Raw genomic sequence first — 95,688 nt, 5'->3', positions numbered from 1 at the left:
GCCATGCTCTGCCCCCGGGACCACGACGACAACCACGCCGGGAAATTCACGATCGTGGACATCAACGGGCTACCCCACGTACTGGAACCGGAATACCTGGACCCGACCCGAACCCCGCGACGCAACAAATACTGGTTCAGCAACGACGAACCGGACCTGACCGACCCACCCCCACCACTACCACCGGCCACCCCACCACCAAACGACACCGGGTAAGCCGCAACCGTCCCGGAGAACACGAAACCCCACCGTTCACACCGCGCACAGGCGGCGGGAACGATGGGGTACGGGCGCCGTTTGCTCAGGCGTCGCGGACCTCGGCGTGGCCATCCTCGCGCAGGGCGGCGCGCAACTTCTCGGCGTTGGCATCCATCCGGGCCGGATCGGGGTTCTCCTCGGCACGGGCTAGGTCGAAATCCGACAACGAGTTGGTCGGCCAGACATGCACGTGCAGGTGCGGCACCTCGAAACCGGCAACCATCAGTCCTGCGCGCGCCGAGCCGAACGCCCGCTTCTGGGCCCGCCCGATCTTGCCGGCCACCTGCATCAGGTGGGCTACCAACTCATCCGGCGCATCGGTGAACTCGTCGATCTCCTCGCGCGGCACCACCAGCGTGTGCCCGTTGGTGATCGGCCCGATCGTCAGGAAGGCGACGCACAGGTCGTCGGCCCAGACGAAACGGCCGGGGATCTGGCCGTCGATGATTTTGGTGAATAGCGTGCTCATGGATGCCTTTCGGTGTTCGTGCTTTGCCCCCGCCACAGCGGGCGATGACTAGCTGCGGTGGATTTCGTCGCTGGTGGCCACCGGGTTTTGCGGGTAGGAGCAGTACTGCGACCAGGAGCCCGGGTACAGTGCCGCCTCGATGCCGGCTTCATGCAGGGCCAGCACCTGGTGGGCCGCGGTGATCCCCGAACCGCAATAGGCGGCCGGTGGGGTTCCGCCGGGTTCCACCCCGAGCCTGGCGAAGCCCTCGCGTAGCGTCTGGGCCGGCTTGAAGCGGGCGGAGTCATCCAGGTTGTCGGTGGTGGGCCGGTTCAACGCACCGGGTATATGTCCGGCGACCGGGTCGACCGGTTCTTCCACACCAAGGTAGCGTGCGGTGGCGCGCGAGTCGATGAGCACCCCGTCGAAGTCTTCCAGTTCCGCCATTTCCAGCACCGGCAGCGCTCCCCAGGACAGGGTCACCGTCCCCGGTTCCGGGACCGGGCTCTGCGTGGAGAGGATGCATTTGGCTTCCCGCCAGGCCTGCAGTCCTCCGTCAAGGACCAGCACCCTGGGGAACCCGGCGTGGCGCAGCAGCCACCAGGCCCGCGCGGCCGCCATCGAGCCGGCATCGTCGTACACCACCACCGTGCTCTGGTCGTTGATCCCCCAGCGCCGGGCGGCGGCCTGGAAGTCCTCGGGCAGCGGCAACGGGTGGCGCCCGGTGTGTTCGCCGGGGGTGCCGGACAGGTCCGTTTCCAGGTCGACGAATCGGGCCGCGGGAATGTGTCCGGCCTGGTACTTCTCCCGGTTGTCCGTGGCGCCCAGGGACCAACGCACATCGAGCAGTACCAGGTTCGGGTCCTGGAGTTTCGCGGCCAGGTCGCTGGCGCGGATCAGGGAGGTCATACGTGCTACTCCTTGGCAGTCAGGTCGTTGATGTCATGGCTTCGGCCCTGTTCCAGCCGCCGGTACCGGCGCCCGCTCAGGCCGGCCACTCGTTGCAGTTGCCCGTCGAACAATGCCAGTCCGCGCTCGTTGAGCAATCCGTCGTGGATCGGGACCCAGACCGGTGCATCCACGGCGGTGGCGAAGTCCAGGACCTCGGCCACCTTGGACCACGGGGCCATCGCCGGAACCAGCAGCACCTCGGGGCTGATTCCGACCGGAACCTGCAGGCTGTCCCCGGGGTGGAAGATGCGTCCGCCCAGCAGGTACCCGATGTTCGCCACGATCGGCAGGGTGTGGTGGATGGTGGCGTGGGTGCCGCCGAAGGTCTGGATCTGGATCCCGCCCACGGTCACCTGGGCGCCGGGCAGGATCGGGTCGACACGGGAGCGGGCCACTTCGGGGAGCAGCGAATGCAGGATGTCGACCACCGGACGCGGCGCATACACCTGCAAGGTCGGGTCGGCCACCACCGCCCGGGCCACCACCTCGGGCAGCACATGGTCGGCATGCTCGTGGGTGATCAGCACGGCCTGCTGGTTCTCGAAGGCACCGTCCAGATCGGACCAGCCTCCGGGATCGATCAGGATCGACCCATCGACGGTGGAGACCTCAACACATGAATGACCACGGGTAACGATGCGCATACCCACTAGCCTAGGGGCCAAGCCACACCCGAGGCCAGCCATCGGCGGGCATTGGGAGGGGAAGTTGGCTAAAATTGGAGAAATACCCGTCACGTGGCCCGCGGGCACGTCATCACCAGTGAGGAGCGGTGTCCGTTTATGACGCAACCTTCAACCGCGCGTACCGGGGAAACCCGGGTCACCAAACAGCGCGTGGCCGTGAACGAGGCGTTAGTCCAGGTCAACGACTTCGCCACGGCCCAGCAATTGCACCGTTGGCTGCAGGATGCCGATCACAAGGTCTCGCTGGCCACGGTCTACCGGCTGCTGCAGTCGATGGCCGACGACGGCCTGGTCGATGTGCTGCATTCGGGCGACGGCGAGGCCCGCTATCGCCAGTGCCTGACCGAGGGACACCACCACCACCTGGTCTGCCGGGTGTGCGCCAAGACCGTTGAGGTCTCGGCCCCCTCGGTGGAACGCTGGGCGGCCCGTGTGGCCGAGGAGCACGGTTTCTCCGACCCGGAGCACACGGTGGAGATCTACGGCCTGTGCGCCCAGTGCCGGGCGCTCGGTCGCAGCGACCAGCCGCGCATCGACGTCAAGTAGCATCCCGCGACGGGCGTCGCGACCGGAGCTACACCAGGTGGCGGCGTGGGGACCGGGCCTTTTCCAGCAGCCGGCAGACCAGGTAGATCACGAAGGAAATGGTGGTCACGTACGGGCTGATCGGCAACGAACCGCCCAGGGCCAGCAGGATCCCGCCCAACACGCTGGTCAGGGCGAAGGCCACCGAGAGCAGGACGGTGAGCAACGGGTTGCTGCTCACCCGCAAGGCCGCGGCACTGGGGGTGATCAGCAGCGCCAGCACCAGCAGCGCGCCAACCACCTGGATGGCCATCGCCACCGCCAGGGCCAGCACCACCATGAACGCGATGGACAGTCCGGCGGTGCGCACCCCGCGGGCGCGGGCCAGCACCGGGTCCACGCTGGCGAAGGTCAGCGGCCGCCACATCGCCAGCAGCGCCAGGACCACCCCGGCGCTCAGCAGCAGCATGCCGGTCAGCTGGACATCGTCCACCGCCACGATCTGGCCGGTGAGCAGTCCGAACTTGTTGGCACTGCGCCCCTCGTAGAGCGAGAGGAACAGGATGCCCAGGCCCAGCCCGAAGGGCATCAGCACCCCGGTGATCGAGTTGCGGTCCTTCGCCCGGGTGCCCAGCACCCCCAGCACCAGGGCCGCCAGCAGCGAGCCGATCACCGAGCCGGTCACCACATCCGCGCCGACCAGCAGCGCGAAGGAGGCCCCGGCGAAGGACAGTTCGGCGATGCCGTGCACGGCGAAGGCCATATCGCGCATCATAATGAAGATGCCGATCAGCCCGCCCACTACGCCGAGCACCGCCCCGGCGATCAGCGAGTTGCTCACCAGCGGCAGCAGTGCGCCGTAGTCGGAGAAATCCAGCACCAGGTCGAGAAAACCATCCATGTGCCCGTACCTACTTCCCGTCCGTTGCCGGCAGCCGGCGTTCACCGTCGCCGGTGACCACCACGATCCGCCCGTTGACCCGCAGCACCTCGACCCGTGAACCGTACAGTTCGCTGAGCACCTCGCTGCGCATCACCTCGTCAACGGTGCCGATGTGGAACCGCCCGCCGGCCAGGTACAGCACCCGGTCCACATAGGGCAGGATCGGGTTGATCTCGTGGGTCACGAAGATCACCGCGGCGCCGGCGTCGGCCGCCTGCCGGTGGATCACCTCGCTGATCGCCTGCTGGTGGTGCAGGTCCAGGCTCAGCAGCGGCTCGTCGCACAACAGCACCCGCGGGTTGCTGGCCAGCGCCTGCGCGGCGCGCAGGCGCTGCTGCTCGCCGCCGGAGAGGTCGGCCACCGGGCGGTGCGCGTAGTCGGTGGCGCCCACCAGCTCCAGCAGTTCATCGACCCGGGCCGCCACCCTGGCGCGGCGCATCCGCACCCCCCAGCGGTTGCCGTCCACGCCCAGGGCCACCAGGTCGCGGGCGCGCAACGGGACGTGGTCGCCGATGGGGCGCTGCTGCGGGATCAGCCCGACCAGGTCCGAACCGCGGTGCACCGGCTTGCCGCCGATGAGCACCTGGCCGGCCTGCAAGGTGGTGGTACCCAGCATGGTGTTGATGAAACTGGTCTTGCCCGAGCCATTGGGACCGAGGACGGCCAGGAACTCCCCGGGCCGCACCTTCAGGTCCAGGTCCTGCCAGAGCACACGTGAGCCGAAGGCCAGGCGCGCGCCGGTGAAGGAAACGATCTCGTTCTCTGGCATGCTCCCGCTTTCCGCTGGATGTCGGTGACAAGCCCCGCTGGATGGGGGCGGTTGGAAATGGCCGTGGCACCGCCCCTCGGGCGATGCCACAGCCATTCTATAGTAATTGCGATTGATTCCCATTACCGGTGCTTCGTGCGGGGCACTTCATCACTCCGCGTTCTGCACTCCCGGGGGCGCATGGCGTTTCCGGGTGGTATCGCTGATCTCGCCGACCAGCACCTCGATGATGTCCTCCAGGAACAGTACCCCGATGACCTTGCCGGTCGAATCCACCACGGTGGACAGGTGGTTTCCCTGCTGGCGCATGGCCTCCAGCGCCACCTCGATCTCGTCCCCGGCGGCCACCTGCCCCAGCGGGTGCAGTGGCAGGTCACGCAGCGGCTGGGTGGAATGCTCGTCGTCGATGAGCATCACGTCCTTCACATGCCAGTAGCCCACCGGCACCCCCGCCCGGGTGATCATCATGCGCGAGTACCCGGTCTTGGCGACCTTCGACTCGAACTCGCGGGCGGTGGTTTGCCCCCATTCCAGGGTGAAGAGCTTACCCAGCTCCACCATGCAGCTGCCAGCGGTGACCGAGGTGAACTCCAACGCCTTGTTCAGCCGCAGCGCGTCGTCGTCTTCCAAGGTGCCCTCCTCGCTGGAGGACTGGATGATCGAACGCACCTCGGCGGCCGTGTAGGCGCTGGTGACCTCGTTCTGCGGTTGCACCCCGAACAGGCGCAGGAAGGAGTTGGCCAGCCCGTTGAGCAACCAGATGACCGGATGCAGCAGCCTGGAGAGCCAGACCAGCGGCGGGGCCAGGAGCAGCACGGCCTTATCGGCGACGGAGACCGAGATGTTCTTGGGCACCATCTCGCCGAAGGTCACATGCAGGAAGGTCACCACCACCAGGGCGATCAAAAAGGCCCCGGTATCGGCGATCGCCGCCGGTACGCCGATGCCCTCCAGCGGAACCACCAGCAGGTGGTGGATCGCCGGTTCGGAGATGTTCAGGATCAGCAGCGAGCAGACGGTGATTCCCAGCTGGCAGACCGCGAGCATCACCGAGACGTTCTCCATCGCCCACAACGCCACCTTGGCGCGCTTGTTGCCCGCGTCGACCAGTGGTTCGATCTGCGAACGGCGCGCGCTCATCACCGCGAATTCGCTGCCGACAAAGAAGGCATTGGCCAGCAGCAGGACCACCAGCCAGACCAGGCCAGCCAAGTCACTCATCGTCGGCCTCCTGTGACGTTGCGGCCGGGGTGAAACGGACCTGGGCGATGCGCCGTCCGTCCAGTTCGGTCACCGTGAAGTGCCCGGCCGGGGTGTCCACCGCATCGGCCAGCTCGGCCAACCGGCCCAGTTCGGCGAGCATGAACCCGCCGATGGTGTCGTACGAGGCCTCCTCGGGGATGATGTCCTTCTCGAAGTGGTCGTTGACCTGGTCCGGACGGAACATGCCCGGCAACAGCCAGGAGCCGTCGGGCTGCTGCAGCACCTCGTCCTCGTCCTCGTCGTGCTCGTCGGAGACCTCCCCGACGATTTCCTCGATCAGGTCCTCCAGGGTCACGAACCCGGCGGTGCCGCCGTATTCGTCCATTACGACCGCGACCTGGTATTCGGCCTCGCGCAATTGCTCCAGCAGGATATCCAGGTGGATGGTTTCGGGAACATAGAGGGTGTCCATCGCGAACTCGCCGACCTGCAGGGCGCCGCGGCGTTCGCGCGGCACCGACACCACGCGCTTGATGTGGCACACCCCCTGGATCTCGTCGCTGGAGCCGGCGATCACCGGGAACCGGGAGAACCCGGTTTCGGCGCTGAGGTTGATCAGCTCCGAGAGCGGGGCCGCGGAATCGATGGTGGCCATGGTGGTGCGCGGGGTCATCACATCTGCGGCGGTGCGCTCGGAGAACTCGATGGTGGACTCGACGAACTTGGCCGTCTGGTTATCCAGCGTCCCCAGCTCGGCCGAGCGGCGCACCAGCGAGGCCAGTTCGCGGGCACTGCGGGCGGCGGAGATCTCCTCCTTCGCCTCCAGGTTGAAGAAGCGCTTGAGTACCTGGTTGGAAAAACCGTTCAGGCCCACGATGGCGGGTTTGAAGATCGCGGTGAACAGCAGCTGCGGGCGGGCCAGCGCCTTGCCCACCGCCATGGCCCGGGCGATCGCCAGGTTCTTCGGGATCAGCTCGCCGATGAGCATCGACAGCAGCGTGGCCACGGTCATCGAGAGCACGACGGATACCGCGGTGGCACTGCCTCCGGTGACCCCGGCGGCTTCCAGCAGCGGGGAGATCAGCGCGCTCATCGCCGGCTCCAGGACGTAACCGGTGAGCAGGGTGGTCAGGGTGATGCCCAGCTGGCACGAGGAAAGCTGGGTCGAAAGGGATGTCAGGCACTGGTACAGCGGTTTGGCGCCGCGTTCGCCGGCCTCCACGGCCTGGGCGACGGTGGACTTGTCCAGTGCGACCAAGGCGAATTCAACGGCGACGAAGAACCCGGTTCCGAGAATCAGGACCATGCCAAGGGCAATGTATAACCATTCCATGAAGGGCTATCTCCACCCTCGGGCTGGCTGTGGGAAATGTGTTCTGGTTACCGGCCAAGGGCAACTAGAAGGCTCCGATCGAGAGGTGGAACCGGCCTGGTGATGTCTGGGGCAGCCGGCACTGCGCGCGGAGGCGGCGGGCCGGCATCGAGAATGACTGTCCATAGTGCGCATCAGTCTAACCAAGGAATCCGAACTTTGCATCAACGACACTTTAAATAGGCAAACGGCACGAAAACCCCGATGAGCGGCCGAATTGTGAGAATCCCTTCGTGTGATCCGTGACGCGTCTTCGCAAAGTCGACCAAATTGTCACTAGACTATTGGGGAGGTCTAGAAATCTTGTGTGCACGGTGGCCACCATTGCGTCCTCGGGCCGCCGCCCGCCCAAGCTAGAACATCGTAAAAAATCAGGGAGAGGCGTTGCACGTGCCAGATCAAGCACACCACCGGCTGACGGAAGAATTCGGTGGAAACGAGTGGCTAGTAGACGAGTTGTACCAGCAGTACCTCGTCGACAAGAACTCGGTCGATAAGAAATGGTGGGACATTTTCGAGTCCCTCACCGCGGACAAGGCAGAACCCGTTGCCGAGCAGGCGGCCCCCGTGCCGGCCCGGTCGGCCGCGAAAACCGCTGCGTCCCCTAATGAAAAGGCCCAAGGCGCGCCCCGTGCCGCCGCTGCCGCCCGGTCCAGCGAACCGGCTGCCGAAAAGCCAGAAGCCGCCAGGCCCGAGGCCACCAAGGCCCAGGAACCGGCACCGAAGACTGCCCCGATCCCGGCGCAGGCCCCCAAGCCCCAGACATCCAACCAGTCCTACGGTGAAGAGAAGCGCACCGCGTTGCGCGGGCCAATGAAGGCCATCGCCACCAACATGGATGCCAGCCTCACCGTGCCGACCGCCACCACGGTGCGTGCGGTACCGGCCAAGCTGATGATCGACAACCGTGTGGTCATCAACAACCACCTCAAGCGCACCCGCGGCGGCAAGATCTCCTTCACGCACCTGATCGGCTTTGCCGTGGTGCGTGCCCTGAAGCAGTTCCCGTCGATGAACGTCACCTACGATGTCGTGGACAAGAAGCCCACCGCCATCCAGCCGGCGCACGTGAACTTCGGTATCGCCATCGACATGCCGAAGCCCGATGGCACCCGCATGCTGGCCGTACCGAATGTCAAGGCCGCCGAGACCCTGAGCTTCAACGAGTTCTGGGCCACCTACGAGGACCTGATCAAGCGGGCGCGGGCCAACAAGCTCACCGCCGACGACTACGCCGGTACCACCGTCTCGCTGACCAACCCCGGCGGCATCGGCACCGTGCACTCGGTGCCCCGGCTGTCCAAGGGCCAGGCCGCGATCATCGGTGTCGGTGCCCTGGAGTACCCGGCCGAATACCGTGGTGCCGCGGAGAAGACCGTGGCCTCGCTGGGCATCGGCAAGCACATCACGCTGACCAGCACCTACGACCACCGTGTCATCCAGGGTGCAGGGTCCGGCGAGTTCCTGAAGCTGGTCGAATCGCTGCTGCTCGGTGAGCAGGGCTTCTACGACGAGATCTTCGAGCAGCTGCGCATCCCGTACGAGCCGGTGCGCTGGGCCGTGGACAACCAGGTCGACATCGAGTTGCAGGTCAACAAGGTCGCCCGGATCCAGCACCTGATCCACGCCTACCGGGTGCGCGGGCACCTGATGGCCGATATCAACCCGCTGGAATACGTCCAGCGCAAGCACCCGGACCTGGACATCAAGACCTACGGGCTGACCCTGTGGGACCTGGACCGCGAATGGGTCACCGGCGGGCTGGGCGGCAAGGACCGGATGCTGCTGCGTGACATCCTCGGTGTGCTGCGCGATGCGTACTGCCGCACCACCGGCATCGAGTACATGCACCTGCAGGAACCGGCCGAGCGCGAGTGGTTCCAGGAGAAGCTGGAAACCCCGTACCGCAAGCCGAGCCGCGAGGAGCAGAAGCGGATCCTGTCCAAGCTCAACGCCGCGGAGGCCTTCGAGACCTTCCTGCAGACCAAGTTCGTCGGGCAGAAACGCTTCTCGCTGGAAGGCGGCGAGTCGCTGATTCCGCTGTTGGATGCGATCATCTCCGACGCCGCGGACGAGCACCTGGACGAGGTGGCCATCGGCATGGCCCACCGTGGCCGGTTGAACGTGCTGACCAACATCGCCGGCAAGACCTACGCCCAGGTCTTCCGCGAATTCGAGGGGACCGCCACCCCGGGCTCGGTGCAGGGTTCGGGTGACGTGAAGTACCACCTGGGCACCGAGGGGTCCTACACCTCGGATGCCGGGAACCAGACCAAGGTGTACCTGGCGGCCAACCCGTCGCACCTGGAAGCGGTGGACCCGGTGCTGGAGGGCATCACCCGTGCCAAGCTGGACCGTTTGGGCTCCTCCGGCACCGTGCTGCCGCTGCTGGTACACGGCGATGCCGCGTTTGCCGGGCAGGGTGTGGTCTCCGAGGTCCTGGCCATGAGCCAGCTGCCGGGTTACCGCACCGGCGGCACGATCCACGTGATCGTGAACAACCAGATCGGCTTCACCACCGCGCCGAGCTCCTCGCGCTCCAGCGAGTACTCCACCGATGTGGCCCGTGCCGTGCAGGCCCCGGTCTTCCACGTCAACGGGGACGATCCCGAGGACGTGGTGCGCGCCGGCCAACTGGCGTTCGAGTACCGCCAGAAGTTCGGCAAGGACGTGGTCATCGACCTGATCTGCTACCGCCGCCGCGGTCACAACGAGGGCGACGACCCGTCGATGACCCAGCCGATGATGTACAACCTGATCGAGGCCAAGCGCTCGACCCGCAAGCTGTACACCGAGGCGCTGGTGGGTCGTGGGGATATCACCCAGGAGGAGGCCGACAACGCGCTGGCCGAGTACCGCGGGTCGCTGGAGCGGATCTTCTCCGAGACCCACGCCGCGCAGACCTCGCCGATCCCGATCGTCACCCCGGGTTCGACCATCAACGACCTGGAGAAGCCGTTCGCCCAGGCCGAGGACGAGCTGACCCGCGATGCCGCCCGCCCGAGCGCGATCTCGGCGCAGACCCTGGCGCACATCGGCGAAGCCCACCTGGCCATCCCCGAGGGCTTCAACGTGCACAACAAGCTCAAGTCGCTGCTTGAGCGCCGGGAGAAGATGAGCCGCGAGGGCGGTATCGACTGGGGCTTCGCCGAACTGGCGGCCATCGGTTCGCTGTCCATGGAGGGTGTGCCGGTACGCCTGGCCGGCCAGGACTCGCGCCGCGGCACCTTCGTGCAGCGCCATTCGATGTTCCACGACCGGCTCAACGACGATGAGTGGTACCCGCTGAACCACCTGGGCGAGGACCAGGCCCCGATCTGGATCTACGACTCGCTGCTGAGCGAATACGCGGCCCTGGGCTTCGAGTACGGGTACTCGGTGGAGCGCCCGGATGCCCTGGTGATGTGGGAAGCGCAGTTCGGCGACTTCGTCAACGGCGCGCAGACGGTGATCGACGAGTTCATCTCCTCGGCCGAGCAGAAGTGGTCGCAGTCCTCCTCCCTGGTGATGCTGCTGCCGCACGGCTACGAGGGGCAGGGCCCGGATCACTCCAGCGCCCGCATCGAACGCTTCCTGCAGATGTGCGCGGAAAACAACATGGTCGTGGCCCAGCCGTCCAACGGCGCCAACCACTTCCACCTGTTGCGCCGCCAGGCCTACGCCCGTCCGCGCAAGCCGCTGATCGTCTTCACCCCGAAGCAGCTGCTGCGCCTGAAGGCCGCCGCCACCAACGTGGAGGACTTCACCACCGGTGGTTTCCGCGAGGTGATCGGCGACGAGTCGATCCCCAACGCCGCCGCGGTGGACAAGGTGCTGCTGGTCTCCGGTCGCCTCTACTACGACCTGCTGTCCACCCGGACCAAGGCCAAGGACGAGAAGACCGCGATCATCCGTGTCGAGCAGCTCTACCCGGCCCCGACCGAGCAGATCGCCGCCGAGCTGGCCAAGTACCCGAACGCCACGGTCAGCTGGGTGCAGGATGAACCTGCCAACCAGGGCCCATGGCCGTTCTTCGCGCTGAACGTGGCCACCGAGCTGCAGCGGAAGGTGTCGCTGGTCTCCCGGCCGGCATCGGCTGCCACCAGCGCCGGTACCTCCAAGCGCCACGAGGCCGAGCAGGCCGTATTGCTGCAGCAGGCCTTCGCCCGCTAAAGCCAGTGACCAGCGCCGGTTCCCGCGGCATCCCCGTCCACCATGGTGGGGAATGCGCCGGGTCCGGCGCTGGTGCGTTTAACCCCCGGCAGCCCGTCCACCGCCGCCCGGGGTGGCCCCCACCACGGGCCAAATACCCGGGATCGACCGCCCTGCACTGCTAAGGTAAGGGTCTAAGTATCCGGCATACGAAAGGTCACCTGTTGGAGTTACGCACCATCCGCATCACCGCAATCGGCGACGAGCTGCTGGCCGGACATGGTGATCCCCGGGCCCTGGGCTGGTTTGGCCGGGTCCTGGCCCGCACCCAGGATCCCGCACTGCGCCTGCAGTCCTATGTGCTGGCAGCACCGGCCGAAGGCTCCGAGGCGCTGGCCGAACGCTGGCTGGGTGAAGCCAGCCGACGATTCGGGGACATGGTGGAAAACCGCCTGGTGATCGCACTGTCCGACCGCGACGTGGACCTGGAGGTGTCCACCGCGCGCAGCCGGCTGAACCTGGCCAACATCCTGGACTCGGCCAGCCAGATGTCCATCAAGGCGCTGCTGGTGGGCCCCGCACCGGGACTGGATGACGCCCGCAACGAGAAGGTCGCCGAACTGAACCGCATCTTCGCCGATGTGGCGCTGCGCCGCAACCACCACTACATCGACACCTTCACCCCGTTGCGCTCGCACACCCAGTGGCGCGCCGACCTGAACGCCAACGGCGGGGTGCCCGGACAGGCCGGGTACGGGCTGATGGCCTGGCTGGTGCTGCACCGCGGCTGGTACAACTGGATGGAACTGCCCGAACCGGCCGACTCTTAGCCCGCGGCGTAAACAGCGCCGCAGGTGCGACAAACGTCACACTGTTGTGAAAGACTTGGTGGTGAACCGCTCACCGCGTTCGTCCACTGTTGCAGTGGATCAAGTCGACCCCCCAGGAGGCACGATGTCGAAGCGTTCACGTAAGCGCAAGGACCGCCGCAAGCGCGCGGCAAACCACGGTAAGCGTCCCAACACCTAGGCAAATCCCCGGATCCCCCGTGCCGGCCGGCACGGGGGATCCGGGGATTCGTGTTGCACCGCCGGTGACGGCGGCTAGTGCCCGGACTCGATGCGGATCTGCGAGATGCGCACCATGATCTTGTCCTTGAGCTGGTTCGGGGCGTGTTCCTGGCAGCTGCGGCGCACCACCGAACGGATGATGCATTCCAGGTCGTACTGCTCGGTGCATTCCGGGCAGTGTTCCAGGTGCCGCTTGACGTCCTTGATGTCCTCCAGGGTCAGCGCCCCGTCGAGGTAGTTGTAGATCCGCACCAAGCGGGAATCGGCGCAGTCGCCCAGTGAATGACAGTCCATGTTACTTCGCTCCTCCCTTGGTCTTGGCCGCCGAGAGTCCCCGGTCCTTGGCGTAGTCGGCCAGCAGTTCACGCAGGTTCTTCCGTCCGCGGTGCAGCCGGGACATGACCGTCCCGATGGGCACACCCAGGATCTCGGCCGCTTCCTTGTAGCTGAAACCCTCCACATCCACGAAGTAGACGGCCAACCGGAAGTCCTCGCCGATGGCCTGCAGCGCGGCCTTCACATCGGAATCCGGCAAGCGGTCCAATGCCACGGTCTCGGCCGACCGCAACCCGGTGGGGGTGTGTTCGGCAGCCTGGGCCATCTGCCAGTCCTCGACGGTGTCCGTGGAGGTGCGCAGCGGCTCGCGCTGGCGCTTGCGGTACAGGTTGATGTAGGTGTTGGTCAGGATCCGGTACAACCAGGCCTTCAGATTGGTCCCGGGCTTGTACTGGTGGAAGGCGGAATACGCCTTGGTGTACGCCTCCTGGACCAGGTCCTCGGCATCGGCCGGGTTGCGTGCCATGCGCAGCGCGGCCGAGTAGAGCTGGTCGACGTAGACCATGGCGTCGCGCTCGAAACGCTCGCGGCGCTGCGCGTCGGTCTCCTGGGTGGGGTCGGGTGTGTTCGAACCCGCAATGTGCTCGGTCATCACGGCCCAGTCTACGCGGTCGGCCGGGATTTCGGTTCCGGCCGCCAACGGTGGCCCGACGCATGCAGTGGTTCCCATGGTTCCTTCCCGTGTGCTCACACCCGTTACAACGCCGTCGCACACAAGATAATTCCCGCGCCCCACGGTAGGATTCTGCTAGGGCCCGCAACCCGTGCCGTGCCCGTAAGGTCCAACTGGAGGAAGTGCCATCAACACCGTGCCGGCCAACCAAAGCGAACACCCGATGTGGGATGCCCCGACACCCGCCGCACCGATCGACGCCACCGTGCTGGTGCCCGCGTCGAAGTCGCTGACCAACCGGTACCTGGTCCTTGCAGCCCTGGCCGACGGGCCGTGCACCATCCACAACACCCTGATCAGCCGGGACAGCGAACTGATGCTCAGCGCGCTGGCCGCGCTCGGTGCGCGGATCGTGCGCGAGAACCACCAGGACGGTTCCACCACCGTGCAGCTGACCCCGCCGGCGCTGCCGAAGTCCGGGCCGTTGCATATCGACTGCGGCCTGGCCGGCACCGTGATGCGTTTCGTGCCGGCGCTGGCCGCCGCCCTGGGCACCAGGGTCGGGTTCGACGGCGATGCCGGGGCGCGGGTGCGCCCGATGAAGCCGGTGCTGGACGCGCTGGAGGGACTGGGGGTCCAGGTCGGCTACGGCAACGAGGCCGGTTTCCTGCCCTTCACCATCAACCCCGCCACCCTGGTTCCACGCGACGAGCTGCTGATCGACGCCTCCTCTTCCTCGCAGTTCATCTCCGCGATGCTGCTGGCCGCTCCGGGGTTGCCCGGCGGGCTGGTATTGCGTGCCGCCGACGGGCCGGTGGCCAGCCCCGAGCACATCGAGATGACCGTGGCCACGCTGCGCGAACTGGGTGTGCCGGTCACCACCGCCGACGACGGACGCGGCTGGAGCATCCCGCACACCAAGGTGCCGGCCTTCACCGTCACCGTCGAACCGGACCTGTCCAATGCCGGGCCGTTCCTGGCCGCCGCGCTGGTCACCGGCGGTACCGTGCGGGTGCCGCACTGGCCGGAACACACCACGCAGATCGGCGGGCGCTGGACCGGGATCCTCCGGGCGATGGGCGCCGAGGTGCAGCTCGGCGCGGATTCGGTGCTCACCGTGCGCGGTACCGGGCGCATCAAGCCCCTCGACTACGCCGATGCCGCCGAGCTGACCCCGACGCTGGCCGCGCTGTGCGCCCTGGCCGATGGGCCAAGCAAGCTGACCGGCATCGGGCACCTGCGCGGGCACGAAACGGACCGGCTCGATGCCCTGCAGCGTGAACTGGGCCGCATCGGCGTAACGGTCAATGCCACCGAGGACAGCCTGGACATCGTCCCGGGCCCACGCCGGGCCGCGGACCTGCTCAGCTACGAGGACCACCGGATGGCCACCGCCGGGGCGATCCTGGGATTGGCCATCTCCGGGGTGCGGGTGGAGAATATCGCCACCACCGCCAAGACCATGCCCGACTTCCCCGCCATGTGGCAAGACATGGTGGACACCGCCGCGATCCCGACCGGCCCGGGCACCGCGGAGCGCGGCGCATGAGCAACTACCGCGACTGGGACGAATCCGATGTGCGCATCCGTCCGAACAAGCGCGGCAGCAGGCCACGGACCAAGGAACGCCCGGCCTACGACAAGGCGGTGATCGGGCGGGTGATCACCGTGGACCGCGGCCGATACACCGCGATCCTGGACGAGGACACGGCCGGCGAACGCGTGGTGGTGGCCGCCCGGGCCCGGGAGCTGCACCGCCAGGCCATCGTCCCCGGGGACCTGGTGGCGCTGGTCGGGGACACCTCCGGCCAGCCCGACACCCTGGCCCGGCTGGTGCGCATCGAGGAACGCCGCACGCTGCTGCGCCGCAGCGCCGATGACACCGACGCCACCGAACGGGTGGTGGTGGCCAATGTGGACCAGCTGGTGATCGTGGTGGCCGCCGCGAACCCCGAACCGCGCACCGGTTTCGTCGACCGCGCCCTGGTGGCCGCCTACGACGCGGGCATCGACCCGGTCTTGTGCGTGACCAAGGCCGATGTCACCGACCCGGACACCTTCCTGGCCCACTACCAGGGGCTGGACTTCCCGGTGGTCATCTCCCGCACCACCGCCGACGACGCGGGCATCGACGCGCGCGGGGCCGATGGTTCCAGCGCCCGGTTGGACCCGGTCGCGTTGGGCCAGCTGCGCCAACTGCTCGCCGGGCGGGTTTCGGTGGTCCTGGGCCACTCCGGGGTGGGAAAGTCCACCCTGGTCAACGCCCTGACCGGCGCGCAACGAGCCACCGGCGGGGTCAACGCGGTCACCGGCCGGGGCCGGCACACGTCCTCCAACGCGCTGGCCCTGCGCATCCCCGGCACCCCGGGCAGCTGGCTCATCGACACCCCCGGCATCCGCTCCTTCGGGCTGGGGCTGGTGGACCACGAGCAGATCCTGGCCGCCTTCGAGGAACTGGCCGAGGTCGCCACCGGCTGCCCGCGCGGGTGCACGCACCTGGAACAGACACCCGGATGCGCGTTGGAAGCCTGGGCTTCCTCCCCCGAATCCCCCGCCTCCGCCGCCGCCCGGCTGGCCTCCTACCGCCGGCTGGTCGGCACCGGCGAAACCACCCACGAAAAGGAGCTCGGTGCCCTGTAGCACCGCACCCACCATGAACCACACCCTGGATCAGGACCTGGAATTCGCCCTCGGCCTGGCCGACAAGGTCGATGCGCTGACCCTGTCGCGCTACCACTCGAACAACCTGCGGGTGGAAACCAAACCGGATATGACCCCGGTATCCGACGCGGACCGCGGGGCGGAGGAGCTGATCCTGGCCGAGCTGGCCGCCCACCGCCCGTCCGACTCGGTGCTCGGCGAGGAATTCGGGGTGCACGGTACCGGTGCCCGGCGCTGGGTGATCGACCCGATCGACGGGACCAAGAACTTCGTGCGCAAGGTCCCGGTCTGGGCCACCCTGATTTCGCTGACCATCGACGACGAGCCGGTGCTCGGGGTGGTCTCCGCCCCGGCCCTGGGCCGCCGCTGGTTCGCGGCCACCGGGCAGGGGGCCTGGGCCACCGAACCGGGGTTGGCTGAACCGCGCCGACTGGCGGTCTCCCAGGTCTCCGCATTGGCCGATGCCTCGCTGTCCTACGCCTCGCTGGGCGGCTGGAAACAGCTGGGCCGCCGCGGGAAACTGCTGGAACTGTTCGACACGGTCTGGCGCACCCGCGCCTACGGCGATTTCTTCAGCTACATGCTGCTGGCCGAGGGCGCCCTGGATGCGGCCTTCGAACCCGAACTCGAGCTCTACGACATGGCCGCGTTGGTACCGGTGGTGCGCGAGGCCGGCGGCCGGTTCACCTCCATCGACGGGGTGGAAGGCTGCTCGGGGGGCAATGCGCTGGCCAGCAACGGGCTGCTGCACCCGGCCATCCTGCCCTACCTGCGCGGTTAGCATGTCCGGCATCCCGCAGCAGCTGAGCAGCAGCGAGGAGGACTACCTCAAGGCGCTGTACCTGCTCGGCGAATGGGACTCCCACCCGGTCTATACCGGGGAACTGGCCGACCAGCTGGGCCTGTCCCCCGCCTCGGTCACCGCCATGGTGCGCAAGCTCGCGGGCAAGTCCCTGGTGCGGTTCGTGCCGCGCGGGGCCATCAGCCTCAGCCCCGCAGGGTACCGGGCCGCGGTGAAGGTGGTACGCCGCCACCGGCTGATCGAGACCTTCCTGTGCCGCGAGCTGGGCTACAGCTGGGACGAGGTGCACGACGAGGCCGAACGCCTGGAACACACCGTCTCCGAACGTTTCATCGACGCGCTGGAGGCCCGGTTGGGCTACCCGCAATCGGATCCGCACGGGGACCGGATCCCCGACGCCTCCGGCCACGCTCCGGCGCCCACCGCCATCCGGCTGGACCGCTACACCGGCAGCAGTGCGCTCATCGTGCGCATCAGCGACGAGGATCCGGCGTTCCTGCGTGCCGCGGCCCGGCGCGGCCTGCTGCCCGGGACGCGGATCACCCTGCCCCACCGGCTCGATGCCATCGAGGCGTCGATGATCTGGGTCAGTGACAGCTGATGCGCCCGCCCGCCACCGGGGCCACACCCGGCACTACGCGGTTGGGCAGCCATTGAGCGACCGCACGACTCCTGCTTCCCGGCGGATCGGCGCCGCCGGGATCCTTGCCGTCGCCGTCGGCGGCGCAGTGGGGACCGGAGCCCGCGGCTGGCTGTCGATGGCAGTGCCCGAGGGCCCGTGGGCGTGGACCACCCTGGGGATCAATATCGTGGGATGTATCCTGCTGGCCGCCGTCGGCAGCTATGCCAGCTGCCGTCCGATGGGAGAGTTGTTCCGGGTGGGATTCGGCACCGGGTTCTGTGGGGCCTTCACCACGTTCTCGACCATCATGCTGTTGTTCGTGCAGCTGCCGGCATGGCAGTACATTGCCTACCTGCTACTCACCGTTGTGCTCTGCCTGGCCGCGGTACATGCCACCGGCAAGCTGACCCGCCACTGGCTGCGGAGCGGGGGCGGGCAATGATCTGGCTGCTCATGGGGGCAGGGGCCCTGGGTGCGGTAGTGCGCCTGCTGCTGGAGCGCGGATTCCAACCCCGACCGGTGACCGGTGCGAGCCCGTGGGCCGGATGGCCCATCGGGATCCTGCTGGCCAACCTCATCGGCACCGTGCTCCTGGGGCTGGTCATCGGCTATGCACGGCAGCACGCGATCGACGTGCATCCGCGCTCCTGGTCCCACCGGGGGTGGGATGGACGGTGGGCGTGGCTGCTGGCCACGGGATTATGCGGTTCACTGAGCACCGTCAGCACGCTATTCGTCGGGGTCCATGCCCTCGCCACCCGGCAACCCAGCCGCGGCGTATGCTACCTGCTGGGCACCCTGGTCCTCGGACTGGCCGCCGGGATGCTCGGATTCACCGCCGGAAACCTGATCGGCTAGCGGCGGGATTGACCGGTTGCCCCTAGCGGGCCGCCCTGCGGCCGCGGGGCCGGGTGCTCGGGCCCGATCCGGCGTGGCTGTTCGCGCCGTCCGCGTTGCCAACCGTTGCGGTGGACATCGCCTTGCGCTCGGCCCGCGGGTGCGGAACGATCCGACCACCGGTGACCAGCACCAGCAGCATGCTCAGCACACCGAGCCCCAACATGATGGCCGGCCAGAACAGGTACTGCGTGGAACCGTTGTGGGCGATGCTCAGCCACAGGGCGTAGCTGCCGGCCACGTAGACGAGATGGATCAGGACCAGGCGGGTCCGCAGGCGCAACCTCACCCTGGCCTTGGGTGAGAGCACCAGCGACCAGATCAGCAGCAACGGGATCACCACGATCAGCGCCGAAACCAAAGGCGCAAACGGCAGGTAGGTCAACGCGGTGAACCCGGCAGCCACCAGCAGGCCGACTTCGAGGATGAAGGACACCGTCGCATAGGTTGCCGTAAGACCAGGTGACACCTGCGAGGACTTCTTCATACCCATCGCTTCTATTCCCACTCCACTTCGGCACAGTTCCTGAACATTTCACGCACTGCCTAGTCTATGGCTTCCGCACGGTGACTGCGAGCCTGCGACACCGCTTCGGCTAACGTTCAACGGTCTCGCTGAGGGTTCCGTCGCTGGTGGAAACGGTGACCGCCTCCAGGCTCTGGTCCGCGGCCGCCAGGCGGTTCATGACCTCCCGTGCGATCTTCAACAGGTCCCCGCCGTCATCGACCTTCTGGCTGCTGGTCAGCAGTTCCAGTTCACCCTCCACCGGGGACAGCCACGCCTCCACATGCCGGTAGGGCTCGGTGAGGTCGGCGAGCGAGTCATCGCCGTAGGCCGCCAGCCATTGGCCGACCTTCGCGTCGGCCCACGCCTGGCGATCGGCGTCGGGGATGCCCGCTGCGGCCACCGTGGGCCGGTCCGGCGTCGCGGATCCCCCGGTCGGACGCTGCGCTGTTCCCTGTTCGGCGGCCAGTTGGCGGGCCTCCTCGGTATGCGCACCCACGGCCCGTTGCACCATGTTGATACCGCCGATGGCCAGGGCGCCGGCACCTCCGACGGCTACAACCAGGAACAACAGCATGATCAGCACCGAACCGCTAGCCTTCTTCACATGTGCCTCCCCAAGTCGTTTCGTCGTTACCATCATAGGCCGGGTTCGATCCCGGAATGTAGTCGTGGCCGCCGGATGCGGGCATGGAAAAGCCCCGGCCCATTGGGGCCGGGGCAATTCGTGGAGATGGGGAGAATTGAACTCCCGTCCGCTGTGGTGTTGCCAGGTCTTCTCCGGGCGCAGTTTGCTGTGGATTTTCTCTGCCTCAGCCATCACGCAAACATGTGGCTGGTCCAGGCACAGTTACCTAAATTGTGCGGTGAACGCCGGTAACGTTCATCCACCGCAGTGGCTACCTAAATGACGTTAGGATCAGGGGCGATAGCAACCCCTGGCTAACGGACTGTCTGGCTGCTTAGGCAGCGAGAGCGAAGTCAGTGCGCTTTGATTCGGCACTTATTGTTTTGCAAAGAGCGTTTACGAGATAACTTTGCATCCTCGGCCCGCTTCATCTGTCGCGACTCACACCGTCGAAACCGATCATCCCCGTATTTTGTTGTCAACCCTTGATCTCCCAAGGACAACTGCACCAATTGATGCGATATTCCATCATATCCCACCGGGCTTCGGATTCCCAATGGGCATGTCCCGGATCACCCCGAACGCCGGTTGCGTTCACGCATCGCGCGCTGCGCCTCGCGGTTGTCCTGCTTCTCCCGTAGTGTCTGCCGCTTATCGAACTCGCGCTTTCCACGCGCAACCCCGATTTCCAGCTTCGCCCGGCCATCCTTGAAGTACAAGCTCAACGGCACCACGGTCAATCCCGCCTCGGAGATCTTGCGTTCGATCTTCAACAGCTCCTGGCGGTGCAGCAGCAGCTTGCGGCGACGTCTGGCGGCGTGGTTCGTCCACGAACCGTTCAGGTACTCCGGGATGTAGAGGTTCTCGATGTACAGCTCATCACGGTAGAACTGGCCGAACCCGTCCACCAGCGAGGCCTTGCCTTCGCGTAGCGACTTGACCTCGGTTCCGGTCAACACCATCCCGGCCTCGTAGGTATCGAGGATCTCGAAATCATGCCTAGCCTTGCGGTTGCTGGCAATGACCTTGTCTACTTGATTCTTCTTAGCCATGGCACTCCTAGCTTCATACGCCCGAATTGGTGGCGCACAAGGAACCAGTCTACCGCTAGAGAAGTCCCAATGGGTTCACGGCTTGGCCGTTGATGATTGTTTCGAAGTGCAGGTGGCATCCGGTGGAGTTGCCGGTGGTCCCCACATAGCCGATGACCTGCCCCTGCTTGACCTTCTGTCCGACACTGGCGGCCACACGGGACATGTGGTGGTAGTTCGTGGCCAGGGCCTTGCCCTTGACCACACCGTGGGAAACGGTGACCTTGTTGCCGGAGGAACCTCCCCAACCCGCCATCCAGACTTCGCCGTCGGCAGCCGCCCGGATGGGTGCACCGCACTGTCCGCCGAAGCCCCAGTCGATTCCGGCGTGCACGTAACCGCCGCGTCCACCGTAGTCGATGGTCCCTGCCGGGGTTGGACGCCAGCCGAAGCCAGAGGTGAGACGCCCGCTGTTCACCGGTTTGATCAACCCCCAGCTGCTGGGCTCGGCCACGGTTTTGGTTTCCGGAGCGGTGTAGGTCGGGCGCTTGTAGGTTGTCTTCTTGCCCTCGTCCTGGGCCTTGCGCTTGGCTTCCTCTTCCTTGGCCTTCTGCTCGGCTTCCCATTTCGCCTTGGCTTCGGCCTGGCGCTTGCGCTCGGCCTCCTCCTCGCGTTTCTTACGCTCCTCGGCCTCGCGGATCAGCCGTTCCTGGCGTTCCTTGATCTGCGCGTTAACCGAGGCGTATTCCTGCTCCTGGGTGGCCAGTCTCTGCTGGATCCTCGGCTTTTCGGCCTCGAGCTTGCTGCTCAACGCCTCGGTGCTGGCGATCAGCTGGTCCAGTTCGGCCTTGTGCGATGCGGCCTCGTCGCGTGCGATCTCCTCCTGCGCCAGGGCTGCTTCGGCCTCGGATTTCAGGGACGCGATCTGTTTCTCAACCGCCGCCAGACGCACCCTGTTGTTTTCATCGGCGGCCTGTTGCTGGGCCAAATCGTTGTAAACACTGTTTTGCGACTGCAGGGCCTTGGATGCCAGGGTGATGCCATCGGCGATGTCCGTGGCCGATTCGATGTTCAGGATCATGTCCAGGCCGTTGGACATTCCTCCGCGTTTATAGGCTTCGGAAGCGATCTGCGAGATCGTGGTCTCGGTTTCCTTCAGCTTCTGCGCGTTCGCCTCGATGTCCGCTGCCAGCTGGTCGCGGGTGGACTGCGCGGAAATCAGCCGGTCGTTGAGATCGGCGACGGTGGCCTGGGCATTGGCGACGCGGCTTCGCGCATCCGCCAGGGCCTGCTCGAGCTGGGGCAGTCTGTTTTGCTGTTCACGCAGCTGCCGGTCGGTTTCCAGGATGTCCGCATCCAGGATTTCCATATCCTGCTCCAGCGAATCGATGTTCTGTTCGACCTGTTTCTTGCGCTCATCGAGCTCGTCGGCAGCCACGAGGGTAGCCGGAACCACCAGTGTCAGTGCCAGAGCGCCACCGATGGCCGCGCGGAGAAACTTACTTCGCACCGCGTGAGACAGCATAGTGCTCCTTACTGAGAGTAATGACGGGCACCCTAGGGTTCGACCGGCGGTCCACTAGACCTTCAGGTAACGCTTCAACGTTACCACTGATGAAATTGTTGCCAAAATGATACCTATCAGCAACAGTCCAGGTGCTACAAGCAGGACTTCGCTGGTGGAGATGAACGCCACCCCGAGGTTGTCGTTGGCCAGCTTGTCCTGGACCAGGAACTTCATCAGCAGCCACAAGGTGCCCGAGGCCAGCAGGCTGCCGATCACCGCGGCGATCACCCCTTCAATGATGAAGGGCAGTTGGATGGAGGTTTTCGACGCCCCCACCAGTCGCATGATGGTGGTCTCCAACCGTCGATGCATGGCCGAGAGCTGGATGGTGGTACCGGTGAGCAGCACGGCACACACGATCATGACCCCGGCGACCACTGCCGCCGATGCGGACGCCACGCGAACCAGTTGGAACACCTTCTCGAGCAGGTCGCGCTGGTCGATGACGGATTCGACCCCCGGGATCGTGGAGAAGGTCTCGTTGATCACCGGATATTTTTCCGGGTCGTTCAGCGCGATGCGGAAGGACTCGGGCAGCTGGCCTTCCTGCAACTGGTTGAGCAGCGGCGAGTTCTCGAACTGTTCCTGGAAGTGGTTGAAGGCCTCGGACTTGGACTCGTAGGCGAATTCCTTGATGTACGGTGCGAGGTCGTCGCTGGCAAGCATCGATTCGATGTTCTGCCGCTGTTCGTCGGTTACCGCTTCACCGGCGCAGTTCAGTTCCTGGGAATTGGAATCGCACAGGAACACTGCGACTTCCATCCGGTCGTACCAGTAGCCCTTCATCTGGTTGATCTGCATCTGCAGCAGCACCGAGGCGCCGACGAAAGTCAGCGACACAAAGGTCACCAATACCACCGAGACCACCATGACGATGTTCTGCTTGAGGCTCTTTCCCGCCTCGCGGAGGATGAATCCTGGCCTCACTGGTCGTTGCCCTTCGTCTCGGTCGCCGTTGGCTCCTCCGCGGTGGCCGGCGTATCATCGGCGGCCGGTCCCTCCGCGTTGCCGAAGTGCACCTCACGGGAGCCGTCCTGCTTGATCACGGTGGTCATCGGCATGTAGGAACCACCTGATTCATCGCGGATCACTTCTCCCTTGCGCAATTCGATGACGCGGCGTTTGTAGTCGCTGACCAATTCATGGGCATGGGTGGCCATCAGCACGGTGGTGCCGTTCTGGTTGATGCGATCGAGCACGTTCATGACATCCAGGCTGTTCTTGCGGTCCAGGTTGCCCGTGGGTTCGTCGGCCAGCAGGATCGACGGCTTGTTCACGATAGCGCGGGCGATGCCCACACGCTGTTGTTCACCACCGGAGAGCTCGGTGGGCTTGCGCCGGGCCTTGTCCTGCAGCCCCACCAACTTCAACGCCTCGGGGACCCGTTCGCGGATCTGGTTACGTGACGCACCGATGACCTCCATGGCGAAGGCGACGTTGTCGAACACCGTGCGTTCACGCAACAGCCGGAAGTCCTGGAAGACGAAGCCTATGTCGCGGCGAAGTTTGGGGACACGCCAGCTGGGGATGCGGTTAAGGTTCTGACCGGCGACGTAAACCGCTCCGGCGCTGGAGCGCTTTTCGCGCAGAACCAGGCTCAGGAAGGTTGACTTGCCGGATCCGGATTCACCGACCAGGAATGCGAATTCTCCTCGGTCAATCTCGATGCTCACATCACGCAAAGCGGCGTTACCCTGCTTTGTCTCATAGACCATCGAGACATTTTCGAATTTAATCATGTCTTCAATCGCTAGCTAACAGTGGGGCGCGACGCACACTCGCTAAGGGGGAAACCGTGTGTGAGCGTGCACCAGTTAAGTGAAACCCTATCGGCGAGCGCTGCCCATCTGCCCTAATTGGCAGGCGTGTTGCCCGATTCATGGCCGCTACACAGTCTGCGGGTGCATTCGCCGACCGCACTGCCGGCACTGGTCAGGAGAGGATTGTGGCCCCGGTCAGCTCCTTGACCTGTGCCAGGGACACCTCGTCGGCCAATTCGATCACCTCAAGTCCGTGGGCGGTTACATCGAAAACCCCGAGATCCGTGATGATCCGCTGGACCACGCCCAGCCCCGTGATCGGCAGGGTGCAGCGCGTGACCAGCTTGGCGCTGCCGTCCCGGGCGTTGTGCTCCATGAGAACAATCACCCGTTTGGCCCCGTGCACCAGGTCCATTGCCCCGCCCATTCCCTTGACCATTTTGCCGGGGATCATCCAATTGGCAAGATCCCCGGTTTCGGAGACCTGCATGGCCCCGAGAATCGCCACATCGATCTTTCCGCCGCGGATCATCGCGAAGCTGGTGGCCGAATCGAAATAGCTGGCGCCGGGCAGCACCGTGACGGTTTCCTTTCCGGCATTGATCAGATCCGGGTCCACCTCCGACTCGGTGGGATACGGGCCCACCCCCAGGATGCCGTTCTCGGATTGCAGCACCACGTCGACGCCCGGTGGCAGGTGGTTGGGCACGAGCGTCGGCATGCCGATACCCAGGTTCACGTAGGCCCCTTCGGTCAGTTCGGCTGCCGCACGGGCGGCCATTTGCTCACGGGTCCACGCCATGACTATTCACGCCCTTTCACTGCTGCTGCGACCCACGGGTGGTGCGTCGTTCAATGGGTTTGGGATGCTGCTTGCCGACCTCGACGATGCGGTGCACGAACACCCCGGGAAGATGTACCTGGGCCGGATCCAGTTCACCGGCGGGGACCAGTTCTTCGACCTGCGCGATGCAGATCCGCCCGGCCATCGCGGCGGGAACGGAAAACTGCCTGGCCGCCTTGTTGAAGACCAGATTCCCATGGGTGTCCCCCAGGGCCGCATGCACCAGGGCATAGTCCGTGACGATCGAGTGCTCCAGGACATACTGTTGCCTTTCCCCGGCAAAGTCGATGGTCCTCACTTCCTTGGCCTCGCTGGCCTTGAGCACGCTGCCGTCGTCGGCGTACTTCTGCGGCAGCCCGCCATCGGCGACCAAGGTGCCGACCCCGGTGCGGGTGAAGAAGGCAGGGATCCCCGAGCCGCCGGCGCGCAGCTTCTCGGCCAGCGTGCCCTGCGGTGTGAGCTCGACTTCCAGTTCCCCGCGCAGGTATTGGCGTTCGAATTCCTTGTTCTCCCCGACGTAGCTGGCCGTGATCCTGCTGATTCGCCGGGCCGCGAGCAGGACACCGAGCCCCTTGCCGTCGGTACCGCAGTTGTTGGACACGATGGACAGGTCCCCGATCCCGGCATCGAGCAGGGCGTTGATCAGCTCCGTGGGATTACCGCTCAGGCCGAATCCTCCGACCGCGATCGAGGCCCCGGAACGGATATCCGCCACGGCGACGGCGGTATTCGCGTAGCTCTTATCCAGCATTGGTCCCGTCCTTCGCTTGCCGGCCCTGGTGGAACCGAAACACTCGGTTCCGTTAGCCTCATCGTAGGTCGACCGTGGTTAAAGCGGAACCCCCGAAGGCACCAGGGCCGGTGCTTTCGGGGGTTCAGTGTTGGTGCCGGGGCCTCAGACCAGATCCTCGCCGTTACGGCGGGCCTCACGCCATTCGCTGAGGAAGGCGCGGGCGATGAAGAACATCACCAGGGCCACTACAACCGGCCAGATCAGAGCATAGATGGTCAGTGCAAGTACGGACATTTACTTCCCTCCCGGGTGGTTGGTGGTTCGCGGGGTAGCGCTGGCGGAGGACTCCACATCGAAGTTCCCGGTGCGCTCGGCGATGACCGAGAAATCGAACTCCATGGTGGAGCGGAAGGACATGAGGTAGCAGACCAGCGTACTGACCGCATAGGCGATCAGCGACGCGCTCAGCGTCGTGTAGTCGCGCAGGAACCCGAAGACGAACGGCGCACTGACCAGGATGGCCACAACACCGATGATCTTGGCCACGCGCAGGCCGAAGAAGCCGAAGCTCATCAGTCCCAGTACCACGCCAATGCCGATGACCGAGAAGAGTTCGATGAGCAGGCCCGTGACGTTGTTGATCGGGATCAGTTCGAAGCGCACCGGGATGAAGACGGCCAATGCCACCAGTACCGCGGTGGTGAAGGCCTTGTTGGTGACCTTCTTCCAGTAGAAGCTGGCGAGCACCGGGAACACCAGTGCGCCCCACAGGGCACCGACGAAGACCAGCAGGTCCAGGATGTTCAGCTGCAGGCTGGCGAAGCAGACGGCCAGTGCGGTGGCCACGACCATGCTTGCACGCCCTACCAGCAGCATCTTCTTCGGGTCGGCCTTGGCCTTGCCGGCAACGTTCTGGCCGTACACGTCGGCCATCATGATCGATGACAGCGCGGCCAGATCGGAGTCCGCGGTGGAGGACAGCGCACCGACGATCATGATGAAGAACAGCGCCAGCAGCACGCCGGGCAGGTAGCTGGCCGCCATCTCCGGGATCAGGTTGTTCATGTCCCCGCCGGTCGGCTCGAATCCCAGGTACAGGGCGAGCACACCCAGCATGCCCACGCCGATGACCATGGCGCCGTAGCCGATGGTGGCGGTGATGAAGGTCGGCTTGATCAGGTCCTCGCGTACGGCGAAGAGCCGCTGGGCGATGGTCTGGTTGCCGATCGCGTAGGCCAGCACCGCCGCAATGTACGGTGCGCCCTGGCCGAGGAAGGCCTCGGAGGAGAAGAAGTTGGACTGCTGCGGGGTCAGGTTGCCTGCGCCGGTTTCGAAGGCCGCAGGGAATCCCGCGGCGAAGAAGATGAACGGGACGAGGATGGCCACCGCGCCGAGCATCGCCATGACCTGGACGAAGTCGGTGAGCACCGAGGCACGGAAGCCGGACCACAAGGTGTAGAGCAGGACGCCGGAGGCAACGGCCAGCACGCCCTGGATGAAGTTGAACGGCGAGAGCATGGAGATCAATACGCCACCGGCGATGAAGTTGGACATCAGGCTGATCAGCGACCCGACGACATTCGAACCGGCCAGCATCAGCTGGCTGGAACGGCCGTGACGGGCGTGCATGACCTCGGCCAGGGTGTGCGCCCGTGGGGCCACCGCGCGGATGCGTTTGCCGAAGGGGTAGATGAACAGGATCATCAGCGCGCCCCACAGGCCATAGTGGATGGGCCCGGAGATGCCGTAGGTGTACCCGGATGTGGCCGAGGCATACATCGACGAGGCCCAGATCCAGGTGGCGGTCATACTGGCCGCGGAAATGCCGAATCCGATTTTGTTGCCCGCGGTCATGTAGCCGTCGGCATTTTCCTTCTTTTTTCCGATCCGGGTGGAGATAAAGAAGGTTCCTCCATAGAAGAACAACAAGAGTAAAACAACGATTACGGCGCTGAACTGCACTGCTTCAGGGTTATTCACGCGCCACCTCCTTCAATAGACGGTGATGAGATCCGCGCCGCGGCCACAAGGTCCTGCCGGCGCTGTGTCTTGCACGTCTGTTCCCGTGGGCGTTAACCACAAGGAGTAAGTATCAGCTGACGCGCACAAGCCCTGGATTCATTAACCACTTCCCATCACTCAAGTTTCGTTCGGTTCTCATTCGTTTCGTTCATCCCTGGTCGCGGGAAAGCCGGGGAGCGCTACGTGCGTCCCAGGGCGGAATTGGCCGCTTCTCGGTGCGACCGGGCGCTGGCGCGAATGCTCCGGTGGTTCGGGAACGTCGGAGCCACACGCGTCGGACCGTTCCCGACGCGCTGGCAGCTACGCTCGGCAGCCTGGAAGCGAACGGTTCGGGAACCCGCGGAGCACTGACGACTCAACGCACCTGCAGGGTGCGGAGTAATTGCCTTCTGGCAACCGGGGTGCCTTGATCAATCCCAGCGCAGTGTTCCGTAAATCGTTGGCAAACTTCACCAACTAAGAATAGATATTAGCATGATTGCGAATATATGCGAGCGGTAGGTTCTCGTTCCACGGGTCGAGGGCAGCGCCGGGCACTCGGGTTCGAGCCTGGAGAGCGCGATGAACCGGCCCTCAAAACAGCCCATCCGGTGAGCAGCCGGGGATGTTTCCGCGGTCAACGGCCTGCCATGGACTTTCCCCCACCACGGTGTCAGGCAAGATTCCCGGGGATTCCGCGTAAGTTCGGCTTGTCGGTCCAGGACCTGCGCGCCGCGGGAGGAGAACTGTGGACGCACCGCCGGCCACCGCATGTGTGTGCCGACTCCACATCCGGTGGAGTTGTACGGCCACCGGACTGGCTACCGGAGGAGCGCATAAATATGCCCCGAAGGCGTTGGCCTTCGGGGCTGTGTGCTAGTTGGAGGGGCGTCGTTGCCCGGCGCGCCAACGGATCCCCGCATCGATGAAGTCATCGATTTCCCCGTCGAGCACGGCCTGGGTGTTACCCACTTCGTGGTCCGTCCGCAGGTCCTTGACCATCTGGTACGGGTTGAGCACGTAGGAGCGCATCTGATCGCCCCACGACGCCTTCACATCGCCGGCCAGTTCCTTCTTCTTCGCGTCCTCCTGCTCCTTCTTCAGCAGCAGCAGGCGGGACTGCAACACGCGCAGGGCCGCGGCACGGTTCTGGATCTGCGACTTCTCGTTCTGCATCGAGACGACGATGCCGGTGGGAATGTGGGTCATGCGTACCGCGGAGTCGGTGGTGTTCACGCTCTGTCCACCGGGTCCCGAGGAACGGAACACGTCGACCTTGATCTCCGCGTCGGGGATCTCGATGCTGTCGGTGGAGGCGATCAGCGGGACCACTTCCACCGCCGCGAAGGAGGTCTGGCGACGGCCCTGGTTGTCGAAGGGCGAGATGCGCACCAGGCGGTGGGTCCCGGCCTCCACCGAGAGCGTGCCGAAGGCATAGGGCGCATCGATCTCGAAAGTCGCCGACTTCAGTCCGGCTTCCTCGGCATAGGAGGTGTCCATGATCCGGGCTTTGTACCCGCGTTTTTCGGCCCAGCGGGTATACATGCGCAGCAGCATTTCGGCGAAGTCAGCGGCGTCGACACCACCGGCGCCCGAGCGGATCGTAACCACCGCGCCGCGGGAATCGAATTCCCCGTTGAGCAATGTGACGATTTCCAGTTCTGCCAGGGACTTGCGGATCGAGACCAGTTCACGATCGGCTTCGGCCAGGGTGTCCCCGTCGTCCTCCATTTCGGCCAGTTCAACCAGCACTTCCAGATCGTCGATCCGGGTGGCCAGTCGTTGCAGGCGTTCAAGCTCGGACTGGCGGTGGGACAGTCGGGAGGTCACCTTCTGGGCAGCTGCCGGATCATCCCACAGGTCAGGGGCACCAGCTTCTTCCGACAAGAGAACGATGTCGGCCTTGATTCGATCAACGTCGCTAACGGCCTCGATGGAGTCGAATGTCGAGCGCAGCGATCGTATTTCAGCAGAGAAGTCTGTTTTAGCCATGATCATCTAAGCCTACGGCATCACCGCCGGACGCATCACACTTTACGCGCCCTCAGCGGCTCAGCACGGTGCGGGCGCTGGCTTCGACGTGGATGGGGATCCCACCGGGGATGACCCATCCGACGATGGGCGGATCCACGGTGGCCCGCAGCTCGATGGTGGCACCCTGCCCGTCGGGCATGATCCTGATCTGCCCCACGCCCAGGTTGTCGAACCGTGTGGCGGCCCGGGTATCGAGCAGGTAGCGTTGCACCGCCTGGGCCAACTGGTCCGGTTCCAGGCGGATCTGCGGGACTTCTCCCCCATCGACCAGCTCGAACTCGTCCACTGCGGCGATCACCGCCCCGTCGGCGGCCGCCAGCAGTTGCCGGGCCTTGAGGTTGACGGCGCTGGCGGCCAGGACCACGCTGATCGTCAGCAAGGTGATGGCCACCAGGCCGATCACCAGCACCAGTCCCTGCCCGTCCTCCGCTGCCGGATCCCGGCGTGTAAGCGGCCAGGTCCTAGCCAAAACGATCAACCCTCTGGGTCGCGGTGGAATCGACGCTGAAGGCCGAGGCGCCGAACCCGTCGGGCAGGAAGGGCAGCGGTACCTGGATGCTGACCGACACGCTGACGGTACTGCCCGGTTCCAGGCAGCCGGGATCGCAACCGATGGTGGTCGTGCCGCGGCCGGCGGCGATCCCGAAATCGGCCAGGGTACGCGCCACCACATCCCGGGCGTTGGTCTCGGCCTGTGCCGCCTGGCCGGAGGCCGCGAACACCTTCGCCGCGTGGTCCGCGGCCCCGACCGCCGCATAGCTGGCGGCTTGCAACTGGCCGGCTGCCAGCACCAGGTAGATCATCGGGATCAGGACCAGGGTGCTGGTGAAAATGAATTCGACGATGGCACTGCCGCGCTCGGCGTCACCGTGCGCCACAGTCTCCCGCGCGTTCCGCAGCCCGGGTCCGGATGGGGCCCTAGCCATAGCGCACCGCCTGGCCCGTCAATTCCAGTTCCCAGCCGTTGGGAACCAGGCCCAACAACGGCACCCGGGTGCGTACGGTGACGACCACGAGTTCATGTCCGCCCACATTGCTTGTGGTGGCGCTGATTTGGTCGGCGAACCCGTAGTGCAGGCTCTGGCCGATCAGCAGCCGGGTGCGTTCGGCACCGTCCTGGACGCTGCGGTTAGCCAGGGCGCCGTAGCGCGCCCCGTGGCTCGCCGCGTCGATCAGGGTATTGCGCACATGCAATACGAGGGCCAACTGGATGATCGTCAATCCCAGCACGATCAGCAGGGTCGAAACCATCACGAATTCCGCCACCGCCGAACCGCGTTCGATTTCGACCCGGTGGCAGGCATCGGCTGGGGACGGTCTGCTGGACATCGGATGCTCGGTCCTAGTTCATATTCGAGACCCGGTCGATGGCCTGGTTGAACAGTTCCTGCAGGCGCGGTCCGGCCACCGCCAGCAGTGCGGCCACGAGAAGCGCGGACATGAGGGTAATCATGACCCAACCAGGCACATCACCGCGGTCCTCCTTCAGGCGCGGCAGGATCCTCTCCCAACCGCGGCGCAGCAGGTGCAGGATCGTGAGCAGGTAGACGGTGAGTGCGCGTTCCAGGGTTTTCATTGCGGTTCCTCCCAGGGGTCGGGGTGTGGGCGAAGGTGTCGGGGTGTGCGGGATCTGGTCAATAGCTCATCTCCAGGAGGGACAGTCCGGGGAAGACGGCGAAAATAACGGTCAGCGGCAGGATCCCGAATACGATCGGGGCAAGCATGCTTACCTCGCGTTTCCCGGCCAGTTCCATCAGTTCGCGCTTCGACGCGTCGCGCACGTCCTGGGCCTGGTCCCGCAACACCTGGGCCAGTGGGGTGCCGCGTTCGGTGGCCACGCAGATGGCGTCCACGAAACGGGTCATCGCCCCGATCTGGATCCGGTCGGCCATATTCTCCATGGCCTGGGTCATCGGGATCCCGGAGCGGATCTCGTTGGTGGTCGTGGTGAATTCCTCGCCGATCGCTCCCCGGCAAATACGGGAGATGCGTTCAAGCGCGCCAGTGGTTGATTCCCCGGCGCCAACGGTCAGCGCCAGGATGTCGGCCACCGTCGGGAACTGGGTCAGCACCCGCCGCGATCGTTGCTGGATCTGTTCGGACAGCCACCAGCTGCGCAGCAGGAACCCGGCGAAGCCGCATCCCGCAACGAGGATGACAGCCAGCGGGATGCCGATGCCGCGGGAGCCGGCGAGCGCGGAGACCAGTACCGTGCCGGCCAGCAGCCCCAACAGGGCACAGGCGATCTCCTGGGCCCGGTAGTCCAGCACACTGGTCTTCAGCCCGGCGTTGTTCAACCGGCGTCGCACGGTCTCGGAGCCCGGGCTATGCAGTGCCGCCACCCGGCGTAATTGGTTCAGGACCGGCCGGGCCAGTTGGCCCAGGGTGCTGGCCGACGATTCCTGGCGCCAGGAGTCCTCCAGCATCCGCGAGGAGCGCATGCCCACCCGCAGGTGCGGGGCCACGCGTTGGGCCAGGCTGGGGCCGCGGAAGTAGGGCATCCAAAAGATCACCATCCAGAGCCCCAGGCCCAGGCCGGCGCCGGCGATGATCGCCCACGGGATCGGGTTGCTCATATCAGCACCCGTTCTTCCACCGGTAGCGTGCCCAGGCGCAGCATGATCCGGTAGCAGATGAAGCTGACCAGCAAACCTGCGCCCAGCAGCAATACCCCGGCCGGGGTGGAGTAGGCCACGATTGCCGCCGGCTGCGTGCCAAGCACCAGCAGCACGATCCACGGGGCGGCGACCGCCAACCGGGCGGCGGAGATGATCCAGGACTGCCGGGCGGCCAGTTCGCCGCGCGTTTTCACGTCGTCGCGCAGGAACGAGGCCAGTGTGCCCAGGGTGTGTCCGAGTTCGGTGCCGCCCACTTCCCGGGTGATGCGCAGGGTCGTGAGGATCTTATCCGCCACGGGGTCGGCCAGCCGCAGGGACAGATGGTCCAGGGCCAGCGAGAAGTTCGCGGTCGCCCGGTAGTCCAAGGCGAAGTCCCGGAAGGCCGGTCGCAGCGTTTCCGGGCCGGCCTCGGCCAATTGGCTCAGCGATTCGGGCAACGACAGTCCGGCACGCACGGCGCTGCGCAGGTGGTCAACCACCTCGGGCCACTGTTCGCGCAGTAGCGCACGGCGTTTGCCAGCCTGGTAGCGCAGGTAGACCCACGGGGCGAACGCGCCGAACCCGCCGAACAGCCCGGCGAACAGGAAGGACCCGGTTACCGCCAGGGTCAGCAGTGCTGCAGTGACCGCGGTAGCGGAACAGACGATGACGAAACGCGAGGGGGCCACGGTGTTGATCCCGGCCTGGAGCAGGGCCGTGCGGATCCTGCCCGGCCCGGTCTTGCGGCGGGTCCAGGGTTCGAAAAGGCAGGCGTCGACCACCAGGGCCACGCCGAGTCCGCCAAGGAGCGCTACGACCAGGATCATCGCCGAGCACCCATCAGTTCGGCCATCTTCACCCCGGCCAGATCGAATTTCTGGTGCGCCCAGTCTGCGCCCGGAGCCATCTGGAGTTGCCCGTCGCGACGGCTGAACAGGGTGGAGGTTTCGATCTGGTCCTCCTCCACGCGACCCGGAACGGTCAGGATCTCCGCCACATGGCGTTGTCCCTGCGGGTCCCGGGTACAGTGCACCACCACATCCACACAGGTCGCCACGGTCTTGACCACGAAGTCGGAGGTGATGTTGGGACCGGCCAGCAGCGGTAGCGTGCACATCTTGGTGATCGCGTCGCGGGCAGAGTTGGCATGAAGTGTGCACAACCCGGCGATGCCGGAGTTCAACGCGATCAGCAGGTCCAGGGCCTCGGCTTCACGCACCTCGCCGACGATCAGCCGCTCCGGGCGCATGCGCAGCGCCTCCTTGACCAGCCTGCGCATGGTGATCTCCCCGGTGCCTTCCAGATTCGGCAGGCGGGTCTGCATCGCCACCTGGTCGCGCAGGGCGAAGTTCAGCTCGAAGATCTCCTCGATGGTGATGACCCGTTCACGGGGTCCGATCGCCGAGGACAGGCAGTTGAGCATCGTGGTCTTGCCGGCCTGGGTGGGGCCGGTGACAATCACGTTCATGCCGGCGGCGATGGCGCAGCCCAGGAAAAACGCGGCGTCCCCGGTCAATGACCCCAGTTCCACCAGGTCGTCGAGCTTGCTGGCCTGGGCGATGAACTTGCGGATATTCACCGCCCAGTGCTCACGGGTGATGTCGGGGATGACCACATGCAGCCGCGATCCGTCAGGCAGCTGGCAGTCCACAAACGGCTGGGACAGGTCCAACCGGCGCCCCGAGGCCTTGAGCATCCGCTCGACCAGGGCGGCGATCTGCTGGGCATCGAGCCGGATTCCGGTCAGTTCACTGCGTCCGGCACGGGCGCAGAACACCTGGTGGGGTGCGTTGATCCAGATCTCCTCGACGGAAGGGTCATCCAGCAGCGGTTGCAGTGGCCCGAAGCCGGCCACATTGTCGTAAACGCTGCGTTTGGCCGCTTCCAGTTCGCCCAATTGCGGTACCGCGCCGAGCAGCGCCCGTTCGTCGTAGTCCCTGACCACATCGTCGATCAGCTTGCGGATCTGGGCCGGTTGCTTGGCCGGATCCAGTCCGTGCCGGCGCACCAGTTCGCGCACCTCGTCTTCCACCACTGACAACGCATCCACGATCCGGTCCCTTCGGCAACTGCTGCGCCTGCCCACCCGTTTTCCGGGGTACCGTCCGGCCCCAAGTGCCACCGGACGCAACGATGGCACACGGGTTCATCCCTCCGGCGCCGAAGTCCATTGACCACGGATGCTAGTGCCACGGCCACGGGCTTTCAAGGGGTGCTGCCAAGTTTGTGGATAAGTATTTCTGCTTGATGCTGTCCACATTTCTGGGCACGACTGAAACAGCGCACCTCAGGCCGTGGGTTGATGGTGCCCACAGGCGCTCATTTCTCCACTCAACGTTACGGGGGTAGGATCCGGTGGCTCTGGAATTCCTGTTGTGTTCCCGCGGCTTCGCCCGGCCACGGCATTTCGTCGTCCATAGCGATCAGGTGCTGGACGGTCCCGGGCTCCAGGCGCTGCTGCGCGCGCAGTTCGGTCCGGGCCCCTGGTTCTGCGCCGGGCGGCCGCTGGGTGAGCTTGCCGACTTCGCGCCGCAGGATTCGGCGATCATCACCGATGTGCCCGCGCAGCGTGAAACCACCGGCCCGCAGGCCTTGCAGTTGTACGTGCTCGATGGGCCCAATGCCGGGGCGCACATCGCCCTCTTGCCTGGTTCCCACCCGGTGGGCCGGTGCGCCCCGTTGTGGTTGGAGGACCCGGCCCTGGCACGGGTGCAGGCCACCGTCGAAGTGGACCACCGCAGCATCACGCTGCATGTGGCCCCCGGGCAAACGGTGCGGTTGCTGGGCGGCGGACGGGCAGCGGATGACGGGCCGATGAGGCTGGTGCGCGGAGCGCTGATCAGGATGGGGCAAACCACGTTGAAGGTGGAGGATCCTCTGTCCGAACTGGAACCGGCCGGCGAGCGCTGGCCAACTCCCCCACCCCGGTTGCCAGCCAAACCCGAGGCGCAACGGTTGGTGACGATGCTGGGTGCCGCCGTGGTCCCGCTGGCGATCGGTATCCTGCTGGCGCTGCTGACCGGCTCCAGGATCTTCCTGGTCATCTCCGGGTGCACCGCGCTGCTGGCGGCCATCCCACTGGCGGGATTGGTCCGCGCCCGGATCGGCTACCGTCGCACAGCTCGCGAACATACCGGCAGGTGGCTGGCGCTGCGACGCCGGCTCGCACCACCCCTGGGCACCGTGATCGCGGCCGCGACCAGCGGACGCGGGCTGCTGCCGTACCCGGGCACCGAACCGTTGCTGGTGCTGGGGAGCGGGCGCTGGAACCCCGAGTCGGCCGGCTCCCGGGACCCGGTGACCGGAGGAGGGCACGCCTCTGCGGTGTTCGCCATGGAAGCCACCGGCGCGTGGCAGGTGCTCGCCAAGCACCCCGGGGACGGTTTGGAGGTGCTGTGCGCGATACTGGCCCGGCTGCTGCCATCGGTCATTTCCGGCGGGCCGAGACTGGTGATCGACCCGGGGCTCCGGCTGCTTCCGGCCAGCTTGGTGCTGCTACCCAACATCAGTCTCGGAACCCCGCCAACGGAACCGGCACCGGCGGGGTTTGGCTCGAACCCGCGGCCGGATCTCGAAGTGCTGTACCTGGTTGCCGGCACTGCGCGGCCGGTGCCCGGGGCGCTGGTCATCGGCCTCGGACCCCGGATAGGCGATGGACTCAGCGGCTGGGTCGATGTGGACAGCGGGCAGGCGCTTCTCGATGATGTGCAGGCGCAGCTGGATTGTCCCGAGCGGCTCAGCCCCGCGCATTTCGCCCGGCTGGTGGACTGCTGGTTGTCGGCGGGAAGGCATCGCGTCGAACAGCGGGCTCCCGCCCATTCCGGCCGCGTATTGCACTGCGCCCTGGGTGATGACCAGCAGGGGCGTGAAGTCGGCCTGGATCTGGAATCCGACGGCCCGCATGTGCTCGTGGCCGGAACCACCGGCTCCGGCAAGTCGGAGGCGTTGCGGCGGATCGTGGCCGAACTGGTGGCCGGGCATTCCCCGCAACAACTGGCCCTGGCCCTGGTCGATTTCAAGGGCGGCGCGAGCCTGTCGGTGTTCGCCAGGTTGCCGCATACCCAGCTGTTCTCCTCGGACCTGGACGGCGCCCAGGCGCTGCGCATGCTGCAGCAGTTGGAAACCGAGATCCGGCGCCGCGAACAGCTGCTGCACGATGCCAGGTGCAGCGACATCGGCGAATACCAGCAGGCCAACGGCCGGTGGCCCGCCTTACCGCGGCTGGTGGTGGTCATCGACGAATTCAGGGTGTTCATCGACCAGTTGCCCGAGGCCGGGACCCGCGTCGACCGCATCGCCACGGTGGGCCGGGCATTGGGTATCCACCTGCTGCTGTCCACGCAGAAACCGGCCGGCACCCTCAGCGGGCAGACCCGGGCGAATGTCAACACCGTCATCGCCCTGCGTGTCCGGGAGAATGCCGAGTCCATCGACCTGGTGGGCAGTGCGCAGGCCGCCCAACTGAGCCGGCCCGGTGAGGCGATCCTGCGCGGAAACGCGATCGGGGCCACCCGGTTCCGGTTCCGGCTGGCGGCGGCCCCGCCGCCGGTGGGCTACCTGGCCGAACGGGCGGCCCATGGTTTCGCCGAATACCGCCGCCGACCGCTGGGCCAGCAGCCAACGGCCGGCCAGGCCATGGAACTGCTGCGCCAACGCGTGGAACGGATCGGAGAAAGCTGGCAGGGTCATCCGGGCGTCGACAATCCCTTTGCCCCGCCACTGCCCGGGTCCGTGCAGGAAGTTGCCCCCGGGGAGCCCGGGGATGGCCAGGTGCTGTGCGGGGTGCTCGACGACCTGTCCGGGGGCAGGCTCCGGCCATTGTGCCTGGGCACCGGCACCGCCCCGGCCCTGCTGGTCAGCGGCCTGCCGGAAGCTGGCGGCGGGCACCTGGCTGCCGGGTTATTCGGCACCGGTCACCGGTTGCTGTACTTCGACGCGGCCCCGCCACCGGGGCGGCGGCCCGAACCGCACCAGGTACTGCTTACCGGTACGGACACCTACCTGTTCACCCAGGCCCTGGACTTCCTGGCCGGGGCCGGGCAGTTGCGTGGGGTGCTGGTGGTGGCCCGCAATCTTGCGGGTCTGGCCGCCGCCTTGCCCCCGGCACTCTGGGCCCGGTTCGACGAGGTCATCGCGACGCTGATCCGCGGGGCGCCGCAGAGTGCAGTGCAAGTGGTGATCATCGGGGATCGCGACCTGTCGGCGCTCAAGGCCACACAGCTGTGCACCCGGCGCTGGTACTTCCCCCTGGGTGCACCCCAGGGGCTGACGATGATGTGGCCGAAACTGCCTCTGGTCAGCGCCGTGGCCGGACGTGGGATCCAAGTCGGACCCGACGGACAGATGCACGGCATCCAGCTGACCGGGTTGCGCTCCGCAATCGGCAGTGCGCCGGCTGCTTGGGGCGCCGAACCTGCGGCGTCATCCCGGGTCGGTGACCGGTTCCTGGGAACCAGCGGCTTGGAAGAGACACCGGTGCATTTCACCCCGGCGGGGATCGGTTTCATCCTGGTGCCCGATGCGGGGTTGCGATCCGAGGTGGCCCGTCTGCTTTCCCGACGCTGGGGTGTTCAGTTGGGCGACGGGGCGCAGGAGTTGGCCCCGGGCACGGCCCTGGTGCTCTCCGGCGCCCCGGATCCCGGGTTGGCCGGACGGTTGAACGAACTGGCGGCGCAGGGGCATCGGCCGGTGGTGTTCTGTGCCCCGTCGGCCCGGCTGGCCTACGACTTCGGTTTGCCGGCCATGGCCCTGGATGAGCGCGATGTGCTGGTGGTCGAGGCCATGCATCCCTTTGACATGCAACCGCTGAACTGGCCTGTGCTGGCAGCCCGGGATCCGGTACGGCATCGGGGGTGTTGGCGCGCGGTGATGCTGATCGGCGGTCAGCCCGCCGAGGTGCGCATTGCGTGCGGCTAGCTCAGCTGCGGCTCTTGCGGTCGCCCAGGAAGGCGGTGGTCTGCGGGGCGAACAGCAGGATCAGCACCCCGGCGGCGACAAAGAAGGCCAATACGGCCACCCCGATCAGTTCGGTTTGGAAGTAGGTGGTAGCCAGGATGACCTGGAACAGCTGCCAGGCGACGATCGCCGCCCGGGTCCAGGCCCGGCCCCGGTAGAAGCTGTAGGCCACCCAGCCCTGCCAGACCGCGGCCGCCAGGCAAAGCACCAGCATGAAGATGCGCCCGGGCATGGTCAGCACCCCGGGATCCGTGATGTGGATCAGGTAGTTGATGCCATAGGCCAGGACGGCCAGGGCCTCGACCAGCACCAGGGCCGCCACGACTTTGACACTCAGTGTTCTGGCGCCGGCCAGTTCGTTGTTGCTCACATCAAACAATCTACGTGCTGGGTGCCGAGGTGATCAAACAGAAATGTGATTCATGTACCCATTGTCAAATATCTGACACTAAGCTAGTCATCTTGCCGTTCGCGGGTTTGTGACAAAGCACTCAGGATTTTGCCGAGGTTTCGATCCGGCGACCCTTGTTTACTTATCTGTAACATGAAAACCTTATGAAGTTAGTTCCGGCGGTGAGCATCTGCCGGACACCATTGAGATTTCGGCTCACCCTGCCTACAGCGACAGTAGCCCCATGCGCCCGGAACAACATCACCATGTTGCGCCATTGGACGTACTGCAGGATGGGCCACCCCCAATTTTCGAGGAGCATCAAGAAGCATGGATTGGCGTAGCCGCGCAGCGTGTCTGGACAAGGATCCGGAGCTTTTCTTCCCCGTTGGAAATACCGGACCAGCCCTGCTGCAGATCGAGGAAGCCAAGAGTGTATGCCGACGCTGCGACGTCACCGAGACCTGCCTGCAGTGGGCCATCGAGTCAGGCCAGGATGCCGGTGTGTGGGGCGGCATGAGCGAAGACGAGCGTCGTGCCCTGAAGCGCCGTGCGGCTCGCGCACGTCGCGCGTCCTAATCCAGACTTCGCGACTCCGGCCCGATTCATCGGCCCCGGAATCATCCCAGATCCGCCAGAACGCCGCCGTTGTTCTGGCGGATCTTGGCGTTAACTGGTCAAATTCCCAGCCGTACTGGGTAGATTGATTGTAGTGTCACCGTACGAAAGGAGCCGCCCGTGATGCAGGTCGCCGCCGCACCCGCTGCGCATCACTGCACGGGCGCATCATGAGCCCAGCACCTTCGGATCACCTGATCGGCCAATGCCTTGAGGAACGCTACGTCCTGGAGGGCTTGATCGGCTACGGGGGCATGTCCAAAATCTACAAGGCTCTGGATATCAGGTTGCACCGGACCGTGGCGGTGAAGATCCTCAACGAGAACTACGCCGCCGAGACCGAGGTGCGCAAGCGCTTCGCCTCCGAAGCGGTGATCGCGGCAAACCTGAACCACCCGAACGTGCTGAAGATCCTGGACCACAATGTCTCGGGGCAACTGGTGTACCTGGTGATGGAATACGTGCGCGGGCAGAACCTGCACGAGCTGATCACCAACCGCGGCCGGTTGACCCCGCGCCAGGCGCTGAGCCTGCTGGAACATATCTGCCGGGGCCTGTCCGCCGCGCACACCGAACAGATCGTGCACCGTGACATCAAGCCGGCCAATGTGCTGATCTCCAATACCGGCCAGGTGCTGATTGCCGATTTCGGGCTGGCCCGGGCGGCCAGCGCGCATACCCAGTCGGCAACCCTGTTGGCCACCTTGCAGTATGCTTCCCCCGAGTTGGTTTCGGGCCAGCCGGCCGATGCGCGCAGCGACATCTACGCGGTTGGCGTGATGATCTACCAGATGCTCACCGGCACGGTCCCCTACCCCGATGCCTCGATCCCGGCCCTGATGCGCCACCAACTGGAATCGGAGACCCCGTTGCCCTCGGCCCGGGTCCCGCAGCTGGCCCAGGACCTGGATGAGCTGGTGCGCTTCTGCACCGAGAAGGATCCGGAAAACCGCCCGCAGAACGCCGGCTTCCTGCTTGATGAGATCATCCAGATCCGTGCGACGCTCAGCGAGGATCAGCTTGATCTGGGTGCGGCCCTCTACGGCGGGTTGGAGGACCTGATCCCGCACGGCGCGCCGGCAGCCACCTCGGTGCAGCAGCGCCTGGGCCAATGGGAGGCGGCCGAACGCGACGCGCCCGGTGATCCGTGGTGGGAGAAACAGGATTCCGAGGCCACCCGGGCACTGGATGCCGGCTCCCAGCCCACCGAGGCGGTTGACGCCTCCGGCGTGCCCACCGAAGCCCTGGCCCACCTGCCGGGACACGATGCGCAGTCCCCCACCGAACTCCACTCTCCGCAGCAGCATGCTTCGGCCCCGCCACAGGCCCAACCGTTCCTGCCCCAACCGACCATGGCCATGGGCCGCCCGGAGGATGCGGTAACAGCGGATTCCGCCGGGACGCAGGACGCCCCCCTGTCCAAGCGGGAGCGGCAACGCGCCCAGAAACAGTGGCGCAAGCAGGCCCAGATCCCCACCCACCAGCTGGCCGCGCCTCCCGGTGCGGGCCGCAGGTTCCTGACCTTCCTGCTGGTCATCCTGGCGGTGGCCCTGGTGGCCGCCACGGCCTGGTTCTTCGGCCGCGGCCCGGGCAGTATCATCAGCATCCCGCAGCTGGGTGGGCTGCTGCAGGCCCAGGCAGTGCAGGAGCTTGACCGGGCCGGGGTACCGGTCCGGGTGAACAACAGCTACCACGATGAGGTGGCCGTGGGGCGGGTTATCGAATCGAACCCGGGCCAGGGTGAGAACATCATGCGCTTCCAGGGAGTGGAGCTGGTGGTTTCACGCGGTCCGGAGATTTTCCAGATGCCCGATCTGGGCGGGATGGATGTCGCGTCGGCCGGCTCCGCCCTGTCCGAGCTTCAGTTGCGTGACCCGGCCATCAGCCAGGAGCATTCCTCCACCGTGCCCGAGGGGCTGGTCATCTCCAGCACCCCGCAGGCCGGTGAACAGTTGACCCGGAAAACCGGCACCTCGCTGCTGGTTTCTGCCGGCCCCGCGCCGGTGGAGGTCCCGAGCTTGATCGGGCTGGAGGAGTCCGCGGCCCGTGCCACGCTCCAGGACCTTGGCTTGGAGATTCAATCGGGTGCCCCGGTGTTCTCCTCCCAGGTTCCGGCAGGTCAGGTGGCCGCCCAGGACCCCGAGGACGGTAGCGTGCAAGCCGGCTCACGTATTACCGTGCAGTTGTCCCAGGGGCCGGAATACCTGTCCATCCCCTCGGTGATCGGCCGGTCGCTGGACGAGGCGGTCGCGACCCTGCAGGACGCGGGATTCGAAGTGGAGACCCGCAAGATGCTGGGCCAGCGTTCGGACACGGTGCGCATGCAGACACCGCTGGATAAGAAGGCCGAACGCGGGTCGAGCATCACCATCTACGTCTTCTGATCCCCCGGCCCGTGTGCTGTACCGGATGACGGTTTAACGCCAAGGCCCCTTCCACCCGGTGTCTGGGTGGAAGGGGCCTTGGTCTTGGCCGGGGCTAGCTGCGGCGCGTCTTCAATGCGGTGGAGATCAGGAAGGCCATCTCCAGGGACTGGCGGTGGTTCAGCCGCGGGTCGCAGACCGACTCGTAGAGCGAGTCGAAGTCCTCTTCGCGAATCGGATCGGCGCCGCCGAGGCACTCGGCCACGTCGTCGCCGGTCATCTCCACATGCACACCGCCGGGGATCGTGCCCAGTGCGTCGTGCACCTCGAAGAAGCCGCGGACCTCGTCCATCACGTCGGCGAAGTTGCGGGTCTTGTAACCGTTCTGGCTGGTCACGGTGTTCCCGTGCATCGGGTCGGTCACCCACAGCACCTGGGCACCGGATTCGGTGACCTTCCGGACCAGGTTCGGCAGCTTCTCACGGATGTTCGTGGCCCCCATGCGGGTGATGAAGGTCAGGCGTCCCGGTTCGCGGTTCGGGTCCAGCTTCTCGATCAACGCCAGCGCATCTTCCGCCGAGGTGTTCGGGCCGAGCTTCACACCGATCGGGTTGCGTACCCGGGAGAGGAAGTCCACGTGGGCGTGGTCCAGCTGGCGGGTCCGCTCGCCGATCCACAGGAAGTGGCCGGAGGTGTCGTAGGGCTGGCCGGTGCGCGAGTCGGTGCGGGTCAGTGCGCGCTCGTAGTCCAGCAACAGCGCCTCATGGCTGGCGAAGAACTCGGTGCGCTTGAGCGCCTCGAAATCCGCACCGCAGGCGACCATGAACCGCATGGCCGAATCGATTTCGCCGGCCAGCTGCTCGTAGGCCGAGTGTGCCGGGTTGGCCATGAAGCCCTGGTTCCAGGAATGCACGCTGCGCAGGTCGGCGAAGCCGCCCTGCGTGAAGGCGCGGATCAGGTTCAGGGTCGCGGCCGAGGTGTTGTAGGCCTGCACCATGCGCTTGGGGTCATGGGCACGGGATTCGGGGGTGAAATCGAATCCGTTGACGATCTCCCCGCGGAATGCCGGCAGGGTGATGCCATCGCGGGTCTCGTCGTTCGACGAGCGGGGCTTGGCGAACTGCCCGGCCATCCGGCCCATCTTGATCACCGGCATGGAGGCACCGTAGGTCAGCACAACGGCCATCTGCAGGATGGTGCGCACGCGGGCGGAAATCTTGTCGGCGGTGGCCCCGTCGAAGGTCTCGGCGCAGTCCCCGCCTTGGAGCAGGAAGGCCTTGCCCTGGGCCGCGTCGGCCAGGCGTTCACGCAGGATGTCGACTTCGCCGGCGAAGACCAGCGGGGGACGCGAACCCAGCTCGGCAATCGAGGAGCTATAGTCCGCGTGCTCGCTCCAGGTCGGCTGCTGGGCGATCGGCTTGCTGCGCCAAATATCCAGGTCTGGGTCGGTTGCGGGGCCGGCTACGGAGGAGCCTGGCAGTGGGGTTCGGAATGCGTCAGTCACCCTCACAAGTCTACGTCGCTTCGCGGCAAAGAGCCCCAGCGAATGTAACGGTTCGCCGTAACACTGCGGCCCGGTCGCCTCCCCCTGGCCGGCCGCCGGGGGCGGATTCAGCGTTTGCGTGGGGCGTAGACATCCGCGTACTGCTGCCCGGAGAGCTTCTGGATCTCCTCGCGGATCTCGTCGGCCACCTGGCGCAACACCTGGGAGTCCTTGACCTGGCCGGCCCGGTCGGTGAAGTCCAGGGGTTCGCCGATGCGGATGCCGATGCGCCCGGGGCGCGGGATTCGCCGGCCGATGGGCTGGACCCGGTGGGTGTTGACCATCGCCACCGGGATCACCGGGGCCCCGGTTTCCAGGGCCAGCTTGGCGACCCCGAGCTTGGCCCGATACAGCCGGCCATCGGGTGAACGGGTGCCCTCGGGGTAGATGCCCAGGATCTTGCCCTCGGCCAGCGCACGGTTCGCACTGGCCAGGGACTGGGCGGATTTGGCCCCGCCGGAACGGTCCATCGGCAACTGGTTGATATTGCGGAAGAACCAGGCGGTGAAGCGGCCCTTGAGCCCCTTGCCGTTGAAGTACTCGTCCTTGGCCAGGAAAATCACGGGGCGCTCGAGCACGGCGGGAAGGAACACCGAGTCGGAAACGGACAGGTGGTTGGATGCCAGGATGGCCGCCCCGTCCGGAGGGACGTTCTCCATCCCTTGCAGGTCGATCCTGAAGAAGATCTTCAGCAAGGGCCGAACTGCGAACCTCTTGAGGAAGTCATACAACACGTTCGTCGGTTCCTTCGGTGTGTGCGATGGATCGGTGGTGCATCAGCCGGCCGGTGTTCGCCGAACGCGTGGCTCATACCTTCTCATTGTGCACTAGTCTCGAGGTAAATGGGTGACAGAAAGGCCCTGTGATGCACAACGATTCCATGACATCCGCCGCCGCGGTACTGCTGGTCCACGGGTTCACCGGCTCCCGCACGGCGTTGCTGCCCTGGGCGCGGGCATTGGAGGAGGCCGGCTTCGCCACCGAGGTCCCGGTGCTGCCAGGGCATGAGACCCGCTGGCAGGACATGGTCGGGGTGCCCTACGCCCGGTGGATCCAGGCCACCGAACAGGCGTTCGACCGGCTGGCAGCCACACACCCGGTGGTATTCGTCGCCGGACTGTCGATGGGCGGGGCGCTGGCCCTGCATCTGGCCACCCGCCGCCAGGTGGCCGGGTTGCTGCTGGTCAACCCCGGGCTTGTCATCGACTCCCCGGTGGCACCGTACGCCCGCTACCTGCACCCGGTATTGCGTTCGGTCGCGCCGATCAGCAACGACATCGCCCTGCCAGGGGCCGACGAGAAGGCCTACCCACGCACCCCGGTGGCCGGGGTGGCCCAGTTGCACCGCCTCTTTGCCCAGACCCGCGCCCGGTTGCCGCTGGTGGACTGCCCGATCCTGCTCTTCCGTTCGGCGGTGGACAATGTGGTCTCGGACCGCTCGGTGCAGGCGTTGCTGCAGGGCCTGGACCCGGCCACGGAACTGGACCGTGTCCCGCTGCCGCGCAGCCGGCACGTGGCCACCCTGGATCATGACGCCCGGCTGATCTTCGACCGCTCCATCCAGTTCGTCTCCGACCACCTCCCGAACAACCAGCAGTGAGATTTTCGTGAACCAGAAAGACCAGACCCCGTCCAACACCCCCGATCCGCAGTGGGATGACCTGGTGGCCCGGCTCCAGCAGGGTCCGCCGGCCGACCCGGATGCCGTACCGGAGGAGAAACCCGACGCCGGCCCCGTCCCCCATGAACCCACGGCCGCCGATCGCGAGAAGACGCTGCATGACCTGTTTAATACCGGCCCGTTGGCCCGTGGGCCACGGGACTACGAGGTCGAGGAATCCGAGTCCGACGGTGGGTTTGTACCCGAGGAGCCCCCGGCGCTGGGGTTCGGGGACCCGGTGCTGACCCTGTCGTGGGTGGCCGTGGCCGGCGGCTCGCTGGGCCTGCTGCTGTGCGTGGTGTTTTTCCGCAATGCCCCCGGCAGCCTCTACGCCCTGCTGGCGGTGATGGTACTTGTCGGCGTGGCGATGTTGTTCCGAAGGCTACCCAAGCACCGTGATCCGGGGGATGATGGAGCCAGGGTATAACCGACTTGGCCGACAGGTCGGCGCTGGGTTACTATCTAGTAATATCTTGTGACGTAGCACACTCGCTGCGATTACCTCGGTCACATACGTCAGGAGTGAAAACCGATGCTCGAGTACAGCACCCCCCTTCGCATCCACAGCCCGGAACAGTCCAACATCACCGACCTGCTGCTGCGGCATGCGAATTCCGCTGCCAACCCGGCATTGTTCTCCAAGCCGCAGCCCGACGGCAACTGGCAGAATGTCACCGCCTCGCAGTTTGCCGCCGACGCCGGCGCCATCGCCAAGGGATTCATCGCCAAGGGCATCGAACCCGGCGGGCGCATCGGGCTGATGGCCCGCACCAAATACGAGTGGACGCTGGTGGACTTCGCCATCTGGTTTGCCGGCTGCGTGACCGTGCCGATCTACGAAACCTCCTCCCCCGCCCAGGTGGCCTGGATCCTGGGCGATTCCGGAGCCCACGCGATTGTGGTCGAGTCCCCGAACCACGAGAACGTGGTGCGCCAGGCGGTGCACCAGGAGCAGTTGGAAACCGTGGAGCATGTCTGGCAGTTCGAGGGCGGGTTGGATGAACTGCGCGAGGCCGGGAAGTCGGTGGACGACGAGCAGTTGGAGGCCCGGCGCAGCGCCGCGGGCCTGCGCGACCTGGCAACGATCATCTACACCTCGGGCACCACCGGGCGCCCCAAGGGTTGCGAGCTGACCCACGGCAACTTCGTGGAGCTGGCGGAGAACGCCGTCGCCGAACTGCCCGAGGCGGTGTACCCCGGCGCTTCGACCATCATGTTCCTGCCGCTGGCCCACGTCTTCGCCCGGTACATCTCGGTGGTCAATGTCGCCGCCGCCTGCCGTACCGGCCATACCCAAGACGTCAAGCACCTGCTGGAGGACCTGCAGTCCTTCAAGCCGAACTTCATCCTGGCGGTGCCACGGGTTTTCGAGAAGGTCTACAATTCGGCGATGCTCAAGGCCGAGGACGCGGGCAAGGGCAAGATCTTCCACGCCGCGGCCGATACCGCGGTGGCCTACTCCAGGGCCGAGCAGGAGGGCAAGGTCCCGCTGGGCCTGAAGCTCAAGCACAAGCTGTTCGACGTACTGGTCTATTCGAAGCTGCGCACCGCCATGGGCGGCAATGTCCGCCATGCGGTCTCCGGCGGTGGCCCGCTCGGTGAACGCCTGGGCCACTTCTTCCACGGCATCGGGCTGACCGTGCTCGAGGGCTACGGGCTGACCGAGACCACCGCGCCGGTCACCGTGAACACGCTGAAGAAGATCAAGATCGGCACCGTGGGCAAGCCCCTGCCGGGCAATGCCGTGAGGATCTCCGCCGACGGCGAGATCCTGGCCAAGGGCATCTGCGTGATGCGCGGCTACTACAACCGCCCGGAACTGCAGGAGGAGTCCTTCACCGATGGCTGGTTCCATACCGGCGACATCGGCGAACTCGACGAGGACGGGTTCCTGCGGATCACCGGACGCAAGAAGGAAATCATCGTCACCGCCAGCGGCAAGAACGTGGTTCCGGCCCTGCTAGAGGACCAGATCCGCGCCGATGCGCTGGTCTCCCAGTGCGTGGTGCTCGGCGACAACCGCCCGTTCATTTCCGCACTGATCACCCTGGATCCCGAAGCGGTGCCGGGCTGGCTGGAACGCCACCAGCAGAACAAGGCGATGCCGATGGACGAGGTGGTGCGCCTGGACCAGGTGCGCGAATCCCTGCAGAAGCTCATCGACAAGGCCAATGAATCGGTTTCGCGTGCCGAGCAGATCAAGGAGTTCCGGATCGTGGAGCAGGACTTCACCGAGGAGTCCGGCCACCTGACACCGTCGATGAAGATCAAGCGGGCCAAGGTGCTCAGCGATTTCGAATCCGTGGTGGAGGAGATCTACTCCAAGCCCAGGGCCTGATCCAGCACCGCGAGCAGCAACTGCTCGCGCTGTCCCGAGGCGGTGCGCCAGCTACCTGGCGCACCGCCTCGGGCCGTTAAACCCGGTTCCAGGGTGGCCAGGGGCACGTGCCGGAAGGGGAAGGACCCGGCCACTGTCCGGCTCGGCCCCACCGGCACGAACACCAGGTGCCTGGCCAGCGGTTCACGCCCGTTGGCGATGAGCCACTCCACCAGATCCATCAGCCGGTCCTGAGCCGTCTGGTCACTGCGGGCCAGCACCACCAGCACCTGCCCCTGCCGGGGCATCGCCCCGGATAGCACCGCCTGCACCCGGTTGGGGCCGGCCACCGAGATCCGGCAGGTGACCCCCACCTCGGCCAGCTGGGCCGCCAACCGCACCCGTAGCCGCTGCGGATCCAGGTCCGCGTCGAGTCCGAACAGCAAGACCCCGAGCTCGGGATGGCGTTCGGCCACCTGCGCGCCAAGCTGCGCTGCGCGGCCTGTGGCGGCACGGGTACCTGATCCGGGTTTGGGTATCCACCCCATCAACTGACTCCTTCGTTCTGGGACCGCAGCCATCTGGTGGCCGGCTTCCACTGTAGCCCGAACGGCCCAGGGGCCGGTGACGCCAAGCGCCACCGGCCCCTGGGGTCCGCGATGTTCCCGCCGGCGGCTACTCCGGCTTGATGACCAGCAGCAGGTCGCCACCCTGGACCTGGCTGGTGCCATCCAGGGTGACCTCGGAAACCGTGCCCGAGACGTTGGCGGTGATTCCGGCCTCCATCTTCATGGCCTCGATGGTTGCCACCGATTGCCCGGCTTCCACCCAGTCCCCGGCCTGCACGGCCACGGTCACGGCCCCGGCGAACGGGGCGGCAACATGTCCCTTGTTGTTCGGATCGGCCTTCGGCGCGGTCTTGACGGTGGATTCCACCGATTCGTCGCGGGCCAGCAACTGGCGCTGCTGGCCGTTGAGGGTGACCACCACCGACCGCATGCCCTTCTCATCCGGCTCGGAGATCGAGACCAGCTTGACCAGCAGGCGCACGCCCTTGCCCAGCGAGACCACATGCTCGAAGCCCGGCACCAGGCCGTAGAGGTAGTCGCGGGTATGCAGGATCGACAGGTCGCCGTAGTTCTCGACGCTGGACTCGTAGTCGCGGGTCGGGCCGGCGAACAGCAGCCGGTTAAGCGTGGCACGCACGGTGGCCGAATCCGCATGCAGGGCCGCGGAATCCTGTTCGGAGAGATCCTCCACCTGCGGGCGCACGGTCCGGCCCTGCAGGGCCTTGGTGCGGAACGGTTCCGGCCAGCCGCCCGGAGGGTCGCCCAGTTCCCCGGAGAGGAACTGGATGACCGAGTCCGGGATGTCGTAGTTCTGCGGGTTGGCCTCGAAGTCGGCCGCGGCCACCCCGGAACCGACCAGTTGCAGGGCCAGGTCGCCCACCACCTTGGAGGAAGGGGTCACCTTGACCAGGTTGCCCAGCATCGCGTTCACCGAGGCGTACATCGACTCGATCGCCTCGAAGCGCTCCCCCAGGCCCAGCGCGATGGCCTGCTGGCGCAGATTCGAGAGCTGGCCGCCGGGGATCTCGTGCTGGTAGACGCGTCCGGTCGGGGCCGGCAGCCCGGACTCGAACGGCTTGTACATCGCTCGGACCGCTTCCCAGTAGGGTTCCAGGGAGGCCACGGCCTCCAGCGGGATCCCGGTATCGCGCTCGGTGTTCTCCAGCGCGGCCACCAGGGCCGAGGCCGAAGGCTGGGAGGTGGTCCCGGCGATCGCGGCACTGGCCACGTCCACCGCATCCACCCCGGCATCCACCGCGGCCATCAAGGTGGCCAGCTGGCCACCGGCGGTGTCGTGGGTATGCAGGTGCACCGGCACATCGAAACGTTCGCGCAGCGCGCTGACCAGCAGCTTGGCCGCGGCCGGACGCAGCAGCCCGGCCATGTCCTTGATCGCCAGGATATGCGCCCCGGCATCCACGATCTTCTGCGCCAGCTCCAGGTAGTAATCCAGGGTGTAGAGCTTCTCGTTGGCGTCGAGCAGGTTGCCGGTGTAGCACAGGGCCACCTCGGCCACCGCGGTCCCGGTGGCACGCACGGCCTTGATCGCCGGGGTCATCTGCTCGATGTCGTTCAGCGCGTCGAAGATACGGAAGATGTCGATGCCGGCCTTGGCGGCCTCGGCCACGAACACGTCGGTGACCTCGGTCGGGTACGGGGTGTAGCCCACCGTGTTACGGCCTCGCAGCAGCATCTGCAGCGGGATGTTCGGCAGCTCGGCACGCAGCAGTTCCAGGCGCTTCCACGGATCCTCGCCCAGGAACCGCAGGGATACGTCGTAGGTGGCCCCGCCCCAGGCTTCCATCGAGAACAGCTGCGGCAGCACGTGGGCGTAGGCCGGTGCGGCGTGCAGCAGGTCACGGGTACGCACCCGGGTGGCCAGCAGCGACTGGTGCGCGTCGCGGAAGGACGTATCGGTCACCGCCACGGCGGTGGACTGCCGCAACGCCTGGGCGAAACCTTCCGGCCCCTTTTCCAGCAGCACCTGGCGCCAGCCGGCCGGCGGCTGCTCGGTCTGCGACGGACCGTCGAAGGGCGAACGCTCCGGTTCGGAGGCCTTGTCCCCGGGGAAGGCCGGCAGCTTCTTGCGCGGGTCGATACCCTCGACACGCGGCCCGTTCGGCTGGTTGACGGTCACCGCGGCCAGGTAGTTCAACGCCTTGGTGCCGCGGTCCTGCGACTGGTTGGCGGTAAGCAGCTCCGGACGCTTGTCGATGAAGTCGGTGGCCACGTTGCCGGCCAGGAATTCCGGGTCGCCCAGCACGTTCTGGATGAAGGAGATGTTCGTGGCCACCCCGCGGATGCGGAATTCGGCCAGGGCCCGCCGGGCGCGGGACACCGCGGTGGCGAAGTCGCGGCCACGGCAGGTGAGCTTGACGAGCATCGAATCGAAGTGCGGGGAGATCTCGGCCCCGGTGTACACGGTGCCGCCATCCAGGCGCACCCCCGAACCGCCAGCGGACCGGTACACGGTAATGGTGCCCACGTCCGGGCGGAAACCGTTGGCAGGATCCTCGGTGGTGATGCGGGACTGCAAGGCCCAGCCACGGACCTGGATGTCCTCCTGGCGAATGCCCAGCTCATCGAGAGTGGCGCCGGAGGCCACCCGCATCTGCGCCTGCACCAGGTCGATGTCGGTGACTTCCTCGGTCACCGTGTGCTCCACCTGGATGCGCGGGTTCATTTCGATGAACACGTGCTGTCCGGCGCGCTCACCGACGGTGTCCACCAGGAACTCGACGGTGCCGGCGTTCTGGTAGCCCAGGGCCTTGGCGAACTTGACGGCGTCGCGGAACAGCGCCTGGCGGATTGAATCGTCCAGATTCGGGGCCGGGGCGATCTCCACGACTTTCTGGTGGCGCCGCTGCAGCGAGCAGTCGCGCTCGTGCAGGTGCACCACGTTGCCGTGCTCGTCGGCCAGGATCTGCACCTCGATGTGGCGAGGGCGCAACACGGCCTGTTCCAGGAAGACCGTGGGGTCTCCGAAGGCGGATCCGGCTTCGCGCATGGCCGCGTTCAGCGACTCGTCCAGGTCCTCACGCCGGTCCACCCGGCGCATACCGCGTCCGCCACCACCGGCGACAGCCTTGACGAAGATCGGGAAGCCGATCTTCTCTGCCTCCGCCAGCAGCCAGGGAACATCATCGCTGGGCTCGGTGGAAGCCAGGACCGGGATACCGGCCTCGCGGGCGGCCTTGAGCGCAGCCACCTTGTTTCCTGCCAGTTCCAGCACATCGGCCGAGGGGCCGATGAACTTGATCCCGTTCTCGGCGGCGGCACGGGAGAGCTCCGGATTCTCGCTGAGGAATCCGTACCCCGGGTAGATGGCGTCCGCGCCGGCTTCCTTGGCGACGCGGATAACTTCCTCTATGTCCAGGTAGGCACGTACGGGGTGACCTTCTTCACCAATACGGTAGGCCTCGTCGGCCTTTTGCCGGTGAATCGAGTTGCGGTCTTCGTAGGGGTAGACGGCAACGGTTTTTGCCTCGAGCTCGTTGGAAGCGCGGAAAGCACGGATGGCGATCTCACCGCGGTTTGCTACCAGGATCTTTTCAAACATCGCATTCCTACATCAATTCGGCGCACCCCCGACCCGGGAATCCCCTGGATTTCCAGGGTTTCGCCGCGGCTGCCGGCGGTGCAGAGCGTGGGAAGTGGCTCGTTGTCGAGCACTTAGGAAAACACCATACAGTGACTTGGGGCACGATGCACAAAAAAGTCCCTATGTGGTCAGACCACAATGTCATGAGGGTCAATTTCCGTAACTTTCCCGGTCCACGGACACGGGAGGCGAATCCCACGTTGCGGACTCGGGGTTTTTGCCCGAAGCCGACTATGATAAATAGAGATTAAGTCCCGGCGATAGCAACATTCAGCGAGCAGTGAAAGGCGTGGTCTGTTCCGTGCACGTAGTGAGCATCAGCAGCCTCAAGGGTGGCGTGGGAAAGACCTCGGTAACTCTCGGTTTGGCGTCGGCGGCGCTGGCCGCTGGGATCCCCACCCTGGTGATCGACCTCGACCCGCATGCCGATGCCAGTACCGGACTGGGTGTTCGCTCGGACAACAAGCAGACCATCGGCCAGATGCTGAAGAACGCACGTCGGGCGAAACTGCAGGACAATGTCGCGGCCAGCGCATGGCAATCCAAGGCGGCCGAGAAGAAATCCCGCACCCGCATCCCCGTCCTCGATGTGGCGGTGGGTGATGCCTATACCGGCATCTATGACCGCCCGGACCTGCGCACCCGCGATCTGCGACGCCTGACCCAGCTTTTGGGCCGCACCTCGGGTTACCAACTGGTGCTGATCGACTGCCCCCCGTCGCTGAACGGGCTGACCCGCATGGCATGGAGTGCCTCGGATCAGCTGTTGCTGGTGGCCGAACCGAGCCTGTTCTCGGTAGCCGGCACCGAACGCACCCAGCGCGCGCTGGAGTTGTTCCGCCAGGAATTCGCCCCGACCCTGGGTCCGGTGAAAGTGGTCGCCAACCGGGTCCGCAAGGATTCGGCCGAGCACACCTTCCGCATTAACGAAATGCGCCAGATGTTCGGCGCCAACATGCTCACCCCGGAGATTCCCGAGCATCCGGAATGGCAGCAGATCCAGGGCGCGGCCTACTCGGTGCACCATTGGCCGAGCAAGTCGACCGGACCGATCGTGGCCCAATTCGATGCCCTGCTCAAGGAAGTCATGGCTACCGACAAGACCGCACGTACGGCCTAGCGCGGCTCACCGGGCACCGCGTGTCCCGGGGAACGACCAAGGCCGCGAACCGTTCCCTTTCAGGGACGGTTCGCAGCCTTGGCACTGGCGGATTGTGGCTTTAGCCGGCGTTCAGCTTGGCCTTCGCTGCACGGCGCGCAGCCAGTTCATCATGCGGGTGTGGTTCGGCCGAGCTTTCGCTGGGTAGCTGGGCCAGTGACCCTTCGACCTCGCGCCAGACCCGGCCCACGGCGATGCCGAATACGCCTTGGCCGGCCTGGACCAGGTCGATGACCTCGTCGGCGCTGGTGCATTCGTACACCGAGGCACCGTCGCTCATCAGCGTGATTTGGGCCAGGTCCTCGACCCCGCGCTCGCGCAGGTGCAAGACGGCGGTACGGATCTGCTGTAGTGAAACCCCGGTGTCGAGCAGCCGTTTGACGACTTTGAGCACCAAGATATCGCGGAAGGAGTACAGGCGCTGTGAACCTGAACCCTTGGCACCGCGCACGCCGGGCTCTACCAGCCCGGTACGTGCCCAGTAGTCCAATTGCCGATAGGTAATGCCAGCTGCCTTGCAGACGATCGGTCCGCGGTAACCGGCATGTTCATCCAGCTGCGGCAGGTCGTCGGTGAAAAGCAGGCCCTGAGTGTTGGATCGTTGCATGTGACCAGCAACCGGCTGTTGATCCCCGGTATCGCGAGAGTCCATCCAATTACTCCTTGCTTCTAACGCATTCAAATTCGGCAGGGACGGTATCGCTGGTTCCAACGTGCGAGTGATGAAAGCCCGTTACCAGATTCAAATGTGTGAATCCCTATGATTTGACGGTACGGCGATATCGGGGATAGGTCAAAGACCTTCAAGTATTACTTGAGGGCGTGTCGCGAACCGAACACGAGGCGGAATCCTAGGTGGAAAAGTCCTCGGGATCGATGTTGTCCAGAAACTCACGGAACTCGCGCATTTGTTCCTCCGGGGGCTCTTCGTCGCTGGAACTTTCAATCGCCACCCCCGCCGTTTGCAGCACCTCGTCGGTGCACAGGATCGGGCAATGGGCCCGCACAGCCAAGGCGACGGCATCCGAGGACCGCGAATCGATTCGCAGCCCGTTGGAAAGCACCAGTTCGGCGGTGAAGATGGCGTTGTCCACCGATACGATCTCGACCCGCTCCAGCTGGACTTTCATCGCCTCGAAGACGTTGATCATCAGGTCGTGTGTCATCGGCCGCGGCGGGGTCAACCCCTGTTCGGACATGGCGATGGCCGACGCTTCGGGCGCGCCGATCCACAACGGGAGATAGAGGTTTCGCCCAGGATGCTTCAGCAGCAGTAGCGGCTGATTCGACGGCAACTGTATTCTGATCCCGGCGAATTCAAGTTCGAACATTCACCTACCCCCTCAAGATCGGGTGTGAAACGCTTCTGGCCAGCCTAGCGATCCAGCTGGGAAATAGCACGCTGCACCAGGGCATCGTGCAGTTGGAGGCACTGTTCACCGATTTCACGGGCTTCTTCCGCAGCGCGGGCGCGTGCGGCGATGTCGGGGCGTTTGGCATCGGCGCCCACGATGGACTCGATCAAGGCGAACTCGCGTTCGGCGGCCAGCCGGAACTGCCGCAGGTGGCGCGGTTCCACGCCATGGCTAGCCAAGGACACCGCGGATTTGGTGACCTGGATGCAGTTCTCATCGTAGAGCCCGGCTTCCGGCTCGATAAGCCCGAAGTTTTCCAGCTGACTGATCAGTTCGGGGCCGGCACCGGTCATTCCCTGTAGTTCGGCCTGGGACACCGGCCGACTGTGCTTCTCGGCCTGTTCACCCATCCGGGTATCGACCAGCTGCGGGGCGTTGGGAGCCCCTCCGGGCAGGGAATCCGGGGCATCACCACGGTCCACCGCGTCAAGGTGGTCCTTGATGACCTTCAGCGGCAGGTACTGGTCGCGCTGGACGGCAAGAATGAACCGCAGGCGGTTGACATCGGCCGGCGTGTACTTGCGGTATCCCGCGCTGGTGCGCTGCGGAATGATCAGCCCCTTGTCTTCAAGGAAACGGATCTTCGAGGCGGTAACGCGGGGAAATTCCGGCTTGAGCTCGGAAAGAACCTCACCGATATTTAATGCCGCCGCACGGGTCGGCTCGTGACGCGCCGCCTCGAGCCGAGGGCTTCGTACTGCATCAAACATCGGCAACGGTCCACACCTCGGTTACATCCCAGACAGTTGGCTCCGGGGGCCAACATCAATCACAATTTTACTTCTACGATGATCTTACGCCGGAATGCCCTGGTAGAAGTTCAAACGGAACTTTCCAATCTGCACCTGGACGCCATTGGACAGCAAAACGCTGTCCACCCGGTCACCGTTGATGTAGGTTCCGTTCAATGATCCGATGTCATTGAGCCGGAAACCGTTCTCGACACGGTCGAAAGACGCATGACGCCGCGAGACGGTGACATCATCCAGGAAAATATCGGCATTCACGTGGCGCCCGGCAATATTCTTGTCCTTGTCCAGCAGAAAGCGTGCGCCTTGGTTCGGACCCGTGTGTGCGATGAGCAACGCGGATCCCTCAGGGAGTGCCGCGACCGCGCGCCGCTCGTCTTCGTTGAGATTAAAAATCACCGAGGGTTCGGAAGGTCGACTCTGCGCAGGCAACGCAATACTGGTCGTTTCAGTGACAGACTCGGACTGTGCGTGCTCCGGCCCTTTGTCAGACATAAGATGTCCTCCCGAATACTGTGTGTTTGGCTCACAATCGGCCAAGCGAGATGGTTCAGCGTCGGTTGCGGCTTACACCACAACTATTTACAGATTAGCCTACTCAACATGCAATAGATAACAGGCAATCGGATATTTAGCTGGCGACTTCACTGGCGGGGCCTTCACCGGTCACCGGCGCCCTGCGCATCGCCCGCCAAGAGCCCCTGGGGGCACTGCCCGACGGCCGGGAGTAGGCTGAAGATGGAGGATGGAAAGGCGGACATGATGAGTGCAATTCTGAAAATCAAGCGGATCTATGCCGCACCAGGCGCGGAAGACGGCTACCGGGTCCTGGTTGACCGGCTGTGGCCACGGGGCATGACCAAGGTCGATGCGCAACTGGATCAATGGGGCAAGTCGCTGGCACCATCCAGCGACCTGCGCAAGGGCTGGAACCATGATCCGGAACGTTTTGCGGAGTTCGCCCGGTTCTACCGTCGCGAACTGGACCAGAACCCCCATGTCGACGAGTTCCTCGAAGTCCTCGACGCCCAGCAGACAGTCACCCTGCTATATGCGGCGAAGGACGAAAAGGTCAATCACGCGGTTGTGCTTCGGGACTACCTGCTGGATCAAGTGGACTAGCTTCCGCGGAAACCGGCTGCGGAACGAAGCAGGAACCGTCACGGCATACCTGGTCGCCCGTCATGACCTTCTGAAGATTAATGGAAAAACTGTCCTGGTCCATCGGGTGGCCTTTCTGCAACCGGTTCCTGCTGAGCACAACCGGTTCCCGCCTCGAGGTATTCCCCGGAGGCTGGCCTCAAACGGCTGAAGGACGAAGCATCCAGCATCGAATGCTGGACGCTTCGTCCCGGCAGGGGCGGTAGGTCAAACGGTTTCCGCGGTGGCGTGCTCCTTGAACAACGGGGCAAAGAAGGCCGCCAACTCCTCGGTGGCCTGCAGCGGGAGCACGTTGGCCACGTACTGGTCCGGACGGACCACCACGATGGCCCCGTCGCGGCTGATCCCACGCAGCTCGAAGATGTCCTCGTCCGGCAGGGTGGAGAAGACCTTGCCGTAGTGCATCAGCCCGAACTTGCCATAGTTGGGCCGGAAGGCCCGAGGTGCGTCGGTGAAGTCGAACTCGGTGTGGTCGCTCTGGTAGATGACCTTCACATCGAAGACCGAATCAATATCGGATCCGGCCGGGGTGTGCTTCAGCAGCGGGGACTGCGGGGATTCAACCAACCATTGGGCCAGCGAGGTGGTGGCCGACGGTGCACCAGGCGCGGCCTGGTCAGAGAACACGTAGATCCGCCAGCGACCGTCAGCCTTATGCTGGTGCCCCAGATGAAGCGGGTTAGCGTCCGAGCAGCGCATCACGTTGGCGGATTTGAACCGTTTGCCGATCGGGAACCCGACCGCCAGTTCCTGGTGGGTTCGATCAGCGGTCAGTACCGATGGCTGGTATTCGGTCATGAATCCGGCCGGGAACTCCGCGGTCCGTACGTAGAAGTCGGCAAGGAACGAGGGATCCTCGAATTCCTCGGGCTTCTTGGCCATCAGGGTCGACCATTCCTTGTCGAAATCGATCAGGTTCTTCGCGATGACCTGGCGTTCGGCGGAGTAGGTGCGCAACAGGGATTCCGGGGCCAGACCCGAGAGCACATGCCCCAGCTTCCAGGCCAGGTTGAATCCGTCCTGCATGGACACGTTCATCCCCTGGCCGGCCTTGGCCGAGTGGGTATGGCAGGCGTCGCCGGTGATGAAGACCCGCGGTTCGCGCTTGCCGATGTCCTCGAGCAGGACATCATCGAAGCGGTCGGTCAGGCGGTGGCCCACTTCGTAGACACTGTGCCAGGCAACATCCTTCACCTCCAGGGTGTAGGGGTGCATGATGGCCTGGGCGTGCTTGATGATCTCGTCCAGGCTGGTTTGACGGACCTTGCCGTTGTCATCCTCGGCCACTTCACCCAGGTCGACATACAGGCGGAAGAGGTTCCCGCCTTCGCGTGGAATCAGCAGGATGCTGCCGGCTTCGGAGTGGATGGCGCACTTGATGCGGATATCCGGGAAATCGGTTACGGCCAGGGTGTCCATCACGCCCCAGGCGTGGAAGGCCTGGTCACCGGCCAGGGTCGCACCGATCGAGCGGCGGACGTTGGAGCGGGCCCCGTCGGAACCGACGACGTACTTGGCGCGGACCACGCGCTCGGTGCCCACCTTGGGTCCGTCGGTGTATTCCAGGACCGCATGGACCGGGTACTCGGCGCCTTCCTGGACGGTCAGCGACTTGAACTCGTATCCGTAGTCGGGGGTGATGCGGGCCGGGGAGTTCTTCGCGAACTCGGCGAAGTAGTCCAGCACACGGGCCTGGTTGACAATCAGGTGCTTGAATTCGCTGATTCCTTGCGGGTCGTCCTTGGTACGTGAGGTGCGCACGATATTCTGCGGGTTCTTCGGGTCGGGGCTCCAGAAGTTCATTTCCGTGAGCCAGAACGCCTCGGCGACAATGGCCTCGGCGAAACCGAAAGCCTGGAAGGTTTCCACGCTGCGCGCCTGGATTCCGTCGGCCTGGCCGATTTCCAGTCGACCGGGCCGGCGGTCGATGATACGGGTGCTGACGTTGGGGAACTGGGCCAGCTGTGCAGCCGTGATCATGCCGGCGGGCCCCGAGCCGACGATCAGCACATCCATCTCGTCGGGCAGCTCGGTGGCGCGGTCAATGCCGTACCCTGCCGCCGGCTCGACCCGCGGATCGATTGATACATACCCATTGTGGTGAAACTGCACAGCTTTTCCTCACTGCTCTGTGAAACCTGAAAACCAAGAACCATAAAATGTATTCGATAATCGAACACATTATTCGCATATCGCACAACAACTATAAGCGCCCTGTGAGTACTGACACAAGCCCCGGCGGGCCTGTAGTCAAATTTTTCTTTTCCGACCGCTCGCACTACCTCGTCCCCGACTTCCCCTTCCCCTACTCCATTCCCCCCTCAAACACCTACTGACATCGCAGGATGGTTCGTTAGAACGTGAACCCTTGCCGCGATTAGTACGATCGTACTAATATTGGTCCATGAGTACGAAGCAGGCCGGCGCAGAACGCAGGCGCACCTTTACCGAGACTGCCCGACGCGCTCAGATCGTTGACGCGGCAGCCCAGGTGATGGCTACCGAGGGGTATTCCGGTACGTCCATCGCACGCATCGCCAGCCACCTTGGCATCAGCAAGGGCGTGATCACCTACCACTTCCGCACCAAGGACGAGATCCTTCGCGAGCTGGTGCTGCGCTTCTTCGACGAAGGCTGGCAGCATATGGAGCCGGCCGTGGACGCGGCCACCGGTGCCCGGGGAAAGATCCTGGCCTGGGTGGGTTCCCAATTGGAGTTCTTCTCGCGGCACCGCACCAGGTTCCTGGCCACCGGGGAGATCATGGCCAACCATCGCGGAGCCGACGGCCAGCTGGCTTTCGCCGAGGAACTCGATGAGGAGGTCACCGCGTTGAGCGGGATTATCGTCCGTGGCCAACAGGACGGTGAACTGAGGGAATTCGATCCGCGCACCATCGCCACCTTGATCGTCAAGACCAGTAGCGCCGTCTTGGAGACCTGGGCCGCCGACCCCCAAACGGACCTGCAGGCCCAAAGCGCCGCCCTGCTGGATTTCATCGACCATGCCATCGCCAAGGAGAAACCATGAACCAGCCCAACCATCCCCCGCCTGCCGAGCGGTGGGAATTGCGTACCCCGCGGCATCCGGTCAACCGTCGCGCCGTCTACTGGTGGATGTTGCAGGCGCTGGTGTTTAACGGGGGCATTGCCGCCGCGGCCCTGACCGTCCGGCTGATCTGGCCTTCCACTGCCGGGTGGAGCACACCGGCCCTGGTTCTTGCGTTGCTGGTGCTGCTGGTGGCACTTTTCGTCGAACCGTTCTGGCGTTACCGGGTCCATCGTTGGGAGACGTCCGAGCACGCGGTCTACGCACGTAGCGGCTGGCTGGTGCGCGAATGGAGGGCGGCACCCCTGAGCCGGGCGCAGACCATCGACGCCATCCAGGGCCCCTTGGAACAGCTGCTCGGACTGGCGACCCTGAGGGTAACCACCGCCTCCTCAGGCGGCGCCATCAACATCGTCGGGCTGGATCATGCCACCGCCCAGCGCACCGCCACCGAATTGACCAGGATCGCGGAGCTGACCGAGGGTGATGCCACGTGAACCGGCCGCAGTCGGGGGACGCCCTTGCCGAAGTCGCCGCCGGCGGCAACTGGCAGCAGCTCAGTGCCCGGATGATCTACGTCGACCTGGCCCAGAGCCTGCTCTCGTTGGCTCCGGCCGTGCTGGCACTGTGGATCCTGCCGTTGGAGGTCGGCCCCTCGCAGATCTGGCCGCTGTGGGGCCTGGCGGCGTGGGGCGTGCTCGGCGCCGGCCACGATGCCTGGCGTTGGGTTTTCACGCGCTACCGGATCACCGGCAGCCACGTGGAAATCAAGACCGGACTGATCTTCCGCCAGCATCGTTCGATCCAGCGCGAACGTATCCGCAGCGTGGACATCGAGGCGAAGCTACGCCACCGGATCGGACGGCTGCGGGTGGTGCAGATCGGTGCCGGCCAGCAGACCTCCGCCAGCGAGGCGGCTCTGCGCTTGGACGCGCTGTCTGTGCAGGATGCCTTGGCCCTGCAACAGCACCTTCGCACGATAGCGGCCGTTTCCCGCACCCCGGTCGCGGCCGATGCCCGGTCATCGGCCGCGATCCAACGTGCCGAAAAGGCTCCCGAACCCCGGGAGGTCTTCGCGACCTTCCGACCCGGCTGGTTCATCTACAACATGTTCAATATCTGGGCCTTCCTGGTCGCCGGCGGCCTGGGCTGGGGGCTGTACTGGTTGCTGAGCAGCTTTGGCGTGGATGCCAACGGTTTCATCCTGTCGCTGCTCGATTGGGAATCCCTGGGGGTTCTTCCCACCATCCTCATCGCGGTGCTGGCCCTGGGGGTTTTCGGTGCCCTGGGCATGGGCGTCTTGTATTTCACCGAGTTCTGGAACTTCGAGCTGGCCCGTGTGCATGAGAAGGAGGGCACGATGCTGCGCACCCGGCGCGGGCTGTTCACCACCGTGGAGGTCAATCGCGACGAGCGGCGCATCCGCGGCCTGACCGTGTCCGAGCCGGTCCTCTGGCGCTGGCTGGGCATCTGCGACTCGAATGTGGTGACCACGGGGCTGGATGTCTACTCCATGAAGGATCCCACAGCAATCCTGCCGCGCGGCCCGCGCAGCACCCACTGGCCCAACGCCTCGAAGGTGCTGGGACACACCCCGGATCCGTTCACCTCCGAGTTGCGCCCGCATCCCCAGTCGGCCTTGCGGCGGCGCCTGGCCTGGGCCACCGGTTTCAGCGCAGTGGTCGGCCTGGTGCTCTGGTGGCTGGTGCAGGCACAGGTCATCGCCCCCGCCACCCTGTGGGTGCTGGCCGGGGTGTGGCCCGTGAGCCTGGTTGCGGCGGTCGTCGCCTACCGGGCCCTCGGGCACGGTCTATGCGGGGACTACCTGGTGACCCGTTCGGGGCTGCTGGCCAGGGCCACCACGGCGCTGCAGCGTTCCTCGGTCAGTACCATCGTGGTGCGCGAGTCGTTGCTGCAACGCCGGTTGGGGTTGCGCACGGTGTCGGTCAAGACCGCTGCCGGCTATGGCAGCTACGACACCCCGGATATTACCGCGCAGCACGCCCTGGACTTCGCGCGGCAATGCGCCCCGGGCATCCTGGAGCCGTTCGTGGCGCGTGCCGGAGAACCGGCCACCGACCCTCATTCGACGCCGGCCCGGAGAGGCTCGGCGCCCGGCTCCGTGTGATCCTTCGTTCATCCAGCAGCGGGCGGTTCCCCTAGACGGCCCGCTGCAGGGCTACGGTTAGTCGGAGGGGATCAGGAGGTGAAGCGTTCGATGATGCGTGCCAGATCCGGCGCTCGGGTGAGCATCGGCAGATGCCCGGTGTCCAGGGAGTACACGGTGGCATCAAAACGCTTGGCCGCACGGGTCTGAAAGGAGGTCGGTACGGCGGTGTCCTCGGTGGTCAACACATATCCGCGACGTGCCGGCCAGGACGGCGCACCGATGGGTTCGGCCAGCACCTTGCCGGAGAACGTCCCCGTCTCGCGCACGAGTTTGTCCAGCACCACGGTGGCCACCCCGGGGCCCATGGCCCGCAAACGCTTCTCGCTGAGTTTAAGTCCGGTCTTCACCAGCTGCGGTCCCACCAATTTCGGGCCGACCAACGGCAACACATCGACCAGTGACTTCCCGCTTTGCGGAAGCAGCGAGGAGATGAGCAGTACCGAATCCAGGCGGTCGGGAACCCGTGCGGCGACTTCCGCAGCCACCGAGGCCGAGACCGAGTGCGCCACCAAGTTGACCTTCTCGTCACCCGGGGGCATTGCATCAATGACCAGCTGAGCGTGTTCCTCCAGGGTTCCCTGCCCATCGGGAAACTGGATCACCACGGACCCTTCCTTAAGTTGGGCCCTGACCTGATCCCAGATCCAGCCAGGCAGGCCCCCACCGGTGAGAAACAAGGTCGTCATCACGCATCACTCCTTCACAACCACGCGGCGTAATCCATGTCGCCGTTGGCCCCAGCCTAGAACACAAGACCAGGCGCAGGCATTGTTGACGCCCAAGTTAACGGCATAATTCACAAGATCGGTGGTGTTCTGGCCACCCAAGGGCCGCGCACCGCGACAGCGGCCCGCTGGCGGCTCGGGGTCGCCGTGCTGCGGCTACACTTACCCGTGAGCGAACAACGATCCATCCGCAGGCACTGCGCTGGCGCACCGGAGGCTCGGCATAGGTGGTGCTGCACACTGGCCACCCGGCTATGTCCGGGGCACGTGGTGCTTCGGACGTAGCCGGGTGAGGTGATCGGATGACGTCCTGCGTTACAGGGAGATGCCTAGGGCTGGGCCAGTGGCTGGGGTTCGGGTCCCTGCAGCGGCTCCAGGGCGCTGAACCCGATCTTGTTCCAGCCGCACGACGAGCAGGTCCATAACACCTGGCGCATCGCCATCCGCTGGTCCTGATAGTGCCCTGCGGTGTTCCCTCCCTCGTTATCCCATCTCCTGAGTTGCTTCTCCTCGTCCACGTATCTCAGGGTTTCTGTCTCTTGTATCGACGCCCGATAACACCGTGGGCATTGTGCCGGCTTGTCCATGGGACTCACTGCCTTGTCTGTTGGCTGTTCCCCAAGGTGGGAGACAGTTGGAAATGCTGTCCGAGGTCCGGTACTCCCCCAACGGACAGACGTAGTCGTCGCTTCGCCCGATCCCGACCTTGTTCACATACCGGTATACGCGCCGGTAGCTCTCGGTCAATGTGGTTTCCGTGTAGGGAACCCCGTGTTCATTGCAATATGCCTTGACGATCCTCGCGAGTTCGAACAGCACGGGCCGCGGAGCGGTGGGAAACAAATGGTGTTCAATCTGGTTGTTCAGACCGCCCATGACCGCGGCGAGGAACCGGCTGGAGATGATGTTGCGGCTCACTAGCACCTGGCGCAACAGGAAATCCGATTTGCCGTTGTCCGCGACCAACGGCATCCCCTTGTGGTTCAGGGCGAATACCATGCCCAGGTAAAAGCCGAAGAGTCCGATGTGGACACCCCACACTGCTGCTGCTACTCCCCAGGACAGGGTGAACAGTAGCAGCAGTGCCACGGCCGCCGCGTGAACGGTCATCAGACCCAGCTGAAGGTACCGATACCGGACTTTTCGTTGGGCCAGTAGGTACTTCCAGCTCTCGAAGTAAAGCGAAAGGCCTTCGAGGAACATCAAGGGGAACAGCAACAGGCCTTGTCGGGCGGCAACGGTGCGTACTACCGGAAGCCTGCGCAGGAACCCGCTCGTCGCCGTTGCCGGCACGACAGGTAGGCTCACATCCGGATCCAGGGTGATGTGGTTCGGGTTCTTATGGTGCCGCGTGTGCTTGGCCTGCCACCAGCTGTAGCTGGCCCCGATGACCAGGCTGGCCATAATGATGCTGAAGTACTCGTTGGCCCGTGCGGAACGGAAAATCTGGAAGTGGGATGAATCGTGCACCAGAAAAGCAAAATGCACCAGGATCAGCGCACTGGCCGGGGCAATCACCATTTGCCACCACGTGTCGCCGACGGCGACGAACGTCACCGCCGTGGATCCCAGCGCGGCTAGAAGTATTGTGAGAAGCAGCCAATAGTACAAGTATCGTCTGCGGAGTAGCCCATGGCTGCGCACGTAGGTAGCCAGGGAGCCCATGCCCGGCGATGCGCCGCGGCTGAAGTCGGTGGAAATCATTGGAAGAACCAATCATGGAATCAGATACGCTAAACGGTCACCTTTGACCTAATCCACGAAGACCGGTACTTGTCTCAGCCGTGTCCCGTGTCGCTGTGCCGGTCAATGGCTCCTGCATTATCTGATCGCCGGTTCCATAGGCTTGCCCGGCACAAAAGTTCGCGACCAACTCCGCGATTCCCCTGCCGTGGACCTAAACCCCATGGCCGAAGGAACCGTACTTCCAGTCTACGCCCCTATTCGGCGAATCTGGCTGGCAGTTTCCCCTACACCCTGCGCGCCTAGCGCGGCCTTCACTTACCGGCAGCAGTGGGGCGGGATACAAGTCCGCCGCGTTCGCGAAGGGACGATGGCGGTGCCCCGGCTTAACCTATTTCCCTTGTTGTCGGCCGGTGATCGCAGACTACCGATGGACACCTGAACCATAGGAGTATGCATGTCGCGCCGCACAAAGAGATTCCTGGGAAACCTTTCGGTATTGACCATGCTGGTAGCCATTGTGGTGTTGCTGGTGATGAGCGCGATGAGCCCCTCCTTCCTGAAATCCACCAACAACTGACGGCGGAGGCCAACGCGCACACGCCCATCGTCCAGGCGCTACCGAGCAGGACACCGGTTCAGGCCCCATGGCCCATCCGCGATGCCACCAGCACCCTGGCCGCGGATTTAATGGCTTCCTGGGTATCCGCCGATGGAGGCACCATGGAGTCGGCAACACTGCGTCACCAGGTCAGGGACGCGAGCTCGGTGTACGACAACGAGGTGGTGCTCCTGGTGGATGATGCGTTGGCGGACAGCATGGATAATCTACGGGCGGTCGCGGAGCAACTCGGTGAACATGCCTGTGGGCAGCATCCGGGGCTTCTGATCACCGCGATGACCGAAAACGCCAGGTTGTCGGCCACCCACGAGTGCGATTGGACGTAGCAGCCGGCACCAACACGCCAGCGCACGCCGGTTTCCTAGATGCCCGACTCGATGCTGCAGTTCACGACGAACAAAAGAGTGTCAGCCCCGCCCGAGCGCAACTGCGAGAAGAACTCGAACAGCGCACTCGCAAAGAATCTCGCCTCATTGACGCACTAACCGATGGGATCCTCAACAAGGATCAAGCGCGGGAAAAGATGAATGTCCTGACGCTATCCAATCCCGGATGGAAAGCATGAACGAACAGCTTGCTCTCGGCGTCCGCGTCCTTCGCGAAGCATCCCAGCAGCTGAACGATCCAAAGCAGTACTACAAAGTACTCCCCTGATAGCCATCGCCGCATCATGCTGCAAACCTATTTCGAACGTATGGATGTATGGGACGAGTCAGGGTACACGGCACCGGTTCGCGAACCGTTCGCCTCAGTCGTTGCCGCCAACCGCGAATTCGGTTATCCACAGGGTGTTGCCAAAACCACACTGTCCGCAGAATCGACACAGGCGTGTCCAGCCGGTCGAAACGGTGAATCAACCTCCCGATCACCAAAACCGTCCCAGAACGCGATATTCGGCCATTCGGACCATGACAACGATCATAAAGAAAGTGACGCCGGTTTCCCGGCGTCACCTCTGTCGTATTCTCTTGCTGGATATTACCGGGACGATTGTTCCAATAAATCCATTTTGGTCGGGCTAGCGGGATTTGAACCCACGGCCTCCTGACCCCCAGTCAGGCGCGCTACCAAGCTGCGCCATAGCCCGAATTGCTTTCGCAGCCGTTCTCCCCCGACCCTAAGACCGGCGGTGCCGCCTACGAAAAGCTCCTAGATAACCCTACACCACAATTGCCTGCAGGATCGAATCGGCCACCGCTACCTGTTACGTCCGCGACGTTCGCGGATGCGCATCGACACCTCGATCGGTGTGCCTTCGAAGCCGAAGGTCTCACGCAACCGACGGGCGATGTACCGGCGGTAGCCCGGATCCAGGAAACCGGTGGTGAACAGGACGAACCGCGGTGGGCGGGACGAGGCCTGGGTGCCGAACAGGATGCGTGGCTGCTTGCCACCGCGGACCGGGTGCGGGTGGGCCGCCACCAGCTCGCCGAGGAAGGCGTTGAGCTTGCCGGTCGGGATGCGCTTGTCCCAGGAATCCAGTGCGGTGTTCAGCGCGGGAACCAGCTTGTCCTTGTGCCAACCGGTCAGCGCCGAGATGTTCACCCGTGGCGCCCAGTCGATGTGCGCAAGATCTCGTTCGATCTCCTTCTCCAGGTAGAGCCGGCGATCCGCGTCGACGTTGTCCCACTTGTTGAAGACCACCACCAGCGCACGGCCGGCCTCGATGGCCAGCTGGATGATGCGCACATCCTGTTCGGAGACAACCTCATCGGCGGCCAGCAGGATCACGGCCACCTCGGCCTTTTCCAGGGCGGCCTGGGTGCGCAGCGAGGCGTAGTAGTCCGAGCCGACCGCCATATGCTGGCGGCGGCGGATTCCTGCGGTGTCCACGAAGCGCCAGACGTTTCCACCGAGTTCGACCAGCTCGTCCACCGGGTCGCGGGTGGTGCCGGCGAAGTCGTCGACGACCACTCGTTCGGAGCCGGCCAGCTTGTTCAGCAGCGAGCTCTTGCCCACGTTCGGGCGCCCAATCAGCGCGATGCGGCGTGGACCGCCGCGCGGGATGACCCCGCCGAAGGCGGAGAACTCCGGCATCTTCTCCATGACGGCGTCCAGCAGGTCGGCGGTGCCGCGTCCGTGCAGTGCCGAGACGGGCCACGGCTGGCCGAATCCCAGTCCCCACAGCGAGGCGGCCTCGGCTTCCTGGTTGAAATCATCGACCTTGTTGGCCACCAGGAACACCGGCTTGCCCTTGCGGCGCAGCATCTTGACCACGGCCTCGTCGGTGGCGGTGGCCCCCACATGGCTGTCCACCACAAAGAGGATCACATCCGACACGTCGGCGGCGATCTCGGCCTGCTCGGCTACCGAGGCGTGGATGCCTTTGGCGTCGTGTTCCCAGCCGCCGGTGTCCACCAGCGAGAAGTCCCGGCCGTCCCATTCGGCGTTGTAGGACACACGGTCACGGGTCACCCCGGGCACGTCCTCGACGACGGCCTCACGGCGGCCCAGGATCCTGTTGACCAGGGTGGACTTGCCCACATTGGGTCGTCCGATGACGGCCAGCACGGGTGGGATGCCGATATCCGAGTCCTCGTCGAGATCGGTGTCCAGCCCTGCCAGCAGGGCCGCGTCCTCCTCGTCCAGGTCGTAGTCGGCCAGCCCGGCACGCAGGGCCTGCGCCCGCTGCTCGGCTTCCTCGTCGCTGAGCGCGCCCAGCCGTTCGACGATGTCGTCGTCACTGGCCGGGATGTAATCGTCTTCGGAAGTGCGTTTCTCGCTCATGGTCTTCCCTTTCAAGGCGGTAGGTGCAGCCGGATGTCTCACGACAGCGGCCGGAAGGAACGGGTGGATGTGCCGGTGCCGGGCAACCGGCATTGTGGCTAGTCTTCGGTGCCTGCGCCGGCGGCGTCAAGCACCGCGGCAACGGTCTGTTCGAAGTCCAGCTCGGAGGAGTCGACGGTGATGACCCCGTCGGCGGCCTGGGTGAAGTTCACGACGGTCGAATCCTTCGCGTCGCGGGCCAGCACCTGGGTGGCCAGTTGCTCGGCGGACTGGGTGCCGCCCAGTTCCAGGCCGCGGCGGGCCATGCGGACCGCTTCGGAGGCGGTCAGCAGGATCCGGGCGTCGGCGTCGGGAGCCACCACGGTGGTGATGTCCCGGCCTTCGGCCACGATGCGCGGGTGCGCCGCGATGATCTGGCGCTGTCGGCGGACCAATTCGGCCCGGGCTTCCAGGTTGGTGGCCACGGCCGAGACGTTTTCACTGATCCGCGGTTCACGGATGGCGGTGGTGACATCGTGCCCGCCGATGAGCACCTGTTCCAGGTCCGGGTCGGTGGAGATCGCCAGGTCCGCGTCCTTCACGGCCTGGCTGATGGCCGCGGCGTCGGACAGGTCGGTACCGGCGGCCAGCACCGAGTAGGTCACCGCGCGGTACATCGCCCCGGTGTCCAGGTAGGCGGCGTCCAGGGCACGGGCCACGGCCTTGGATACCGAGGATTTGCCCGAACCCGAGGGGCCGTCGATGGCAATCACGATCTGCTGGTTGCTGCTCACTGCACTACTTTCCATCCGTTGCCGGTCAATACGTCTATCAGTTCATCACGCCGGCCGGGAACCACCGCCACATCCACCAGGCCCACCTGGTGTCCCGCGGAGTGTTCCATGCGCAGGTCTTCCAGGTTGATCCCGGCCTCGCCGATTTCGGCCAGCAGTTTCGCGATCTGCCCGGGTTTGTCGTCGACTACCACGGTGACCTGCGCGAAGGCCTGTGGCGGGGCGCCGTGCTTGCCCGGGATCCGCGCATGCCCGGCGTTGCCCTCCGTCATCAGCTGGGACAGGTCCAGCAGGGCGCCGGGCGCATCCGGGTTGTCCAAGGTGTTGATCAGCCGGTCCAGGTCTTCCTTCATACCGGTGAGGATCGGGATCAGCGCCGGGGCGTTGTGCGCGAAGATCTGGATCCAGAGCTTCGCGTCGCTGGCCGCGATCCTGGTGGTGTCGCGTAGCCCGTTGCCGGCCAATCCCAGCTGGTGGGCGTCGGCGGTGAGCAGACGGGAGGCGATCATCGAGCTGGCGGCCTGCGGGAAGTGGCTGATCAACGCGACCGCTGCGTCGTGCTCGTCCACCGCCATCCGGTGCATGACCGCGCCCAGGTCGATAGCCAGCGACTCGGCGGTTTTCACCGCACGCGCCGCACTGCCTTCATGGCGGCAGATGACCCATGGCATCGAGGTGAACAGGGCGCCACGGGCCGCGGCCGGACCGGACTTCTCGCGTCCGGCCATCGGGTGGGTACCCACGTAGCGGGACAGTGCATTCGCATCAAGCCGGTCATCGGCGTGCAGGGCACGCAGGATCGAGCCCTTGACGCTGGCGATATCCACCACGATCGCATTCGGGTAGGCCAGCAGGGCCTCGGCGACCAGGTGGGCGGTGACATCCGGCGGAGCGCCGATGACCACCAGTTCCGGGGCGATCGGGGTGTGCCCGTCAAGGACGGTACCGGCACCGATATCCCGGGCGACGCCCAAGGCGGTGGGTGAGATGTCGTCCAGGTACACGTGGACGCCCTTGGCGCGCAGCCCCAACCCGACGGAGGTTCCCAGCAAACCGGTGCCGATCACCAGCACCGGTCCGGCAAGATGAGAGGTGTTCATGGGCTACATTCCCACCAGGGCCATCAGGTGTCCGACTTCCTGCTTGCCCAGCGGGCGGATGGTGCCCTGCTTCTGGTCCCCGAGCTGGATCGGCCCGATGGATACGCGCACCAGGCGCTGGACCGGGTGGCCGACCGCGTCGAACATGCGGCGCACGATCCGGTTGCGTCCCGAGTGCAGGGTCACCTCCACCATCACCTTGGACGGGGTCATGTCGATGATGCGGAACTCGTCCACCGAGGCCCAGCCGTCCTCCAGCTTGACGCCCTCGCGCAGCTTGTTGCTCACGCCCTTGGCCAGCGGCCCGTCGACCTGTACCAGGTAGGTCTTGGGGACCTCGTACTTGGGGTGCTGCAAGCGGTTGGCCAGTTCCCCGTCGTTGGTCAGGATCAGCAGGCCCTCGGTCTTGTAGTCCAGCCGGCCCACATGGAACAGGCGCAGGTTGCTGTGCTCGTTCTTGAAGTAGTCGCTGATGGTGCGGCGGCCCTCGGGGTCATCCATGGTGGAGACCACGTGCTTGGGCTTGTTGAAGACGTAGTACTTGTTGGTGGTGTTCAGCTGCACGCGCATGCCATCGACGTGGATGGTGTCCTTTTCCGGGTTCACCCGGGCCCCGAGCTCGACCACGAGTTCGCCGTTGACCTCGACGCGGCCCTCGGTGATCATTTCCTCGCAGGCGCGGCGCGAGGCCACCCCGGCGTTGGCCATGACCTTCTGCAGGCGCACACCCTCGGTGGACTCGCCGGTGGTGGCGCGCTTGGCCTGGGCTTCGGCGCGGGCCTGCGCGCGGGCGCGTTGGGTGGGACGGGCGTAGTCGCCCTTGACGTTACGGGTGTACGGGTCCTTGCCGTAGGCGCGCTCGGCGTTCTTGCGTGGTGCCGCGGTCTCGTTCTTGTTGCGTGCCGAGGACTGCTTGCGTCCGGTGCCCGAGGCGCCGGAACGGGACTGGCCGCCGCGCGGGTTGCGGGGGGTCGATGATCCCTTGCTCATGAAAAAGTTTCCCTTTGCTGTTACGTTTCACGTGTGTGCCTCCACCAAGGTGGTGGTGCACCGCGACCTGTCGGTAACCGCACACCGGCGTCCACCTAGTCGTCGAAGATTGCCGAATCCAGCGATTCGAGGTCGGCAACACCGGGCAGATGTGGAGACAGCGGGGGCAGCTCCTCCAGGGAGGAAAGGCCCATGCGTTCCAGGAAGTACTCGGTGGTCTGGTACAGCGTCGCCCCGCCGTCACCCAGATCCGGGTACGCACTGATCAATCCACGGTTCAGCAGTGTACGCACCACCGAATCGACGTTGACACCTCGAATCGCCGATATCCGTCCACGCGAGACAGGCTGTCGGTAGGCGATGACAGCCAGGGTTTCCAGGGCCGCCTGCGAAAGGCGTGCTGTTTGCCCGTCGAGCACATAACTGGAGACGAAATCGGCATAATCGACCCGCGTGTAGAAACGCCACCCGGAGGCGACGTGACGAAGTTCGAACCCACGCGGACGATCCCTACCATCATACTCGTTTGCCAGCGCAAGCAGTGCTTCCGTGATACGGATCTCCTCGACCTCGAAGATCTGCGCCAAACGGGCCTCCGACACGGGCTGGTCCGCCACCAGCAGGACCGCTTCCAGTCCGGAAGCCAGCCCCCCGGGCAACTGGTCTATGCGGGGGGTCTCAGCCATGATCCTGCTCACCATCCGCACCCGCCGGCTGCAACCGATGCCGGTCGGCGGAGGCATCGTAGTCGTCGTCCAGGGCGTCGGTATCCAGCCGGGCCGCATCGACCAGCGACACCAGCAGCACCCCCAGCGGATCGGGTTGGTCGAAGGTGATCACCTTTTGCCGGAACATCTCCAGCAGGGCCAGGAAACGCACAACGACCACCAGCTGGGTGTCCGCGTCGGCGATGAGGGCACCGAAATCCAGGGTCCCGTGCGCGCTGAGTTTACCGTGCAGGGCCCGGGCTTCCTCGGCGATGGTGACATTGGCCCCGTGCAGGTGCCCGATGCCCACCTCGGTGACCGGTTCCGGTTTGGGTTCCAGGGCCTTGCGCGCCACGGCGGCGAACTCCTCGGGGCTGATGCTGAACACCAGTTCGGGCAGCAGGGCCGCGAACCGGGGTTCCAACGCCACCTCGCGCGGCACACGCGCCGATTCGGCGTCGTAGTTGTGCCCCAGCAGCGCGGCCGCCTCCTTGAACGCCTTGTACTGCAGCAGCCGGGCGAAGAGCAGATCCCGGGATTCGAGCAGCTCGAAGTCCTCGTCGTCGGCCATTTCCCCGCGCGGCAGCAGCCGGGCGGCCTTCAGATCCAGCAAGGTGGAGGCCACCACCAGGAACTCGGTGGTCTCGTCCAGCATCTTCAACCCGTCTCCGCCGCGGGCCTGCAGGGCACGCAGATGGGCGATGAACTCGTCGGTCACCTCGGCGAGCGCGACCTCGGTGATATCCAGTTCACGGGCGGTAATCAGGTGCAGCAGGACGTCGAAGGGACCGTTGAAGTTCTCCAGTTCCAGGTGGAACCGCCGGTCCGCGGCCGCTTCGGGCTGCGCATCGTCACTGGCGACCGGGCTGGTGACGGTGGCGGTCATTACGGGGCGCCGCCGCGGAAGATCAGTTCCTTGGCCAGGTTGCGGTAGGCCTCGGCTCCGGGGTGGTTGGTGGCGTAGCTGGTGATCGGCTCGGCGGCCACATTCGCGTCGGCGAACTTGATGGTGCGCTTGATGACGGTTTCGAACAGTTTCTCGCCGAAGGCCTCGTCGAGCCGGCCGATGACCTCGCGGCTGTGCAGGGTGCGGGCGTCGTACATGGTGGCCAGCACCCCGTCGACCTCCAGCATCTGGTTCAGCCGGTCCTTGACCTTCTCGATGGTCTCCATCAGCAGGGCCACGGCGCGCAGGGCGAAGAATTCGGCGGTCAGCGGGATGATCACCCCGTGCGCGGCGGTCAGCGCGTTGATGGTCAGCAGGCCCAGCGAGGGCTGGCAGTCGATGAGCACCACGTCGTAGTCGTCGATGACCTCGCGCAGGGCACGTTCCAGCGCCTGTTCGCGGGCCACCTCGTTGACCAGCTGCACCTCGGCGGCAGACAGGTCGATATTGGCCGGCAGCAGGTCGATATTCTCCACCTCGGTGGAACGGATCGCATCGCGGATGCCGGTGTTGCGTTCCATCAGCACGTTGTAGACGGTGACATCCAGCTCATGCGGGTTGATCCCGAATCCTGCGGAGAGCGCCCCCTGCGGGTCGAAATCCACCAGCAGCACCTTGCGGCCGTATTCGGCCAGCGCCGCTGCCAGGTTGATGGTGGAGGTGGTCTTGCCCACCCCGCCCTTCTGGTTGACCATCGCGATCACCCGGGCCGGGCCATGTGATGGCAGCGCCTCGGGTTCGGGAAAATCGGTCAGCGGTTTGCCGGTGGGACCCACTGGTTTCGGATCCTTGAGCATTCCGGCCCCACGTATCTTGCTGCCCTGTTCCTCGCTCACGATTGGTGAACCACACTTCCCATTCGGATCGGTCATTTCCTTGTTTACAGGTTATCGGCCTCCCCCGGTCAAAACCGGCAATTCCCGTCCCTGCCCGGCGAGCCTTTACCTTGAACCTTAAGTCAAATGTTGTATGCGAGCTGGACGCGCCACACCCCTGCCCACCCCAGCTGAACCCCAGCATCGGCCCCATGGCAACAATCCTCTGCCTGCGGACAGCGCAACGCCCCATCACCGTCGATGGTGATGGGGCGTTGAATACGGACCGCCGGGTCCTAGTGGCCTTCGGGGTTCAGGCTGGTTTCATCGAACGGACGGGCCCCGGAGAGTACCGCCCGGGCCTGGTCGCGGTCCAGTTCCCCGGTCCACTTGCCGATCAGGAAGGTGGCCACCGCGTTCCCGGTGAAGTTGGTCAGTGCGCGGGCCTCGGACATGAACTTGTCGATGCCCACGATCACTCCCATGCCGCCGAGCAGTTCGGGCTTGTGGGCCTGCAGGCCGGCCGCCAGGGTGGCCAGGCCGGCGCCGGTAACCCCGGCGGCACCCTTGGAGGCGATGATCATGAAGACCAACAGGCCGATCTGCTGTCCGATGCTCATCGGCATGTCCATGGCGGTGGAAATGAACAGCGCCGACATGGTCAGGTAGATCGCGGTGCCGTCCAGGTTGAAGGAGTATCCGGTGGGTACGGTAATGCCCACAACCGGCTTGGACACACCGGCGTGCTCCATCTTGGCGATCAGCCGCGGCAGGGCGGATTCGGAGGAGGAGGTGGAGAAGATCAGCAGGTATTCGCGGGCCAGGTACTTCAGCAGCAGGAAGATGTTCAGGCCGGTGACCAGGCGCAGCAGGGTACCGAGGATCACCACGATGAACAGGGCGCAGGTCAGGTAGAAGGCCCCCATCAGGATGGCCATCGAGCCGATTGCGGCCCAACCGGTGGCGCCGACGACGGCGGCGATCGCACCGAAGGCGCCGATCGGGGCGATCCACATGATCATCATCATGATGCGGAAGACCACCAGCTGGACGTTCTTGACCGCGTTGAGCACCGGCTCACCGGTCTTGCCCATGGACTGCAAGGCGAATCCGACGATGATGGCCAGTACCAGGGTCGGCAGGACGGGGATGTCCTTGGGGATCATCGCCAGCAGGAAGGCGACGGTGGCGTTCTCCTCGCCGGCTGTTGCCGGGTCGTAGGGCTGCAGTTCCAGGCCCTCACCGGGGTGGATGATGTTGCCGACCACCAGGCCGATGGCCAAGGCGAAGGTGGACATGGCCAGGAAGTAGACCATCGCCAACCCGCCGACCTTGCCCACTGTGGCGGCCTTGGCGATCGAGCCGATTCCCAGCACGATGGTGCAGAAGATCACCGGGGCGATGATCATCTTGATCAGGGCCACGAATCCGGTACCCAGCGGCTTCAGGGCCTTGCCCACCTCGGGGGCCACCAGGCCCAGGGTGGCGCCGAGGATCACGGCGGCGATGACCATGATGTACAGCCAGTGGGTGCGGTCCTTCTTCTTGGCGGGGGCTTGGTTCTGCCCACCGGGCCCGCCGGGTGCGGTTTGTTCGATGACAGCCATGGTGTCCTCCAGGGATCGGCAACGGGAACGACGATGATGGATACGTCCCCGGCCTCGAGATGGTGATTCCTGCAACGCTGGGGGTTCGTCTCTCATCAATGGTGCGCGGTAAAGTGATCGGGATCTCTATTGCGTTCATATTGTTCACACGCCGTTTACACCAGGGAGGAAAAGCCCATGTCCAGCACCGGGTCCGGTGATGCCCCCACCCCGCTGACCCGTGAGGCGTTCTCCTTCGCGGCCCGGATTTTTGCCGCGCAGATGCTTGTGGTGCTGCTGGTGGTGGCGGGGTTGGCCTACTCGACCTACCACCAGCAGTCCCAGATCGTCCTGGATGTGCGCCAATCGACGGTGAGTACCGTGGCCATCACCTTGGCCAATGACCCGTTTGTGCGTTCGGCCCTTCAAGGTCCGGATCCGGCCAGCGACCTGCAACCGTATACCCAGGACATCCTGCGGCATGCCGAGAGCATCGACTTCATCACGATCATGACCCCGGATACCGTCCGGGTCACCCACCCGGACCCGGAAGAGCTGGGTGAACACTATTCCGGTTCCACCGCCCAGGCGCTGGCCGGGCAGGTGCACAACGAGCAGGCGGTGGGTACCCTGGGACTGTCGGTGCGCACCATTGCCCCGGTTATGGACGATGCGGGCACGGTGGTGGGCATGGTGGCGGTGGGCATCACCATGGAAAACCTGCAGTTGCTCTTCCGTGAGCAGTTGCCGCAGATCCTGCTGGTGTCCACCCTGGTGCTGGCGCTGGCGGCGTTCACCTCCTGGTGGTTCTCCCGCTACGTGCAGCGCGCCACCCTGGGCTTTGGTCCACACGGTTTGCGCCGGCTCTACGCCTTCTACTTCTCCGCCCTGCATTCGGTACGCGAGGGGCTGGTGCTGCTCGACAGGCAGCAGCGCATCGTGTTGTACAACGCCGAGGCCGCGCGTTTGCTGGGCCTGCCACCCGAGGTGCCCGATGAGGGGCTGGGCCTGGAGCAGGTGCAGTTGCCCGAGACCCTGCGTGAACTGATGCTGTCCTCGCGGGCGGCACGCGACGAGATCCACCTGGGAGAATCCACGGTGCTGGCCGTCTCGCAGTCCCAGGCACGGCTTTCGGGCACCAAGCTACCGGGGCGCAGCCGGCTACCGCTGCGCTGGCTCGGGGTGCAACCTCCCACCGGGCAGGTACTCACCCTGCGTGATTTGACCGAGGTGCAGGAACTGGCCGGTGAGGTGCAGTCGCTGAAGACCTTTTCCACCGCATTGCGCGCGCAAACCCACGAACACGCCAACCGGTTGCACACCATTGCCACATTGATTGAAAACGGGCAGGCCGAGAAGGCCCTGGCCTTCGCGGTGGACGACCGGCAGAACTCGCAGGCGCTGACCGATGCGATCGTGCGCAATATCGACGACGTGTACCTGGCCAGCCTGCTGGTGGCCAAGGCCGCCCAAGCCCATGAGCGCGGCGTGCAGTTGCAGATCAGCGCCGAAGGCGTGGTGCGTCCGGATACCTTCCAGGCCACCGACATCGTCACCATTGTGGGCAACCTGCTGGACAACGCGCTGGATGTGTCGGTCGGCACCGAGGATGCCACCGTCTGGGTGGAGGTCACGGCCCTTCACGACGCGGTGATCATCGCGGTGGCCGATTCGGGGCCGGGAATCGAACCGGAATTCATCGCGAACCTGATGCGCTTCGGGGTGAGCAGCAAAACGGGCACCCAGCCGCGGGGGCTCGGACTGGCGTTGGTACAGCAGGCGGTGACCAGATTGCATGGAACAATGTCGATAGACAATGACGCCGGGGCCATCTTCACCGTCACACTGCCGGTGCAGCACCCACCCGCCGATCCCGGCGCGCCCGAGGAGGGGACATGACCCGATCCATGCCGGCCCCCGCCTTCAAGGTCCTGGTGGTGGATGACGAGCCGGAAACCGCGCGCGCCCATGCCGCCTATGTGGACCGGGTAGAGGGGTTCAGCACCGGGGCGATTGCCGGCAACGGGAATACCGCCCTGCAGCTTTTGGCCGAGGCCCACGAACAGGGAAAACCCTTCGACCTGGTGCTGCTGGACATGACCCTGCCGGACCTGCACGGCATCGACGTGGCCCGCCGGATGCGCGGACGCGGCTACACGCTGGATATCATCGCCATCACCGCGGTCCGCGACCTGGCGGTGGTGCGTTCGGCGGTCGCCACCGGAATCACCCAGTACCTGATCAAACCCTTCAGTTTCGCGGCTTTCAGCGAAAAACTGGAGAACCACCGTCGCTTCATCGACACCATGCGCTCCACCGGCGGCTCGACCTCCCAAGCCGCACTGGACCACGCCTTCTCCGAACTGCGCAGTGGCGGCACCTCGGCGTCGCTTCCCAAGGGACTGATCATCGAGCGGCTGGAGCAGGTCCGCGAGCACCTGGCCACACGACCCGAACAGGCCTTTTCGGCCACCGAACTGGCCGAGGAACTGGGCATGTCCCGGGTCACGGCCCGGCGCTATCTGGAACACCTGGCCGAGAGCAAGACCGTGGACAAGCAGCCACGTGTGGGGACCCGGGGCCGGCCGGAGTACGAGTACCGCGCGGCCGTCAGTTAGGCCACGCTCACCCATCCGCACAGGTCCTGGGGTCAGTGTGGCCGGACAGGCCCGACACCGTCAACGGAGCGGCAAAGCCCGCTCGCTACCCTCCGGTCTGAAGGCCGCGCTGCCGGGCATCTTGCCGCTGCTGGCCAATAGTTCCGCTACCAGGGTGGCGATGGCCTGCTTCCTGGTGTCTTCGGGCAAGGACACGGACCCGACGCCCAAGTGCGAGGCGGCACGGGACATTCCGTGAGACACGCTGTTGCTTTTCGGAAGGGGCCTCCGGTTCCGGTACGGTCACCATCAAGCACATGGCCCGAGCGGGCCTGTGACTCACCATCGTCTCCCCTCGGGCTGATCATGAAGGAAGCAGGTCACCACCTGCCGCGCTCCCGGCGGTTCGGTTGGTGGTGCCCGGCCTGCCCGGCGGCAACAACGGCAGGAGGACTCAGGCCCGTGAGTAACTCAGGACACGACACACTTCAAGGAATCCGAGGCGTCGATACAACCCTTCCCCATCCGGCGAGGCGGTCAGCACACACACCTCGCTACCCGACTTGCTCGCCTCGTGGATTGCGGCGTTGGTCAGTCGCGATCCGATCCCGCGCGAACGCCAGCGGGCATCGACGATCACGTGTTCGACTGCGGCCGAGGCGCCGGTGACCACGGCCGCGGAGCAGCCGATGACCGTTTCACCGTGGAGAGCCAGAAAGTGCGTCACGGCCCTTCCCTCCACTGCCCTGCCGGTCCGCCCGAAGCCAGCGAAGGGGGCAAGTTCTGCGGCCACGCCTGCCAGATGCCCTGCGGGGACGTCTTCAGCAGCCCAGAAGCGCACCCACCGTTCGAGATCCTTGAGCGAACGGCACGCCGTGATTCGCACGTCCGGTTCAGATGTCGCGTAACCCGCAGCCGTGTCCACCTTGGCATTCCGGGCGAGGGGCAATGCCATGAGCGGCTCCTCCTCGATCGCAACGAGGCCATGCCCGCGTGCGGCTGCCAAGGCGGCATCGAAGCCTGCGCTTCCCGGCCACAGCGACCAGAGGGCCGGCACACCCTCCATTCGTGCCACGCCGTAGGCGGCCTCTGGGGCGGTGAACCACAGCACCCGGTTGAGTTCGGGGTGCTGTGCCCCGGTTCGTGCCCATACAAGTGAAGCAGTCTCACCCCGCATCCGGGCACGCACCAGATGCGTCTGGAAATAGTGGTGTCGGGCCGCCACAACCGGCACGTCGGTTTCCGGGTACATGGCAGAAAACCCTAGCGCATCGGGGCCGTGGCAGCGTCAGCCCCGGCACGGATGCGCAGTGCCGCCCGAACAGTTCGCGTTCCGTCGTCAGCCAGGGAGCTAGCTGCCCGGACGCAGCAGCGGGATCAGCTCCTCGATCACGGAGATGTCCTCGATGGTGGAGGGCACCTGGTAGTCCTTGCCATCGGCGATCTGCCGCATGGTCTTGCGCAGGATCTTTCCCGAACGGGTCTTGGGCAATGCCGACACCACCGAGACCTCGCGGAAGTCGGCTACCGCGCCGATGTGCTCCCGCACCATCGCCACCACCTCGGCCTTGAGCCGATCCGCTGCGATCTCGACCCCGGATTTGAGCACCACGTACCCCACCGGCCGCTGGCCCTTGAGCGGATCGTTCACCCCGATCACCGCGCATTCGGCGACCGCCTGATGGCTGGCCAGCACCTGCTCCATGGCCCCGGTGGACAGCCGGTGCCCGGACACGTTGATCACGTCATCGGTCCGTCCCATCACGAACAGGTAGCCGTCCTGATCCATGAAGCCCGAGTCCCCGGTCATGTAGTAGCCATCGAGCTGGCTCAGGTAGGTGTCGATAAAGCGCTGGTCATTGCCCCACAGGGTGGTCAGCGCCCCGGGCGGCAGCGGCAGCTCGATGACGATATTGCCTTCCTCCCCCACCGGTACGCTCTCGCCCAGGGCGTCGCGGATCTGCACATTGAATCCCGGGACCGGGGTGGAGGGCGAACCGGCCTTGCGTTCCAGGTTGTCCAGGCCCAGCGGGTTCGCGGCGATCGGCCACCCGGATTCGGTCTGCCACCAGTTGTCCACCACGGGAACCTGCAGCAGCTCCCTGGCGTAGTGGTAGGTGTCCGGGTCCAGTCGTTCCCCGGCCACGAACAGGGACCGCAGGCTGCCCAGGTCGTGGGCGGTCCACAGCCCGCCATCGGGATCCGCCCGGCGGATCGCCCGCAACGCCGTGGGTGCGGTGAACATCGTGGTCACCTGGTGCCGCTCGATGATCCGCCCGAATACCCCGGCATCGGGGGTGCCTACCGGTTTGCCCTCGTAGAGCACGGTGGTGGCCCCCACCAGCAGCGGGGCGTAGACGATGTAGGAATGGCCCACCACCCATCCCACGTCGCTGGCGGTGAACATGGTATCCCCGGGCCGCACATCGAAAATTGCCCCCATCGAGTAGGCCAGGGCGGTGGCATATCCTCCGGTATCACGCACCACGCCTTTCGGCGCCCCGGTGGTTCCCGAGGTGTAGAGCACGTAGAGCGGGTGGGTGCTGGGGACCGGCACCGGTCCGGCCGGTGAAGCTTGGGCTGCGATTTCCTCCCAATCCAGCCAGTTCTCCGCACGGTCCGTGTACTCGGCGAGCGCATGGCCGAATCCATCGCGGTGGCTGACGATCACGTCCCGCACGCTGCCGCCGGACATATCCAGGGCCTGGGCCACCGCCGGCAGGTACTCGATGCGGCGGCTGGGTTCGATGCCGCCGCTGGCGGTGACCACCGCGACCGGTCTCGCGTCATCGATCCGTGAGGCCAGTTCCTTGGGTGCGAAGCCGCCGAACACCACCGAGTGCACGGCACCCAGTCGCGCGCAGGCGAGCATCGCGATGACCGCCTGCGGAATCATCGGCAGGTAGATCAGCACCCGGTCCCCCATACCGATGCCGCGGGCCTGCAGCGCCCCGGCGAATCGCTCGACCTCGCCGAGCAGTTCGCTGTAGCTGTAGCGGCTCACGGTGCCGAGCATCGCCGAGTCGTAGACCAGTGCGGTGCTGTCCCCGCGACCGGCGGCCACATGGCGGTCCAGTGCGGATTCGGTCAGGTTCAAGGTGCCGTCGGGAAACCAGGAATACAGTGGGGCGCGGGATTCGTCCAGCGCGGTGCTCGGCGCACGGTGCCATTGGATTTTGGAGGCCTGGGCCAGCCAAAAGGCCCCGGGATCCTTCACTGCCGCTGCGTAGGTCTGCCGGTATCCCTGTGCCATGCTTGCTCCTCCTGCGTTGCTCGTGCGCGATGACCCGGGCACCCCGAAGGTTGCCCCACTGGGTGCAAGCCTATGATCCAGAGCACAGCATTACAAGACTCTTGTATACAGAAGTGGGAGAAACTTCCCCAAATTTTTAATGTTTCCCCCAATTTTTGCGTTCTGTGTATACACTGAGGGTATGAGAGCGAGCGAGAAAGCGTACGAGAGCCTCCGCCACGACATCGTTCAATGGTGTCTGGCCCCGGGCACCGTCCTGGCCGAAGTCGAGCAGTCGGCCCGGCTGGGGGTATCTCGCACCCCGGTACGTGAGGCCCTGGCCAGACTGGTCGCCGACGGGCTGGCGGTCCAGCAACGCGGCCGTGGCGTGGTGGTCTCCGAAGTCTCGCTCGAGCACCTCGATGACCTGTTCGACCTGCGCAGGGCATTGGAATGCGAAGCCGCGCGGCTGGCCTGCCGTAGCCCGCGACGTGCCGAATTCGCCGATCTGGCCACCGCCTTCACCGCTGCGGCCCATACCGAGCAGATCGATTCCGCTACCGAGGACTACTACCAGCTGGTGGCCCGCCTAGACGAGCTGATCGACCAGGCCGCGGACAACGCCTACCTGGCCACCGCGTTGCGCAACCTGCGGGTCCACCTGCAACGGGTGCGCCGGCTGGCCAAGGACCACCCGGCCCGGTTGCGTGCCTCGGCCAACGAACATGCCCAGATCGCCCATGCGATCGCCAGCGGGAACACGGATCTGGCCAGGGCGGCCACGACCATGCACCTGCACCAGTCCTTCCAGCACATCACCCACTTTGCAACCGATTTGAAAGGCACCAATGATTAATCACCCAGTACGCGTCTACCGTTCCGAGGAAAACCTGGCCCGCGAAGACCAGCTGGCCCACAAGATCGCCGTGGTGGCCGCCGATGAGGTCGCCGTCACCGATGAGGTGAAGGAGATGATCATCAACCGCATCATCGACAACGCCTCGGTGGCCGTCGCCTCGCTGAACCGCGGACCGATCATCGCCGCCCGCACCCAGGCGCTGGCCCATGCCCCGTCCACCGGCGGTTCCGGCGCCTCGGTATTCGGCATCTCCGATAAGGTCTCCCCCGAATGGGCGGCCTGGGCCAACGGCGTGGCCGTGCGCGAGCTGGACTACCATGACACCTTCCTGGCCGCCGAATACTCCCACCCGGCGGACAATATCCCGCCGATCCTGGCCGTCGCCCAGCACACCGGGGCCTCGGGCAAGGACCTGATCCGCGGCATCGCCACCGGCTACGAGATCCAGGTTGATCTGGTCAAGGCCATCTGCCTGCACAAGCACAAGATCGACCATGTGGCCCACCTGGGCCCGTCGGCCGCCGCCGGCATCGGCACCCTGCTGGGCCTGGATGTGGAGACCATCTTCCAGGCCGTGGGCCAGGGGCTGCATACCACCACCGCCACCCGCCAGTCGCGCAAGGGCGAGATCTCCACCTGGAAGGCCCACGCCCCGGCCTTCGCCGGCAAGATGGCCGTGGAGGCCGCGGACCGTGCGATGCGCGGCCAGACCTCCCCGGTGCCGATCTACGAGGGCGAGGACGGCGTCATCGCCTGGTTGCTGGACGGCCCGGATGCCGCCTACGAGGTGCCGTTGCCGGAGGTAGGCGAGGCCAAGCGCGCCATCCTGGATACCTACACCAAGGAACACTCCGCCGAGTACCAGGCCCAGGCCTGGATCGACCTGGCCCGCAAACTGCACCGTGAGCATCCCGAGGCCACCAAGGCCACGAACGTCAAGTCGGTGCTGATCAAGACCAGCCACCACACCCACTACGTCATCGGTTCGGGCGCCAACGATCCGCAGAAGTACGATCCGACCGCCAGCCGTGAGACCCTGGACCACTCGATTCCCTACATTTTCACCGTTGCCCTGCAGGACGGCGCCTGGCACCATGTGGACTCCTACACCCCCGAGCGGGCAGGGCGCGCGGATACCGTGGAACTGTGGCACAAGGTCACCACCGAGGAAGATGCCGAGTGGACCCGCCGCTACCACTCACTGGACATCAGCGAGAAGGCCTTCGGCGGTAGCGTGGAAATCACCCTGAACGACGGCACCGTGATCACCGACGAGATCGCCGTCGCCGATGCGCACCCGCTCGGTGCCCGGCCGTTTGCCCGCGACCAGTACATCGCCAAGTTCCGTACGCTGGCCGCCGGGTTGGTGCAGGACGCCGAAATCGACCGCTTCATCGCCGCGGCCGAGAACCTGGAGAACCTGGCCGCAGGTGAACTTGACCAGCTGAACATCCTCGCCGCCCCGGGCGTCATCGATGCGGCCAACGCCCCGAAGGGTCTGTTCTAGATGCTGTACTCCACCCGCACCCCGGCCCAGAAGCGCATCGACCTGAGGCAGATGCTCGTTCCGGGCGCCGCCCGGCAGTTCCCCGGGGCCTTCAACCCGCTCTCGGCCAGGCTGATCAGCGAGAAGCGCTTCGATGGCGTGTACATTTCCGGCGCGGTGCTGGCCAACGACCTGGGCCTTCCGGACATCGGCCTGACATCCCTGACCGAGGTGGCCACCCGTGCCGGGCAGATCGCCCGGATGACCGACCTGCCGGCGATCGTGGACGCGGATACCGGGTTCGGCGAGCCGATGAACGTGGCCCGCACCATCCAGGAACTGGAATACGCCGGGCTAGCCGGATGCCACATCGAGGACCAGTTCAACCCGAAACGCTGCGGCCATCTGGATGGCAAGAACGTGGTGGACACCGACACCATGCTCAAGCGCATAGCCGCCGCGGCCGATGCGCGCATCGACGGGAACTTCCTGATCATGGCCCGCACCGACATCCGCGCGGTGGAGGGTCTGGACTCGGCCATCGACCGGGCCAAGGCCATGGTCGATGCCGGGGCGGACGCGATTTTCCCGGAGGCGATGAAGGATGTCTCGGAGTTCGAGGCGGTCTGCAAGGCCGTGGATGTGCCGGTGCTGGCCAATATGACGGAGTTCGGCAAGTCGGATCTGTTCACCCGCCAGGAGCTGGCCGATGCCGGTGTGGCACTGGTCATCTACCCGGTCACGCTGCTGCGCAGCGCCATGGGCGCGGCCGAACGTGTCCTAGATGCAATCAGTGAAGACGGTACACAACAGCGTGAAGTGGATAACATGTTAACCAGGTCACGTCTCTACGAGCTCGTTGACTACGAGGCGTACAACCGGTTCGACACCGGGATCTTCAACTTCCAGGTCCCCACGCTGGATATCGAAACGAACAACGCCAACCTGTAGCACCGGCAGATACCGACAGGAGTTAGACAATGACGACTACCGATGAAATCAAGAAGGGCCTGGCCGGAGTGGTGGTGGACTACACCGCGATCTCCAAGGTCAACCCCGATACCAATTCGCTGCTCTATCGCGGATACCCGGTCCAGGACCTGGCGGCGCACAAGTCCTTCGAGGAAGTGGCGCTGCTGCTCTGGACCGGTGAGCTGCCCAGCGAGGCCGAGCTGACCGAGTTCACCGCCTACGAGCGGGCCAACCGGGCACTGGATGGGCGGGTGAAGGCCGCCATCGACCTACTGCCGATCGATTGCCATCCGATGGATGTGGGTCGTACCGCGGTCTCGGTGCTCGGGGCAAACCATCCGCTGGCCGGGGATTCCTCCGCCGAGGCCGAACTGCGCAAGGCCAAGGAACTGTTCGCCGCCTTCCCGGCCGTGGTCGCCTATGACCAGCGCCGCCGCCGCGGACTGGATGTGGTGGAGCCGCGCGAGGACCTTGATTATTCGCAGAACTTCCTCTGGATGACCTTCGGGGAGGACGCGGCCCCTGAGGTGGTGGACGCGTTCCGGGTGTCGATGGTGCTCTATGCGGAACACTCCTTCAACGCCTCGACCTTCACCGCCCGTGTCATCACCTCCACGCTCTCGGACCTGCACTCGGCAGTCACCGGGGCCATTGGTGCGCTGAAGGGCCCGCTGCATGGTGGAGCCAACGAGGCGGTCATGCACACCTTCGACGAGATCGGCATCGACAAGAACGAATCCCGTGAGGACGCCGCGGTGCGCGCCAAGGCCTGGATGGAAGATGCCCTGGCCGCCAAGAAGAAGGTCATGGGCTTCGGGCACCGCGTCTACAAGAACGGGGACAGCCGGGTACCGACCATGAAGGCCGCCCTGGATCGGATGATCGCGCACTATGGCCGTGCCGAGATGCTGGGGCTCTACGATGGTCTGGAAATGGCCATGGACGAGGCCAAGGGGATCAAGCCGAACCTGGACTATCCGGCCGGACCGACCTACCATCTGATGGGTTTTGACACCGAGATGTTCACCCCGTTGTTCATCGCGGCACGCATCACCGGCTGGACCAGCCACATCATGGAACAGCGTGCCTCGAACTCGCTGATCCGCCCGTTGTCGGCCTATAACGGTCCGGACCAGCGGTCCTTCTAGAAACGGTATCCCGCGTTCGCGGACGGGGTCCGGCCCATGTGCCCGGACCCCGTCCGGCGTTTAACCCCTGGATCCGCCGCTGGGCAGGCTGCCGGTCCCGCGTTGTTCCTCGGTATTCCGCAGGTGCTGCTGGTTACCAGGACTGGATGTCGATCCCGCGCACGCCCTGGTTGTCATCGGCCATGGTCACCGTGGCGGTGAACTGCTCACCGGCGATGATCCGCGGCAGCCAACTGGCCGCGTCCTGCCACATCTGCTCCACGGGCATACGGTGCACCGGATACCAGCGGGCATCCAGTTCCCGGCTCGGGACCAGCTGGCCGCTGAAGCCGTGGGCGGTGAATACCTGGCAATCCATATCCGAACGTGGGTTGGCCGGAAAACGGAAAAGCACCGTGGCGCGGAAGTCCACGGTTCGGGGATCTGCCTTGAGGCCGGTCTCCTCGCGCAGTTCACGGATCGCGGCGGCCACGGGTTGCTCTCCCGGCTCGACTTTCCCGCCAGGGGCCACCATGTTCCCGGCGCCGAAACCGGTGAGCTTGAGTCCCAGCAGCACCTCGGTGCCGTGCCCGGCATCCCTCAGTACCAGCATCAGCACCACGGGCTGGGGTGATTGTTGTCCCGGCTGGGTGGGGTTCACGTTCATCTGCGCGCTTCTCCTCCGGTATCTCAGTTCACCCGCGGGTGGGCGAAGAGGTAAGCTTCGCGCAACGCGTCGACGGTGACCTTGGTGTAGATCTGCGTGGTGGTGACCGAGGAATGGCCGAGCAGTTCCTGCACCACCCGGACATCGGCCCCTCCTTCGAGCAGATGGGTGGCGAAGGAGTGGCGCAGCGTGTGCGGGGAGACTTCCACCCCAAGTTCGGCCTGCTCGGCCGCCTTGGACAGGATCAGCCACACCGACTGCCGTGAGATCCGTCCGCCGCGCTGGTTCAGGAACAGCGCAGGGCTTCCCTTGCCCTTGGAGGCCATGCCGGGCCGGGCGCGCACCAGGTACTCGTTCAGGGCGGTGCGGGCATAGGAACCCAGGGGCACCACTCGTTCCTTGGAGCCCTTGCCGAACAGCCGGACCACCGGGTCGGAGTCCGTTTCGGTGGCGAAGTGCACGTCGTCCACGTCAAGGGCCACCACTTCGGAGATACGCGCACCGGTGGAGTACAGGAATTCGAGCATCGCCCGGTCGCGGAGTCCGGCGGGGCTGTGGGTGGCAATGGATTCAAGCAGCGAACTGACCTGGGCGATGCTGATCGCCTTGGGCAGTGAGGTACCGAAGGCCGGGGGTTGGATGTCACGCGCGGGGTTCGGCACGCACAGGGACTCCAGTTCCCAGAACTTGTGCAGCTGGCGTACTGCCACGGTATGCCGGGCCACCGAGCGCGAGGACAGCGCCGGCGTCTCCCGGCTACCGCGTGCCAGGTCCTGCAGGTACTGCCCGACGTGTTCGGGGGTGATGCCATGGGGAGCGGTGACCCCGGCACGCTGCAGTGCACGGTTGTAGCGGGTCAGGTCCCGGCGATATGCAGCGAGGGTGTTGGCGGCCAGCCCGCGTTCCAGCGAGAGGTGCTGCAGGTAGCGTTCCAGCGACTGGGCCAGGGCCGGCGGAACCTTGTTGGAGGGTTGATCGTCCATCGTTGACAGGTCCTAGCGCGAACGCAAACCCGGGTGGGCCTCGAATGGCACCCGTGCATCGCGAAGCTGGGTGTATCCCTGGGCGCGGGCTGCATGGGTGGCCAGGATCCCCACCACGGCCGACGGGTTGTGGATCCGCCCGCCGAGGACGGCGCTGAGTGCTTCGTCCAATGGCACCCAGGAATAGCGCATTTCCGCTTCCTCCTCGGTCCGCTGGTGGCGTTCGGCCTCGGGGACGAGGCGGCTATCGCGCGCCAGGAAGATGCGCATGGCCTCGGAGGATGATCCCGGGGACAGGAAGAAATCGGTCAATACGGCCCAGTTGCCGGCGGTCCGGTCCGCTTCTTCCCATAGTTCGCGTTGCGCCGCCGCCAGCGGTTCCTCCCCGGCGACATCCAGCAGTCCAGCAGGCAATTCCCACAGGGTCATGCCCACGGGGTGGCGGTACTGGTTGATCAGCAGTACCCGGTCATGCTCGTCGAGGACCACAACGGCCACGGCCCCGGGGTGGGAGACGTAGTCGCGGGTGATGCGTGGCCCTCCGGGGGCCAGATCCACCTCGTCATGCAACACGTTCCAGATCAGCCCGTCGTAGACGGTATCCGAGGAGACGATGCTCCGCTCAGAGAATTCATCACTGGGGTGCAGGCCTTGCTCCATGGCTGCGTTCCTTCCGGGCGTAGGTATACGGATGTTAACCGGCCATGGGGCCGGTACCGCGACACAACGCCGTGGTACCGGCCCCATGGCTGGTGTCTGGAGGTACTGCTACTTGCCGCTCTTGGCCAGTGCGGCGGCGATCAGGCCGCTGAACAGTGCGTGCGGGCGGGTTGGGCGGCTGGAGAGCTCGGGGTGGGCCTGCGTGGAGACGTAGTACGGGTGTACGTCCTTGGGCAGTTCCACGAACTCGACCAGGTTGCCGTCCGGCGAGGTTCCGGAGAAGACCAGTCCGGCTTCCTCCAGCTGTTCGCGGTAGGCGTTGTTGACCTCGTAGCGGTGGCGGTGGCGTTCGGAAACCTCGGTGCTCCCGTAGGTTTCAGCCACTACCGAACCGTCGGTGAGCCGGGCCGGGTACAGGCCCAGGCGCATGGTGCCGCCCAGGTCCCCCTTGCCATCGACGATCGCCAGCTGCTCTTCCATGGTCGCGATGACCGGAGTGGTGGTCTCCGGCTCGAATTCGGTGGACGAGGCATCGGCCAGTCCGGCCACGTTGCGGGCGAATTCGATGACCATGGACTGCAGTCCCAGGCACAGGCCCAGGGTCGGGATCCGGTGTTCGCGGGCGAACTTCAATGCACCCAACTTGCCTTCCAGGCCGCGGATACCGAAACCGCCGGGTACGCAGATGGCGTCGACATCGGCCAGCGCCTTGGCCGCGCCGGCATCGCTGGCACAGTCATCGGCCGGAACCCAGCGCAGGTTGACCTTGGCGCTGTTGGCGAAACCACCGGCTTTCAACGCTTCGGTCACCGACAGGTAGGCGTCGGGCAGGTCGATGTACTTGCCGACGAGCGCCACCGTGAGCTGGTGCTTCGGGTTGTTCACCACGTCCAGCAGGCGGTCCCAGTCATCCCAGTCCACGTCGCGGAATTTCAGGTCCAGGGTCTGCACAATGTAGGCGTCCAGGCCCTGTGCGTGGATGATCTTCGGCACCTGGTAGATGCTCGCCGCGTCGGCGCAGTTGATGACCGCTTCGGTGTCCACGTCGCAGGTGCGTCCCAGCTTGGCACGCATCTCGTCGGGAATCGGACGGTCGGAACGGATGACCAGGGAATCTGGCTGGATACCGATGGAACGCAATGCGGCCACCGAATGCTGGGTCGGCTTGGTCTTCAGCTCATGGCTGGGGCCGATGTACGGGACCAGGGACACATGGACGAAGAACACGTTCTTGCGCCCGATGTCCTGGCGCACCTGGCGGGCCGATTCGAGGAACGGCTGGGATTCGATGTCGCCGACGGTGCCACCGATTTCGGTGATGATCACATCCGGTGCCTTCTTGCCCTCACCTGGCTCGGTGGCAGGCAGGCGCATCCGGCGCTTGATTTCGTCGGTGATGTGCGGGATGACCTGGACGGTATCGCCCAGGTATTCGCCGCGGCGTTCACGTTCCAGGACGGTGGAGTACACCTGTCCGGTGGTCACGTTGGCGCTGCCGGGAAGGCTTTCATCCAGGAAACGCTCGTAGTGACCGATATCCAGGTCGGTTTCGGCGCCATCGTCGGTGACGAAGACTTCGCCGTGCTGGAAGGGGTTCATGGTACCTGGATCAACGTTCAGGTACGGATCGAGCTTCTGCATGGTCACGGACAGACCACGAGCTCGAAGTAGATGTCCAAGGCTGGATGCCGTCAATCCCTTACCCAGGGAAGAGGCCACACCGCCGGTGACGAAGATATGCTTTGTCGTTTCAGACGACCGAGAATCACGAGATAAATTACGCTGCACCACGGGATTTCATCCTATCACCATTCCAGAAGCTGACCATCCACTTCGCAACTCTACGGCACCGGTGGCCCGGCCCAAAAAAGATGCTGTCCTACTTGCCTACGGGGGTACTTGCCAGTGAATCCACCAGCTGCTGGGCATCGGCCAACAACTCCTCGGCATGGGCCTGAGCGGTGTCGGATTCTTCCTGACCTGCCAACATCCGGGCCAGCTCACGCACCCGTTCGCCCTCGTCCAGGGCCAGCACGTCACTGGCGGTAAAGCCTTTTCCGGACTGCGCGCCGGCATCCGAGTTCTTGATCACACGGATATGGCGGTCGGCATAGGCGGCCACCTGGGGCAGGTGGGTGACCACGATAACCTGCACATGGCGGGCCAGCATGGCCAGCCGCTCACCGATGGCCACTGCGGCCTTGCCACCGACACCCTGGTCCACTTCGTCGAAGACGAAGGTCGGCACCGGGTCCACTGCGGCGAGCACCACTTCGATGGCCAGCATCACGCGCGAGAGTTCACCACCGGAGGCCCCCTTGCCCAGTGGCCGCGGTGCGGCTCCGGCGTGCGGTGCCAGGAGCATCGCGATCGTGTCCTGGCCGTAGGCTCCGGGTTCATCCAGCTCATTGACCTCGACCACCAACCGGGCATCGGGCATCGCCAGCGCGGTCAGTTCCTCGCTGACCCGCTTGGCGAGCATCTTGGCAGCCCGGGTGCGCGCTTTGGTCAGGTCCGCGGCCAGCGAGGCGACCTCGTCGCCGAGCGTGCTGCTCTGCTCCTCGAGTTCGGCAATGCGCGTATCATCCCCGCCCAGTTCGTCAAGCCGGGAGCGCGAGCTCTGCGCCCAGGACAACACCTCGTCGATACTCGGGGCGTACTTGCGCAGCAGCTTGCCCAGTTCGGCACGCCGCACTTCGATCTGCGCCAGCCGTTCGGGCCCCTCCTCGTCCAGATCGGCCAGGTAGCCGGAGATGTCACTGGATAGTTCCGAGGCAAGGATGCCCAGTTCTGCCGCACGGTCGGCGAAGGACTGCAGGGCCGGGTCGTCCGAACCAGCCTGGGCCAGGACACCGCGCGCGGTTTCGATCAGTGTGGTGATTCCCGGGGATTCGAAGTCCTCGCTGTCCAGCACCCCGCGGGCCTGGGCTGCGGCACTGCGCAGGGATTCGACGTTGCCCAGCTTGGTGGCCGCCTCGCGCAGTTGCTCGTCCTCCCCCGGCTGTGGATCCAGGGAGTCGATTTCGTCCAATGCCAGACGCAGGTTCTCGGCTTCACGCATCCGGTCCCGCGAATCCTGCTTCAGGCTCGCCAGCTGGCGGGTCGCTTCCCGCCATTGCCGGTAGGTGCGCTGATAGCGCGACAGGGTGCGGGAAAAACCGTCACCGGCGAAACGATCCAGCGCATCACGTTGCGCCCCGGACTCCTTGAGCCGGATCTGGTCGGACTGTCCGTGCACGGCTACCAGATCGGCGCCGAGCTCCCCGAGCAGTCCAACCGGTGCGCTGCGTCCACCGATGGTGGCCTTGGAGCGGCCCTGGGCCGACAGGGAACGGGTGAGCAACAGTTCGCTGTGCCCGTCTGCCGGTTCGATGAAGGCTCCGGCCTGGCTGGCGGCCTCCAGTACGGGATGATCGGGATCCAAATGCACCACGGCTTCGGCCAGGGCATGCTTGGCCCCGCTTCGTACCGCACCGGCGTCTGCGCGACGACCCAACAGCAACGCGACTGCGGTGATGACCATGGTCTTGCCGGCACCGGTCTCGCCAGTGACCACTGTCAGTCCCGGTCCCAGCGGCAGGGTGGCCTGGGTTATCACCCCGAGATTGGAGATTGATATTTCCTGAAGCATCGCGCACTCCCAGTCTTTTAGGTAGTTCGTTCCCGACCTTTGCCTATCCTACTCAAGTAATAGTACACGTATTCGAATCAGGTTCGTCTAGTTCTGCGTCTCGTCCCGCGCGACCATCGGGATGCCCGGTTCATCCTTGTTATGCGGCTCCACCGTTTTCACTCCCGCGTTAATCACGGGCAAGGCGGTCGTGGCGGGACGTCGATCCGACTCCCTGGCCGGACCACGCCAGCCCTGGATCGGCAATTCGAACTTGTTGACCAACCGTTCGGAGAACGGCGTGGTGTTCAGCCGGGCAAGTTTCACCGGCTTGTCACTGCGGGTGACCTCGACACGGGCACCGGGCGGCAGGTCGATGGTGCGCCGCCCATCGCACCAGAGCACCGCTTCGGCATCGGTACGGGTCAGGGTTTCCACCGCCATCGTGGAGTTCGGTGAAATCACCAAAGGCTTGGCGAACAGGGCGTGCGCGCTGATCGGCACCATGATCAGTGCCGCGACTTCCGGCCAGACCACTGGACCGCCGGCGGAAAAGGCGTAGGCGGTGGAACCTGTGGGGGTAGCCATCACCACCCCGTCACAGCCGAATGTGGAAATTGGCCGGCCGTCGACCTCGATAACCACCTCGACCATTCGTTCGCGATTGGCCTTTTCCACTGCAGCCTCATTCAGGGCCCAGGTTTCGGCCAGACAGATGTTGTCCAGCCAGACCTTGACCTCGATGGCCATGCGCTCTTCTACCGAGTAGTTGTGGGCCACCAGCTGTTCGACCGAGTTTGCCAGTTCGGTCCGTTCGCTTTCGGCCAAGAAGCCCACGTGTCCCAGGTTGACACCCACCAGGGGGATGTCCGCGTCACGGACCTGCTCGGCGGCATGCAGCACCGAGCCATCGCCGCCGAGGACCACGCCGAGGTCGATGTCCGCCATGGTGCAGTCCTCACCGAGGATCTCCACATGAAGGTAATCATCACCGTTGGCGCCGATCACTGCCTGTTGGTCCTGCTTCCGCATGACCGGCAAGATGCCGGCACGAGTGAACTGATGACAGGTTTCAATTGCCGCGGCAATCGCGTCCTTCCGACCCGTATGGGTGAAAACTAGGATGCGGCGCAAGGTCAATGGCCCCCTCAGGCTCGGTAATCATGCGGGCCGCCGGTTCCTCGGCTGCCTCGCCTTTACCTTCTAAGAATAGTCAACCCGATCCAACATCAGGGCATCGGGGGCCGATTGTGGATCGGCGGCTTGCGGCTTGGCCAGGCGCAGGAAGAACTCGATATTGCCGTCTTGTCCCGGCAACGGGCTGCGGGCCAGACCAGCCAGTTCGAGTCCAGCCGCATACGCGCTGGCCACCACGTTTTCCACGGAGTCGCGGCGCAGCCCCGGAGAGGTGACAACCCCGGTTTTTCCCAGGTGCTCACGTCCCACCTCGAACTGGGGTTTGACCATCAGCAACAGGGTACCGCCCGGGCATGTCGCGCCGGCCAGGGGCTGCATGACCAGCCGGAGCGAGATGAAGGACAGGTCAGCTACCACCAAGTCGACTTCTCCCCCGATATCCTCGGGGACCAGGTAGCGAACATTCATCCCCTCATGGACCGTCACACGGGGATCATGGCGGATTTCATCCACCAGCTGATCGTGTCCGACATCAACCGCGACGACATGTGCCGCACCACGGCGCAACAGCACGTCGGTAAACCCTCCGGTGGAAGCCCCGGCGTCCAGGCAACGCAACCCGTCGGGGCGGACATCGCCGAACAGGTCCAGTGCCCCGGCCAGCTTGTGGCCGGCGCGGCTGGCATATTCCTGCAGCTCACTGGCCAGCACCTGCAGGTCGTTATGCGATTCCACCTTCTTGGAGGCCTTGGTGACCACCACGCCGTCCAACAGCACACGTCCGGCAGCAATCAGCCGGGCCGCATCGGTACGGGACCGGGCCAGCGAACGGGAAACCAGTTCCTGATCGGTCCGGTTCATTGGCCGCCGCGTCCGGTCTGGTTCAGGTCATGTTGCAGCCCGGACAGCAACTGTTCGTAGATCTCGCCGTGTTCCGAGATGTCCACGGAGGCCAGTGCCTGCAACTGGTCATCAACGACCTCGTCGGTGACCAGTGGAGCGATGCCGCCGGATACCGGGGCCGCAGGCCGTGGATTGGGGGAAGGATTCACGTTCAGCTCCTCAGTGTGCGCTGCAGGTCATCGAGACCGCGGGCTGTGAACTCGAAAGGAGGAATACGGTGTTCGCTTTGCCGTGGGTGTGCCAGCCACCAGGCGTGGCAGGCGGCGCGCCAACCGTTCAGGTCCGTTTCGTTCCCCGAGATCCGGATCCCCTCATCGTTCACGCTGGCGACGGCATCCCCGATCCGCACACCGTACCCGAGCACCTCGGTGGTGGGATACGGGCGGTAGAAGTCGTCCAGCGACTGGATGATATAGCTGGGCCGTTGGTCGGCCGGCGCACCCAGCGCGGTCCGTGCGGTATCCACCCCGGTGAGGACCAGTGCGCTGCTGTAGCCGGCCCGGTTGGCCCCGAGGATATCGGTGTCCAGCCGGTCCCCCACGACCAGGGGTTTGCTCGAGTCCAGGCGTTCAGCCGCACGGCGGAACAGATAGGACTGCGGCTTGCCCGCGATCCGGGGTTCAACGCCGGTGGCGGCACGCACGGAGTTAACCAATGAGCCATTGCCTGGGGCAATTCCTTCGGCTCGTGGAATGGTCAGATCGGTATTGGTGGCCACCCAACGGGCCCCGGCGGCAATGGCATAACTGGCCTCGGCCAGGTCGTTCCACGACACTTCGGGGTAGAACCCCTGCACCACCGCCACGGGATGATCCCGGTGAGATTCAACGACTTCAAGTCCGCGCACGGCCACGCATTCACGCAAGTACGGGGATCCCACAACGAGAACCTTGCTCCCCGGGTTCAATTCCCGGGCAAGCATTTCGGCTCCCGCGTCGGCGGAGCCGAAGACGTGCTCCGCGTTGGTGTTCACCCCTAGCTGGCGTAAATGCGCGGCAACCGCCATCGGGGATCTGCCCGCGTTGTTGGTGATGAAGGCCAGCGAGACCTGCACCTCCGCCAAGGCGTTCAGTCCCGCGACAGCACCTTCGATCGCGTTGGGGCCGGCATACACCACCCCGTCCAGGTCTGAAAGTACCGAATCGAAACCGGAGATCAGCATGAGACTACCTATACCCTACTTACGGTCCTCGGTGTCGAATTCCTCGATGTCGAGTTCCTCGTTCTCGCGACCCAATTCTGATTCAGGGGTGTCCTCATCGTCCTCGTCGTCCTCGTCGCCCTGGGGCTCGGACAGATCCTGCTGGTCGTCGGCGAGTTCCGGATCCTCATCCCGGGCTTCGGAAACAACGCTGAGGTCATCCTCAGCGGCAGCCAGGGCTGAGTCCGCGGACTCCTCATCCGCTTCGGATGCCGGATCCATCAGGTCCTTGGCACGGGGATGTTCTGCTTCTTCGTCCAGTTCAGGTGCCAGATCGTAGATAAAGGAATCATCGTTCTCGTCCTCAATGCCCAACGCCCGTTCGGCGACGGAGATCTGCTTGCGCCAGCGCTGCGCTTCCTCATCGCGTCCCGACTCAAGCAACAGGTCGGAGTATGCGCTGAACAGGCGCGGGGTGAATTTGAAGGCACGGTTGAAGTCCAGCTGCGGCAGGGCTTCGAGCTCGGCCAAGGCCTTGTCGATCTGGCCCAGATCAGCATAGGCGCCGGCGGCCACGATGTGCATTTCCACCTTGACCGCAATGTCCAGCTCTGCGCATTCGTCGCTGTGAGCCAGCTCGATGGCTTTCTCGGCGCGACCCAGTCCACGCAACGAGTCGGCGATCAATGGCAGGTTGTAATCCGAGCCGCTGATACGGCGGTGGGTGCGTAGTTCGCGCAAGGAGTCGGCGAACTTGCCGGCATGGTAGGCAGCGATACCCACGGCTTCACGGACCACGGCCACGCGACCGCCACGACGGGAGGCAGCCAGGGTGTGCTCGTAAGCCAGCTCCGGATCATCCTCAAGCAGGCGACCGGCCATCACAAGGTGCTTGGCAACCCAGCTCTGGCTTCGTTCTTCCAGGTAGCGCAGCTGCGCACGCGCGACCTTGTCCAGTTCCTTGCCTGTGACGTCCTCGTCAATATCGGGCGAGGCGTTACGGTCCGGGCGGTTGGAGATGCGCAGATCACCCGGATTGTGGCTACGGGGTGCCTGGTTGGAATCACGTGCGTCATTGTCACGACGGGGATTGCCCCGTCGTTCTTCGCGATTGCCGCGCTTCTCATCGCTACCACGGAAGTTGGCGCGCTTGTCATCGTTACGTCGGAAGTCACCACGGTTGTTGTCGCGGTCCCCGCGGTACCCGCCACGGTTGTCATCGTTGCGGCGGAAGTTGGCGCGCTTGTCATCGTTACGTCGGAACTCGCCACGGTTGTTGTCGCGGTCCCCGCGGTAGCCACCACGGTTGTCATCGTTACGGCGGAAGTCCTTCTTATCGCCGTCACGGCGGAATTCGCCACGGTTGTTGTCGCGGTCCCCACGGTAGGCACCGCGGTTGTCATCGTTACGGCGGAAGTCCTTCTTATCGCCGTCACGGCGGAACTCGCCACGGTTGTTGTCGCGGTCCCCACGGTACCCGCCACGGCTGTCATCGTTACGGCGGAAGTCCTTCTTATCGCCGTCACGGCGGAACTCGCCACGGTTGTTGTCACGGTCCCCGCGGTACCCGCCGCGGTTGTCATCGTTGCGGCGGAAATTATCACGCTTGTCACCGTCACGGCGGAACTCGCCACGGCTGTTGTCACGGTCCCCACGGTAGCCACCGCGGTTGTCATCGTTACGGCGGAAGTCACCACGGTTGTTGTCACGGTCCCCACGGTAGCCACCGCGGTTGTCATCGTTACGGCGGAAGTCACCACGGTTGTTGTCACGGTCCCCGCGGTAGCCACCGCGGTTGTCATCGTTGCGGCGGAAGTTATCACGCTTGTCACCATCGCGGCGGAACTCGCCACGGTTGTTGTCGCGGTCCCCGCGGTACCCGCCACGGTTGTCATCGTTGCGGCGGAAGTCCTTCTTATCGCCGTCACGGCGGAAGCCACCACGGTTGCTGTCACGATCCCCACGGTACCCACCACGGTTGTCGCCATCACGACGGAAATCGCCACGATTGTTGTCGCGGTCCCCACGGTACCCACCACGGTTGTCATCGTTGCGGCGGGAGTTATCCTTCTTATCGCCATCACGGCGGAAGCTGCCGCGAGTGTCGTCATTACGACGCGGGCCAGAGTTTCGCGAGTTGTCACGATCTCCATCTGAGTTACGGCGGAATTCATTAGACATGAAAAGTGTTCCTTTCAGCGGCCCTGTATATTCACCGCAACCTTCGTGCTCGACATCCGAGACACTTCACTATTAACTATTTATTTCGCGCTCACGCGCGGAAGCTCCCTATAAGTCTAGGCGAGTATTACCGCAGCGGCCTTGAAAATCGGGAAAGTGTGGGCAGATCCTCAGCCGTAGTCCACAGGGCAAGACGGCCCCTGGACCCGAGCCCCGTGGTGCGCCCCGCAATAAAGTGCGGGGGTTAAATGGGTGAGGCCCCGACACCACGGTGTCAGGGCCTCAAACCACTCTACCAACATAAGTTAAGTCCGGCGGTGACCTACTCTCCCACACCCTCACGAGTGCAGTACCATCGGCGCAATGGGCCTTAGCTTCCGGGTTCGGTATGGGACCGGGCGTTTCCCCCACGCTATGACCGCCGTAACAGCCTTGAAACAACACAAATCCTTGACGTGTGCCCACCGGTAAACCCCCGGCACGCACCACATATGCCCCAACCCGCGCCCCACACCAACCACCCGACATCATCGGGTACCCGGCATGTGGTGCACAAGGGTTGTTGCCTCGTAACCGTATAGTGAACGCGAACACCAAAACATTGCTGACACACCCCACACAAAAGGGGGTGGTTTCGTTGTGTGTTGATAAGTCATCGGCCTATTAGTACAGGTCAGCTACACAAGTCTTCAGTCCTTGCTTCCACATCCTGCCTATCAACCCAGTGGTCTAGCTGGGGGCCTCTCACACCAAAA

General features: G+C 65.0%; 90 protein-coding genes, 1 tRNA gene, 1 rRNA gene and 1 other RNA gene. 30 read left to right on the top strand and 63 right to left on the bottom strand.

Annotated elements, in window-relative coordinates; genetic code table 11:
• Window positions 1-216: hypothetical protein (locus OK351_RS16215; protein WP_265161100.1), on the top strand; the 216-nt coding region annotated here is incomplete at its 5' end.
• 85 nt (window positions 217-301) lie between these two features.
• Here OK351_RS16215 and OK351_RS16210 read toward each other — a convergent pair.
• The 3 genes from OK351_RS16210 to OK351_RS16200 are packed head-to-tail and all read right to left on the bottom strand — an operon-like array spanning window position 302 to window position 2,301.
• Window positions 302-727 carry an HIT family protein gene (locus tag OK351_RS16210; RefSeq protein WP_265161098.1) on the bottom strand — a complete coding sequence of 142 codons (426 nt, stop codon included), beginning with the start codon at window positions 725-727 and terminating at the stop codon, window positions 302-304.
• A gap of 48 nt (window positions 728-775) precedes the next feature.
• On the bottom strand, window positions 776-1,615 hold the full coding sequence (locus OK351_RS16205; RefSeq protein WP_265161096.1) for a sulfurtransferase: 840 nt from the start codon (window positions 1,613-1,615) through the stop codon (window positions 776-778).
• A gap of 5 nt (window positions 1,616-1,620) precedes the next feature.
• Entirely contained in the window at window positions 1,621-2,301 is a 681-nt protein-coding gene (locus tag OK351_RS16200) for an MBL fold metallo-hydrolase (RefSeq protein ID WP_265161094.1), read from the bottom strand.
• A 138-nt stretch (window positions 2,302-2,439) separates the two neighbouring features.
• On the opposite strand from OK351_RS16200, the gene OK351_RS16195 reads away from it, so the two are divergent.
• On the top strand, window positions 2,440-2,889 hold the full coding sequence (locus OK351_RS16195) for a Fur family transcriptional regulator (protein ID WP_265161092.1): 450 nt from the start codon (window positions 2,440-2,442) through the stop codon (window positions 2,887-2,889).
• Between the two features lie 28 nt (window positions 2,890-2,917).
• Here the strand turns inward: OK351_RS16195 and OK351_RS16190 are convergent, their stop codons facing one another.
• The 4 genes from OK351_RS16190 to OK351_RS16175 all read right to left on the bottom strand — a co-directional run bounded on the left by OK351_RS16190 (window position 2,918) and on the right by OK351_RS16175 (window position 7,116).
• Window positions 2,918-3,769 carry a metal ABC transporter permease gene (locus OK351_RS16190; RefSeq protein WP_265161090.1) on the bottom strand — a complete coding sequence of 284 codons (852 nt, stop codon included), beginning with the start codon at window positions 3,767-3,769 and terminating at the stop codon, window positions 2,918-2,920.
• A gap of 10 nt (window positions 3,770-3,779) precedes the next feature.
• On the bottom strand, window positions 3,780-4,580 hold the full coding sequence (locus OK351_RS16185; RefSeq protein WP_265161088.1) for a metal ABC transporter ATP-binding protein: 801 nt from the start codon (window positions 4,578-4,580) through the stop codon (window positions 3,780-3,782).
• 150 nt (window positions 4,581-4,730) lie between these two features.
• Window positions 4,731-5,801: a hemolysin family protein gene (locus OK351_RS16180; RefSeq protein WP_265161086.1), complete on the bottom strand. Its 1,071-nt coding sequence runs from the start codon at window positions 5,799-5,801 to the stop codon at window positions 4,731-4,733.
• Window positions 5,794-7,116 carry a hemolysin family protein gene (locus tag OK351_RS16175; RefSeq protein WP_265161083.1) on the bottom strand — a complete coding sequence of 441 codons (1,323 nt, stop codon included), beginning with the start codon at window positions 7,114-7,116 and terminating at the stop codon, window positions 5,794-5,796. Before OK351_RS16175 ends, OK351_RS16180 begins: the two co-directional genes overlap by 8 nt.
• Window positions 7,117-7,545: 429 nt before the next feature.
• On the opposite strand from OK351_RS16175, the gene OK351_RS16170 reads away from it, so the two are divergent.
• From OK351_RS16170 to OK351_RS17985, 3 genes are all read left to right on the top strand, one after another.
• The gene (locus OK351_RS16170; protein WP_265161080.1) at window positions 7,546-11,307 is read left to right on the top strand and encodes a multifunctional oxoglutarate decarboxylase/oxoglutarate dehydrogenase thiamine pyrophosphate-binding subunit/dihydrolipoyllysine-residue succinyltransferase subunit; all 3,762 of its coding nucleotides are present in this window, start codon (window positions 7,546-7,548) and stop codon (window positions 11,305-11,307) included.
• A 203-nt stretch (window positions 11,308-11,510) separates the two neighbouring features.
• Complete coding sequence (locus tag OK351_RS16165) at window positions 11,511-12,116, top strand: GDSL-type esterase/lipase family protein (protein WP_265161078.1); 606 nt, start codon at window positions 11,511-11,513, stop codon at window positions 12,114-12,116.
• Window positions 12,117-12,240: 124 nt separating this feature from the next.
• Entirely contained in the window at window positions 12,241-12,315 is a 75-nt protein-coding gene (locus OK351_RS17985) for a 50S ribosomal protein bL37 (RefSeq protein ID WP_371931475.1), read from the top strand.
• A 74-nt stretch (window positions 12,316-12,389) separates the two neighbouring features.
• Here OK351_RS17985 and rsrA read toward each other — a convergent pair whose 3' ends face one another.
• Window positions 12,390-12,650 carry a mycothiol system anti-sigma-R factor gene (gene rsrA, locus OK351_RS16160; protein ID WP_265161075.1) on the bottom strand — a complete coding sequence of 87 codons (261 nt, stop codon included), beginning with the start codon at window positions 12,648-12,650 and terminating at the stop codon, window positions 12,390-12,392.
• A 1-nt stretch (window position 12,651) separates the two neighbouring features.
• A complete protein-coding gene (locus OK351_RS16155; protein ID WP_265161112.1) occupies window positions 12,652-13,284 on the bottom strand; it encodes a sigma-70 family RNA polymerase sigma factor in 633 nt (210 codons plus the stop codon).
• A 217-nt stretch (window positions 13,285-13,501) separates the two neighbouring features.
• Here OK351_RS16155 and aroA point away from each other — a divergent pair, with 217 nt between their 5' ends.
• Genes aroA through OK351_RS16125 form a run of 6 tightly spaced genes read left to right on the top strand, consistent with a single transcriptional unit; the run spans window position 13,502 to window position 18,248 of the window.
• On the top strand, window positions 13,502-14,854 hold the full coding sequence (gene aroA / locus OK351_RS16150; protein ID WP_265161072.1) for a 3-phosphoshikimate 1-carboxyvinyltransferase: 1,353 nt from the start codon (window positions 13,502-13,504) through the stop codon (window positions 14,852-14,854).
• Window positions 14,851-15,945, top strand: a complete 1,095-nt coding sequence (locus tag OK351_RS16145) for a ribosome small subunit-dependent GTPase A (RefSeq protein ID WP_265161070.1) — start codon at window positions 14,851-14,853, stop codon at window positions 15,943-15,945. Before aroA ends, OK351_RS16145 begins: the two co-directional genes overlap by 4 nt.
• A 13-nt stretch (window positions 15,946-15,958) precedes the next feature.
• Window positions 15,959-16,747: an inositol monophosphatase family protein gene (locus OK351_RS16140; protein WP_265161110.1), complete on the top strand. Its 789-nt coding sequence runs from the start codon at window positions 15,959-15,961 to the stop codon at window positions 16,745-16,747.
• Between the two features lies 1 nt (window position 16,748).
• Window positions 16,749-17,369 (top strand): metal-dependent transcriptional regulator, encoded by a 621-nt coding sequence (locus OK351_RS16135; RefSeq protein WP_265161067.1) that lies wholly within the window; start codon window positions 16,749-16,751, stop codon window positions 17,367-17,369.
• Window positions 17,359-17,832 (top strand): FluC/FEX family fluoride channel, encoded by a 474-nt coding sequence (locus OK351_RS16130; RefSeq protein WP_265161062.1) that lies wholly within the window; start codon window positions 17,359-17,361, stop codon window positions 17,830-17,832. Before OK351_RS16135 ends, OK351_RS16130 begins: the two co-directional genes overlap by 11 nt.
• On the top strand, window positions 17,829-18,248 hold the full coding sequence (locus OK351_RS16125; protein ID WP_265161060.1) for a FluC/FEX family fluoride channel: 420 nt from the start codon (window positions 17,829-17,831) through the stop codon (window positions 18,246-18,248). The genes OK351_RS16130 and OK351_RS16125 overlap by 4 nt, the downstream gene beginning before the upstream one ends.
• A gap of 22 nt (window positions 18,249-18,270) precedes the next feature.
• On the opposite strand, the gene OK351_RS16120 is transcribed toward OK351_RS16125, so the two are convergent.
• From OK351_RS16120 to OK351_RS16030, 19 genes are all read right to left on the bottom strand, one after another.
• On the bottom strand, window positions 18,271-18,780 hold the full coding sequence (locus tag OK351_RS16120; RefSeq protein ID WP_265161058.1) for a DUF2568 domain-containing protein: 510 nt from the start codon (window positions 18,778-18,780) through the stop codon (window positions 18,271-18,273).
• Between the two features lie 103 nt (window positions 18,781-18,883).
• A complete protein-coding gene (locus OK351_RS16115; protein WP_265161056.1) occupies window positions 18,884-19,399 on the bottom strand; it encodes a hypothetical protein in 516 nt (171 codons plus the stop codon).
• A gap of 118 nt (window positions 19,400-19,517) precedes the next feature.
• Window positions 19,518-19,887: a transfer-messenger RNA gene (gene ssrA / locus OK351_RS16110) on the bottom strand.
• A 105-nt stretch (window positions 19,888-19,992) separates the two neighbouring features.
• Window positions 19,993-20,472: an SsrA-binding protein SmpB gene (gene smpB / locus OK351_RS16105; RefSeq protein WP_265161054.1), complete on the bottom strand. Its 480-nt coding sequence runs from the start codon at window positions 20,470-20,472 to the stop codon at window positions 19,993-19,995.
• Window positions 20,473-20,527: 55 nt separating this feature from the next.
• Window positions 20,528-21,976 (bottom strand): M23 family metallopeptidase, encoded by a 1,449-nt coding sequence (locus OK351_RS16100; protein WP_265161051.1) that lies wholly within the window; start codon window positions 21,974-21,976, stop codon window positions 20,528-20,530.
• A gap of 54 nt (window positions 21,977-22,030) precedes the next feature.
• On the bottom strand, window positions 22,031-22,945 hold the full coding sequence (gene ftsX, locus OK351_RS16095) for a permease-like cell division protein FtsX (RefSeq protein WP_265161049.1): 915 nt from the start codon (window positions 22,943-22,945) through the stop codon (window positions 22,031-22,033).
• The gene (gene ftsE / locus OK351_RS16090; protein WP_265161047.1) at window positions 22,942-23,757 is read right to left on the bottom strand and encodes a cell division ATP-binding protein FtsE; all 816 of its coding nucleotides are present in this window, start codon (window positions 23,755-23,757) and stop codon (window positions 22,942-22,944) included. The genes ftsX and ftsE overlap by 4 nt, the downstream gene beginning before the upstream one ends.
• Before the next feature lie 193 nt (window positions 23,758-23,950).
• Window positions 23,951-24,580: a CoA transferase subunit B gene (locus OK351_RS16085; RefSeq protein WP_265161045.1), complete on the bottom strand. Its 630-nt coding sequence runs from the start codon at window positions 24,578-24,580 to the stop codon at window positions 23,951-23,953.
• 16 nt (window positions 24,581-24,596) lie between these two features.
• Window positions 24,597-25,373: a CoA transferase subunit A gene (locus OK351_RS16080; protein ID WP_265161042.1), complete on the bottom strand. Its 777-nt coding sequence runs from the start codon at window positions 25,371-25,373 to the stop codon at window positions 24,597-24,599.
• Window positions 25,374-25,517: 144 nt separating this feature from the next.
• Window positions 25,518-25,649 (bottom strand): putative transporter small subunit, encoded by a 132-nt coding sequence (locus OK351_RS16075; protein ID WP_265161040.1) that lies wholly within the window; start codon window positions 25,647-25,649, stop codon window positions 25,518-25,520.
• Window positions 25,650-27,335, bottom strand: coding sequence for a sodium:solute symporter family protein (locus tag OK351_RS16070; protein WP_265161038.1), 1,686 nt, complete (start codon window positions 27,333-27,335; stop codon window positions 25,650-25,652).
• 897 nt (window positions 27,336-28,232) lie between these two features.
• The gene (gene prfB, locus OK351_RS16065) at window positions 28,233-29,348 is read right to left on the bottom strand and encodes a peptide chain release factor 2 (protein WP_265161035.1); all 1,116 of its coding nucleotides are present in this window, start codon (window positions 29,346-29,348) and stop codon (window positions 28,233-28,235) included.
• A gap of 52 nt (window positions 29,349-29,400) precedes the next feature.
• Window positions 29,401-29,859: a hypothetical protein gene (locus OK351_RS16060; protein ID WP_265161033.1), complete on the bottom strand. Its 459-nt coding sequence runs from the start codon at window positions 29,857-29,859 to the stop codon at window positions 29,401-29,403.
• Window positions 29,852-30,316 (bottom strand): hypothetical protein, encoded by a 465-nt coding sequence (locus OK351_RS16055; protein ID WP_265161031.1) that lies wholly within the window; start codon window positions 30,314-30,316, stop codon window positions 29,852-29,854. The genes OK351_RS16060 and OK351_RS16055 overlap by 8 nt, the downstream gene beginning before the upstream one ends.
• Window positions 30,309-30,719 carry a TadE/TadG family type IV pilus assembly protein gene (locus OK351_RS16050; RefSeq protein ID WP_265161029.1) on the bottom strand — a complete coding sequence of 137 codons (411 nt, stop codon included), beginning with the start codon at window positions 30,717-30,719 and terminating at the stop codon, window positions 30,309-30,311. The genes OK351_RS16055 and OK351_RS16050 overlap by 8 nt, the downstream gene beginning before the upstream one ends.
• Before the next feature lie 13 nt (window positions 30,720-30,732).
• The gene (locus tag OK351_RS16045) at window positions 30,733-30,966 is read right to left on the bottom strand and encodes a hypothetical protein (protein ID WP_265161026.1); all 234 of its coding nucleotides are present in this window, start codon (window positions 30,964-30,966) and stop codon (window positions 30,733-30,735) included.
• A gap of 58 nt (window positions 30,967-31,024) precedes the next feature.
• Window positions 31,025-31,966 (bottom strand): type II secretion system F family protein, encoded by a 942-nt coding sequence (locus tag OK351_RS16040; RefSeq protein WP_265161024.1) that lies wholly within the window; start codon window positions 31,964-31,966, stop codon window positions 31,025-31,027.
• Window positions 31,963-32,814, bottom strand: coding sequence for a type II secretion system F family protein (locus tag OK351_RS16035; RefSeq protein WP_265161021.1), 852 nt, complete (start codon window positions 32,812-32,814; stop codon window positions 31,963-31,965). The genes OK351_RS16040 and OK351_RS16035 overlap by 4 nt, the downstream gene beginning before the upstream one ends.
• Window positions 32,811-34,037: a TadA family conjugal transfer-associated ATPase gene (locus OK351_RS16030; RefSeq protein WP_265161018.1), complete on the bottom strand. Its 1,227-nt coding sequence runs from the start codon at window positions 34,035-34,037 to the stop codon at window positions 32,811-32,813. Before OK351_RS16030 ends, OK351_RS16035 begins: the two co-directional genes overlap by 4 nt.
• 305 nt (window positions 34,038-34,342) lie before the next feature.
• Between OK351_RS16030 and OK351_RS16025 the strand changes: the two genes are divergently transcribed.
• The gene (locus OK351_RS16025; RefSeq protein ID WP_265161016.1) at window positions 34,343-37,903 is read left to right on the top strand and encodes an FtsK/SpoIIIE domain-containing protein; all 3,561 of its coding nucleotides are present in this window, start codon (window positions 34,343-34,345) and stop codon (window positions 37,901-37,903) included.
• Between the two features lies 1 nt (window position 37,904).
• Here OK351_RS16025 and OK351_RS16020 read toward each other — a convergent pair whose 3' ends face one another.
• Entirely contained in the window at window positions 37,905-38,312 is a 408-nt protein-coding gene (locus OK351_RS16020; protein WP_265161014.1) for a hypothetical protein, read from the bottom strand.
• 351 nt (window positions 38,313-38,663) lie between these two features.
• Here OK351_RS16020 and OK351_RS16015 point away from each other — a divergent pair, with 351 nt between their 5' ends.
• Together OK351_RS16015 and OK351_RS16010 are read left to right on the top strand one after the other, a co-directional pair.
• Window positions 38,664-38,912 carry a WhiB family transcriptional regulator gene (locus OK351_RS16015; RefSeq protein WP_265161012.1) on the top strand — a complete coding sequence of 83 codons (249 nt, stop codon included), beginning with the start codon at window positions 38,664-38,666 and terminating at the stop codon, window positions 38,910-38,912.
• A 209-nt stretch (window positions 38,913-39,121) separates the two neighbouring features.
• Complete coding sequence (locus tag OK351_RS16010; protein ID WP_265161010.1) at window positions 39,122-41,335, top strand: Stk1 family PASTA domain-containing Ser/Thr kinase; 2,214 nt, start codon at window positions 39,122-39,124, stop codon at window positions 41,333-41,335.
• Window positions 41,336-41,429: 94 nt separating this feature from the next.
• On the opposite strand, the gene OK351_RS16005 is transcribed toward OK351_RS16010, so the two are convergent.
• Both OK351_RS16005 and OK351_RS16000 read right to left on the bottom strand, forming a co-directional pair.
• A complete protein-coding gene (locus tag OK351_RS16005) occupies window positions 41,430-42,818 on the bottom strand; it encodes a class II 3-deoxy-7-phosphoheptulonate synthase (protein ID WP_265161008.1) in 1,389 nt (462 codons plus the stop codon).
• 107 nt (window positions 42,819-42,925) lie between these two features.
• Window positions 42,926-43,591, bottom strand: a complete 666-nt coding sequence (locus OK351_RS16000; RefSeq protein WP_265161006.1) for a lysophospholipid acyltransferase family protein — start codon at window positions 43,589-43,591, stop codon at window positions 42,926-42,928.
• A 131-nt stretch (window positions 43,592-43,722) separates the two neighbouring features.
• Between OK351_RS16000 and OK351_RS15995 the strand changes: the two genes are divergently transcribed.
• The 3 genes from OK351_RS15995 to OK351_RS15985 all read left to right on the top strand — a co-directional run bounded on the left by OK351_RS15995 (window position 43,723) and on the right by OK351_RS15985 (window position 46,855).
• A complete protein-coding gene (locus OK351_RS15995; protein ID WP_265161004.1) occupies window positions 43,723-44,457 on the top strand; it encodes an alpha/beta hydrolase in 735 nt (244 codons plus the stop codon).
• 7 nt (window positions 44,458-44,464) lie between these two features.
• Window positions 44,465-44,944, top strand: coding sequence for a hypothetical protein (locus OK351_RS15990; protein ID WP_265161001.1), 480 nt, complete (start codon window positions 44,465-44,467; stop codon window positions 44,942-44,944).
• A 105-nt stretch (window positions 44,945-45,049) separates the two neighbouring features.
• On the top strand, window positions 45,050-46,855 hold the full coding sequence (locus tag OK351_RS15985; protein WP_265160999.1) for an AMP-dependent synthetase/ligase: 1,806 nt from the start codon (window positions 45,050-45,052) through the stop codon (window positions 46,853-46,855).
• Here the strand turns inward: OK351_RS15985 and OK351_RS15980 are convergent.
• Together OK351_RS15980 and OK351_RS15975 are read right to left on the bottom strand one after the other, a co-directional pair.
• Entirely contained in the window at window positions 46,834-47,382 is a 549-nt protein-coding gene (locus OK351_RS15980; RefSeq protein WP_265160997.1) for a hypothetical protein, read from the bottom strand. The two genes, OK351_RS15985 and OK351_RS15980, sit on opposite strands and share 22 nt — an antisense overlap.
• Window positions 47,383-47,509: 127 nt before the next feature.
• A complete protein-coding gene (locus tag OK351_RS15975) occupies window positions 47,510-50,962 on the bottom strand; it encodes a pyruvate carboxylase (protein WP_265160994.1) in 3,453 nt (1,150 codons plus the stop codon).
• Window positions 50,963-51,305: 343 nt separating this feature from the next.
• Between OK351_RS15975 and OK351_RS15970 the strand changes: the two genes are divergently transcribed.
• A complete protein-coding gene (locus tag OK351_RS15970) occupies window positions 51,306-52,124 on the top strand; it encodes a ParA family protein (RefSeq protein WP_265160991.1) in 819 nt (272 codons plus the stop codon).
• Between the two features lie 100 nt (window positions 52,125-52,224).
• Here the strand turns inward: OK351_RS15970 and OK351_RS15965 are convergent, their stop codons facing one another.
• The 4 genes from OK351_RS15965 to OK351_RS15950 form a co-directional block, all read right to left on the bottom strand.
• Entirely contained in the window at window positions 52,225-52,815 is a 591-nt protein-coding gene (locus tag OK351_RS15965; RefSeq protein ID WP_371931474.1) for a MerR family transcriptional regulator, read from the bottom strand.
• A 199-nt stretch (window positions 52,816-53,014) separates the two neighbouring features.
• Window positions 53,015-53,494 (bottom strand): bifunctional nuclease family protein, encoded by a 480-nt coding sequence (locus OK351_RS15960; RefSeq protein ID WP_265160989.1) that lies wholly within the window; start codon window positions 53,492-53,494, stop codon window positions 53,015-53,017.
• 44 nt (window positions 53,495-53,538) lie between these two features.
• Entirely contained in the window at window positions 53,539-54,288 is a 750-nt protein-coding gene (locus tag OK351_RS15955; RefSeq protein WP_371931473.1) for a transcriptional regulator FtsR, read from the bottom strand.
• Between the two features lie 84 nt (window positions 54,289-54,372).
• Entirely contained in the window at window positions 54,373-54,822 is a 450-nt protein-coding gene (locus OK351_RS15950) for an FHA domain-containing protein (protein ID WP_265160985.1), read from the bottom strand.
• 264 nt (window positions 54,823-55,086) lie between these two features.
• On the opposite strand from OK351_RS15950, the gene OK351_RS15945 reads away from it, so the two are divergent.
• A complete protein-coding gene (locus tag OK351_RS15945) occupies window positions 55,087-55,449 on the top strand; it encodes a DUF488 domain-containing protein (protein WP_306349496.1) in 363 nt (120 codons plus the stop codon).
• A 246-nt stretch (window positions 55,450-55,695) separates the two neighbouring features.
• On the opposite strand, the gene OK351_RS15940 is transcribed toward OK351_RS15945, so the two are convergent.
• Complete coding sequence (locus tag OK351_RS15940) at window positions 55,696-57,600, bottom strand: FAD-binding monooxygenase (protein WP_265160983.1); 1,905 nt, start codon at window positions 57,598-57,600, stop codon at window positions 55,696-55,698.
• A 292-nt stretch (window positions 57,601-57,892) separates the two neighbouring features.
• On the opposite strand from OK351_RS15940, the gene OK351_RS15935 reads away from it, so the two are divergent.
• Genes OK351_RS15935 through OK351_RS15925 form a run of 3 tightly spaced genes read left to right on the top strand, consistent with a single transcriptional unit; the run spans window position 57,893 to window position 60,662 of the window.
• Window positions 57,893-58,516, top strand: coding sequence for a TetR/AcrR family transcriptional regulator (locus tag OK351_RS15935; protein WP_265160981.1), 624 nt, complete (start codon window positions 57,893-57,895; stop codon window positions 58,514-58,516).
• A complete protein-coding gene (locus OK351_RS15930) occupies window positions 58,513-59,031 on the top strand; it encodes a PH domain-containing protein (RefSeq protein ID WP_265160978.1) in 519 nt (172 codons plus the stop codon). The genes OK351_RS15935 and OK351_RS15930 overlap by 4 nt, the downstream gene beginning before the upstream one ends.
• Window positions 59,028-60,662 (top strand): PH domain-containing protein, encoded by a 1,635-nt coding sequence (locus tag OK351_RS15925; RefSeq protein WP_265160976.1) that lies wholly within the window; start codon window positions 59,028-59,030, stop codon window positions 60,660-60,662. The genes OK351_RS15930 and OK351_RS15925 overlap by 4 nt, the downstream gene beginning before the upstream one ends.
• A gap of 71 nt (window positions 60,663-60,733) precedes the next feature.
• Here OK351_RS15925 and OK351_RS15920 read toward each other — a convergent pair whose 3' ends face one another.
• The 3 genes from OK351_RS15920 to OK351_RS15910 all read right to left on the bottom strand — a co-directional run bounded on the left by OK351_RS15920 (window position 60,734) and on the right by OK351_RS15910 (window position 63,133).
• Complete coding sequence (locus tag OK351_RS15920; protein WP_265160974.1) at window positions 60,734-61,390, bottom strand: alpha/beta fold hydrolase; 657 nt, start codon at window positions 61,388-61,390, stop codon at window positions 60,734-60,736.
• Between the two features lie 368 nt (window positions 61,391-61,758).
• Window positions 61,759-61,947 (bottom strand): hypothetical protein, encoded by a 189-nt coding sequence (locus OK351_RS15915; RefSeq protein ID WP_265160972.1) that lies wholly within the window; start codon window positions 61,945-61,947, stop codon window positions 61,759-61,761.
• Entirely contained in the window at window positions 61,913-63,133 is a 1,221-nt protein-coding gene (locus OK351_RS15910; protein WP_265160970.1) for a fatty acid desaturase family protein, read from the bottom strand. Before OK351_RS15910 ends, OK351_RS15915 begins: the two co-directional genes overlap by 35 nt.
• A 436-nt stretch (window positions 63,134-63,569) precedes the next feature.
• Between OK351_RS15910 and OK351_RS15905 the strand changes: the two genes are divergently transcribed.
• Window positions 63,570-63,692: a hypothetical protein gene (locus OK351_RS15905; protein WP_265160968.1), complete on the top strand. Its 123-nt coding sequence runs from the start codon at window positions 63,570-63,572 to the stop codon at window positions 63,690-63,692.
• A gap of 143 nt (window positions 63,693-63,835) precedes the next feature.
• Window positions 63,836-64,060: a hypothetical protein gene (locus OK351_RS15900; protein ID WP_265160966.1), complete on the top strand. Its 225-nt coding sequence runs from the start codon at window positions 63,836-63,838 to the stop codon at window positions 64,058-64,060.
• Window positions 64,061-64,744: 684 nt separating this feature from the next.
• Here the strand turns inward: OK351_RS15900 and OK351_RS15895 are convergent.
• The 9 genes from OK351_RS15895 to OK351_RS15855 all read right to left on the bottom strand — a co-directional run bounded on the left by OK351_RS15895 (window position 64,745) and on the right by OK351_RS15855 (window position 73,399).
• Window positions 64,745-64,821 (bottom strand) — tRNA-Pro (locus OK351_RS15895).
• 110 nt (window positions 64,822-64,931) lie between these two features.
• Window positions 64,932-66,461 (bottom strand): ribosome biogenesis GTPase Der, encoded by a 1,530-nt coding sequence (gene der / locus OK351_RS15890; protein WP_265160964.1) that lies wholly within the window; start codon window positions 66,459-66,461, stop codon window positions 64,932-64,934.
• A gap of 98 nt (window positions 66,462-66,559) precedes the next feature.
• Window positions 66,560-67,249: a (d)CMP kinase gene (cmk, locus tag OK351_RS15885; protein WP_265160961.1), complete on the bottom strand. Its 690-nt coding sequence runs from the start codon at window positions 67,247-67,249 to the stop codon at window positions 66,560-66,562.
• Window positions 67,231-68,334, bottom strand: a complete 1,104-nt coding sequence (locus OK351_RS15880; protein WP_265160958.1) for a prephenate dehydrogenase — start codon at window positions 68,332-68,334, stop codon at window positions 67,231-67,233. Before OK351_RS15880 ends, cmk begins: the two co-directional genes overlap by 19 nt.
• A 3-nt stretch (window positions 68,335-68,337) precedes the next feature.
• Window positions 68,338-69,324 (bottom strand): pseudouridine synthase, encoded by a 987-nt coding sequence (locus OK351_RS15875; protein WP_265160956.1) that lies wholly within the window; start codon window positions 69,322-69,324, stop codon window positions 68,338-68,340.
• 95 nt (window positions 69,325-69,419) lie between these two features.
• Complete coding sequence (gene scpB, locus OK351_RS15870) at window positions 69,420-70,010, bottom strand: SMC-Scp complex subunit ScpB (RefSeq protein ID WP_265160954.1); 591 nt, start codon at window positions 70,008-70,010, stop codon at window positions 69,420-69,422.
• Window positions 70,003-70,917 (bottom strand): segregation and condensation protein A, encoded by a 915-nt coding sequence (locus OK351_RS15865; RefSeq protein ID WP_265160952.1) that lies wholly within the window; start codon window positions 70,915-70,917, stop codon window positions 70,003-70,005. The genes scpB and OK351_RS15865 overlap by 8 nt, the downstream gene beginning before the upstream one ends.
• On the bottom strand, window positions 70,917-71,813 hold the full coding sequence (locus OK351_RS15860; protein WP_371931472.1) for a ParA family protein: 897 nt from the start codon (window positions 71,811-71,813) through the stop codon (window positions 70,917-70,919). The genes OK351_RS15865 and OK351_RS15860 overlap by 1 nt, the downstream gene beginning before the upstream one ends.
• 275 nt (window positions 71,814-72,088) lie before the next feature.
• Window positions 72,089-73,399 (bottom strand): cation:dicarboxylate symporter family transporter, encoded by a 1,311-nt coding sequence (locus OK351_RS15855; RefSeq protein WP_265160949.1) that lies wholly within the window; start codon window positions 73,397-73,399, stop codon window positions 72,089-72,091.
• Window positions 73,400-73,576: 177 nt separating this feature from the next.
• On the opposite strand from OK351_RS15855, the gene OK351_RS15850 reads away from it, so the two are divergent.
• Both OK351_RS15850 and OK351_RS15845 read left to right on the top strand, forming a co-directional pair.
• Window positions 73,577-75,277: a sensor histidine kinase gene (locus OK351_RS15850; protein WP_265160947.1), complete on the top strand. Its 1,701-nt coding sequence runs from the start codon at window positions 73,577-73,579 to the stop codon at window positions 75,275-75,277.
• The gene (locus OK351_RS15845; protein WP_265160945.1) at window positions 75,274-75,996 is read left to right on the top strand and encodes a response regulator; all 723 of its coding nucleotides are present in this window, start codon (window positions 75,274-75,276) and stop codon (window positions 75,994-75,996) included. The genes OK351_RS15850 and OK351_RS15845 overlap by 4 nt, the downstream gene beginning before the upstream one ends.
• A 433-nt stretch (window positions 75,997-76,429) precedes the next feature.
• Here the strand turns inward: OK351_RS15845 and OK351_RS15840 are convergent, their stop codons facing one another.
• Both OK351_RS15840 and OK351_RS15835 read right to left on the bottom strand, forming a co-directional pair.
• A complete protein-coding gene (locus tag OK351_RS15840; RefSeq protein ID WP_265160943.1) occupies window positions 76,430-77,227 on the bottom strand; it encodes a GNAT family N-acetyltransferase in 798 nt (265 codons plus the stop codon).
• Window positions 77,228-77,326: 99 nt separating this feature from the next.
• Window positions 77,327-79,228 carry an AMP-binding protein gene (locus tag OK351_RS15835; RefSeq protein WP_265160940.1) on the bottom strand — a complete coding sequence of 634 codons (1,902 nt, stop codon included), beginning with the start codon at window positions 79,226-79,228 and terminating at the stop codon, window positions 77,327-77,329.
• A 181-nt stretch (window positions 79,229-79,409) separates the two neighbouring features.
• Here OK351_RS15835 and OK351_RS15830 point away from each other — a divergent pair, with 181 nt between their 5' ends.
• From OK351_RS15830 to OK351_RS15815, 4 genes are read left to right on the top strand one after another with little or no spacing between them, the layout of a single operon-like run.
• The gene (locus OK351_RS15830; protein WP_265160939.1) at window positions 79,410-80,063 is read left to right on the top strand and encodes a GntR family transcriptional regulator; all 654 of its coding nucleotides are present in this window, start codon (window positions 79,410-79,412) and stop codon (window positions 80,061-80,063) included.
• On the top strand, window positions 80,056-81,573 hold the full coding sequence (locus OK351_RS15825) for an MmgE/PrpD family protein (protein WP_265160937.1): 1,518 nt from the start codon (window positions 80,056-80,058) through the stop codon (window positions 81,571-81,573). Before OK351_RS15830 ends, OK351_RS15825 begins: the two co-directional genes overlap by 8 nt.
• Window positions 81,574-82,503 carry a methylisocitrate lyase gene (gene prpB, locus OK351_RS15820; protein ID WP_265160935.1) on the top strand — a complete coding sequence of 310 codons (930 nt, stop codon included), beginning with the start codon at window positions 81,574-81,576 and terminating at the stop codon, window positions 82,501-82,503.
• Window positions 82,504-82,532: 29 nt separating this feature from the next.
• A complete protein-coding gene (locus OK351_RS15815) occupies window positions 82,533-83,672 on the top strand; it encodes a bifunctional 2-methylcitrate synthase/citrate synthase (protein ID WP_265160933.1) in 1,140 nt (379 codons plus the stop codon).
• A gap of 133 nt (window positions 83,673-83,805) precedes the next feature.
• Here OK351_RS15815 and OK351_RS15810 read toward each other — a convergent pair whose 3' ends face one another.
• The 11 genes from OK351_RS15810 to rrf all read right to left on the bottom strand — a co-directional run bounded on the left by OK351_RS15810 (window position 83,806) and on the right by rrf (window position 95,359).
• Complete coding sequence (locus tag OK351_RS15810) at window positions 83,806-84,318, bottom strand: 8-oxo-dGTP diphosphatase (RefSeq protein WP_265160931.1); 513 nt, start codon at window positions 84,316-84,318, stop codon at window positions 83,806-83,808.
• A gap of 23 nt (window positions 84,319-84,341) precedes the next feature.
• Entirely contained in the window at window positions 84,342-85,301 is a 960-nt protein-coding gene (gene xerD, locus OK351_RS15805) for a site-specific tyrosine recombinase XerD (protein WP_265160929.1), read from the bottom strand.
• A 12-nt stretch (window positions 85,302-85,313) separates the two neighbouring features.
• The gene (locus OK351_RS15800; RefSeq protein ID WP_265160927.1) at window positions 85,314-85,961 is read right to left on the bottom strand and encodes an NUDIX domain-containing protein; all 648 of its coding nucleotides are present in this window, start codon (window positions 85,959-85,961) and stop codon (window positions 85,314-85,316) included.
• 108 nt (window positions 85,962-86,069) lie between these two features.
• On the bottom strand, window positions 86,070-87,752 hold the full coding sequence (locus OK351_RS15795) for a CTP synthase (RefSeq protein ID WP_306349495.1): 1,683 nt from the start codon (window positions 87,750-87,752) through the stop codon (window positions 86,070-86,072).
• Between the two features lie 88 nt (window positions 87,753-87,840).
• On the bottom strand, window positions 87,841-89,592 hold the full coding sequence (gene recN, locus OK351_RS15790; protein ID WP_265160925.1) for a DNA repair protein RecN: 1,752 nt from the start codon (window positions 89,590-89,592) through the stop codon (window positions 87,841-87,843).
• A gap of 87 nt (window positions 89,593-89,679) precedes the next feature.
• The gene (locus tag OK351_RS15785; protein ID WP_265160922.1) at window positions 89,680-90,705 is read right to left on the bottom strand and encodes an NAD kinase; all 1,026 of its coding nucleotides are present in this window, start codon (window positions 90,703-90,705) and stop codon (window positions 89,680-89,682) included.
• A gap of 69 nt (window positions 90,706-90,774) precedes the next feature.
• The gene (locus OK351_RS15780; protein ID WP_265160919.1) at window positions 90,775-91,569 is read right to left on the bottom strand and encodes a TlyA family RNA methyltransferase; all 795 of its coding nucleotides are present in this window, start codon (window positions 91,567-91,569) and stop codon (window positions 90,775-90,777) included.
• A complete protein-coding gene (locus OK351_RS15775; RefSeq protein WP_265160916.1) occupies window positions 91,566-91,760 on the bottom strand; it encodes a hypothetical protein in 195 nt (64 codons plus the stop codon). The genes OK351_RS15780 and OK351_RS15775 overlap by 4 nt, the downstream gene beginning before the upstream one ends.
• A 2-nt stretch (window positions 91,761-91,762) precedes the next feature.
• Window positions 91,763-92,773: an HAD-IIA family hydrolase gene (locus tag OK351_RS15770; RefSeq protein WP_265160913.1), complete on the bottom strand. Its 1,011-nt coding sequence runs from the start codon at window positions 92,771-92,773 to the stop codon at window positions 91,763-91,765.
• Between the two features lie 15 nt (window positions 92,774-92,788).
• The gene (locus OK351_RS15765) at window positions 92,789-94,933 is read right to left on the bottom strand and encodes a hypothetical protein (RefSeq protein WP_265160910.1); all 2,145 of its coding nucleotides are present in this window, start codon (window positions 94,931-94,933) and stop codon (window positions 92,789-92,791) included.
• 309 nt (window positions 94,934-95,242) lie between these two features.
• Window positions 95,243-95,359: ribosomal RNA gene (rrf, locus tag OK351_RS15760) — 5S ribosomal RNA — on the bottom strand.
• Window positions 95,360-95,688 lie beyond the last annotated feature (329 nt).

It is taken from the genome of Glutamicibacter sp. MNS18 (assembly GCF_026107515.2).
Classification (GTDB): domain Bacteria; phylum Actinomycetota; class Actinomycetes; order Actinomycetales; family Micrococcaceae; genus Glutamicibacter.
This window is presented reverse-complemented; position numbering and strand designations above follow the sequence as displayed.

Excerpts from the sequence above, each read along its gene's own strand:
- OK351_RS16210 (WP_265161098.1), bottom strand. The coding sequence starts at position 727 with ATGAGCACGCTATTCACCAAAATCATCGACGGCCAGATCCCCGGCCGT.
- OK351_RS16205 (WP_265161096.1), bottom strand. The coding sequence starts at position 1,615 with ATGACCTCCCTGATCCGCGCCAGCGACCTGGCCGCGAAACTCCAGGAC.
- OK351_RS16200 (WP_265161094.1), bottom strand. The coding sequence starts at position 2,301 with ATGCGCATCGTTACCCGTGGTCATTCATGTGTTGAGGTCTCCACCGTC.
- OK351_RS16195 (WP_265161092.1), top strand. The coding sequence starts at position 2,440 with ATGACGCAACCTTCAACCGCGCGTACCGGGGAAACCCGGGTCACCAAA.
- OK351_RS16190 (WP_265161090.1), bottom strand. The coding sequence starts at position 3,769 with ATGGATGGTTTTCTCGACCTGGTGCTGGATTTCTCCGACTACGGCGCA.
- OK351_RS16185 (WP_265161088.1), bottom strand. The coding sequence starts at position 4,580 with ATGCCAGAGAACGAGATCGTTTCCTTCACCGGCGCGCGCCTGGCCTTC.
- OK351_RS16180 (WP_265161086.1), bottom strand. The coding sequence starts at position 5,801 with ATGAGTGACTTGGCTGGCCTGGTCTGGCTGGTGGTCCTGCTGCTGGCC.
- OK351_RS16175 (WP_265161083.1), bottom strand. The coding sequence starts at position 7,116 with ATGGAATGGTTATACATTGCCCTTGGCATGGTCCTGATTCTCGGAACC.
- rsrA (WP_265161075.1), bottom strand. The coding sequence starts at position 12,650 with ATGGACTGTCATTCACTGGGCGACTGCGCCGATTCCCGCTTGGTGCGG.
- OK351_RS16155 (WP_265161112.1), bottom strand. The coding sequence starts at position 13,284 with ATGACCGAGCACATTGCGGGTTCGAACACACCCGACCCCACCCAGGAG.
- OK351_RS16145 (WP_265161070.1), top strand. The coding sequence starts at position 14,851 with ATGAGCAACTACCGCGACTGGGACGAATCCGATGTGCGCATCCGTCCG.
- OK351_RS16140 (WP_265161110.1), top strand. The coding sequence starts at position 15,959 with ATGAACCACACCCTGGATCAGGACCTGGAATTCGCCCTCGGCCTGGCC.
- OK351_RS16135 (WP_265161067.1), top strand. The coding sequence starts at position 16,749 with ATGTCCGGCATCCCGCAGCAGCTGAGCAGCAGCGAGGAGGACTACCTC.
- OK351_RS16125 (WP_265161060.1), top strand. The coding sequence starts at position 17,829 with ATGATCTGGCTGCTCATGGGGGCAGGGGCCCTGGGTGCGGTAGTGCGC.
- OK351_RS16120 (WP_265161058.1), bottom strand. The coding sequence starts at position 18,780 with ATGGGTATGAAGAAGTCCTCGCAGGTGTCACCTGGTCTTACGGCAACC.
- smpB (WP_265161054.1), bottom strand. The coding sequence starts at position 20,472 with ATGGCTAAGAAGAATCAAGTAGACAAGGTCATTGCCAGCAACCGCAAG.
- OK351_RS16100 (WP_265161051.1), bottom strand. The coding sequence starts at position 21,976 with ATGCTGTCTCACGCGGTGCGAAGTAAGTTTCTCCGCGCGGCCATCGGT.
- ftsE (WP_265161047.1), bottom strand. The coding sequence starts at position 23,757 with ATGATTAAATTCGAAAATGTCTCGATGGTCTATGAGACAAAGCAGGGT.
- OK351_RS16085 (WP_265161045.1), bottom strand. The coding sequence starts at position 24,580 with ATGGCGTGGACCCGTGAGCAAATGGCCGCCCGTGCGGCAGCCGAACTG.
- OK351_RS16080 (WP_265161042.1), bottom strand. The coding sequence starts at position 25,373 with ATGCTGGATAAGAGCTACGCGAATACCGCCGTCGCCGTGGCGGATATC.
- OK351_RS16075 (WP_265161040.1), bottom strand. The coding sequence starts at position 25,649 with ATGTCCGTACTTGCACTGACCATCTATGCTCTGATCTGGCCGGTTGTA.
- prfB (WP_265161035.1), bottom strand. The coding sequence starts at position 29,348 with ATGGCTAAAACAGACTTCTCTGCTGAAATACGATCGCTGCGCTCGACA.
- OK351_RS16055 (WP_265161031.1), bottom strand. The coding sequence starts at position 30,316 with ATGGCTAGGGCCCCATCCGGACCCGGGCTGCGGAACGCGCGGGAGACT.
- OK351_RS16050 (WP_265161029.1), bottom strand. The coding sequence starts at position 30,719 with ATGTCCAGCAGACCGTCCCCAGCCGATGCCTGCCACCGGGTCGAAATC.
- OK351_RS16045 (WP_265161026.1), bottom strand. The coding sequence starts at position 30,966 with ATGAAAACCCTGGAACGCGCACTCACCGTCTACCTGCTCACGATCCTG.
- OK351_RS16040 (WP_265161024.1), bottom strand. The coding sequence starts at position 31,966 with ATGAGCAACCCGATCCCGTGGGCGATCATCGCCGGCGCCGGCCTGGGC.
- OK351_RS16035 (WP_265161021.1), bottom strand. The coding sequence starts at position 32,814 with ATGATCCTGGTCGTAGCGCTCCTTGGCGGACTCGGCGTGGCCCTGGTG.
- OK351_RS16015 (WP_265161012.1), top strand. The coding sequence starts at position 38,664 with ATGGATTGGCGTAGCCGCGCAGCGTGTCTGGACAAGGATCCGGAGCTT.
- OK351_RS16010 (WP_265161010.1), top strand. The coding sequence starts at position 39,122 with ATGAGCCCAGCACCTTCGGATCACCTGATCGGCCAATGCCTTGAGGAA.
- OK351_RS15995 (WP_265161004.1), top strand. The coding sequence starts at position 43,723 with ATGCACAACGATTCCATGACATCCGCCGCCGCGGTACTGCTGGTCCAC.
- OK351_RS15985 (WP_265160999.1), top strand. The coding sequence starts at position 45,050 with ATGCTCGAGTACAGCACCCCCCTTCGCATCCACAGCCCGGAACAGTCC.
- OK351_RS15980 (WP_265160997.1), bottom strand. The coding sequence starts at position 47,382 with ATGGGGTGGATACCCAAACCCGGATCAGGTACCCGTGCCGCCACAGGC.
- OK351_RS15975 (WP_265160994.1), bottom strand. The coding sequence starts at position 50,962 with ATGTTTGAAAAGATCCTGGTAGCAAACCGCGGTGAGATCGCCATCCGT.
- OK351_RS15965 (WP_371931474.1), bottom strand. The coding sequence starts at position 52,815 with ATGGACTCTCGCGATACCGGGGATCAACAGCCGGTTGCTGGTCACATG.
- OK351_RS15960 (WP_265160989.1), bottom strand. The coding sequence starts at position 53,494 with ATGTTCGAACTTGAATTCGCCGGGATCAGAATACAGTTGCCGTCGAAT.
- OK351_RS15955 (WP_371931473.1), bottom strand. The coding sequence starts at position 54,288 with ATGTTTGATGCAGTACGAAGCCCTCGGCTCGAGGCGGCGCGTCACGAG.
- OK351_RS15950 (WP_265160985.1), bottom strand. The coding sequence starts at position 54,822 with ATGTCTGACAAAGGGCCGGAGCACGCACAGTCCGAGTCTGTCACTGAA.
- OK351_RS15945 (WP_306349496.1), top strand. The coding sequence starts at position 55,087 with ATGATGAGTGCAATTCTGAAAATCAAGCGGATCTATGCCGCACCAGGC.
- OK351_RS15935 (WP_265160981.1), top strand. The coding sequence starts at position 57,893 with ATGAGTACGAAGCAGGCCGGCGCAGAACGCAGGCGCACCTTTACCGAG.
- OK351_RS15930 (WP_265160978.1), top strand. The coding sequence starts at position 58,513 with ATGAACCAGCCCAACCATCCCCCGCCTGCCGAGCGGTGGGAATTGCGT.
- OK351_RS15920 (WP_265160974.1), bottom strand. The coding sequence starts at position 61,390 with ATGACGACCTTGTTTCTCACCGGTGGGGGCCTGCCTGGCTGGATCTGG.
- OK351_RS15910 (WP_265160970.1), bottom strand. The coding sequence starts at position 63,133 with ATGATTTCCACCGACTTCAGCCGCGGCGCATCGCCGGGCATGGGCTCC.
- OK351_RS15905 (WP_265160968.1), top strand. The coding sequence starts at position 63,570 with ATGTCGCGCCGCACAAAGAGATTCCTGGGAAACCTTTCGGTATTGACC.
- OK351_RS15900 (WP_265160966.1), top strand. The coding sequence starts at position 63,836 with ATGGAGTCGGCAACACTGCGTCACCAGGTCAGGGACGCGAGCTCGGTG.
- der (WP_265160964.1), bottom strand. The coding sequence starts at position 66,461 with ATGAGCGAGAAACGCACTTCCGAAGACGATTACATCCCGGCCAGTGAC.
- cmk (WP_265160961.1), bottom strand. The coding sequence starts at position 67,249 with ATGGAAAGTAGTGCAGTGAGCAGCAACCAGCAGATCGTGATTGCCATC.
- OK351_RS15880 (WP_265160958.1), bottom strand. The coding sequence starts at position 68,334 with ATGAACACCTCTCATCTTGCCGGACCGGTGCTGGTGATCGGCACCGGT.
- OK351_RS15875 (WP_265160956.1), bottom strand. The coding sequence starts at position 69,324 with ATGAGCAAGGGATCATCGACCCCCCGCAACCCGCGCGGCGGCCAGTCC.
- scpB (WP_265160954.1), bottom strand. The coding sequence starts at position 70,010 with ATGGCTGAGACCCCCCGCATAGACCAGTTGCCCGGGGGGCTGGCTTCC.
- OK351_RS15865 (WP_265160952.1), bottom strand. The coding sequence starts at position 70,917 with ATGACCGCCACCGTCACCAGCCCGGTCGCCAGTGACGATGCGCAGCCC.
- OK351_RS15855 (WP_265160949.1), bottom strand. The coding sequence starts at position 73,399 with ATGGCTGTCATCGAACAAACCGCACCCGGCGGGCCCGGTGGGCAGAAC.
- OK351_RS15850 (WP_265160947.1), top strand. The coding sequence starts at position 73,577 with ATGTCCAGCACCGGGTCCGGTGATGCCCCCACCCCGCTGACCCGTGAG.
- OK351_RS15845 (WP_265160945.1), top strand. The coding sequence starts at position 75,274 with ATGACCCGATCCATGCCGGCCCCCGCCTTCAAGGTCCTGGTGGTGGAT.
- OK351_RS15840 (WP_265160943.1), bottom strand. The coding sequence starts at position 77,227 with ATGTACCCGGAAACCGACGTGCCGGTTGTGGCGGCCCGACACCACTAT.
- OK351_RS15835 (WP_265160940.1), bottom strand. The coding sequence starts at position 79,228 with ATGGCACAGGGATACCGGCAGACCTACGCAGCGGCAGTGAAGGATCCC.
- OK351_RS15830 (WP_265160939.1), top strand. The coding sequence starts at position 79,410 with ATGAGAGCGAGCGAGAAAGCGTACGAGAGCCTCCGCCACGACATCGTT.
- OK351_RS15825 (WP_265160937.1), top strand. The coding sequence starts at position 80,056 with ATGATTAATCACCCAGTACGCGTCTACCGTTCCGAGGAAAACCTGGCC.
- prpB (WP_265160935.1), top strand. The coding sequence starts at position 81,574 with ATGCTGTACTCCACCCGCACCCCGGCCCAGAAGCGCATCGACCTGAGG.
- OK351_RS15815 (WP_265160933.1), top strand. The coding sequence starts at position 82,533 with ATGACGACTACCGATGAAATCAAGAAGGGCCTGGCCGGAGTGGTGGTG.
- OK351_RS15810 (WP_265160931.1), bottom strand. The coding sequence starts at position 84,318 with ATGAACGTGAACCCCACCCAGCCGGGACAACAATCACCCCAGCCCGTG.
- xerD (WP_265160929.1), bottom strand. The coding sequence starts at position 85,301 with ATGGACGATCAACCCTCCAACAAGGTTCCGCCGGCCCTGGCCCAGTCG.
- OK351_RS15800 (WP_265160927.1), bottom strand. The coding sequence starts at position 85,961 with ATGGAGCAAGGCCTGCACCCCAGTGATGAATTCTCTGAGCGGAGCATC.
- recN (WP_265160925.1), bottom strand. The coding sequence starts at position 89,592 with ATGCTTCAGGAAATATCAATCTCCAATCTCGGGGTGATAACCCAGGCC.
- OK351_RS15780 (WP_265160919.1), bottom strand. The coding sequence starts at position 91,569 with ATGAACCGGACCGATCAGGAACTGGTTTCCCGTTCGCTGGCCCGGTCC.
- OK351_RS15770 (WP_265160913.1), bottom strand. The coding sequence starts at position 92,773 with ATGCTGATCTCCGGTTTCGATTCGGTACTTTCAGACCTGGACGGGGTG.
- OK351_RS15765 (WP_265160910.1), bottom strand. The coding sequence starts at position 94,933 with ATGTCTAATGAATTCCGCCGTAACTCAGATGGAGATCGTGACAACTCG.